103 protein-coding genes, 2 tRNA genes, 19 pseudogenes and 1 riboswitch (2 of these 125 cut by a window edge) are annotated in these 112,647 nt (G+C 66.3%); of the genes and pseudogenes, 89 read left to right on the top strand and 35 right to left on the bottom strand.

All coding sequences use genetic code 11. The features are described 5' to 3' along the window. Nucleotides 1-658 carry the 3' portion of a protein-methionine-sulfoxide reductase catalytic subunit MsrP gene (msrP, locus tag ACFJGX_RS25855; RefSeq protein ID WP_382161480.1) on the top strand. 344 nt of this gene lie to the left of the window's left edge, so only the last 658 of its 1,002 coding nucleotides appear in the window; the start codon falls outside the window, past its left edge; its stop codon occupies nt 656-658. A 5-nt stretch (nt 659-663) separates the two neighbouring features. Beyond that, nucleotides 664-1,290, top strand: a complete 627-nt coding sequence (locus ACFJGX_RS25850) for a sulfite oxidase heme-binding subunit YedZ (RefSeq protein WP_382323337.1) — start codon at nt 664-666, stop codon at nt 1,288-1,290. 6 nt (nt 1,291-1,296) lie between these two features. On the opposite strand, the gene ACFJGX_RS25845 is transcribed toward ACFJGX_RS25850, so the two are convergent. The 7 genes and pseudogenes from ACFJGX_RS25845 to ACFJGX_RS25815 form a co-directional block, all read right to left on the bottom strand. After that, nucleotides 1,297-2,286 carry a branched-chain amino acid ABC transporter permease gene (locus ACFJGX_RS25845; RefSeq protein ID WP_382323338.1) on the bottom strand — a complete coding sequence of 330 codons (990 nt, stop codon included), beginning with the start codon at nt 2,284-2,286 and terminating at the stop codon, nt 1,297-1,299. Between the two features lie 10 nt (nt 2,287-2,296). After that, entirely contained in the window at nt 2,297-3,175 is an 879-nt protein-coding gene (locus ACFJGX_RS25840; RefSeq protein ID WP_291113842.1) for a branched-chain amino acid ABC transporter permease, read from the bottom strand. 87 nt (nt 3,176-3,262) lie between these two features. Then, nucleotides 3,263-4,457: pseudogene (locus tag ACFJGX_RS25835) on the bottom strand (ABC transporter substrate-binding protein). Nucleotides 4,458-4,522: 65 nt separating this feature from the next. Next, nucleotides 4,523-5,233 (bottom strand): ABC transporter ATP-binding protein, encoded by a 711-nt coding sequence (locus ACFJGX_RS25830; RefSeq protein ID WP_382323339.1) that lies wholly within the window; start codon nt 5,231-5,233, stop codon nt 4,523-4,525. Next, nucleotides 5,233-6,015, bottom strand: a complete 783-nt coding sequence (locus ACFJGX_RS25825; RefSeq protein WP_382323340.1) for an ABC transporter ATP-binding protein — start codon at nt 6,013-6,015, stop codon at nt 5,233-5,235. Before ACFJGX_RS25825 ends, ACFJGX_RS25830 begins: the two co-directional genes overlap by 1 nt. Nucleotides 6,016-6,213: 198 nt before the next feature. Continuing rightward, nucleotides 6,214-7,503 carry a diaminopimelate decarboxylase gene (gene lysA / locus ACFJGX_RS25820; protein ID WP_382327326.1) on the bottom strand — a complete coding sequence of 430 codons (1,290 nt, stop codon included), beginning with the start codon at nt 7,501-7,503 and terminating at the stop codon, nt 6,214-6,216. Nucleotides 7,504-7,534: 31 nt separating this feature from the next. Next, nucleotides 7,535-7,663, bottom strand: coding sequence for a hypothetical protein (locus ACFJGX_RS25815; protein ID WP_382328811.1), 129 nt, complete (start codon nt 7,661-7,663; stop codon nt 7,535-7,537). An 86-nt stretch (nt 7,664-7,749) separates the two neighbouring features. On the opposite strand from ACFJGX_RS25815, the gene cyaY reads away from it, so the two are divergent. Beyond that, entirely contained in the window at nt 7,750-8,079 is a 330-nt protein-coding gene (cyaY, locus tag ACFJGX_RS25810; protein ID WP_382323342.1) for an iron donor protein CyaY, read from the top strand. Here cyaY and ACFJGX_RS25805 read toward each other — a convergent pair. Continuing rightward, nucleotides 8,069-10,497: pseudogene (locus tag ACFJGX_RS25805) on the bottom strand (penicillin-binding protein 1A). The gene cyaY and the pseudogene ACFJGX_RS25805 sit on opposite strands and share 11 nt — an antisense overlap. A gap of 268 nt (nt 10,498-10,765) precedes the next feature. Between ACFJGX_RS25805 and ACFJGX_RS25800 the strand changes: the two are divergent. From ACFJGX_RS25800 to hisF, 30 genes and pseudogenes are all read left to right on the top strand, one after another. Beyond that, nucleotides 10,766-11,845: a pilus assembly protein PilM gene (locus tag ACFJGX_RS25800; protein ID WP_291113824.1), complete on the top strand. Its 1,080-nt coding sequence runs from the start codon at nt 10,766-10,768 to the stop codon at nt 11,843-11,845. Continuing rightward, nucleotides 11,842-12,447 carry a PilN domain-containing protein gene (locus ACFJGX_RS25795; protein ID WP_382323343.1) on the top strand — a complete coding sequence of 202 codons (606 nt, stop codon included), beginning with the start codon at nt 11,842-11,844 and terminating at the stop codon, nt 12,445-12,447. Before ACFJGX_RS25800 ends, ACFJGX_RS25795 begins: the two co-directional genes overlap by 4 nt. A 17-nt stretch (nt 12,448-12,464) precedes the next feature. Continuing rightward, on the top strand, nt 12,465-13,145 hold the full coding sequence (locus tag ACFJGX_RS25790; RefSeq protein ID WP_382325894.1) for a type 4a pilus biogenesis protein PilO: 681 nt from the start codon (nt 12,465-12,467) through the stop codon (nt 13,143-13,145). Continuing rightward, on the top strand, nt 13,142-13,696 hold the full coding sequence (locus tag ACFJGX_RS25785) for a pilus assembly protein PilP (RefSeq protein WP_382323344.1): 555 nt from the start codon (nt 13,142-13,144) through the stop codon (nt 13,694-13,696). The genes ACFJGX_RS25790 and ACFJGX_RS25785 overlap by 4 nt, the downstream gene beginning before the upstream one ends. After that, on the top strand, nt 13,693-15,828 hold the full coding sequence (pilQ, locus tag ACFJGX_RS25780; protein WP_382327325.1) for a type IV pilus secretin PilQ: 2,136 nt from the start codon (nt 13,693-13,695) through the stop codon (nt 15,826-15,828). Before ACFJGX_RS25785 ends, pilQ begins: the two co-directional genes overlap by 4 nt. Continuing rightward, nucleotides 15,825-16,388, top strand: a complete 564-nt coding sequence (locus ACFJGX_RS25775; RefSeq protein WP_382323345.1) for a shikimate kinase — start codon at nt 15,825-15,827, stop codon at nt 16,386-16,388. The genes pilQ and ACFJGX_RS25775 overlap by 4 nt, the downstream gene beginning before the upstream one ends. 45 nt (nt 16,389-16,433) lie before the next feature. Further along, nucleotides 16,434-17,556, top strand: a pseudogene (aroB, locus tag ACFJGX_RS25770) (3-dehydroquinate synthase). After that, nucleotides 17,556-18,746 (top strand): deoxyguanosinetriphosphate triphosphohydrolase, encoded by a 1,191-nt coding sequence (locus ACFJGX_RS25765; RefSeq protein ID WP_382327323.1) that lies wholly within the window; start codon nt 17,556-17,558, stop codon nt 18,744-18,746. Before aroB ends, ACFJGX_RS25765 begins: the two are co-directional and overlap by 1 nt. Next, the gene (locus ACFJGX_RS25760) at nt 18,743-20,020 is read left to right on the top strand and encodes a CynX/NimT family MFS transporter (RefSeq protein ID WP_382327321.1); all 1,278 of its coding nucleotides are present in this window, start codon (nt 18,743-18,745) and stop codon (nt 20,018-20,020) included. The genes ACFJGX_RS25765 and ACFJGX_RS25760 overlap by 4 nt, the downstream gene beginning before the upstream one ends. Beyond that, nucleotides 19,999-20,700: a transposase gene (locus ACFJGX_RS25755; protein ID WP_382323349.1), complete on the top strand. Its 702-nt coding sequence runs from the start codon at nt 19,999-20,001 to the stop codon at nt 20,698-20,700. Before ACFJGX_RS25760 ends, ACFJGX_RS25755 begins: the two co-directional genes overlap by 22 nt. A 190-nt stretch (nt 20,701-20,890) precedes the next feature. After that, nucleotides 20,891-24,544 (top strand): glutamate synthase-related protein, encoded by a 3,654-nt coding sequence (locus tag ACFJGX_RS25750; RefSeq protein WP_382327319.1) that lies wholly within the window; start codon nt 20,891-20,893, stop codon nt 24,542-24,544. Beyond that, on the top strand, nt 24,454-25,671 hold the full coding sequence (locus tag ACFJGX_RS25745) for a glutamate synthase-related protein (RefSeq protein WP_382327317.1): 1,218 nt from the start codon (nt 24,454-24,456) through the stop codon (nt 25,669-25,671). The genes ACFJGX_RS25750 and ACFJGX_RS25745 overlap by 91 nt, the downstream gene beginning before the upstream one ends. Before the next feature lie 35 nt (nt 25,672-25,706). Then, on the top strand, nt 25,707-27,173 hold the full coding sequence (locus tag ACFJGX_RS25740; protein WP_382327315.1) for a glutamate synthase subunit beta: 1,467 nt from the start codon (nt 25,707-25,709) through the stop codon (nt 27,171-27,173). An 89-nt stretch (nt 27,174-27,262) separates the two neighbouring features. Next, nucleotides 27,263-28,089: pseudogene (locus tag ACFJGX_RS25735) on the top strand (ABC transporter ATP-binding protein). Next, nucleotides 28,086-28,867, top strand: a pseudogene (gene mlaE / locus ACFJGX_RS25730) (lipid asymmetry maintenance ABC transporter permease subunit MlaE). Before ACFJGX_RS25735 ends, mlaE begins: the two co-directional pseudogenes overlap by 4 nt. Before the next feature lie 15 nt (nt 28,868-28,882). Next, nucleotides 28,883-29,371, top strand: a complete 489-nt coding sequence (mlaD, locus tag ACFJGX_RS25725; protein ID WP_382323352.1) for an outer membrane lipid asymmetry maintenance protein MlaD — start codon at nt 28,883-28,885, stop codon at nt 29,369-29,371. Nucleotides 29,372-29,480: 109 nt separating this feature from the next. Beyond that, nucleotides 29,481-30,218 (top strand): VacJ family lipoprotein, encoded by a 738-nt coding sequence (locus ACFJGX_RS25720; RefSeq protein WP_382327313.1) that lies wholly within the window; start codon nt 29,481-29,483, stop codon nt 30,216-30,218. Between the two features lie 122 nt (nt 30,219-30,340). Then, nucleotides 30,341-30,970: a phospholipid-binding protein MlaC gene (locus ACFJGX_RS25715; RefSeq protein ID WP_382323354.1), complete on the top strand. Its 630-nt coding sequence runs from the start codon at nt 30,341-30,343 to the stop codon at nt 30,968-30,970. Between the two features lie 4 nt (nt 30,971-30,974). Next, a complete protein-coding gene (locus tag ACFJGX_RS25710) occupies nt 30,975-31,250 on the top strand; it encodes an STAS domain-containing protein (RefSeq protein WP_382323355.1) in 276 nt (91 codons plus the stop codon). A gap of 119 nt (nt 31,251-31,369) precedes the next feature. After that, nucleotides 31,370-32,308, top strand: coding sequence for an ABC transporter ATP-binding protein (locus tag ACFJGX_RS25705; RefSeq protein WP_382161421.1), 939 nt, complete (start codon nt 31,370-31,372; stop codon nt 32,306-32,308). Beyond that, nucleotides 32,305-33,060 (top strand): ABC transporter permease, encoded by a 756-nt coding sequence (locus tag ACFJGX_RS25700; RefSeq protein WP_382323356.1) that lies wholly within the window; start codon nt 32,305-32,307, stop codon nt 33,058-33,060. The genes ACFJGX_RS25705 and ACFJGX_RS25700 overlap by 4 nt, the downstream gene beginning before the upstream one ends. A 9-nt stretch (nt 33,061-33,069) precedes the next feature. Beyond that, entirely contained in the window at nt 33,070-33,315 is a 246-nt protein-coding gene (locus ACFJGX_RS25695; protein ID WP_291118478.1) for a BolA family protein, read from the top strand. 8 nt (nt 33,316-33,323) lie between these two features. Further along, nucleotides 33,324-34,605: pseudogene (gene murA / locus ACFJGX_RS25690) on the top strand (UDP-N-acetylglucosamine 1-carboxyvinyltransferase). Continuing rightward, nucleotides 34,602-35,256, top strand: a pseudogene (hisG, locus tag ACFJGX_RS25685) (ATP phosphoribosyltransferase). The pseudogenes murA and hisG overlap by 4 nt, the downstream one beginning before the upstream one ends. Further along, a pseudogene (gene hisD, locus ACFJGX_RS25680) lies at nt 35,253-36,645 on the top strand (histidinol dehydrogenase). The pseudogenes hisG and hisD overlap by 4 nt, the downstream one beginning before the upstream one ends. Further along, nucleotides 36,642-37,730: a histidinol-phosphate transaminase gene (gene hisC / locus ACFJGX_RS25675; protein ID WP_382323360.1), complete on the top strand. Its 1,089-nt coding sequence runs from the start codon at nt 36,642-36,644 to the stop codon at nt 37,728-37,730. The pseudogene hisD and the gene hisC overlap by 4 nt, the downstream one beginning before the upstream one ends. Beyond that, nucleotides 37,727-38,347 carry an imidazoleglycerol-phosphate dehydratase HisB gene (gene hisB, locus ACFJGX_RS25670; RefSeq protein WP_382161405.1) on the top strand — a complete coding sequence of 207 codons (621 nt, stop codon included), beginning with the start codon at nt 37,727-37,729 and terminating at the stop codon, nt 38,345-38,347. Before hisC ends, hisB begins: the two co-directional genes overlap by 4 nt. A 13-nt stretch (nt 38,348-38,360) precedes the next feature. Then, nucleotides 38,361-39,023 (top strand): imidazole glycerol phosphate synthase subunit HisH, encoded by a 663-nt coding sequence (hisH, locus tag ACFJGX_RS25665; protein WP_382323361.1) that lies wholly within the window; start codon nt 38,361-38,363, stop codon nt 39,021-39,023. Nucleotides 39,024-39,050: 27 nt separating this feature from the next. Further along, on the top strand, nt 39,051-39,791 hold the full coding sequence (gene hisA, locus ACFJGX_RS25660) for a 1-(5-phosphoribosyl)-5-[(5-phosphoribosylamino)methylideneamino]imidazole-4-carboxamide isomerase (RefSeq protein ID WP_291121393.1): 741 nt from the start codon (nt 39,051-39,053) through the stop codon (nt 39,789-39,791). An 8-nt stretch (nt 39,792-39,799) separates the two neighbouring features. Continuing rightward, nucleotides 39,800-40,579: an imidazole glycerol phosphate synthase subunit HisF gene (gene hisF, locus ACFJGX_RS25655; RefSeq protein WP_382323362.1), complete on the top strand. Its 780-nt coding sequence runs from the start codon at nt 39,800-39,802 to the stop codon at nt 40,577-40,579. 9 nt (nt 40,580-40,588) lie between these two features. Here hisF and ACFJGX_RS25650 read toward each other — a convergent pair whose 3' ends face one another. Then, nucleotides 40,589-41,089, bottom strand: a complete 501-nt coding sequence (locus ACFJGX_RS25650) for a LapA family protein (protein WP_382323363.1) — start codon at nt 41,087-41,089, stop codon at nt 40,589-40,591. 109 nt (nt 41,090-41,198) lie between these two features. On the opposite strand from ACFJGX_RS25650, the gene hisI reads away from it, so the two are divergent. The 7 genes from hisI to tatC all read left to right on the top strand — a co-directional run bounded on the left by hisI (nt 41,199) and on the right by tatC (nt 44,501). After that, nucleotides 41,199-41,597: a phosphoribosyl-AMP cyclohydrolase gene (hisI, locus tag ACFJGX_RS25645; protein ID WP_382163743.1), complete on the top strand. Its 399-nt coding sequence runs from the start codon at nt 41,199-41,201 to the stop codon at nt 41,595-41,597. 6 nt (nt 41,598-41,603) lie between these two features. After that, entirely contained in the window at nt 41,604-41,984 is a 381-nt protein-coding gene (locus tag ACFJGX_RS25640; protein ID WP_382323364.1) for a phosphoribosyl-ATP diphosphatase, read from the top strand. Nucleotides 41,985-41,996: 12 nt separating this feature from the next. Next, complete coding sequence (locus ACFJGX_RS25635; RefSeq protein WP_291121402.1) at nt 41,997-42,386, top strand: hypothetical protein; 390 nt, start codon at nt 41,997-41,999, stop codon at nt 42,384-42,386. A 13-nt stretch (nt 42,387-42,399) separates the two neighbouring features. Next, complete coding sequence (locus tag ACFJGX_RS25630; RefSeq protein ID WP_382323365.1) at nt 42,400-42,762, top strand: histidine triad nucleotide-binding protein; 363 nt, start codon at nt 42,400-42,402, stop codon at nt 42,760-42,762. Nucleotides 42,763-42,876: 114 nt separating this feature from the next. Further along, nucleotides 42,877-43,122 carry a Sec-independent protein translocase subunit TatA gene (gene tatA / locus ACFJGX_RS25625; protein ID WP_382327311.1) on the top strand — a complete coding sequence of 82 codons (246 nt, stop codon included), beginning with the start codon at nt 42,877-42,879 and terminating at the stop codon, nt 43,120-43,122. A 93-nt stretch (nt 43,123-43,215) separates the two neighbouring features. Beyond that, a complete protein-coding gene (tatB, locus tag ACFJGX_RS25620) occupies nt 43,216-43,701 on the top strand; it encodes a Sec-independent protein translocase protein TatB (RefSeq protein ID WP_382323366.1) in 486 nt (161 codons plus the stop codon). Beyond that, nucleotides 43,701-44,501 (top strand): twin-arginine translocase subunit TatC, encoded by an 801-nt coding sequence (tatC, locus tag ACFJGX_RS25615; RefSeq protein WP_382161387.1) that lies wholly within the window; start codon nt 43,701-43,703, stop codon nt 44,499-44,501. Before tatB ends, tatC begins: the two co-directional genes overlap by 1 nt. Before the next feature lie 13 nt (nt 44,502-44,514). Here the strand turns inward: tatC and ACFJGX_RS25610 are convergent. Further along, nucleotides 44,515-45,664 (bottom strand): annotated as a pseudogene (locus ACFJGX_RS25610) (Do family serine endopeptidase). A 164-nt stretch (nt 45,665-45,828) separates the two neighbouring features. On the opposite strand from ACFJGX_RS25610, the gene ACFJGX_RS25605 reads away from it, so the two are divergent. Together ACFJGX_RS25605 and pdxA are read left to right on the top strand one after the other, a co-directional pair. Then, nucleotides 45,829-46,614, top strand: coding sequence for a Nif3-like dinuclear metal center hexameric protein (locus ACFJGX_RS25605; RefSeq protein WP_382323367.1), 786 nt, complete (start codon nt 45,829-45,831; stop codon nt 46,612-46,614). 44 nt (nt 46,615-46,658) lie between these two features. Then, the gene (gene pdxA, locus ACFJGX_RS25600; RefSeq protein ID WP_382323368.1) at nt 46,659-47,663 is read left to right on the top strand and encodes a 4-hydroxythreonine-4-phosphate dehydrogenase PdxA; all 1,005 of its coding nucleotides are present in this window, start codon (nt 46,659-46,661) and stop codon (nt 47,661-47,663) included. A gap of 58 nt (nt 47,664-47,721) precedes the next feature. Here the strand turns inward: pdxA and mscL are convergent, their stop codons facing one another. Continuing rightward, on the bottom strand, nt 47,722-48,150 hold the full coding sequence (mscL, locus tag ACFJGX_RS25595; protein WP_382161377.1) for a large conductance mechanosensitive channel protein MscL: 429 nt from the start codon (nt 48,148-48,150) through the stop codon (nt 47,722-47,724). A gap of 207 nt (nt 48,151-48,357) precedes the next feature. Between mscL and petA the strand changes: the two genes are divergently transcribed. The 6 genes from petA (at nt 48,358) to ACFJGX_RS25565 (ending at nt 52,584) form a co-directional block, all read left to right on the top strand. Further along, entirely contained in the window at nt 48,358-48,966 is a 609-nt protein-coding gene (petA, locus tag ACFJGX_RS25590; protein ID WP_291121418.1) for a ubiquinol-cytochrome c reductase iron-sulfur subunit, read from the top strand. 37 nt (nt 48,967-49,003) lie between these two features. Next, nucleotides 49,004-50,404, top strand: a complete 1,401-nt coding sequence (locus ACFJGX_RS25585; protein ID WP_291121420.1) for a cytochrome bc complex cytochrome b subunit — start codon at nt 49,004-49,006, stop codon at nt 50,402-50,404. A 31-nt stretch (nt 50,405-50,435) separates the two neighbouring features. After that, complete coding sequence (locus ACFJGX_RS25580; protein WP_382323369.1) at nt 50,436-51,191, top strand: cytochrome c1; 756 nt, start codon at nt 50,436-50,438, stop codon at nt 51,189-51,191. A gap of 115 nt (nt 51,192-51,306) precedes the next feature. Continuing rightward, on the top strand, nt 51,307-51,918 hold the full coding sequence (locus ACFJGX_RS25575; protein ID WP_291121425.1) for a glutathione S-transferase N-terminal domain-containing protein: 612 nt from the start codon (nt 51,307-51,309) through the stop codon (nt 51,916-51,918). 39 nt (nt 51,919-51,957) lie between these two features. Further along, nucleotides 51,958-52,491, top strand: coding sequence for a ClpXP protease specificity-enhancing factor (locus ACFJGX_RS25570; protein WP_382323370.1), 534 nt, complete (start codon nt 51,958-51,960; stop codon nt 52,489-52,491). Between the two features lie 17 nt (nt 52,492-52,508). After that, nucleotides 52,509-52,584 (top strand) — tRNA-Thr (locus tag ACFJGX_RS25565). 29 nt (nt 52,585-52,613) lie between these two features. Here the strand turns inward: ACFJGX_RS25565 and ACFJGX_RS25560 are convergent. After that, on the bottom strand, nt 52,614-52,904 hold the full coding sequence (locus ACFJGX_RS25560; RefSeq protein ID WP_291121429.1) for a DciA family protein: 291 nt from the start codon (nt 52,902-52,904) through the stop codon (nt 52,614-52,616). 79 nt (nt 52,905-52,983) lie between these two features. On the opposite strand from ACFJGX_RS25560, the gene ACFJGX_RS25555 reads away from it, so the two are divergent. The 5 genes and pseudogenes from ACFJGX_RS25555 to ACFJGX_RS25535 all read left to right on the top strand — a co-directional run bounded on the left by ACFJGX_RS25555 (nt 52,984) and on the right by ACFJGX_RS25535 (nt 59,514). Next, nucleotides 52,984-53,979 carry a M23 family metallopeptidase gene (locus ACFJGX_RS25555; RefSeq protein WP_382327309.1) on the top strand — a complete coding sequence of 332 codons (996 nt, stop codon included), beginning with the start codon at nt 52,984-52,986 and terminating at the stop codon, nt 53,977-53,979. Between the two features lie 125 nt (nt 53,980-54,104). Further along, a pseudogene (gene secA / locus ACFJGX_RS25550) lies at nt 54,105-56,865 on the top strand (preprotein translocase subunit SecA). Between the two features lie 78 nt (nt 56,866-56,943). Then, nucleotides 56,944-58,190 (top strand): annotated as a pseudogene (gene argJ, locus ACFJGX_RS25545) (bifunctional glutamate N-acetyltransferase/amino-acid acetyltransferase ArgJ). After that, entirely contained in the window at nt 58,187-59,065 is an 879-nt protein-coding gene (locus ACFJGX_RS25540; RefSeq protein ID WP_382161360.1) for an ATP-binding protein, read from the top strand. Before argJ ends, ACFJGX_RS25540 begins: the two are co-directional and overlap by 4 nt. Then, the gene (locus ACFJGX_RS25535; RefSeq protein ID WP_382323372.1) at nt 59,062-59,514 is read left to right on the top strand and encodes an NUDIX domain-containing protein; all 453 of its coding nucleotides are present in this window, start codon (nt 59,062-59,064) and stop codon (nt 59,512-59,514) included. Before ACFJGX_RS25540 ends, ACFJGX_RS25535 begins: the two co-directional genes overlap by 4 nt. 30 nt (nt 59,515-59,544) lie before the next feature. Here ACFJGX_RS25535 and ACFJGX_RS25530 read toward each other — a convergent pair whose 3' ends face one another. From ACFJGX_RS25530 to ACFJGX_RS25495, 8 genes are all read right to left on the bottom strand, one after another. Continuing rightward, nucleotides 59,545-59,748 (bottom strand): DNA gyrase inhibitor YacG, encoded by a 204-nt coding sequence (locus ACFJGX_RS25530; RefSeq protein ID WP_382323373.1) that lies wholly within the window; start codon nt 59,746-59,748, stop codon nt 59,545-59,547. Nucleotides 59,749-59,756: 8 nt separating this feature from the next. Then, on the bottom strand, nt 59,757-60,512 hold the full coding sequence (gene zapD / locus ACFJGX_RS25525) for a cell division protein ZapD (RefSeq protein WP_382327307.1): 756 nt from the start codon (nt 60,510-60,512) through the stop codon (nt 59,757-59,759). A 43-nt stretch (nt 60,513-60,555) separates the two neighbouring features. After that, nucleotides 60,556-61,170 (bottom strand): dephospho-CoA kinase, encoded by a 615-nt coding sequence (coaE, locus tag ACFJGX_RS25520; protein ID WP_382323374.1) that lies wholly within the window; start codon nt 61,168-61,170, stop codon nt 60,556-60,558. Beyond that, on the bottom strand, nt 61,167-62,030 hold the full coding sequence (locus ACFJGX_RS25515) for a prepilin peptidase (protein WP_382323375.1): 864 nt from the start codon (nt 62,028-62,030) through the stop codon (nt 61,167-61,169). Before ACFJGX_RS25515 ends, coaE begins: the two co-directional genes overlap by 4 nt. Beyond that, the gene (locus ACFJGX_RS25510; RefSeq protein WP_291121454.1) at nt 62,030-63,247 is read right to left on the bottom strand and encodes a type II secretion system F family protein; all 1,218 of its coding nucleotides are present in this window, start codon (nt 63,245-63,247) and stop codon (nt 62,030-62,032) included. Before ACFJGX_RS25510 ends, ACFJGX_RS25515 begins: the two co-directional genes overlap by 1 nt. A gap of 41 nt (nt 63,248-63,288) precedes the next feature. Next, on the bottom strand, nt 63,289-65,022 hold the full coding sequence (gene pilB / locus ACFJGX_RS25505) for a type IV-A pilus assembly ATPase PilB (protein WP_382327305.1): 1,734 nt from the start codon (nt 65,020-65,022) through the stop codon (nt 63,289-63,291). Nucleotides 65,023-65,180: 158 nt separating this feature from the next. Beyond that, nucleotides 65,181-65,257: transfer RNA gene (locus ACFJGX_RS25500), tRNA-Pro, on the bottom strand. A gap of 51 nt (nt 65,258-65,308) precedes the next feature. Beyond that, nucleotides 65,309-66,238, bottom strand: coding sequence for a polyprenyl synthetase family protein (locus ACFJGX_RS25495; protein ID WP_382325896.1), 930 nt, complete (start codon nt 66,236-66,238; stop codon nt 65,309-65,311). 264 nt (nt 66,239-66,502) lie between these two features. On the opposite strand from ACFJGX_RS25495, the gene rplU reads away from it, so the two are divergent. The 4 genes and pseudogenes from rplU (at nt 66,503) to proB (ending at nt 69,498) form a co-directional block, all read left to right on the top strand. Then, nucleotides 66,503-66,814: a 50S ribosomal protein L21 gene (rplU, locus tag ACFJGX_RS25490; protein ID WP_382161335.1), complete on the top strand. Its 312-nt coding sequence runs from the start codon at nt 66,503-66,505 to the stop codon at nt 66,812-66,814. A gap of 13 nt (nt 66,815-66,827) precedes the next feature. Continuing rightward, nucleotides 66,828-67,084: pseudogene (gene rpmA, locus ACFJGX_RS25485) on the top strand (50S ribosomal protein L27). A 140-nt stretch (nt 67,085-67,224) separates the two neighbouring features. Continuing rightward, nucleotides 67,225-68,298: an Obg family GTPase CgtA gene (gene cgtA / locus ACFJGX_RS25480; protein ID WP_382323376.1), complete on the top strand. Its 1,074-nt coding sequence runs from the start codon at nt 67,225-67,227 to the stop codon at nt 68,296-68,298. Between the two features lie 69 nt (nt 68,299-68,367). Then, nucleotides 68,368-69,498 carry a glutamate 5-kinase gene (proB, locus tag ACFJGX_RS25475; RefSeq protein ID WP_382328809.1) on the top strand — a complete coding sequence of 377 codons (1,131 nt, stop codon included), beginning with the start codon at nt 68,368-68,370 and terminating at the stop codon, nt 69,496-69,498. A gap of 21 nt (nt 69,499-69,519) precedes the next feature. Here the strand turns inward: proB and ACFJGX_RS25470 are convergent, their stop codons facing one another. Then, nucleotides 69,520-70,056, bottom strand: coding sequence for a CNP1-like family protein (locus ACFJGX_RS25470; protein ID WP_382323377.1), 537 nt, complete (start codon nt 70,054-70,056; stop codon nt 69,520-69,522). Then, the gene (locus tag ACFJGX_RS25465; RefSeq protein WP_291114902.1) at nt 70,053-70,694 is read right to left on the bottom strand and encodes an RNA pyrophosphohydrolase; all 642 of its coding nucleotides are present in this window, start codon (nt 70,692-70,694) and stop codon (nt 70,053-70,055) included. The genes ACFJGX_RS25470 and ACFJGX_RS25465 overlap by 4 nt, the downstream gene beginning before the upstream one ends. Before the next feature lie 182 nt (nt 70,695-70,876). Here ACFJGX_RS25465 and ACFJGX_RS25460 point away from each other — a divergent pair. Then, nucleotides 70,877-72,624 (top strand): annotated as a pseudogene (locus ACFJGX_RS25460) (proline--tRNA ligase). Next, nucleotides 72,621-73,250, top strand: a complete 630-nt coding sequence (locus tag ACFJGX_RS25455) for a lytic transglycosylase domain-containing protein (protein ID WP_382161318.1) — start codon at nt 72,621-72,623, stop codon at nt 73,248-73,250. The pseudogene ACFJGX_RS25460 and the gene ACFJGX_RS25455 overlap by 4 nt, the downstream one beginning before the upstream one ends. Before the next feature lie 14 nt (nt 73,251-73,264). Here the strand turns inward: ACFJGX_RS25455 and ACFJGX_RS25450 are convergent, their stop codons facing one another. The 5 genes from ACFJGX_RS25450 to hemA all read right to left on the bottom strand — a co-directional run bounded on the left by ACFJGX_RS25450 (nt 73,265) and on the right by hemA (nt 78,122). Continuing rightward, entirely contained in the window at nt 73,265-74,269 is a 1,005-nt protein-coding gene (locus ACFJGX_RS25450; RefSeq protein ID WP_382323378.1) for an AAA family ATPase, read from the bottom strand. A 184-nt stretch (nt 74,270-74,453) separates the two neighbouring features. Then, nucleotides 74,454-74,777: a Grx4 family monothiol glutaredoxin gene (grxD, locus tag ACFJGX_RS25445; RefSeq protein ID WP_291114910.1), complete on the bottom strand. Its 324-nt coding sequence runs from the start codon at nt 74,775-74,777 to the stop codon at nt 74,454-74,456. A 52-nt stretch (nt 74,778-74,829) separates the two neighbouring features. Further along, complete coding sequence (gene prmC, locus ACFJGX_RS25440; protein WP_382323379.1) at nt 74,830-75,669, bottom strand: peptide chain release factor N(5)-glutamine methyltransferase; 840 nt, start codon at nt 75,667-75,669, stop codon at nt 74,830-74,832. Next, on the bottom strand, nt 75,666-76,754 hold the full coding sequence (gene prfA / locus ACFJGX_RS25435) for a peptide chain release factor 1 (RefSeq protein ID WP_382323380.1): 1,089 nt from the start codon (nt 76,752-76,754) through the stop codon (nt 75,666-75,668). Before prfA ends, prmC begins: the two co-directional genes overlap by 4 nt. A 69-nt stretch (nt 76,755-76,823) precedes the next feature. Beyond that, entirely contained in the window at nt 76,824-78,122 is a 1,299-nt protein-coding gene (hemA, locus tag ACFJGX_RS25430) for a glutamyl-tRNA reductase (protein WP_382327304.1), read from the bottom strand. Between the two features lie 48 nt (nt 78,123-78,170). On the opposite strand from hemA, the gene ACFJGX_RS25425 reads away from it, so the two are divergent. After that, nucleotides 78,171-78,440, top strand: a complete 270-nt coding sequence (locus ACFJGX_RS25425; protein ID WP_382327302.1) for a hypothetical protein — start codon at nt 78,171-78,173, stop codon at nt 78,438-78,440. Nucleotides 78,441-78,450: 10 nt separating this feature from the next. Here the strand turns inward: ACFJGX_RS25425 and ugpQ are convergent. The 5 genes and pseudogenes from ugpQ to ugpB form a co-directional block, all read right to left on the bottom strand. Continuing rightward, nucleotides 78,451-79,267, bottom strand: a pseudogene (ugpQ, locus tag ACFJGX_RS25420) (glycerophosphodiester phosphodiesterase). Continuing rightward, nucleotides 79,206-80,211 (bottom strand): annotated as a pseudogene (gene ugpC / locus ACFJGX_RS25415) (sn-glycerol-3-phosphate ABC transporter ATP-binding protein UgpC). Before ugpC ends, ugpQ begins: the two co-directional pseudogenes overlap by 62 nt. 36 nt (nt 80,212-80,247) lie before the next feature. After that, nucleotides 80,248-81,099, bottom strand: a complete 852-nt coding sequence (gene ugpE / locus ACFJGX_RS25410) for a sn-glycerol-3-phosphate ABC transporter permease UgpE (protein WP_291114924.1) — start codon at nt 81,097-81,099, stop codon at nt 80,248-80,250. A gap of 1 nt (nt 81,100) precedes the next feature. Continuing rightward, nucleotides 81,101-81,982 carry a sn-glycerol-3-phosphate ABC transporter permease UgpA gene (ugpA, locus tag ACFJGX_RS25405; protein ID WP_382327300.1) on the bottom strand — a complete coding sequence of 294 codons (882 nt, stop codon included), beginning with the start codon at nt 81,980-81,982 and terminating at the stop codon, nt 81,101-81,103. 126 nt (nt 81,983-82,108) lie between these two features. Beyond that, nucleotides 82,109-83,408 (bottom strand): annotated as a pseudogene (ugpB, locus tag ACFJGX_RS25400) (sn-glycerol-3-phosphate ABC transporter substrate-binding protein UgpB). Between the two features lie 207 nt (nt 83,409-83,615). Here ugpB and ACFJGX_RS25395 point away from each other — a divergent pair. The 29 genes and pseudogenes from ACFJGX_RS25395 to ACFJGX_RS25255 all read left to right on the top strand — a co-directional run bounded on the left by ACFJGX_RS25395 (nt 83,616) and on the right by ACFJGX_RS25255 (nt 110,018). Next, nucleotides 83,616-87,494 carry a DUF3683 domain-containing protein gene (locus tag ACFJGX_RS25395; protein ID WP_382327298.1) on the top strand — a complete coding sequence of 1,293 codons (3,879 nt, stop codon included), beginning with the start codon at nt 83,616-83,618 and terminating at the stop codon, nt 87,492-87,494. A gap of 23 nt (nt 87,495-87,517) precedes the next feature. Continuing rightward, entirely contained in the window at nt 87,518-87,931 is a 414-nt protein-coding gene (locus tag ACFJGX_RS25390; RefSeq protein ID WP_382323384.1) for a gamma-butyrobetaine hydroxylase-like domain-containing protein, read from the top strand. 17 nt (nt 87,932-87,948) lie between these two features. Next, nucleotides 87,949-88,681: pseudogene (gene ubiE / locus ACFJGX_RS25385) on the top strand (bifunctional demethylmenaquinone methyltransferase/2-methoxy-6-polyprenyl-1,4-benzoquinol methylase UbiE). Nucleotides 88,682-88,722: 41 nt separating this feature from the next. Continuing rightward, on the top strand, nt 88,723-89,730 hold the full coding sequence (locus tag ACFJGX_RS25380; RefSeq protein WP_382323385.1) for a Tim44 domain-containing protein: 1,008 nt from the start codon (nt 88,723-88,725) through the stop codon (nt 89,728-89,730). 81 nt (nt 89,731-89,811) lie between these two features. Then, on the top strand, nt 89,812-90,429 hold the full coding sequence (locus ACFJGX_RS25375) for a hypothetical protein (RefSeq protein ID WP_382323386.1): 618 nt from the start codon (nt 89,812-89,814) through the stop codon (nt 90,427-90,429). After that, complete coding sequence (ubiB, locus tag ACFJGX_RS25370) at nt 90,426-91,991, top strand: ubiquinone biosynthesis regulatory protein kinase UbiB (protein WP_382161270.1); 1,566 nt, start codon at nt 90,426-90,428, stop codon at nt 91,989-91,991. The genes ACFJGX_RS25375 and ubiB overlap by 4 nt, the downstream gene beginning before the upstream one ends. Nucleotides 91,992-92,142: 151 nt before the next feature. Continuing rightward, a complete protein-coding gene (locus ACFJGX_RS25365) occupies nt 92,143-92,475 on the top strand; it encodes an FmdB family zinc ribbon protein (protein ID WP_382161267.1) in 333 nt (110 codons plus the stop codon). 10 nt (nt 92,476-92,485) lie between these two features. Beyond that, entirely contained in the window at nt 92,486-93,163 is a 678-nt protein-coding gene (locus ACFJGX_RS25360) for a DUF502 domain-containing protein (protein ID WP_382161264.1), read from the top strand. 48 nt (nt 93,164-93,211) lie between these two features. Beyond that, nucleotides 93,212-95,014, top strand: a complete 1,803-nt coding sequence (gene aspS, locus ACFJGX_RS25355) for an aspartate--tRNA ligase (RefSeq protein ID WP_382161261.1) — start codon at nt 93,212-93,214, stop codon at nt 95,012-95,014. Between the two features lie 139 nt (nt 95,015-95,153). Further along, the gene (locus tag ACFJGX_RS25350; protein WP_382323387.1) at nt 95,154-95,474 is read left to right on the top strand and encodes a YqjD family protein; all 321 of its coding nucleotides are present in this window, start codon (nt 95,154-95,156) and stop codon (nt 95,472-95,474) included. Nucleotides 95,475-95,554: 80 nt separating this feature from the next. Next, the gene (locus ACFJGX_RS25345) at nt 95,555-95,878 is read left to right on the top strand and encodes a phage holin family protein (protein ID WP_382327297.1); all 324 of its coding nucleotides are present in this window, start codon (nt 95,555-95,557) and stop codon (nt 95,876-95,878) included. After that, entirely contained in the window at nt 95,875-96,180 is a 306-nt protein-coding gene (locus ACFJGX_RS25340; protein ID WP_382323389.1) for a YqjK family protein, read from the top strand. The genes ACFJGX_RS25345 and ACFJGX_RS25340 overlap by 4 nt, the downstream gene beginning before the upstream one ends. A 17-nt stretch (nt 96,181-96,197) precedes the next feature. Beyond that, complete coding sequence (gene nudB, locus ACFJGX_RS25335; protein ID WP_382323390.1) at nt 96,198-96,653, top strand: dihydroneopterin triphosphate diphosphatase; 456 nt, start codon at nt 96,198-96,200, stop codon at nt 96,651-96,653. Further along, entirely contained in the window at nt 96,650-97,378 is a 729-nt protein-coding gene (locus tag ACFJGX_RS25330) for an endonuclease/exonuclease/phosphatase family protein (RefSeq protein ID WP_291114956.1), read from the top strand. The genes nudB and ACFJGX_RS25330 overlap by 4 nt, the downstream gene beginning before the upstream one ends. A gap of 41 nt (nt 97,379-97,419) precedes the next feature. Further along, nucleotides 97,420-98,684 (top strand): annotated as a pseudogene (gene clsB, locus ACFJGX_RS25325) (cardiolipin synthase ClsB). 10 nt (nt 98,685-98,694) lie between these two features. After that, on the top strand, nt 98,695-99,717 hold the full coding sequence (locus ACFJGX_RS25320) for a ligase-associated DNA damage response exonuclease (protein WP_382327295.1): 1,023 nt from the start codon (nt 98,695-98,697) through the stop codon (nt 99,715-99,717). Next, nucleotides 99,714-101,549: an ATP-dependent DNA ligase gene (locus tag ACFJGX_RS25315; protein ID WP_382323392.1), complete on the top strand. Its 1,836-nt coding sequence runs from the start codon at nt 99,714-99,716 to the stop codon at nt 101,547-101,549. Before ACFJGX_RS25320 ends, ACFJGX_RS25315 begins: the two co-directional genes overlap by 4 nt. Before the next feature lie 62 nt (nt 101,550-101,611). Continuing rightward, nucleotides 101,612-102,346, top strand: coding sequence for a GTP cyclohydrolase I (gene folE, locus ACFJGX_RS25310; protein ID WP_382323393.1), 735 nt, complete (start codon nt 101,612-101,614; stop codon nt 102,344-102,346). 8 nt (nt 102,347-102,354) lie between these two features. After that, nucleotides 102,355-102,780 carry a BLUF domain-containing protein gene (locus tag ACFJGX_RS25305; RefSeq protein ID WP_382161236.1) on the top strand — a complete coding sequence of 142 codons (426 nt, stop codon included), beginning with the start codon at nt 102,355-102,357 and terminating at the stop codon, nt 102,778-102,780. A gap of 130 nt (nt 102,781-102,910) precedes the next feature. Continuing rightward, nucleotides 102,911-103,793 (top strand): annotated as a pseudogene (locus tag ACFJGX_RS25300) (EamA family transporter). 1 nt (nt 103,794) lies between these two features. Then, nucleotides 103,795-104,649: a DUF429 domain-containing protein gene (locus tag ACFJGX_RS25295; RefSeq protein WP_382323395.1), complete on the top strand. Its 855-nt coding sequence runs from the start codon at nt 103,795-103,797 to the stop codon at nt 104,647-104,649. 76 nt (nt 104,650-104,725) lie between these two features. Further along, nucleotides 104,726-104,921, top strand: a riboswitch (FMN riboswitch). Nucleotides 104,922-105,010: 89 nt separating this feature from the next. Next, on the top strand, nt 105,011-105,520 hold the full coding sequence (locus ACFJGX_RS25290; RefSeq protein ID WP_382323396.1) for a 6,7-dimethyl-8-ribityllumazine synthase: 510 nt from the start codon (nt 105,011-105,013) through the stop codon (nt 105,518-105,520). A gap of 51 nt (nt 105,521-105,571) precedes the next feature. Next, nucleotides 105,572-106,399, top strand: coding sequence for a helix-turn-helix domain-containing protein (locus ACFJGX_RS25285; protein ID WP_382323397.1), 828 nt, complete (start codon nt 105,572-105,574; stop codon nt 106,397-106,399). 80 nt (nt 106,400-106,479) lie between these two features. Further along, nucleotides 106,480-106,938, top strand: coding sequence for a VOC family protein (locus tag ACFJGX_RS25280; protein WP_382323398.1), 459 nt, complete (start codon nt 106,480-106,482; stop codon nt 106,936-106,938). A 77-nt stretch (nt 106,939-107,015) separates the two neighbouring features. Next, nucleotides 107,016-108,116: an MBL fold metallo-hydrolase gene (locus tag ACFJGX_RS25275; protein ID WP_382327293.1), complete on the top strand. Its 1,101-nt coding sequence runs from the start codon at nt 107,016-107,018 to the stop codon at nt 108,114-108,116. 63 nt (nt 108,117-108,179) lie between these two features. Further along, on the top strand, nt 108,180-108,605 hold the full coding sequence (locus ACFJGX_RS25270; RefSeq protein WP_382323400.1) for a hypothetical protein: 426 nt from the start codon (nt 108,180-108,182) through the stop codon (nt 108,603-108,605). Then, the gene (locus ACFJGX_RS25265; RefSeq protein WP_382323401.1) at nt 108,602-109,186 is read left to right on the top strand and encodes a preprotein translocase subunit YajC; all 585 of its coding nucleotides are present in this window, start codon (nt 108,602-108,604) and stop codon (nt 109,184-109,186) included. Before ACFJGX_RS25270 ends, ACFJGX_RS25265 begins: the two co-directional genes overlap by 4 nt. A 107-nt stretch (nt 109,187-109,293) precedes the next feature. After that, nucleotides 109,294-109,515: a hypothetical protein gene (locus tag ACFJGX_RS25260; protein ID WP_291114983.1), complete on the top strand. Its 222-nt coding sequence runs from the start codon at nt 109,294-109,296 to the stop codon at nt 109,513-109,515. Then, on the top strand, nt 109,512-110,018 hold the full coding sequence (locus tag ACFJGX_RS25255; RefSeq protein ID WP_382323402.1) for a thermonuclease family protein: 507 nt from the start codon (nt 109,512-109,514) through the stop codon (nt 110,016-110,018). Before ACFJGX_RS25260 ends, ACFJGX_RS25255 begins: the two co-directional genes overlap by 4 nt. A gap of 9 nt (nt 110,019-110,027) precedes the next feature. Here the strand turns inward: ACFJGX_RS25255 and ACFJGX_RS25250 are convergent, their stop codons facing one another. The 3 genes from ACFJGX_RS25250 to gpmA form a co-directional block, all read right to left on the bottom strand. After that, on the bottom strand, nt 110,028-110,780 hold the full coding sequence (locus ACFJGX_RS25250) for a HesA/MoeB/ThiF family protein (RefSeq protein WP_382323403.1): 753 nt from the start codon (nt 110,778-110,780) through the stop codon (nt 110,028-110,030). 37 nt (nt 110,781-110,817) lie between these two features. Then, the gene (locus ACFJGX_RS25245; protein ID WP_382327291.1) at nt 110,818-112,299 is read right to left on the bottom strand and encodes a S41 family peptidase; all 1,482 of its coding nucleotides are present in this window, start codon (nt 112,297-112,299) and stop codon (nt 110,818-110,820) included. A 152-nt stretch (nt 112,300-112,451) separates the two neighbouring features. Beyond that, nucleotides 112,452-112,647, bottom strand: the end of a protein-coding gene (gene gpmA, locus ACFJGX_RS25240) for a 2,3-diphosphoglycerate-dependent phosphoglycerate mutase (protein ID WP_382327289.1). The gene runs 548 nt beyond the window's last position; the window shows 196 of its 744 coding nt (coding positions 549-744); the start codon falls outside the window, past its right edge; its stop codon occupies nt 112,452-112,454.

Below are 112,647 nucleotides of genomic sequence, written 5' to 3'. Positions count from 1 at the left end.
GACGGTGGCCGTTGAAGGTCTGGTGAACAAGCCCGGCACCTTCGACCTGGACGCCCTGCTCAAGCTCAGCCCGATGGAGGAGCGCATCTACCGGCTGCGCTGCGTCGAGGGCTGGTCCATGGTCATTCCCTGGGTGGGCTACTCGCTGAGCGAACTCATCAAGCAGGTGCAGCCTCAGGGCAGCGCCAAGTACGTCGAATTCGTGACGTTGGCCGACCCCAAACAGATGCCCGGCCTGCGCTCCAACGTGCTGGGCTGGCCTTATGTGGAGGGCCTGCGGCTGGACGAGGCCATGCACCCGCTGACGCTGCTGGCCTTCGGCATGTACGGCGAGGTGCTGCCCAACCAGAACGGTGCGCCGCTGCGCCTGGTGGTGCCCTGGAAGTACGGCTTCAAGAGCGGGAAGTCGCTGGTGAAGATCCGTTTCACCGACAAGGAACCGCGCACGGCGTGGAACGTGGCCGCGCCGCAGGAGTACGGCTTCTACTCGAACGTCAACCCCGAGGTCTCGCACCCGCGCTGGAGCCAGGCCACGGAGCGCCGCATCGGCGAGGGAGGTGGCCTGTTTGCCAAGCGCCGCCAGACGCAGATGTTCAACGGTTACGCGCCCCAGGTCGGCCAGCTCTACGCCGGCATGGATCTTCGCAAGCTGTATTGATCGGCATGCAGCGCCGCCCGCCTGCCGGAGGGCCGGTCAACCGCGTGCTCAGCCACGGCGCTGCCAAGCCGGTGGCGTTCGTGCTGGCCAGCTTGCCCTTTGTCTGGCTGGTGTTCGCGGCCTTTGCCGATCGGCTGGGGGCCAACCCGGCCGAGGCCCTGATCCGCTCGCTGGGCGATTGGACCCTGCGTTTCCTGGTGCTGGTGCTGGCGATCACGCCCCTGCGCGTGAGCCTGGGCTGGCCCGCGTTGCTGCGCCTGCGGCGCATGGTGGGGCTGTTCGTTTTCTTCTACGCCTGCATGCACCTGCTGGCCTATGCCTGGTTCGACATGGAATTTGATGTGGTGGGCATCGCGGCCGACGTCGCCAAGCGCCCGTTCATCCTGGTGGGCTTCCTCTCCTGGCTGTTGCTGCTGCCGCTGGCGGCCACTTCGTTCAACCGCGCCATCCGCACGCTGGGGGCGCGGCGCTGGCAACTGCTGCACCGCGCGGTGTATGTGATCGCGGGCCTGGCGGTGCTGCATTTTTTCTGGATGCGCGCCGGCAAGAACGACTTTGCGGAGGTGGCCGTGTACGCCGCGATCCTGGGCAGCCTGCTGGCCTGGCGCCTGTGGCGCCGGCTCAAAAGCTGAGCCTGTTCAGGCCTGCTTGCCGCGCCAGCGCTCCACCAGCGCGATGGCCTCGCCCATGATGCCGCGGCGGAAGGCCAGCACGCACACCACGAAGATGAAGCCGATCACCATCGTCACCGACTCGCCCAGGCCATTGAACCAGTCGATGCCGGTCACGCCCGCCAGGAAATGGCCGATCTCGCCGAGCTTGTTTTCCAACGCGATCACCACCGCGGCACCCACCAGCGGACCGGACAGGGTGCCCAGGCCCCCCACCAGCGTCATCAGCACCACCGAGCCGGACATGGTCCAGTGCACATCGGTGAGTGTGGCAAAGCCCATGGCCAGGGTCTTGAGCGAACCTGCCAGGCCGGACAACGCGGCCGACAACACGAACACCAGCAGCTTGAAACGCTGCGTGTCGTAGCCCAGCGAGATGGCGCGCGGCTCGTTTTCCTTGATCGCCTTGAGGATCTGGCCGAAAGGGGAGTGCACGATGCGCATGATGAGCAGGAACGCCGCCACCGTGATCAGCAAGGTGAAGTAGTACATGGTCATGTCGTTGCCGAGCTCGATGAAGCCCAGCAGCCGGCCGCGCGGCACACCTTGCAGACCATCCTCGCCCCCCGTGAAGGGCATCTGCAGGCAGAAGAAGAACAGCATCTGCGCCAGCGCCAGGGTGATCATGGTGAAGTAGATGCCCTGGCGGCGGATCGCGAGCGACCCCACCAGCCAGCCCAGCACCGCGCCCGCCAGGGTGCCGATCACCAGACCCAGCTCGGGCGGCACGCCCCAGACCTTCAGCGCGTGGCCGGTGACATAGGCCGAGCCGCCCAGAAAGGCCGCGTGGCCGAACGAGAGCAGGCCGGTGTAGCCCAGCAGCAGGTTGAAGGCCGAGGCATAGAGCGCGAAGCACAGCAGCTTCATCACCAGCACCGGGTAGATGCCGATGAAGGGAACGGCCAGCAGCACCAGCAGCAGCAAGCCGTAGAGGATGTTCTTGGAAGTCGTGTTCATGCGGCTGGCTTCACTTTTCCTTGCCGAACAGGCCGGCCGGCCGGATCAGCAGCACGATGGCCATGATGACGAAGACCACGGTGGACGAGGCCTCGGGATAGAAGACCTTGGTCAGTCCTTCGATGACGCCCAGGCCCAGGCCGGTGAGGATGGTGCCGAGAATGGAGCCCATGCCTCCGATCACCACCACGGCAAAGACGATGATGATGAGGTTCTGCCCCATGAGCGGGGACACCTGCATGATGGGCGCGGCCAGCACGCCGGCCAGGCCCGCCAGCGCCACGCCAAAGCCGTAGGTCAGCGTGACCATCAGCGGCACGTTGATGCCGAAGGCTTCCACCAGCCGGGGGTTCTCGGTGCCCGCGCGCAGGTAGGCGCCGAGCTTGGTCTTTTCGATCACGTACCAGGTGGCGAAACACACCACGAGCGAGGCCAGCACCACGAAGCCGCGGTAGTTCGGCATCACCATGAAGCCCAGGTTGGTGGCGCCCGAGATGGGGGCGCTGTAAGGCAGGCCCGAGACCCCGTAGGCCGAGCGAAGCACGCCTTCCAGCATCAGCGTGAGGCCCAGCGTGAGCAGCAGGCCGTAGAGGTGGTCCAGGCGGTAGATCCAGCGCAGGAAAAGCCGTTCGATGACGATGCCCACCACGCCCACGGCCAGCGGGGCGAGCACGATCATCACCCAGAAGTTCAGCTCTAGGTAGTTCATGCCCATCCAGGTCAGCACCGCGCCCAGCATGAACAGCGCGCCGTGCGCGAAGTTGATGACGTTGAGCAGGCCGAAGATGACCGCCAGCCCCAGGCTCAGGATGGCGTAGAACGAGCCGTTGACCAGGCCCAGCAACAACTGGCCCAGCAGGGCGGACAAGGGTATTCCGAAGAAGTCCATCGGCAGGGCGTGGGTTGGGGGTGGGTGAGGTCAGGCCGTGTGGACAGGGACACCCGCGGGCCGCGGCCCGCGGGTGTCCCGCTCAGATCACTTCCAGAGCTTGCACTTGGAGTCGGCCTTGGTCGTGAAGACCGAATCGCCCGGCAGCGTGGCGGCCACCTTCATGTAGTCCCACGGCTTGGTGGACTCGGCGGGCTTCTTCACCTCCAGCAGGTACATGTCGTGCACGTAGCGGCCATCGGGGCGGATGTTGCCCTTGCCGAAGAAGTCGTTGATCGGCATCTTCTTGAGCTGTTCCATCACCTTGTCGCTGTCGGTGGTCTTGGCTGCTGTCACCGCTTTCAGGTAGGTGGTGGTGGCCGAGTAGTTGGCGGCCTGGATGCTGGTCGGCATGCGCTTGGCCTTGTCGAAGAACTTCTTGGCGAACGCACGGCTCGCATCGTCCTTGTCCCAGTACCAGCTGTCGGTCAGGTACATGCCCTGCGTGTCTTTCAGGCCCAGGCTGTGCACGTCGGTGATGAACATCAGCAGGCCCGCCAGCTTCATTGTCTTGGTGATGCCGAATTCGCTCGCGGCCTTGATCGAGGCGATGGTGTCGCCGCCCGCGTTGGCCAGGCCGAGGATCTTGGCGCCCGAGCTCTGGGCCTGCAGCAGGAAGGAGGAGAAGTCCGAGGTGTTGAGCGGCGCGCGCACCGCACCCTTCACGGCACCGCCGGCCGCCTTCACGACGTTGCCGGTGTCGGTTTCCAGCGCGTGGCCGAAGGCGTAGTCGGCCGTCAGGAAGAACCAGTCCTTGCCGCCCTGCTTGACGATCGCACTGCCGGTGCCCTTGGCCAGGGCCACGGTGTCGTAGGCGTAGTGCACGGTGTAGGGAGAGCAGGCGTCGTTGGTGAGCGCGGACGAGCCCGCGCCGTTGACGATGTACAGCTTCTTCTTCTCTTCGGCCACCTTGGCCGTGCGCCAGGGCGGTGCCGGAGTTGGTGCCGCCGATCATGACGTCCAGGCCCTGAGTGTCGATCCATTCGCGGGCCTTGGAGGCCGCGATGTCGGCCTTGTTCTGGTGATCGGCGCTCAGCAGCTCGATGGGCTTGCCCAGCACCTTGCCACCGAAGTCGTCGATGGCCATCTGGATCGCCATGGCGCCGTTCTTGCCGTCCACGTCGGAGTACAGGCTCGACATGTCGGTGGTGAAGCCGATGCGCACTTTGTCCTGTGCGTGGGCGGCGGTGAACAGCCCCGCGGCACCCAGTGCCAGGGTGAGCAGTTTGACGGTGTGTTTCATGCTGTCAGTCTCCGTTGAGGTGGCGGTTGGGGGGAAGCGGTGATCGGTGAACGGGGTGAGGGCGCTCAGACGCCCAGCAGCTCGTGAAGAACGGGCATCTTTTCGGTCAGCTGGGAGGCGCTGAAGTGCTCGACCATGCGGCCGTGCTCCATCACGTAGAAGCGGTCGGCCAGCGGGGCGGCGAAGCGGAAGTTCTGCTCCACCATGACCACGGTGTAGCCCTTGCTCTTGAGCATCTTGATCATGCGGGCCAGGGCTTGCACGATCACGGGAGCGAGGCCTTCGGAGATCTCGTCGAGCAACAGCAGGTGGGCGCCGGTGCGCAGGATGCGGGCCACGGCCAGCATCTGCTGCTCTCCGCCGGACAGGCGCGTGCCCTGGCTGTGGCGGCGCTCGGCCAGGTTGGGAAACATCTCGTAGATGTCGTCCACCGACATGCCCTTGCCCGAGCCCTTGAGCGTGGGGGGCAGCAGGAGGTTTTCCTCGCACGAGAGGCTGGCGAAGATGCCGCGTTCCTCGGGGCAGTAACCGATGCCGTGGCGTGCGATGCGGTGGGTGGGCAGGTGGATGAGCTCCTGCCCGTTGCTCTGGATGGAGCCCTTGCGCGAGCCGGTCAGGCCCAGGATGGCGCGCAGCGTGGAGGTGCGCCCCGCGCCGTTGCGCCCGAGCAGGGTGACGACCTCGCCCGGTTGCACGACCATGTCCACCCCATGCAGCACATGCGATTCGCCGTACCAGGCCTGCAGGTTCTTGATCTCGAGCGCCGGTGCGGTCATCAGTGCGCTCCCTGGAGCTGGCCGTCGGTGGTGCCCATGTAGGCCTCCATCACGGCGGGATTGCCAGAGACCTGGGCGTACGAGCCCTCGGCCAGCACGGCCCCGCGTTGCAACACCGTGATCGTGTCGGCGATGTTCGAGACCACGCCCATGTTGTGCTCCACCATCAGGATGGTGCGGCCGGTCGCCACCTTCTTGATGAGCTGGGTCACGCGGTCCACGTCTTCGTGACCCATGCCCTGGGTGGGTTCGTCCAGCAGCATCAGCTCGGGCTCCATGGCCAGGGTGGTGGCGATCTCGAGCGCGCGTTTGCGGCCGTAGGGCAGGTTGACCGTGGTCTCGCGCGCGAAGTCCTGCAGGCCGACTTCGGTCAGCAACTGGTGGGCCCGTTCGTTGAGCTGGTTGAGAGAACGTTCGCTCTTCCAGAAATGATAGGCCGTGCCCAGCTGGCGCTGCAGGCCGACGCGCACGTTCTCGAGCACGCTCAGGTGAGGAAACACCGCTGAGATCTGGAAGGAACGGATGATGCCGCGGCGCGCGATCTGCGCCGGTTGCTCACGCGTGATGTCCTGGCCGTTGAACAGGATCTGGCCTTGCGTTGGCTCCAGGAACTTGGTCAGCAGGTTGAAGCACGTGGTTTTGCCGGCGCCATTGGGTCCGATCAATGCATGAATCGCCCCGCGCTGGACGCGCAGATTGACGTCGTTGACCGCGGTGAAACCCTTGAAGGACTTGGTGAGCTGGCGAGTTTCCAGAATGGTGTCGCTGGTCTTGTCGTGCATGGGATGGGGGCGCTTCCAGAAGGCCGTCGGGCCATGTTGCTGTGCACAATGTCGACGGATTCTGGAGGACTCGATCTGCACGGCCTATAGGTGCAAACACCGAGGGGAGTATGGCGGCCCGCTGCACCATGAGCGGGCACGCGGCTTGGCGCCGCGTGCATTCATGCAAGGGTGTCGCGCTCGAGACGGCGCGAGAGGTCAGAGCAGGCGCTCGAGCCGTGTCTGGTCGGCCAGGGATTCGCGCGCGCGGATCAGGTGCGCGTGTGCACCATCCACCAGCACTTCCGCCGCGCGGCCCCGCGTGTTGTAGTTGCTGGCCATGCTCATGCAGTACGCGCCCGCCGACAGCACGGCCAGCAAGTCACCCGCCTGCACCGCGAGCGCGCGGTCGCGGCCGATCCAGTCGCCGCTCTCGCACACAGGGCCCACCACGTCCCAGGTCGGTGTGTCTTCTGAGGCGCGCGGTGCGACCGGCACGATGCGGTGAAACGCCTGGTACATCGCCGGTCGCGGCAGATCGTTCATGGCCGCGTCCACGATCAGGAAGTTCTTCTGCTCGCCGGGCTTGAGGTACAGCACCTCGGTGAGGCACACGCCGGCATTGCCCACCAGCGAGCGGCCGGGCTCGATGCAGATCTGGCGGTCGCCGAAACCCCGCGCGTCCAGGCGTTGCAGCAGGGCGCGCCAGAGCACATCGGCTTCCGGTGGGTTGTCACCCTGGTAGTCGATGCCCAGGCCACCGCCGAAGTCGATGTGTTCGATCGGCACGCCGGCCGTTTCGATCTGTTCCACGAGGTCGAGCACGCGGTCCATGGCGTCGAGGTAGGGGCCGGTCTGCGTGATCTGGGAGCCAATGTGGCAGTCGATGCCGACCACGCGCAGGCCAACGCACGCGGCGGCGTGCTGGTAGGTCGACAACACGTCCTCGTGCGCGATGCCGAACTTGTTGCCCTTGAGGCCGGTGGAAATGTAAGGGTGAGTCTGTGCGTCCACGTTGGGATTGACACGGATGCTCACCGGTGCGCGCAGGCCCATGCCCCGGGCCACCTCATCGAGCACGTCGAGCTCGGCGCGGCTTTCCACGTTGAAACAACCGATGCCCACGGAGAGCGCCTGGCGCATCTCGGCGCGCGTCTTGCCCACACCGGAAAAGATGACCTTGGCCGGATCGACGCCCACCGCCAGGGCGCGTTCAAGCTCGCCGCCCGAGACGATGTCCAGCCCGCAGCCCGCGGCCACCAGGGTCTGCAGGATCGCCAGCGATGAATTGGCTTTCATGGCGTAGCAGATCAGGTGCCGACGCCCGGCCAGACCACGCTGGTACGCGGCCAGCGCTTGCAGCATGGCGGCGCGGCTGTACACGAACAGCGGCGTGCCATGCTCGCGAGCCAGCGCGGCCAGAGACACGCCCTCGACCATGAGTTGCTGGTCCTGGTAGGTGACGAAGGGCGGCAACGGGGTGGCGGGCAGGCCGGCGAGTGTGGTCATGCGAGCGGTGCGAAGCGAAGAGGGCGGCGGATCAACGCTGCGCTGGGGTGGTGGGCGTCTCGGCAGGAGCCGTTGGAGCGGGGGCTGATGACTTCTTGGGCGCGGGCGCGTTGGGATCGGGCAGGTACAGGGGGCCCTTTGCGCAGCACGCCGCGAGCACCAAGGCGCTCACGGCGATGGCATGCCACGCGAGGGGCCGACAGCCCGACCTAGAATGCGTTTCAAACCAAACATCGACGCATTGTAATGACCGACACCGAGTACCAGGACCGCGCAGAAGCGCTGCTTCGGACGATTGAACTGGCCTGCGACCGCATCAACGACGAGACCGATGCCGACGTCGACAACCAGCGGGTGGGCGGCATGATCACCCTGACCTTCGCCAACGGCAGCCAGATCATCATCAACCTGCAGAAGCCGCTGCACGAAGTGTGGATGGCTGCGCGTGCCGGTGGCTTCCACTACAAGCACGACGGCCGAGCCTGGATGGACACCAAGGGGCAGGGCGAGTTCTTTGCCCACCTCTCGCGTTGCGCCTCGGAGCAGGCCGGGCAGTCGCTGGGCTTCAGTTCCTGAAGAGGTCCAGGATGCTGCGGCGCTCTTCGGTGGGTCCTGCAGGGGGCTTGCTGATAGGGACACCGTTGGCATCCAGCTCGGGTGGCGCCCCGGTGGCTCCCGGCAGGGGATCTTGCAACCCCAGGCTGTGCACACCACGTCCTGGGCCGAACTCCTCGTAGTACCACTCGCCGCCGACGTTGATCACGCCGGAGGGCGCTGTGTAGGAGGCGACGGGAACGCCCTTGAGGGCTTCCGTCATGAAGGAAATCCAGATCGGCAGGCTCAGGCCGCCGCCGGTTTCTCGGCTGCCGAGGTTGCGCGGGGAGTCGTAGCCCACCCAGGCCGCGGCCACCAGCGTGGGCTGGTAACCGACGAACCAGGCATCCACCGAATCGTTGGTCGTGCCGGTCTTGCCGTACAGGTCGGTCCGCTTCAGGGTGGCCTGCGCCCGCGCGGCCGTGCCGGACCGGGTAATTTCCTGCAGCAGGCTGTTCATGATGAAGGCATTGCGAGGTTCGATCGCGCGTTGCTCTTCGGTGGGGCTCACTTCCGGCGCTTCGTACAGCAGCTTGCCCTTGTGGTCGCTCACCCGCAGGATGAGGGTGGGTGCAATGCGGTAGCCACCATTGGCAAACACGGCGTAGCCGGTGCGCCATCTGCATCGGGGTGACCGAGCCCGCGCCCAGCGCCATCGTGAGGTAGGGGGGGTGTTTGTCGGCATCGAAGCCGAAACGCGACACCCACTGCTGCGCACTCTGCGTGCCGACCAGTTGCAGCACTCGAATGGACACCATGTTCTTCGACTTGGCCAGCGCGCGCCGCACCGACATGGGGCCTTCGAACTGACCGTCGTAGTTCTTCGGTTCCCAGGGCTTGCCGCCGGTTTCTCCCGCAGAGTAGAAGAGCGGCGCGTCGTTGACCACCGTCATCGGCGTCACGCCCTTTTCCAGTGCCGCTGAGTAGATGAACGGCTTGAAGCTCGAACCGGGCTGGCGCCAGGCCTGCGTGACGTGGTTGAACTTGCTCTTCTGGAAGTCGAACCCGCCGACCAGGGCAATCACCTTGCCGGAACGCGGGTCCAGCGCCACGAAGGCCGACTCGACCTCCGGCAGCTGTGTGATGCGCCAGACCTTGGGGGCTGTCTGCACGACGCGGATCACCGCGCCCGGCCGGATCTTGACGTTGGGGCCCGCTTTGTCGGACAGGCCCGACTGCACGGGCTTGAGGCCTTCACCGGTGATCTCGAACGGCTCGCCATCCTGGCGCACGGCCACCACGCGCTTGGCATTGGCCTCCAGCACGACCGCCGACAGCAAGTCGTCGTTGTCCGGGCGATCCGTCAGCGCTTCGTCGATGGCGTCGTCGCGCGCCGCCTTGTCTTCCGGCAAGTCGATGAACAACTCCGGCCCCCGGTAGAACTGGCGCCGCTCGTAGTCCAGCACCCCCTGGCGCACGGCACGGTAGGCCGCGAGTTGTTCGTTCGCCTTGATGGTGGTCGTCACGACCAAGCCTCGTGTATAGGCTTCTTCTCCATATTGAGAGACGATGGACTGGCGCACCATCTCGGCCACGAACTCGGCGTGAGGTCTGTTCGAGGGGTTCAATGCCCGCAGCTTCAGCTGCTCGGCCTTCGCCACTTCGGCTTCTTCGGGGGTGATGAAGCCGTTTTCCACCATCCGGTCGATGATGTGCAACTGGCGCGCGCGCGCGCGGCGCGGGTTCTTGACAGGGTTGTAGGCGGAAGGCGCCTGGGGCAGACCGGCGAGCATGGCCGCTTCCGCAATGGTCACATCCTTCAGGGACTTGCCAAAGTAGATCTGCGATGCGGCGGAAAAACCGTAGGCCCGCTGTCCCAGGAAGATCTGATTCATATAGATCTCGAGGATCTGCTCCTTGGTCAGCATGTGCTCCAGCTTGAACGTCAGGAGCACCTCGTAGATCTTGCGGGTGTAGCTCTTCTCGGCGGACAGGTACACGTTGCGCGCCACCTGCATGGTGATGGTGGACGCCCCCTGGCTCTTGGCCTGCCGCAGATTGGCGAGGGCTGCGCGAAGCATGCCACGGTAGTCGACGCCGTTGTGTTCAAAGAAGCGAGCGTCTTCGATCGGCCAGCACCGCGTGCTTCATGACCGCGGGGATCTCGTTGATGGTGAGCAGGTTGCGCCGCTCTTCACCAAACTCGCCGATCAACGAGCCATCGGACGAGATCACACGCAAAGGCAGCTTGGGCCGGTAGTCGGCCAAGCCGGCCACCTCGGGCAGATTGGGATAGGCCACCGCGAGCGCGATGCCCACGGCCATCAACACGCACGCAACACCCGCCACCGCCAGTCCGGCCAGACCCACCACCAAGCGACCGGCCCAGATGAGTGCGGTTCGCCCAGTCAATACTGATGCGTCAGAGGGGCGAGGCGAAGAAGTGTCGTTCTTGGGCATGCAGTCGTTCAGAGCCGGAGCCCGTGATTATAAAAATCGGGATGGCGAGCTCAGATGGGCTCGGCAAGCATATTGTGAGTTGTTGTGTATTTCCCGGCCAAACGGCCGATGAAGCGGTAAACACCGGGTCCAGGATGCGTATGCTTTTGACAACGTTTCAGTTTGTCTCAAAGGCAAAAAATCTTTGCTGGACAAGGGGCTTACTGCTAGCATTCAAGTGAATTATTAAGTTTGGCGACGCCTGTCGCCATCATTTTTGGGGGCCACCTTGATCTCATTGGGGTCGTTATTCAGCCGGGAACCGGCGCCCTTGTTGGGCATCGATGTCAGCTCATCCAGCGTCAAATTGGTGGAGTTGAGCCGCAACCGTTCGGGCGACCTGGTGCTGGAGCGTTGCGCCATGGAGCCCCTGGAGCGAGGCTGGATCACCGACGGCAACATCGAGAAATTCGATGAGGTGGCCGAGGCGGTGCGTCGCGTGGTCCGCAAAAGCGGCAGCAAGACCAAGAATGTGGCGCTTGCTTTGCCAGCGTCGGCCGTGATCACCAAGAAGATCATTCTGCCAGGCGGCCTTTCCGACAAGGAACTTGAAGCCCAGGTCGAATCGGAAGCCAATCAATACATTCCCTTTTCGCTTGACGAGGTCAGCCTCGACTTCTGCGTCATCGGCCCGAGCGCCAATTCCGTGGGCGATGTGGAAGTGCTGATTGCCGCGTCGCGCAAGGAGAAGGTCTCGGACCGGCAAGGTTTGGCCGAGGCGGCCGGGCTCAAGCCGGTCGTGATGGACGTGGAGTCCTACGCTTCCCGAATGGCCGCAGGCCGCGTGATTGAAACTCTGCCCAACCAGGGCGTGGACTCGCTGGTGGCTCTGTTCGAGGTAGGCGCATTGACGACCAGCATGCAGGTGATGCGCAACGATGACGTGCTGTACGAACGCGATCAGGCCTTTGGCGGCGCTCAGCTGACGCAACTGATCGTGCGTCAGTACGGCTTTTCGTCGGACGAAGCCGAGGCCAAGAAGCGCTCGGGCGACTTGCCCGACGACTACCGTTCCGCGGTGCTCGACCCCTTCATCGAAAGCATGGCGCAGGAAGTCGGCCGTGCCCTCCAGTTCTTTTTCACCAGCACGCCGTACAACAAGGTGGACCACATTCTCCTCGCTGGTGGCAGCGCGGCGTTGCCGGGTCTGACCGAGGCCGTGACCCACCAGACATCGTTCGCCTGCATGGTGATCAATCCTTTTGACGCCATGGAAATGGCGGCTTCCGTTCAGGCGCGAAAGATGTCCCGCGAAGCGCCGTCGTACCTGACCTCCACCGGCCTGGCGCTGCGGAGGTTCTACCAATGATCCTCATCAACCTGTTGCCTCACCGTGAGGCGACCCGCAAGCGGCAAAAGGACCAGTTCTTCACGCAGTTGGGCTTGTCCGCGCTGTTGGGTGGGGTGATCTGCGGGGCGGTTTTTACCTGGTACCAGGGGCAGATTTCGGCGCAACAGGATCGAAATGCCTTTCTCCAGGGTGAAATCACGAAGCTGGATACCGAGATCAAGGACATCGCCAATCTGCAGCGCGAAATCGCCTCCTTGCGCGCTCGCCAGACGGCGGTGGAGAACCTGCAGGGTGACCGCAATCTGCCCGTGCACTTGCTGGATGAGCTGGTCGCGCAACTGCCCGATGGGGTCTACCTCACCAGCATGAAGCAGGACAACCAGAGCGTGTTGCTGGTGGGCGTGGCTCAATCGCAAGAGCGCGTCTCCGATCTGCTGCGCAATCTATCGAACAACAGCCCCTGGTTGGTGCGACCGGATCTGGTTGAAATCGTAGCGGCTAGACCCGCGGCCGGAGGCCGAGATCAGCGCCGCGTCTCGAATTTCACCATCCGTGTTTCGCTGAAGCGTCCTTCCGCGCCTCCGGCCTCCGCCGCGCCAGCTGCGCAGCGCAAAGTCTGAACAAGGGTCCGCGCAACATCGCCAGAACGCCCAAGATCGCTGTGGATTTCAAGGGAATCCAGGACAAGCTCAAAGCCCAGTTCACCGGACTGGATCCCAATGACCCCTCGCAATGGCCGGGTCTGCCTCGCAACCTGTTGTTTGTGGCGGTGTGCGTGGCGGTGGTCGCCGCGCTGTGGTTTGCCTGGCTCAAGAACTCGGATGAAGAGTTGATTGCCGAAAAGGCGCGCGAAGTGCAATTGCGCGAAGACTATCGCAAGAAGCTCGTGCAAGCCGTCAACCTGGACGCCCTGCGAAAACAGCTCGAGCAGGTGCAGCAATACGTGACGCAGCTTGAAAAGCAACTGCCCAGCAAGGCCGAGATGGACGCGCTGCTGTCCGACATCAACCAGGCCGGTCTGGGCCGAAGTCTGCAGTTCGAACTTTTTCGCCCGGGCCAGGTGAGCGTGAAGGAGTACTACGCGGAGTTGCCGATCGCGGTGCGCGTCACCGGGACCTACCATGACATCGGGCTGTTCGCGGCCGACATCGCGAACCTCTCGCGCATCGTCACCCTCAACAACTTGACCCTGACGCCCATCAAAGATCGTGAGGGTATCCTGACGCTGGATTGCACGGCCAAGACTTTCCGTTACCTCGACCAGCAAGAGATCGCAGCGCAGCAAAAGGCTGTCGCACCAAAGGGAGCCAAGCCGTGACGCACCGCCGATGGATCCCAACGGTCGCTGCTGTGTTGCTCGCATCGACATTGGCCGCATGTACTTCGTCCGGGCAGGATGAACTGCAGGTCTGGATGCAGACCGAGCGCAACTCGATCAAGCCCTCTGTCCAGCCCATCCCGGAGCCCACCAAGTTCGTTCCGCAGGCCTACCTGGGTGAACGCCAGATGCAGCCGTTCAGCGAAGAGAAGCTGGCGAGCGTGCTGCGCGGCAGCCAATCAGCGCCCGTGGTCAACGCGGCGCTTCTCGAGCCCGAACTGAACCGCCGCAAACAACCCCTCGAAGCCCATCCGCTGGACGCGATGGCCATGGTGGGCAGCCTCAACCGCGATGGAAAACTGGTGGCACTGGTAAAGGTGGACAGCCTGCTGTACCAGGTCAGGCCCGGCAACTACCTGGGGCAGAACTTCGGACGCGTCACGCGCATCACCGAGACCGAGGTGGTGATGCGCGAGATCGTGCAGGATTCGGCGGGGGAATGGATCGAGCGCGCTGCGGCGCTGCAATTACAAGAGGGTGCTTCTAAATGAACAAGCCAAACAGGGCAACGGGATTCGCAGCATTGGGGCGAGGAGTGCTCAGGGGGGCCGTGCTCGCCTGCATGACGTTGACCACCGTGTGGGCGCAGGCTCAAAACGCGATCCAATCGATCACGGGGGGCATTCAAGGGGGCGTGGAGGTCATCCGCATCAACACCACCCAGCCTTTGGCGGCCTTGCCCACGGGGTTCACCATTCAGGCGCCCGCGCGCATCGCTCTGGATTTCCCCGGCGTGGCCAACGCCATTGGGCGCAATGCGGTGGACATCAATGAAGGCAACCTTCGCTCGGCCAACGTGGTGCAGGCGGGTGATCGCACCCGCGTGGTCATCAACCTGAAGCAGTCGGCCGCCTATGAGGCCAGGATTGAAGGCAAGACACTGCTGGTGGTGTTGGAGCGTGCTCAACCGGTGACTGCCGCGACGGCGCCACCTTCGGCCTTTGCCGAAAACCGCAACCGCGACGTGGCCGCCTTGCGGGACATCGACTTCCGCCGTGGTGTTGGCAATGCGGGCCGTGTGGTGGTCGAACTGGCCAACAACCAGGTTGGTGTGGACATTCGTCAGCAGGGACAGAACCTGGTCGTCGAATTTCTCAAGACCTCGCTGCCCGAAGGCTTGCGCCGCCGCCTGGACGTCAGCGATTTCGGCACACCGATTCAAAGCGTGACCACCTCGCAGGCGGGTGACCGCGTGCGCATGGTGGTGACCCCGACGGGCAACTGGGAGCATTCGGCGTACCAGAGCGACAACCAGTTCGTGCTGGAAGTGCGTGAACAGAAGATCGATTCTTCCAAGCTGACACAGGGCCCGGGTTACAACGGCGAGAAGCTGTCGCTCAACTTCCAGAACATCGAGGTTCGTTCGCTGCTGCAAGTCATCGCGGACTTCACCAACTTCAACATCGTGACCTCCGATTCGGTCACCGGCGCGGTCACGCTGCGACTCAAGGAGGACGTGCCTTGGGATCAGGCGCTGGACATCATCCTGCAGGCCAAAGGTCTGGGCATGCGCAAGTCCGGCAATGTGCTGTGGATCGCGCCCAAGGATGAGATCGCGGCCCGCGAGAAGCAGGAGCTGGAGTCCAAGGTGTCGATCGAAAGCCTGGAGACCCTGAGAACGCAGGGCTTCCAGATGAACTACGCCAAGGCGGCCGACATCGCAGCGCAACTCACGGCGAGTAGCAGCAGCGCTTCCTCCGGGAGCGGGGCGGCCGGTGCGCGCATCCTGTCCGATCGCGGCAGTGTGATCTCCGAGCCCCGGACCAACCAGCTTTTCGTGACCGATATCGCGTCGCGCCTTGAGCAAGTGCAGGAGCTGATCCGCAAGCTCGACATCCCGATCCGTCAGGTGATGATCGAGGCGCGCATCGTGGAAGCCGATGACACTTTTGGCAAATCCCTGGGCGTGCGGCTGGGTGGTGGTGTTCGCGGCTTTGGTGTGGGCTCGGCCAACGGCAGCCCGATTCAGGGCAACTTCGGTTCGAACTACGGCGCCGCGTCGTCGCTCGGGGGCCCTACGCTGACGTCGGCGCCCTTCGTCAACCTGCCCGCCAATCCCAGCAACGCACAGGCGGCCTCTTTTGCACTGTCGCTGTTCAACCCGAGTGCGTCCCGCTTCCTGAGCCTTGAAATTTCGGCGCTCGAATCGGATGGCAAGGGTCGTATCGTGTCGAGCCCGCGTGTGGTCACCGCCGATCAGGTCAAGGCCTTGATCGAACAGGGCACGGAATTCCCCTACCAGACGGCAACCTCCAGCGGTGCCACGGCGATTGCGTTCCGCAAGGCCAACTTGAAGCTGGAAGTGACGCCGCAGATCACGCCCGAGGGCAACATCATTCTCGACCTCGACATCAACAAGGACAGCCGTGGTGAGTCGACGCCGGACGGTATCGCGATCAACACCAAACACGTGCAGACGCAGGTGCTGGTGGAGAACGGCGGAACGGTGGTGATCGGTGGCATCTTCGAGCAGACCGAACGCGATGAAGTCAACAAGGTGCCCCTGCTGGGCGACTTGCCCGCCGTGGGCAACCTGTTCAAGTCGCGCAACCGCGTCGCGAACAAGTCCGAACTCCTGATCTTCATCACACCACGTGTATTGGGGCGCGCGGCAATCAATTGAGCGTTTCATCGAGCTATCTGATCGGCTTGCCGGGATCCGGCAAGTCGACGGTCGGGCGGCAACTGGCCCGACGCCTCGCTCTCCCCTTCTTCGATTCCGACCACGTGATCGAGCAGCGCCTGGGTTGTTCGATCCGGGAGTTTTTCGAGCGGGAGGGCGAAGCGCGTTTTCGCGACCTCGAAGCCTCTGTCATCGATGAGTTGACGCAAGGACCGGTCGCTGTCGTGTCCACTGGCGGCGGGTCGGTCTTGCGGCCCGAAAACCGCGAGCACCTGCACGGGCGTGGCAAGGTCTTCTACCTGAAATCCACACCGGAAGAGGTGTACCGCCGACTGCGGTACGACCGCAACCGGCCCTTGCTGCAAGTGGAAGATCCGTTGCAGCGCATTCGCGACCTGTTCGACGTGCGCGATCCCCTCTACCGTCAGACCGCGCATTTCGTCATCGAGACCGGTCGCCCTTCGGTGCGCACGCTGGTCAACATGATCGTGATGCAGCTGGAGCTCGATGGGTCGGTGGCGCCCGCTTCCACGCGCCCACCAGTCCCCGGCGCGCCTTAGCGCTTTCCAGACCTTCGGGATGGACACCGAATAAACTCGGTGTCCATGACTTCATCGCACACGGCCCCGCGCACCCAACGGGTGGACATCGATCTCGGCGATCGCAGCTATGGCATCGTCATTGGTGCCGGCCTGCTGGACGCGCCCGAGAGTTATGCCGATCTTCCCAGTGCCGCCAGCGCCATGATCGTCACAAACCAGACGGTGGGGCCTTTGTACCGGGACCGCCTGGTCGACTCTCTGGCGCCGCGCTACAAGGCGATTCACACCGTGGTGCTGCCCGATGGCGAGGCGTACAAGACCTGGGAATCGCTCAACCTCATTTTTGATGCCTTGTTGTCCAACGGTTGCGACCGCAAGACCGTGCTCTTTGCGCTGGGCGGTGGGGTGGTCGGCGACATGACGGGATTCGCTGCCGCGAGCTACATGCGTGGCGTCCCTTTCGTGCAGGTGCCAACCACCTTGCTCGCGCAGGTGGATTCGTCCGTGGGGGGCAAGACGGCCATCAACCACCCGTTGGGCAAAAACATGATCGGGGCCTTTTACCAGCCTCGGCGTGTGCTGTGCGACCTCGACGCGCTCAAGACCTTGCCCGAGCGGGAGCTCAGCGCGGGGTTGGCCGAGGTCATCAAGTACGGACCGATCGCCGACATGGCTTTCCAGGATTGGATCGAAAGCAACATGGACGCACTCATGGCGCGCGACGCCGACGCGCTTGCTTTCGCCGTGCGCCGCAGCTGCGAGATCAAGGCCTGGGTGGTGGGCCAGGACGAACGCGAGTCGGGCATGCGCGCGATTCTGAATTTTCGCCGACACCTTCGGGCACGCCATCGAAGCGGGTATGGGTTATGGGGCTTGGCTGCATGGCGAAGCGGTGGGTTGCGGCATGGTCATGGCGGTGCGCCTGTCGGCGGCCCTGGGTCTGGTGGACACCGCTTTTGTCGAACGCCTGACCGCATTGGTTCGGCGCGCGGGCTTGCCCACGGTGGCGCCGGTGCTGGACGCCCAGGACAATGTGGGCCGCTACCTGGAGTTGATGCGGGTGGACAAGAAGTCCGAGGGTGGGGCCATCAAGTTCGTGGTGATCGATGCCCCGGGCCACGCCAGCATGCGCAGCGCCCCCGACGCGGTGGTGGCTCAGGTGATCGAAGCCAGTTGCCGGGCCTGATGGCCGTGCCGACCACCCCCCTGCCCACCGGGCTGGCGGATTTCGCCAGCGATCCGGCGCTCAGTCGGGGACGTCGCCATCCTGAGCCCGAAGCGCCGACCCGCACCGCGTTCCAACGCGACCGGGACCGTGTGATCCATTCGACCGCGTTCAGGCGGCTGGTCTACAAGACCCAGGTGTTCCTGAACCACGAAGGCGACCTGTTCCGCACGCGCCTGACCCATTCGCTGGAGGTCGCTCAGCTGGGTCGGAGCATCGCGCGCTCGCTGCGCCTCAACGAAGACCTTGTCGAGGCCATTGCCCTGGCCCACGATCTGGGCCACACGCCCTTTGGCGATGCCGGGCAGGATGCCCTCAACGCGTGCCTCAAGGCCGCGTCCGCGCAAGCGCTGCCCGGCGATACCGACAGCTGGGGGTTCGAACACAACCTCCAGAGTCTGCGCGTGGTCGATGAACTGGAAGAGCGCTACCCCGCCTTCGACGGTTTGAACCTTTGCTTCGAGACCCGCGAAGGCATTCTCAAACACTGCTCCCGGGCCAACGCCCAGCGGCTGGAGCAACAGGAGCCGGGCGGCGTGGCATCGCGGTTCCTGCAGGGGGGATCGCCCTCGCTGGAGGCGCAGTTGTGCAACCTGGCCGACGAGATCGCCTACAACGCGCACGACATCGACGACGGTGTGCGCTCGGGCTTGTTGACCCTGGACCAGATGGCCGACGTGGAGCTGTTCGAGCACTACCGCCGCACGGCCTTGAAGGCGCATCCGCAGCTGCAGGGGCGCCGCCTGTTGTTCGAGTCCATCCGTCTCATGCTCAGCGACCAGGTCTATGACGTGATCGACACCACGCGCGCGCGGCTCTCGACGGCGCAGGTTCACAGCGCGGACGCCGTGCGCGCGGGTCCGCCGCTGGTGGCCTTCTCCGATGGCATGAGGGAACGCTCGCAAGTGTTGAAAAGTTTCCTGTTTCGCAATCTCTACCGCCATCCGCAGGTGATGGAGACCACGGATCGTGCGCGCCGCGTGGTCAGTGACTTGTTCGATCGCTACATGAACGCGCCTGGCGAATTGCCCGAGGCGCATGGGCGCAAACAACACCTGGCCAGGGCGGTGGCGGACTACATCGCTGGCATGACAGACCGATTTGCCATCCGTGAGCACGAGCGCCTTTATGGCGCCGTGCTGTTCCCATGACGGCGTCTCCCGGCCTCGCTTCGCGGCCGCTGGCGGCCCTGGTGGTCGCCGTAGGCGTCACCTGCGCCTTGCACGTGGGCAAACTGCCGGCGGCGATTCCGGTGTTGCGCGAGAGCCTGGGATTGAGTCTGGTGCAAGCCGGGTTCCTGTTGTCGCTGGTGCAGCTGGCGGGCATGACGCTGGGCTTGGTGGTGGGGCTGATGGCGGATCGGCTGGGTCCTCGCCGCTTCATGCTGGCCGGCTTGCTGTTGCTGCGCACGGGAAGTGCGCTGGGCGCGCTGGCCCCCAACGTTCACGTGTTGCTGGCCACGCGGGTGATCGAGGGCATGGGCTTCCTCTCGGCCGTGTTGCCGGCGCCGGGCCTGCTGCGGCAACGCGTGCACCATGCGCCCACGCTGTCCCGCTCGCTCGGCTGGTGGGGGGCGTACATGCCCCTGGGCACTTCGCTGGCCCTGCTGCTCGGCGTGCCCTTGCTCTCCGCCGTCGGTTGGCGCTGGGCCTGGTTGCTGTTGGCGCTGCTTTCCCTGTTGGCGGCGGTCGGACTGGCGAAATGGGTGACCCCGGACGCACAAGCGCAGTCCGCATCCAGCGCCACGGCCCTGGGCCCACGGCTTCGACGGACCCTGCGGGCGCCCGGCCCCTGGCTGATGGCCTTGGCGTTCTTCCTGTATTCGGGCCAATGGCTGGCCGTGGTCGGTTTCCTGCCGACGATCTACCACCAGGCCGGGTACACCGGCGCCACGGTGGCCGTGCTCAGCGCCCTGGCCGCGGGCATCAACATGGTCGGCAACATTGGCGGGGGCTGGTGGCTCGCCAGGGGCGCGCGCCCTGGTGTGGTGCTGGCGCTGGCCTATGTCGCGATGGGTGTGGGGGCCTGGGTGGCCTTTGGCGCCGAGGGTTACCCGGTGGCGCAGTACCTTGCGGTGTTGGTCTTCTCCGGGGTGGGTGGGCTGATTCCCGGGACGCTGTTTGGCCTGGCGGTCAAACTCGCTCCCGACAACGAGACGGTGTCCACCACGGTGGGCTGGATGCAGCAGTTCTCTGCCATGGGTCAATTTCTCGGGCCGCCGCTGGTGGCCTGGTTTGCGCACCCTGGTCGGCGGCTGGCAATGGACCTGGACCGTGACAGGCGCTTCCTCCTTGCTCGGTGTGCTGCTGGCGGGGCGGCTGCAGGCCGCCTGGCGCGCCCGACCATAATCGGGGTCGGATTCCCTTCGGAGCCGCTTCGCGGCGACGCCCACCTGACCGCACCATGGCCCGTCTTCCCCGCCTGACCGTCGCCGGTTACCCGCACCATGTGATCCAGCGCGGCAACAACCGCCAGGACATCGTGCGCAGCGACGCCGACCGCGAGTTCCTGCTGGAGCTGTTGGGCGACAACGCGCGCAAGCACCAAGTGGCACTCAACGCCTATGTGCTGATGGACAACCATTTCCATCTGCTGCTCACGCCCGAAACGGCGGAGGGTGTACCGCTCATGATGCAGGCGGTGGGGCGGCGCTACGTCCGTTATTTCAACGACCTGTACCACCGCACTGGCACCCTGTGGGAAGGGCGCTACAAATCCACGCTGGTTCAGACCGAACGCTACCTGCTGGCTTGCATGGTCTATCTGGACTTGAACCCCGTGCGCGCTGGCCTGGTGGTGGACCCGAAAAACCATCCCTGGTCAAGCCATCGCCACTACATCGGGCAGACGCCGGACCGGCGGATCACACCGCCCGCCGTGTATTGGGGGCTGGGCAACACCCCGTTCGCGCGCGAAGCGGCGTACACCGAGTTGGTGCATGCGGGGCAATCGGTGGCGCAGCAGGGCGCCATCACCGACGCCACGCTGCACGGCTGGGCGCTCGGGGATGCGGACTTTGCCGCGGAGTTGCAAAAACGCACCCCGCGCCGGATTGCGCGCGGCCGCCCGGGCCGTCCCGCGTCCACCTCCTCCAACGAAACCTGACGCAAGGCTCCGAAGGCCTGGAACGCTTCATCAAAGCGTTTTTAATCTGTCCCCAATAAAACATCGATCAAATTTGTCGGGATTTAAATGGAATCTGACCCCATTTAATCTGCTTGGCATTGTTGTTGCAATGCAATAAGCTCGCAGTCCCGTTTTTGCATTTACGCCCACGAACCGAGAAGGAAGCGCCATGACCACGGCAGCCGAACAACAGCACCTCCAGCAACACGGTCTGTACGACCCTTCCCACGAGCACGACGCTTGTGGCGTGGGTTTCGTGGCCCACATCAAAGGCGAGAAGAGCCACGCCATCGTGAAGCAGGGTCTGAAGATCCTGGAGAACCTGGATCACCGGGGTGCGGTCGGCGCCGACAAGCTCATGGGCGACGGGGCAGGGCTGTTGATCCAGCTGCCCGACGCGCTGTACCGCGAGGAGATGGCGGCCCAGGGCGTGGCGCTGCCGCCGGCGGGGGAGTACGGCGTGGGCATGATCTTCATGCCCAAGGAGCACGCCAGCCGCCTGGCCTGCGAGCAGGAGATGGAGCGTGCGATCGCCGCCGAAGGCCAGGTGCTGCTGGGTTGGCGCGACGTGCCGGTCAACCGCGACATGCCCATGTCGCCCACGGTGCGCGAGAAGGAGCCGATCATCCGCCAGGTCTTCATCGGCCGCGGCAACGACGTGATCGTGCAGGACGCGCTGGAGCGCAAGCTGTACGTGATCCGCAAGACGGCCAGCGCCAACATCCAGCGCCTCAAGCTGACCCACAGCAAAGAGTATTACGTGGTCAGCATGAGCAGCCGCACGGTGGTCTACAAGGGCCTGTTGCTGGCCGATCAGGTGGGCACCTACTTCCGTGATCTGGAAGACGAGCGCTGCGTTTCGGCCCTGGGTCTGGTGCACCAGCGTTTCTCGACCAACACCTTTCCCGAATGGCCGCTCGCCCACCCGTACCGCTATGTCGCGCACAACGGCGAGATCAACACCGTCAAGGGCAACTACAACTGGATGAAGGCGCGCGAGGGCGTGATGTCCTCGCCGGTGCTGGGGGCCGACCTGCAGAAGCTGTACCCGATCAGCTTCGCCAGCCAGTCCGACACCGCCACCTTCGACAACTGCCTCGAGCTGCTCACCATGGCGGGTTACCCGCTGGCCCAGGCCGTGATGATGATGATTCCCGAGCCCTGGGAGCAGCACACCACCATGGACGGCCGCCGCAAGGCCTTCTACGAGTACCACGCCGCGATGATGGAGCCCTGGGACGGCCCGGCCTCCATCGTGTTCACCGACGGCCGCCAGATCGGCGCCACGCTGGACCGCAACGGCCTGCGCCCGTCGCGCTACTGCATCACCGACGACGACTTCGTGATCATGGGCTCCGAGTCGGGCGTGCTGCCCGTGCCGGAAAACAAGATCGTGCGCAAGTGGCGCCTGCAGCCGGGCAAGATGTTCCTGATCGACCTGGAACAGGGTCGCATGATCGACGACGAGGAGCTCAAGGCCAACCTCGCCAACAGCAAGCCCTACAAGCAGTGGATCGACAACCTGCGCATCCGCCTCGATGACGTGGAAACGCCGGTGGCCGGCGAGTCCGCGCAAGAGCAGCGCATCACTGCCACCGAGCCGCAGTCCGCTGGCGTCGAGCGCGTGGCGCCCGAGCTGCTGGACCGCCAGCAGGCCTTCGGCTACACGCAGGAAGACATCAAGTTCCTGATGAGCCCGATGGCCGCCAACGGCGAAGAGGGCATCGGCTCCATGGGCAACGACAGCCCGCTGGCCGTGCTCTCCGACAAGAACAAGCCGCTCTACAACTACTTCAAGCAGCTGTTCGCGCAGGTGACCAACCCGCCGATCGACCCGATCCGCGAAGCGATCGTGATGTCGCTGGTGTCCTTCATCGGTCCCAAGCCCAACCTGCTGGACATCAACCAGGTCAACCCGCCGATGCGCCTGGAAGTGAGCCAGCCCGTACTCGACTTCGCCGACATGGCCAAGCTGCGCGACATCGATGCCGTGACGCAGGGCAAGTTCCGCAGCCACACGCTGGACATCACCTACCCCGCGGCCTGGGGCCGCGAAGGCGTGGAAGCCAAGCTGGCCTCCCTGTGCGCGAGCGCGGTGGACGCGATCAAGGGTGGCAAGAACATCCTGATCATCAGCGACCGCGCCGTCAGCGCCACGCAGATCGCCATTCCCGCGCTGCTGGCGCTGTCCGCGATCCACCAGCACCTGGTGCGTGAAGGCCTGCGCACCACCGCCGGCCTGGTGGTCGAAACCGGCACGGCGCGCGAAGTGCACCACTTCGCCGTGCTCGCCGGCTACGGTGCCGAGGCCGTGCACCCCTACCTGGCCATGGAAACCCTGGCCGCGATCAGCCAGGGCCTGCCGGGCGACCTGAGCGCGGACAAGGCGATCTACAACTACGTCAAGGCGATCGGCAAGGGCCTGTCCAAGATCATGTCCAAGATGGGCGTGTCGACCTACATGTCCTACTGCGGCGCGCAGCTGTTCGAGGCGATCGGCCTCAACAGCGAGACCGTGGACAAGTACTTCACCGGCACCGCCAGCCGCGTGGGCGGCATCGGCGTGTTCGAGATCGCCGAAGAAGGCATTCGCATGCACAAAGCCGCCTTCGGCGACGACCCGGTGCTGGCCACGATGCTGGAAACCGGCGGCGAATACGCCTGGCGCGCCCGGGGCGAGGAGCACATGTGGACGCCCGACGCCATCGCCAAGCTGCAGCACAGCACGCGCGCGAACAACTGGAACACGTACAAGGAGTACGCGCAGCTCATCAACGACCAGAGCCGCCGCCACATGACGCTGCGTGGCCTGTTCGAGTTCAAGATCAACCCCAGCACCGCGATCTCGATCGACGAGGTCGAGCCGGCGGCGGAGATCGTCAAGCGCTTCGCCACCGGCGCGATGTCGCTGGGCTCCATCTCGACCGAGGCCCACGCGACGCTGGCCGTGGCGATGAACCGCATCGGCGGCAAGAGCAACACCGGTGAAGGTGGCGAGGACGCCCTGCGTTACCGCAACGAGCTCAAGGGCATCCCGATCAAGCAGGGCCAGACCATGTCGGACCTGCTGGGCAAGGACACCTTCGAGGTGGACTACGAGCTGCAGGCGGGCGACTCCATGCGCTCCAAGATCAAGCAGGTGGCTTCGGGCCGCTTCGGGGTCACGGCCGAGTACCTCAACAGCGCCGATCAGATCCAGATCAAGATGGCGCAGGGCGCCAAGCCCGGCGAGGGCGGCCAACTGCCCGGTGGCAAGGTGAGCGACTACATCGGCAAGCTGCGCCACAGCGTGCCGGGCGTGGGTCTGATTTCGCCGCCGCCGCACCACGACATCTACTCCATCGAGGACCTGGCGCAGCTGATCCACGACCTGAAGAACGTCGCGCCGCACTCCAGCATCAGCGTCAAGCTGGTGTCCGAGATCGGCGTGGGCACCATCGCCGCGGGCGTGGCCAAGTGCAAGGCCGACCACGTGGTGATCGCGGGCCACGACGGCGGCACGGGCGCCTCGCCCTGGTCGTCCATCAAGCACGCCGGCAGCCCTTGGGAAATCGGCCTGGCCGAAACGCAGCAGACGCTGGTGCTCAACCGCCTGCGCAGCCGCATCCGCGTGCAGGCCGACGGCCAGATGAAGACCGGCCGCGACGTGGTGATCGGTGCCCTGCTCGGCGCCGACGAATTCGGCTTCGCCACCGCGCCGCTGGTGGTCGAGGGCTGCATCATGATGCGCAAGTGCCACCTCAACACCTGCCCGGTGGGCGCTGCGCAGCGCAGGACCCGGTGCTGCGCAAGAAATTCAGCGGCAAGCCCGAGCACGTGGTGAACTACTTCTTCTTCATCGCCGAAGAAGCGCGCCAGATCATGGCGCAGCTGGGCATCCGCAAGTTCGACGACCTGATCGGCCGCGCCGACCTGCTGGACATGAAGCAGGGCATCGAACACTGGAAGGCGCGCGGCCTGGACTTCGGCCGCCTGCTGGCGCAGCCGATCGTGCCGGCCGACGTACCGCGTTTCCACACCCAGAATCAGGAGCATGGGCTGGAGAAGTCGCTCGACAACATCCTGATCCAGAAGTCGCGCGCGGCGATCGACAAGGGCGAGCGCGTGCAGTTCATCGAGGTGGCGCGCAACGTCAACCGCTCGGTGGGCGCGATGCTCTCGGGCGCCGTGACGAAGGTGCACCCCGAAGGCCTGCCGGACGACACCATCCGCATCCAGCTCGAGGGCACGGGCGGCCAGTCGTTCGGCGCCTTCCTCACGCGCGGCATCACGCTGTACCTGATCGGCGACGCCAACGACTACACCGGCAAGGGCCTCTCCGGCGGCCGCGTGGTGGTGCGCCCCAGCATCGACTTCCGCGGCGAAGCCACGCGCAACATCATCGTGGGCAACACCGTGATGTACGGCGCCACCACCGGTGAAGCCTTCTTCAGCGGCGTGGCCGGCGAGCGGTTCGCGGTGCGCCTGTCGGGCGCCACCGCGGTGGTGGAAGGCACGGGCGACCACGGTTGTGAATACATGACCGGCGGCACCGTGGTGGTGCTGGGCAAGACCGGTCGCAACTTCGCCGCCGGCATGAGCGGCGGCATTGCCTACGTGTACGACGAGGACGGCGACTTCGCCAAGCGCTGCAACACGGCCATGGTCAGCCTGGAAAAGGTGCTGTCCGCCACCGAGCAGGAAGCCACGCTGGACCGCGCCATCTGGCACCGCGACCTGAGCGACGAAGCGCAGCTGAAGAAGCTGCTGGAGGAGCACAACCGCTGGACCGGCAGCAAGCGCGCGCGCGAACTGCTCGACACCTGGGCGCAGTCGCGCGGCAAGTTCGTGAAGGTGTTCCCGAACGAATACAAGCGCGCCCTGGGCGAGATCCACGCCCGCAAGGCCGCCGCCGTCGTCACCACCAAGGCCCAGACCACGGCGAAAACAGCCACGGCGCCCGCCAAGTAAGCCCGCCGCACGCACGAACACGAAGGAATCGCATCATGGGAAAAGTCACCGGCTTCATGGAATACGAGCGTCTGGAAGAGGGCTACAAGCCCGTGCCCGAGCGCCTGAAGCACTACAAGGAATTTGTCGTCGGCCTCAATGAGCCGCAATCCAAGGTTCAGGCCGCGCGTTGCATGGACTGCGGCACGCCGTTCTGCAACAGCGGCTGCCCGGTCAACAACATCATTCCGGACTTCAACGACCTCGTGTACCAGGGCGATTGGCAGAACGCCATCACCGTGCTGCACAGCACCAACAACTTCCCCGAGTTCACCGGCCGCATCTGCCCCGCGCCCTGCGAGGCTGCCTGCACGCTGAACGTGAACGACGATGCCGTGGGCATCAAGTCGATCGAGCACGCCATCATCGACCGCGCCTGGGCCGAAGGCTGGGTGCAGCCGCAGCCGCCGCGCCACAAGACCGGCAAGAAGATCGCCGTGGTGGGTTCGGGCCCGGCCGGCATGGCCGCGGCACAGCAGCTCGCGCGCGCCGGTCATGACGTGACCCTGTTCGAGAAGAACGACCGCGTCGGTGGCCTGCTGCGCTACGGCATTCCCGACTTCAAGATGGAGAAGAGCCACATCGACCTGCGCGTCAAGCAGATGGAAGCCGAAGGCGTGGTGTTCCGCACCGGCGTCATGGTCGGCACCCTGCCCAAGGGCAGCAAGGTCACGAACTGGGCCAAGGAAACCGTCACGCCCGAGCAGCTGCAGAAGGACTTCGATGCCGTGCTGCTGACCGGCGGCTCCGAGCAGAGCCGCGACCTGCCCGTGCCTGGCCGCGATCTCGACGGCATCCATTTCGCGATGGAGTTCCTGCCGCAGCAGAACAAGGTCAACGCCGGCGACAAGCTCAAGGGCCAGCTGCGCGCCGACGGCAAGCACGTCATCGTGATCGGCGGCGGCGACACCGGCAGCGACTGCGTGGGCACCAGCAACCGCCACGGCGCGGTCAGCGTCACGCAGTTCGAGGTGATGCCGCAGCCGCCGGAAGAAGAGAACAAACCCCTGGTGTGGCCCTACTGGCCGCTCAAGCTGCGCACCAGCTCCAGCCACGAGGAAGGCTGCGTGCGCGAGTTCGCCATCTCCACCAAGGAATTCATCGGCGAAAAAGGCAAGGTCACCGGCCTCACGACCGTGCACGTCGAGATGAAGGACGGCAAGCTGGTCGAGATCCCCGGCACGGAAAAGACCTACAAGGCCGACATGGTGCTGCTCGCCATGGGCTTCGTGAACCCGGTCGCCACCATCCTGGACGGCTTCGGTGTCGAGAAGGACGCGCGCGGCAACGCCAAGGCCAGCACCGACTTCACGGGTGGCTACGCGACCAACGTGCCCAAGGTGTTCGCCGCTGGCGACATGCGCCGTCGCCAGAGTCTGGTGGTGTGGGCGATCCGCGAAGGCCGCCAGGCCGCGCGCGCGGTGGACGAATTCCTGATGGGCTTCTCCGACCTGCCTCGCTGACATTTATCGAAACAAAACGGCGTCGAGGGTTTACCCCTGAATCCCGTATCATCCAAAAACCGGGCGCTGAACTGCCCGGTTTTTGTTTGATGCCCACCGACTCCACCTCCCCTCTGGTCGAACTGCGCAACCTGACCTTCGGTTACGGCGAGCGCGCCATCCTCGACAACATCTCGCTGACCGTGCCGCGTGGCAAGGTCACGGCGCTCATGGGTGCGTCCGGCGGCGGCAAGACCACGGTGCTGAAGTTGATCGGTGGTCAGATCCGCGGCCAGTCCGGCCAGACCCTGTTCGACGGACAGGACGTCACCACCATGGGCCCGAAGGCGCTGTACGAAGCGCGTCGGCGCATGGGCATGCTGTTCCAGTTCGGCGCCTTGTTCACCGACATGAGTGTGTTCGACAACGTGGCCTTCCCGTTGCGCGAGCACACGCAGTTGCCGAAGCCATGGTGCGCGACATCGTGTTGATGAAGCTCAACGCGGTCGGCCTGCGCGGTGCACGCGACCTCATGCCCAGCGAGCTCTCCGGCGGCATGGCCCGGCGCGTGGCGCTGGCGCGCGCGATCGCGCTGGACCCCGAACTCGTGATGTACGACGAGCCCTTCGCCGGCCTGGACCCGATTTCGCTCGGCACCGCCGCGCGCCTGATTCGCCAGCTCAACGATGCCATGGGGCTGACCAGCATCGTGGTCTCGCACGACCTCGACGAAACCTTCCATATCGCCGACCAAGTGATCGTGCTGGCCAACGGCAAGATCGCCGCCCAGGGCACGCCCGAGGAAGTGCGGCACAGTCAGGATCCGCTGGTGCACCAGTTCGTCAACGCCCTGCCCGACGGGCCGGTGCGTTTCCACCACCCGGGCCCGGAACTCCTGGAAGATTTCGGCCCCACCCGCCGGGGAGCACGCCCATGAATGCCCTGCATCCCGCCCGCGTGGGCCGTGCGGTGCGCCTGCAACTCGCCGGCATCGGCCATGGCACCCGCCTGTTCGGGCGCCTGGTGTGGCTGATGGGGGCCGCGCTGCGCCGGCCCTCGCTGGTGCGCGACCAGATCCATTTCCTGGGCAACCACTCACTGGCGTCATCAGCGTCTCCGGCCTGTTCGTCGGCTTCGTGCTCAGCCTGCAGGGTTACTACACGCTGCAGCGCTACGGCGCCACCGAGGCGCTGGGCCTGCTGGTGGCGCTCTCGCTCATGCGCGAACTCGGCCCGGTGGTCACGGCCCTGCTGTTCGCGGGCCGCGCCGGCACCTCGCTCACGGCCGAGATCGGCCTCATGAAGGCCGGCGAGCAGCTCAGCGCCATGGAAATGATGGCCGTCGACCCGGTGCGCCGCGTGCTGGCGCCGCGTTTCGTGGCTGGCGTCATCACCATGCCCTTGCTCGCCGCGGTGTTCAGCGCCGTGGGCATCGTGGGTGGCTGGGTGGTGGGCGTGCTGCTCATCGGCCTGGACGGCGGCGCCTTCTGGAGCCAGATGCAAGGCGGGGTGGACGTCTGGGCCGACGTGGGCAACGGCATCATCAAGAGCGTGGTGTTCGGCTTCGCCGTCACCTTCGTGGCCCTGCTGCAGGGCTTCGATGCGCATCCCACGCCCGAAGGGGTTTCTCGCGCCACCACCCGCACGGTGGTGGTGGCTTCGCTGAGCGTGCTGGCGCTGGACTTCGTCCTCACCGCCATGATGTTCAGCATCTGATTGGAGTGGACGGACATGCAAACTTCCAAAAATGACGTCTGGGTGGGGCTGTTCGTGCTGATCGGCGCGGCCGCCATCCTGTTTCTCGCGCTGCAGTCGGCCAACCTGCTCAGCCTGAATTTCGAGAAGACCTACCACGTGGTCGGCCGCTTCGACAACATCGGCGGCCTCAAGCCCAAGGCGGCCGTGCGCAGCGCCGGCGTGTTGGTCGGTCGTGTCGAGTCCATCACCTTCGACGACAAGACTTTCCAGGCCAACATCCGGCTGGAGCTGCAATCGCGCTACGCCTTCCCCAAGGACAGCTCGCTCAAGATCCTCACCAGTGGCCTGCTCGGCGAGCAGTACATCGGCATCGAGCCGGGTGGCGACGAGCGCAACTTCGCCGACGGCGATGTGGTGACCCAGACGCAATCGGCCATCGTCCTGGAGAACCTGATCAGCCAGTTTCTCTTCAGCCGCGCCGCCGATGGCAGCAACAACAAGGAAGCCGAAACGGCGAAATAGCGCTGTGGGGGCTTTGCAACGCCCCTCACGAAGGCATTCCAGGGGCGCCGAAAATGCAGGCTGTTCGCAAAAACAACAGCCGGGTGCACAACCCAGGGGAACCCACAACATGACACACCTTCACAGCCCCATCGGGGCGGTCTGCAAAGGCGCCACGCTGGCGCTGACGTTTTCATTGATGGCCGGCTGCGCCACGGGCCCGGACGCCAACCCGCGCGATCCGCTCGAACCGTTCAACCGTGGCGTCTACCAGTTCAACGATGCCGTGGACACGGCGGTGCTCAAGCCCGTCGCCACCGCCTACCAGAAGGTCACGCCCAGCCCGGTGCGCACCGGCGTGGGCAACTTCTTCGGCAACCTGGGCGACCTCTGGTCCTCGGTGAATGCCGGCCTGCAACTACGCCCGCGCGAGGCGACCGAAAACCTCATGCGTTTCAGCGTGAACACGGTGTTCGGCCTGGCCGGCTTGCTCGACATCGCCAGTGAAATGGGCATCCCCCGCACGCGCCTGGATTTTCGCGAGACGATGGGTCGCTGGGGCGCGCCGTCGGGCCCTTATCTGGTGCTGCCGCTCCTGGGGCCCTCGTCGGTGCGCGACGGCACGGGCTTGATCGTGGACGTGGTCGGCGACCCCGTGACGGGTGTGGACCATGTGCCCACGCGCAACTCCCTGATGGCGCTGCGCGTGGTCGACACCCGCGCCGGGCTGCTGCGCGCCGGCACCCTGCTGGACGACGCCGCACTGGACAAATACAGCTTCATGCGCGATTTCTACCTCAACCGCCGGCAAAACCAGATCGAAGACCTGATCGACAAGGGCATCGGGCTCGGCGACGGTGAGCAGTGAGGACGGCCACACGGATACGAATCGCAACGATTGAGGGGGAACCGCTTCACAATCCGGGCCCTCGGATGAACTACGCTGCGGTGTCTGCAGCAAGGCCGCCTGGCCTCGAAAGGAACCACATGATGAAACGCCGCTCCTGGCTCGCCGCCCTGTTGATGTCTGCCGCAGCGGGTGTTGTCTCGCTTCCCGCGCTCGCACAGGACGAGGCGCCGGACGCCATGGTCAAGCGCCTGTCCGCCGAGGTGCTGGCCACCATCAAGGCCGACCCGGCCATCCAGGCGGGTGACGTGAACCGCATCATCGCGCTGGTGGACAGCAAGATCATGCCCAACGTGAATTTCTCGCGCATGACCGCTTCCGTGGTGGGCCGCTACTGGCGCCAGGCCACGCCCGAGCAGCAGAAGCAGCTGCAGGACGAGTTCAAGACCCTGCTGGTGCGCACCTATTCGGGCGCGTTGGGCGAGGTCCGGGACCAGACCCTGAGCTTCCGCCCGATGCGCTCCAAGCCCGAGGACACCGAGGTGGTGGTGCGCTCCGAGGTGCGGGGCAAGGGCGATCCGATCCAGCTCGACTACCGCATGGAAAAGACGCCCGCCGGCTGGAAGATCTATGACCTGAACGTGCTTGGCGTCTGGCTGGTCGAAACCTACCGCACCCAGTTCGCCCAGGAAATCAGCAGCAAGGGCATCGACGGCCTGATCGCTTCGCTGGCGCAGCGCAACAAGAGCGGTGCGGCCCCCAAGGCCAGCTGACGCCATGCCTACCACGCTTGAATTGCCCGAGCGGCTGACTTTGGTCGAGGCGGACCAGACCCTGGCGCGCCTCGGCGGTGAGCTGGCCGGCCAGTCGGAGGCCACGGTGGTGGTCAACGCCCGCCCGTTGCAGGTGTTCGACTCCTCGGCGCTGTCGGTGCTGCTGGAGCTGCGCCGCCGCCTGTTGACCCAGGGCAAGGCCTTGCAGGTCAGCGGCTGGCCCCGGCGGCTGGAAGACCTCGCCTCGCTCTACGGCGTGCACGAACTGCTCGCGGCCTGAGGCGCGGCCAAGCGACCCCGCGCCAGCGCGGCGGGAGGGGCGCGCATAAAATACCCGGTTCACCGGCGGGCGCCAGATGTCCTGCCCCGTGGCCGGTGACCCATGGGTCCCGCCCGCGCATGCCAGCCGTCTCCTTCCAGCACGTTTCCAAGACCTACTCGACCCCGCGCGGTGACCTGCACGCGCTGCAATCGGTGTCCTTCGACATCGAACCCGGCGAGTTCTTCGGCCTGCTCGGCCCCAACGGTGCGGGCAAGACCACCCTCATCAGCGTGCTCGCGGGCCTGGCGCGCGCCACCTCGGGCCGCGTGCTGGTGCACGGCGCCGACGTGCAGGCCGACTACGCCACCGCCCGCCGCCAGCTCGGCGTGGTGCCGCAGGAACTGGTGTTCGACCCCTTCTTCAACGTGCGCGAGGCCTTGCGCATCCAGTCCGGTTACTTCGGCATCCAGCGCAACGACGCCTGGATCGACGAACTGCTCGAAGGCCTGGGCCTGGCCGACAAGGCCACGGCCAACATGCGCCAGCTCTCGGGCGGCATGAAGCGCCGCGTGCTGATCGCGCAGGCGCTGGTGCACAAGCCGCCGGTGATCGTGCTTGACGAGCCCACCGCTGGCGTGGACGTGGAGCTGCGTCAGACCCTTTGGCAGTTCGTCTCGGACCTCAACAAGCGCCTGGGCAGCACGGTGCTGTTGACCACGCACTACCTGGAAGAGGCCGAGGCCCTGTGCGGCCGCATCGCCATGCTCAAGCAGGGCAGGGTGGTGGCGCTCGAATCCACCTCCGCGCTGCTGGCGCGTGCGGCCTCCAACGTGCTGCGCTTCAAGACCGACGCGGCCCTGCCGATCGATCTCGCCGTGCAGGCCCGCATCACCGGCCGCGTGGTGCAGCTGCCGGCCAACGACGCGCTGGCGGTCGAGCGCATCCTGGCGCGCCTGCGCGAGGTGGGCGTCTCGCCCGAGGACATCGAGATCCGCAAGGCCGATCTGGAAGACGTGTTCCTGGACCTCACTGGTGCGCAACCGCGCGCCAGCTCGCCCGCGGAGGTCGCAGCATGACCGGCTGGCAGACCCTGTTCTACAAGGAAGTGCTGCGCTTCTGGAAGGTCGGCTTCCAGACCGTGGCCGCGCCCGTCATCACGGCCATCCTCTACCTCATGATTTTCGGCCACGTGCTCGAAGACAGGGTGCAGGTCTACGACTCGGTGAGCTACACCGCCTTCCTGCTGCCCGGCCTGGTGATGATGAGCGTGCTGCAGAACGCCTTTGCCAACAGTTCGTCCTCGCTGATCCAGAGCAAGATCATGGGCAACCTGGTGTTCCTGCTGCTCACGCCGCTGTCGCACCGCGCCTGGTTCGTGGCCTACGTGGGTTCGTCCATCGTGCGCGGCCTGGCCGTGGGCCTGGGCGTGATGCTGGTCACCTGGTGGTTCGCTCAGCCCTCGATGGTGGCGCCGCTGTGGATCCTGGCCTTCGGCTTCATGGGCGCGGCGCTGCTGGGCACGCTGGGGCTGATCGCCGGGCTCTGGGCCGAGAAATTCGACCAGATGGCCGCGTTCCAGAACTTCATCATCATGCCCATGACCTTCCTCTCGGGCGTGTTCTACTCCATCCATTCCCTGCCCGCTTTCTGGCAGCGCGTGAGCCACCTCAACCCGTTCTTCTACATGATCGACGGCTTCCGCTATGGCTTCTTCGGGGTGAGCGACGTGTCGCCCTGGATCAGCCTGGCCCTGGTGGGCAGCGCGCTGGCCCTGGTGAGCGCGATCGCGCTGCACCTGCTCAAGACCGGCTACAAGATCCGGCACTGACGAAACCCCATGACCGCTGAAGAACTGCAATCCCTCATCGCCGCCGGCCTGCCCTGCGAGCACCTCGAAGTCACCGGTGACGGCCGCCACTGGGCGGCGGTCATCGTCTCGCCCGCGTTCGAGGGCCAGCGGCTGATCAAGCGCCACCAGGCCGTCTACGGCACGCTGGGCGGACGCATCCAGACCGACGAGGTGCATGCCCTGTCGATGAAGACCTTCACGCCCGCCGAATGGGCCACACAACCCCGTAACTGACGCGCCCCATGGACAAACTGCGAATCAACGGCGGCCGCACCCTGCAGGGTGAGGTGACCATCTCCGGCGCCAAGAATGCCGCGCTGCCCGAACTGTGCGCCGCGCTACTCACCTCCGAGCCGGTGACGCTGAACAACCTGCCGCGTCTGCAGGATGTGGTCACCATGCGCAAGCTGCTCGACAACATGGGCGTGCAGACGCAGACCCAGGAGGACCGCAGCGGCATCACCCTGCAGGCGGCCGACCCGATCAAGGCCGAGGCGCCGTACGAGCTGGTCAAGACCATGCGCGCGTCGGTGCTGGTCCTTGGCCCGCTGCTGGCGCGCTTTGGTCACGCCCGCGTGTCGCTGCCGGGCGGCTGTGCCATCGGCTCCCGGCCGGTGGACCAGCACATCAAGGGCATGCAGGCCATGGGCGCGGAGATCGTGGTCGAGCACGGCTACATGGTCGCGAAGCTGCCCGCGGGCAAGACGCGCCTGCACGGCGCGCGCATCGCCACCGACATGGTGACCGTCACCGGCACCGAGAACTTCCTCATGGCCGCCGCGCTCGCCCAGGGCGAGACGGTGCTGGAGAACGCGGCGCAGGAACCCGAGATCGGTGACCTGGCGGAAATGCTGATCGCCATGGGCGCGAAGATCGAGGGCCACGGCACCAGCCGCATCCACGTGCAGGGCGTGGACCGCCTGCAGGGCTGCACGCACCAGGTGGTGGCCGACCGCATCGAGACCGGCACTTTCCTGTGCGCCGTGGCCGCCGCGGGTGGCGACGTGGTGCTGCGCCATGGCCGCGCCGACCACCTCGACGCCGTGATCGACAAGCTGCGCGAGGCGGGGGCCCAGATCGAGGCCGGCAAAGACGCGCGTGGTGACTTCATCCGCGTGCGCGCCTCCGGCCGCCTGAAGGCGCAGAGCTTTCGCACCACCGAGTACCCGGGCTTCCCGACCGACATGCAGGCCCAGTTCATGACGCTCAACTGCATCGCCGACGGCGCGAGCAAGGTGACCGAGACCATCTTCGAAAACCGCTTCATGCACGTCAACGAGCTGGTGCGGCTGGGCGCGCGCATCCAGACGGACGGCAAGGTGGCGATCATCGAGGGCATTCCTCGCCTGTCGGGTGCCACCGTGATGCGCCACCGACCTGCGCGCTTCGGCCAGCCTGGTGATCGCCGGCCTCGTGGCCGACGGTGAAACCATCGTCGACCGCATCTACCACCTGGACCGCGGTTACGACCAGATGGAAGCCAAACTGCGCGGCATCGGCGCGGACATCGAACGCATCAAATGATCACTCTCGCCCTCTCCAAAGGCCGCATCTTCGACGAGACCCTGCCGCTGCTCAAGGCCGCGGGCATCGAGGTGCTGGAAGACCCCGAGAAGTCGCGCAAGCTCATCCTGCCGACCAGCAACCCCGAGGTGCGTGTGGTGCTGGTGCGTGCGACCGATGTGCCCACCTATGTGGAATATGGCGGTGCCGACATCGGCGTGACCGGCAAGGACACGCTGATCGAACACGGTTGCGCAGGGCCTGTACCAGCCGCTGGACCTCCACATCTCGCGCTGCCGCGTGAGCGTGGCGGTGCGCGCCGACTTCGACTACGCCTCGGCCGTGCGCCAGGGTTCGCGCCTGAAGGTCGCCACCAAATACACCACCATCGCGCGCGAGTTCTTCGCGGGCAAGGGCGTGCACGTGGACCTGATCAAGCTCTACGGCAGCATGGAGCTGGCGCCGCTGACCGGCCTGGCCGACGCCATCGTCGACCTGGTCTCCACCGGCAACACGCTCAAGGCCAACCACCTGGTCGAGGTCGAACGCATCATGGACATCAGCGCTCGCCTGGTGGTCAACCAGGCCTCGCTCAAGCTCAAGCAGGCGGCCATCCGACCCATCATCGACGCCTTCGCGCAAGCCATCGAAAAGGATCCCGTCTCCTCATGAGCCTCTCCGCCCGCCCAGCCCGCCTGTCCACCACCGCCGCGGATTTCGAGGCGCAGTTTGCGGCCCGCCTGCATTGGTCGGCCGAGACCGACGGGGCGATCGAGCAGCGCGTGGCCGACATCCTGGCCGATGTGCGCGAGCGCGGCGATGCGGCGGTGCTGGAATACACGGCGCGCTTCGACGGCCTGACGGCGGACGGCATGGCCGACCTGGAGTTGACGCAAGCCGACTTCAAGGCCGCGTTCGATGGCCTGCCCTCGGCCCAGCGCGAGGCCTTGCAGGCCGCCACGCGCCGCGTGCGCAGCTACCACGAAGCGCAGAAGAAGGCCGGCGGCGAAAGCTGGAGCTACCGCGACGAGGACGGCACCTTGCTGGGCCAGAAGGTGACGCCGCTGGACCGCGTGGGCATCTACGTGCCCGGCGGCAAGGCGGCCTACCCGTCCAGCCTGATCATGAACGCCGTGCCCGCGCACGTGGCCGGCGTGCAGGAAATCATCATGGTGGTGCCCACGCCGGTGCGCGGCAGTGCTGCGCACTGGCGGCAGTGGTTCGGACACCTCGGCGCGCGGCGAGCGCAACGACCTGGTGCTCGCTGCGGCCTATGTGGCCGGCGTCACCCGCGCCTTCACCATCGGCGGCGCGCAGGCGGTGGCCGCGCTGGCCTACGGCACGGCCACCGTGCCCAAGGTCGACAAGATCACCGGCCCCGGCAACGCCTACGTGGCCAGCGCCAAGAAGCGCGTGTTCGGCACCGTGGGTATCGACATGATCGCCGGCCCGAGCGAAATCCTGGTGCTGGCCGACGGCAGCACGCCAGCCGAATGGGTGGCGATGGACCTCTTCAGCCAGGCCGAGCACGACGAGTTGGCCCAGAGCATCCTGCTGTGCCCGGACGCGGCCTACATCGACGCGGTGCAGCGCGAGATCGACCGCCTGCTGCCCAGCATGCCGCGCGCGGCCATCATTGCCAAGAGCCTGAACGACCGGGGAGCGCTGATCCACACCCGTGACATGGAAGAGGCCTGCGTGATCAGCAACCGCATCGCGCCCGAGCACCTGGAGGTGTCCAGCAGCGAGCCGCACCGCTGGGAGCCGCTGCTGCGGCACGCGGGTGCCATCTTCCTCGGCGCGTACACCAGCGAAAGCCTGGGCGACTACTGCGCCGGCCCCAACCACGTGTTGCCCACCAGCGGCACCGCGCGTTTTTCCTCGCCTTTGGGCGTGTACGACTTCCAGAAACGCAGCAGCCTGATCGAGGTGAGCCAGGCCGGCGCGCAGAGCCTGGGCGCCATCGCGGCCGAAATGGCCTATGGCGAGGGCCTGCAGGCGCATGCGCGCGCGGCCGAAATGCGGCTCAAGGACGTGCCGCCGATGCGGGGTGCCTCATGAGCCAGAACCCTTTGAACACGATCCGCCAGGACGTGCAGTCCATGCACGCCTACGCCATCCAGGACTCGACCGGCATGGTCAAGCTCGATGCGATGGAGAACCCGTTCGCCCTGCCGCCCGCCCTGCAGGCCGAGTTGGGCGCGCGCCTGGGCGCGGTGGCGATCCACCGCTACCCCGGCGCCCGCATCGACGAGCTCAGGCAGGCACTGGCCCGTCACGTGGACCTGCCTGCGGGCTGCGGCCTTATGCTGGGCAATGGCTCGGATGAACTGATTTCGCTGCTGGCCATGGGCTGCGACCTGCCGGGCGCCACCATCCTGGCCCCCCTGCCGGGTTTCGTCATGTACGCCATGAGCGCCCAGCTGCAGGGGCTGAAATTCGTCGGCGTGCCGCTCACGGCCGATTTCGAGCTGGACGAGCCGGCCATGCTGGCCGCGATGCGCGAGCACAAGCCGGCCATCACCTACATCGCCTACCCCAACAACCCCACCGCCAACCTCTGGAACGCGGACACCATCCGCCGCCTGATCGCCGAGGCGGCCGGTTTCGGTGGCCTGGTGGTGATGGACGAGGCCTACCAGCCGTTCTCTAGCCACAGCTGGCTGGACGAGATCCGCGCCCAGCCGGCGGCCCATGCGCACGTGCTGCTCATGCGCACCCTCTCCAAGTTCGGCCTGGCCGGCGTGCGCATCGGCTACATGGTGGGTGCGCAGGCGCTGGTGCACGAGATCGACAAACTGCGCCCGCCGTACAACGTGAGCGTGCTCAACGCCGAGTGCGCCCTGTTCGCGCTGGAGCACGCCGAAGTTTTCGCCGACCAGGCCTCGCAGATCCGCGAACAGCGCGCTTTGCTGATCGACGCGCTGGCGGCCATGCCGGGCGTCACACCCTTCCCGAGCGAGGCCAACATGGTGCTGGTGCGTGTGCCCGATGCACAACGCTGCTTCGATGCGCTCAAGGCCCAGGGGATTCTGGTGAAGAATGTTTCTAGAATGCATCCTTTGCTGACCCATTGTCTGCGCCTGACGGTGGGTACACCGTCGGAAAACGCCCAGCTGATCCGAGCCCTCCAGACCGCCCTATGACCCAGACGCCTCCCGCCCCCGCCGTGTCCGACCGCGTGGCCCAAGTGCAACGCAACACCTCGGAGACGCAGATCGGCGTGCGCATCAACCTCGACGGCACGGGACAGGCCAGCCTGTCCACCGGCATCGGTTTCTTCGACCACATGCTGGACCAGATCGCCCGCCACGGGTTGATCGACCTCGACGTGCAGGCCAAGGGCGACCTGCACATCGACGGCCACCACACGGTGGAAGACGTGGGCATCACGCTGGGCCAGGCCTTTGCGCAGGCCGTGGGCGACAAGAAGGGCATCCGCCGCTACGGCCACGCCTACGTGCCGCTGGACGAGGCCCTGTCGCGCGTCGTGATCGATTTCTCGGGCCGCCCGGGCCTGCACATGCGCGTGCCGTTCAAGAGCGGCATGGTCGGTGGCTTCGACACGCAGCTCGCCTTCGAGTTCTTCCAGGGCTTCGTCAACCACGCCGGCGTGACCCTGCACATCGACAACCTGCACGGCGAAAACGCCCACCACCAGGCCGAAACCGTGTTCAAGGCTTTCGCCCGTGCACTGCGCATGGCCCTGGAGCGCGACCCGCGCATGGGCGACGTGATTCCCTCGACCAAAGGCTCGCTCTGAGTTCTTCACCCCGATGAAACGCAAGACGGTCGCCGTGGTGGACTACGGCAGCGGGAACCTGCGCTCGGTATCGCAGGCGGTGCAACACGTGGCGCGCGCGCAGGACGTGGAGGTGCGCGTCACCGCCCAGGCCCAGGAGGTGCTGGACGCCGACCGCGTGGTGCTGCCCGGCCAGGGCCACATGGGCGATTGCATGCGTGAGCTTGCCGCGTCCGGTTTGCTGGAGGCCGTGCTGCACGCTGCCGCCCACAAACCGCTGTTCGGTGTCTGCGTGGGCATGCAGATGTTGCTGGACCGCAGCGAGGAAGGACCGACCGACGGCCTGGGCCTGATCCCCGGCGAAGTCGTGCGTTTCCAGCTGGAAGGGCGTTTGCAGGCCGATGGCAGCCGTTTCAAGGTGCCCCAGATGGGGTGGAACCCCGTGTTCCACGAACTGGGCCGGGGCCCGGCCCACCCGCTGTGGTCGGGCATCGCGGACGGCGCCTATTTCTATTTTGTGCACAGCTTCTACGCCCGGCCTGCCCAGGCAGTGCACAGCGTGGGTGAAGCGGACTACGGCGGGCGCTTTGCGGCGGCCATTGCCCGCGATAATATTTTTGCCACCCAGTTTCACCCGGAAAAAAGCGCCGATCAGGGGCTGGCGCTCTACCGCAATTTCCTGTCCTGGAATCCCTGAGTCCATCCGCCCTTCACCCACACCATCATGCTGCTGATTCCTGCCATTGATCTGAAAGACGGCCAGTGCGTTCGCCTCAAACAGGGCGACATGGACCAATCCACGGTGTTCGGCGAAGACCCGGCGGCCATCGCCCGCAGCTGGGTCAACAAGGGCGCGCGCCGTGTGCACCTGGTGGACCTCAACGGTGCCTTTGCTGGCAAGCCCAAGAACGAGCAGGCGATCCGCGCCATCCTCAAGGAGGTGGGTTCGGAAGTGGACGTGCAGCTGGGCGGTGGCATCCGCGACCTCGACACCATCGAGCGTTACCTGGACGCCGGCCTGCGCTACGTGATCATCGGCACGGCGGCGGTGAAGAACCCAGGCTTCCTGCAGGACGCCTGCACGGCGTTCGGCGGCCACATCATCGTGGGCCTGGACGCCAAGGACGGCAAGGTTGCCACCGATGGCTGGAGCAAGCTCACCGGCCACGAGGTGGTGGACCTGGGCAAGAAGTTCGAGGACTACGGCGTCGAAGGCATCATCTACACCGACATCGGCCGCGACGGCATGCTTTCGGGCATCAACATCGAGGCCACCGTCAAGCTGGCGCAGGCGCTGTCGATTCCCGTGATCGCCTCGGGCGGCCTGTCCAACCTGGAAGACATCCGCGCGCTGTGCGCCGTGGAAGACGAAGGCGTCGAAGGCGTGATCTGTGGCCGCTCGATCTACAGCGGCGACCTCGACTTCGAGGCCGCGCAGCAGCTGGCCGACGACCTCAACGGATAACGCAGCCCATGCTTGCCAAGCGCATCATTCCCTGCCTGGACGTCACCGGCGGCCGCGTCGTCAAGGGCGTCAACTTCGTGGAATTGCGCGATGCGGGCGACCCGGTGGAAATCGCCGCCCGCTACAACGAGCAGGGTGCCGACGAACTCACTTTCCTGGACATCACCGCCACCTCCGATGGCCGGGACCTGATCCTGCACATCATCGAGGCCGTCGCTTCGCAGGTCTTCATTCCGCTCACGGTGGGTGGTGGCGTGCGCACGGTGGAAGACGTCCGCCGCCTGCTCAATGCCGGCGCCGACAAGACCAGCTTCAACTCGGCTGCGATCGCCAACCCGCAGGTGATCCGCGACGCGTCGGACAAGTACGGTGCGCAGTGCATCGTGGTCGCGATCGACGCCAAGCGCCGCCAGGGCGACGACCTGGCCCAGCGCGGCGAAGGCTGGGACGTCTACAGCCACGGTGGGCGCAAGAACACCGGCCTGGACGCCGTGGCCTGGGCCTCGAAGATGGCTGACTTCGGTGCCGGCGAAATCCTGCTCACCAGCATGGACCGCGATGGCACCAAGTCCGGCTTCGATCTGGCGCTGACCCGCGCGGTGGCCGACGCGGTGAGCGTGCCGGTGATCGCTTCGGGGGGCGTGGGCAACCTTGACCACCTGGCCGATGGCGTGCAACAGGGTGGGGCGGATGCCGTGCTGGCCGCCAGCATCTTCCACTACGGCGAGTTCACCGTGGCGCAGGCCAAGGCGCGCATGGCCGAACGCGGCATCCCGGTCCGGCGCTGAGGCGTTTCTTCAGAGGTGGTCGCCGCTGTGGCGGGGTGGAAGCTGGCGCTCCAGCCGGTCTTCCAGCTCGCCCACGCTCGCACTCACGCTGTTGCCGGTCTGCTCGATCACCTGGGTCAGCGCGGACTGGACCTGGTCCAGCTTGGTGTGCACCTTCTCCGACAACGCCTGTTCGCGTGCCGTGGTGGCCTGCAGTTCGGTCTGCAGGTATTGCCGCAGCTCGGTGAAGCGCGAAGCTTCGGCCTTGTCGGCCAGCAGGCGCTGGTCGGCCGCCTCGCGGGTGATGCGGCGGACCTCCATCAGATGCAGCGTCTGGTAGTACACCAGCGCGACCAGAAACACCACGAGCACCAGGGCCAGCATGCCCAGCAACACCAGGCCCATGGGCGCTTGCACCTGGGTGAAACCGAAATTGAGCGCGGTGGGTTGCAGGATCTGTTCGAAGTTCAGGGCCACGAAGCCCGCGATGAACAGGATGAAGAGGACCAGGAGCAGGGTGCGGAGTTTCATGGTGTTCCTTGTCATGGTTGGGGACGGGGCGGTGTGCCTCGGACCGGTGCCTGGACCATCCTAACGGCATTCCGGCCGCCAGGGGCGTCAAGCCCGGGCCCCATGGTAGATTCCTGCCATGAACTGGCTCGATGAAGTGAAGTGGGACGCGCAAGGCCTGGTGCCTGTGATCGCGCAGGAAGCCGCCTCGGGCGACGTGTTGATGTTCGCCTGGATGAACCGCGAGGCGCTGCAGAAGACGGCCGAACTGGGCCGTGCGGTCTATTACAGCCGCTCACGCGAACGGCTGTGGTTCAAGGGGGAGGAGTCGGGCCACGTGCAGACCGTGCACGACATCCGCATGGACTGCGACAACGACGTGGTGCTGCTCAAGGTCACGCAACTGGGGCACGAACCCGGCATTGCCTGTCACACCGGCCGCCACAGCTGCTTCTTCCAGCGTTTCGAGGGCGGCCAATGGCACGCCGTCGAGCCCGTGCTTAAAGACCCCGAATCGATCTACAAGTGAACCGACATGTCCACCACCGATGACCTGGCGCGCCTGGCCGCCGTGATCGAAAGCCGCAAACCGGCCAACGGGGGCGATCCCGAAAAAAGCTACGTGGCTCGCCTGTTGCACAAGGGGCCCGACACCTTCCTGAAAAAAATCGGCGAAGAGGCCACCGAGGCGGTGATGGCGGCCAAGGACGCCGACCATGGCGGCGACCCCCAGAAGCTGGTCAACGAAATCGCCGACCTTTGGTTCCACAGCATGATCGCGCTGGCGCACTACAACCTGAGCCCGGCCGACGTGGTGGCCGAACTGGTGCGCCGCGAGGGCCTGAGCGGCCTGGAGGAAAAGGCGATGCGCAAAGTGCTGCAGCGAGAGGCTGCAGCCGGTCCGGAAGCTGGCTGAAAGGAGCTTGTGATGAGCGACATCATTGACGTCAAGGCGGTCGACAGCGAGAAGGCCCAGTCTCTCAAGACGGTGGGCTGGGTCAGCTACCTCTTGCACCTGATCGTGGCCGTGGCGGCGGTGTTGCCCGGCGCGCAGGCCAGCCCGGTGTTGCTCATCATCGCCTTGATCGTCGACCTCGTGAAAAAAAGCGATGCCGAGGGCACCTGGCAAGCGAGCCATTTCTCCTGGCGCATCCGCACCGTCATCTGGGCCGCCGTGCTGTACCTGGTGACCCTGCCGCTGTGGCTGCTGTTCCTGGCGCCCGGCTGGATTGCCTGGTGCCTGATCTCCATCTGGTTCCTCTACCGCATCGTCAAGGGCATGGTGCGCATGAACGCCAGCCAGGCTATGCCCGACTAACACCTCCGATCCCATGAGCGCTCACGACCCGAATTGCATCTTTTGCAAGATCATTGCCGGCCAGATCCCGTCGAAAAAGGTCTACGAAGACGAAGACCTTTACGTCTTTCACGACATCCACCCCTGGGCACCGGTGCATTTCCTCATGGTACCGAAGGCGCACATCCCCTCCATGGCCCAGTTGGGCCCTGAGCACGAGCGGCTGATGGGCCGCATCATGACCCTGGCCCCGCGCCTGGCGCTGGAGCAGGGTTGCAATCCATACCCCGAAGGCGGATTTCGCATCGTGTGCAACAACGGTGGGGAAGGCGGGCAGGAGGTGCACCACCTTCACGTGCACGTGATGGGTGGTCCCCGGCCCTGGTTGCGTGGATAAGTGCCGTCCGGCGGGCCCTGGTATTGCGCCGCGAGGGCGGCTGAACTCCCACCGGGGCTTAGAATCCCACGCATAGCGGCTCTCGCTTCCCTATTTCCTTATCTGGAGTAACTCATGGGTTCGTTTTCCATCTGGCACTGGTTGATCGTGCTGCTGATCGTGGTGATGGTGTTCGGCACCAAGAAGCTCAAGAACATCGGTTCCGATCTGGGCGGTGCGGTCAAGGGTTTCAAGGACGGCATCAAGGAAGGTCGCCAGACCCCCGCCGACAACACGGCGGCGGCCCCCGCAGGGCAGGTGACGCAGGACACCCGCACCGACAAGAACACGATCGACGTCGAAGCCAAGCACAAAAGCTGATGCTCCTGCTGCCCGCGGTGGGTTTGAATACCCTAGGCAGCACCGTTTCCGGGCGGACCTCCCGCCCAACATTGCCCGCAGGATGGCCGACACATGATTGATCTGGGCATTTCCAAGCTCGCCCTCATCGGGGCGGTGGCGTTGATCGTCATCGGCCCCGAAAAGCTGCCTCGCGTCGCCCGCACGGTGGGCGCCCTGCTGGGCAAGGCGCAGCGCTACGTGTCGGACGTCAAGGCCGAGGTCAGCCGCTCCATGGAGCTCGAAGAGCTCAAGAAGATGAAGGACTCGGTGACCGAGGCGGCGCGCGACGTGGAGGCCTCGGTGCAGAGCGGTGCCAACGATTTCGAGAAATCGTGGTCGGACGCGACCGCTGGCCTGGATGGCACGTCCACCACCTATGGTTCCAACGGCTCACTCGAAACCCCACCGGTTTACAAACACCCCAAGAAGAACTGGCGCCTGAAGCAGAAGGCGATGCCCCAGTGGTTCAAGGCCCGCACCGGCGTGCGCACCCGCACCCAGTCGGGTGCGGCCCGCGTGGCCCGGTTCCGGCCCCGCTCCTCTTCCGCTCCCCGTTGATGTCCGATCCCAAAGATTCCACCGACGAACTCGCCGGTTCCGAGCAGCCGTTTGTCCAGCACCTGATGGAGCTGCGCGACCGGCTTCTGTACGGCATCATCGGCCTGGCCATCTGCATGGCCCTGTTGGCCGTCTGGCCCGGCCCCAGCGGGCTGATCGACCTGATCGCGGTGCCTATCCGGGCCCACATGCCGCCCGACGCCAAGCTGATCGCCGTGGGCGTGTTCTCGCCCTTCTTCGTGCCGATCAAGGTGCTGGCGATGGCGGCGCTGCTGCTGTCCCTGCCCTGGTGGATGTACCAGGTATGGGCCTTCGTGGCGCCCGGTCTGTACAGCCACGAGAAGCGCTTCGCCGTGCCCCTGATCGTGCTGGGCAGCTTGCTGGCTTACATCGGCATCGCGTTCGTGCAGTTCTTCGTGCTGGACAAAATGTTCGGCTTCATCCAGAAGTTCACGCCCGCGAGCGTGGCCGCCACGCCCGATATCGCCTCATACGTGGAGGCCATTCTGTCGCTGTACCTCGCCTTTGGCCTGGCGTTCCAGGTGCCCATCGTCGTGGTGCTGCTGGTCAAGATGAACATGGTGACGGTGCAGAAGCTCAAGGAGTTCCGGGGCTACTTCATCGTCGTGGCCTTCGTCATCGCGGCCGTCGTGACGCCGCCGGACGTGATCTCCCAGCTGGCGCTGGCCGTGCCCATGTGCCTGCTCTACGAGCTGGGCATCTGGGGCGCGCAGTGGTTCATCAAGGCGTCGGCCAAGACCGACGAAGAAGCCAAGGAAGAAGAAAAGCCGGCGGCTTGATCGATCCCGCGCTTCAGCGTGGGGTGGCTTGCTGACGCGGCAGGTTGCGCCGGCCCGGTGTGACCTCGATCTTCGTCTTGCCCTCGCGCCGCACCACATCGAGCGACGCGGGCGTGCCCGGCGACAGGTTGCGCCACGGCCGACAGCAGCTGCGCGACGTTGTTCACCGAGCGGCCGGCCACGGCGGTGATCACATCGCCTGGACGAATGCCGGCCTGGGCGGCGGGCCCGTTCTGCAGCACGCCGCTGATGATGACGCCCGTGCCCGGCTGCATGCCGAAGTTCTCGGCGAGTTCGGGGCTCAGGTCCTGGGGCTCCACGCCGATCCAGCCGCGCGTGACCTGTCCGTCCTTCACGATGGCTTCCATCACGCTGCGCGCGGTGGAGGTGGGGATGGCAAAGCCGATGCCCATCGAGCCGCCGGAGCGTGAGTAGATCGCGGTGTTGATGCCCATCAGCTGACCGCTCACGTCCACCAGTGCGCCGCCCGAATTGCCCGGGTTGATGGCGGCATCGGTCTGGATGAAGTTCTCGAAGGTGTTGATGCCCAGCTGGGTGCGGCCAAGCGCGCTGACGATGCCGCTGGTGACGGTCTGGCCCACGCCAAACGGGTTGCCGATGGCCAGCACCTGGTCGCCGATTTCCAGCGCATCGGAGTTGCCCAGGGTGATCACGGGCAGGTCGGTCAGGTTGATCTTCAGGATCGCCAGATCGGTTTCCGGGTCGGTACCGATCACCTCCGCCACGGCCTTGCGGCCGTCGTTGAGGATGACCTCGATCTCGTCGGCTTCTTCGATGACGTGGTTGTTGGTGAGCACGTAGCCGGCAGGACTGACGATCACGCCCGATCCCAGGCCACTTTGCTGCTGCGAGGGGGCCTGGTCGCCAAAGAAAAACCGGAACCAGGGATCCGCGCTTTGCGGGTTGTGGGCTGGCGCCTTGCTGGTGTTGATGCTCACCACGGCCGGCGATGCGGTGCGGGCGGCGGCGCGAAAGCTCCCGGTGCCCTCGACCGTCGCTACCGGCGTGCCCGATGGGGCTTCGAACACGGGCACCACGGCAGTCTGGCGGCCCAGCCATTGGGGCTGCAAGGTGCCCACCACGAACAACGCCGCCACGAGCACAGTGACGGTTTGGGCGAACAGGAGCCAGAGTCGTTTCATGGGGATGTCGAGCGGGTTGAGGAGGGGCGCGGCCTCGGCCGCGTCCGCCGATATTGTCCCGCATATGGGCGTGAACGGCGACGGCTTCAAGACGCGGGCGACCCGGTCGGTGGGGGAGGGGGTGTCAGAATGGAGGACTCCGCCTTGCCCCACGCCGACCGCCCATGCCCGATCCGCGCACCGACCACCCTGCCGTTTCCCGCGCCGCCCTGACCAATGCCCTTGACACGCTGCTGCAGCCAACCCAGTTCAAGGACTATGGGCCGAACGGGTTGCAGGTCGAGGGCCGGGCAGAAGTGCGCAAGCTGGTGAGCGGGGTGACCGCCAGCCGTGCGCTGATCGAGGCCGCCGTGAAGGAGGGCGCCGATGCCATCCTGGTGCACCACGGCCTGTTCTGGCGCGGCCAGGACGGCCGCGTGACCGGCTGGATGAAGCAGCGTCTGGCGCTGCTGCTGGCGCACGACATCAATTTGCTGGCCTACCACCTGCCGCTGGATGCGCACCCCGAGCTGGGCAACAACGCGCAGCTTGCACGTCAGCTGGGAGTGGCCGTGTACGCCGACGCGCGCGGCCGCTTCGGCGAGCAGGCCCTGGGCTTCATGGGCGAGCGCCGCAGCGAGTCGGCCGCCGCACTGGCCGATCATGTGGCCCGGTGCCTGGGGCGTGCAGTGACCTTGGTCGCCGAGCCCGATCGTCCGGTGCGCCATGTGGCGCTGTGCACGGGCGGCGCGCAGGGCTACTTCGAGGCGGCCATCGCGGCCGGTGCGGATGTGTTCATCACCGGCGAAATTTCCGAGCCGCAGGCGCACTATGCCCGCGAATGTGGCGTCTCCTACATCGCCTGCGGCCACCACGCGTCCGAGCGCTATGGCGCGCCTGCCGTCGGTGCCCATGTGGCCGCGCAGCTGGGGCTGGCGCACGTGTTCATCGACATCGACAACCCCGCCTGAAGCGCCACATGCCGCCGTTCCCACCCCCTCCGCTGATTCTGAGCATGGGCGATCCCGCGGGCATCGGGCCCGAGATCATCGCCAAGGCGTTTCGTGAACGGCCGGCGCTGCAGCGCCAGGTGGTGGTGGCCGGCGACGTGGCGACGATGCACCAGGCCTTGCGCGCCACGGCGGCGGAGCGGGGCTCGGCCGCCGAAGCGCTGATGCTGGCCGAAATCGAGGCGTTGTCGGACCTTGACGCGGTGCCTCCGGGATGCATGGCGGTGGTGCAGGCGTGTTCGCTGGCCCGACCGGTGCCCACGGGGCGTGTGAGCGCCGAGGCCGGGCTGGCGGCAGCCGACTGCATTCGGTGGGCCGCACAGGCGACCCTGTCGGGACGAGCCCGAGCCCTGGTGACCGCGCCCATCCACAAGGAAGCGCTGGCGGCGGCCGGTGTCGACCACCCGGGTCACACCGAGTTGCTGCAGGCGCTCGCGGCGGCGCACGCCGGCGTGCCGATCTCTGCGCTACCGGTGCGCATGATGCTGAGCTGCCCCGGGTTGAGCACCGTCCTGGTGAGCATTCATGTGTCCTTGCAGCAGGCGCTGCAAGCCGTGACGCAGGCCCAGGTGCTGCAGACCATCCGCATCACCGACGCGCATTTCCGGCGAACCGGGCTGGCCGCGCCACGCATCGCGGTGGCCGGGCTGAACCCGCACGCGGGGGAGGGGGGATTGTTCGGTCGGGAAGAAATCGAGACCATTGCGCCGGCGGTGGCACAGGCGCAACAGGAAGGTGTGCAGGCCAGTGGGCCGCACGCGCCCGACACGGTGTTCATGCGCGCCCGCCAGGGGGCTTTTGACGTGGTGGTGGCGATGTACCACGACCAGGGACTCATTCCCGTCAAGCTGCTGGGTCTGGAGCACGGCGTGAACACCACGCTGGGCCTGCCTTTCGTGCGCACCAGCCCCGACCACGGCACGGCGTTCGACATCGCCGGCACCGGCCAGGCCAGCGCCACCAGCCTGCTGGCGGCCATCGACGCGGCCCTGGCAGCCACGGGCGTCTGAGGCATGAAAAACGCCGCAGCCCCGTGAGGGGTGCGGCGTGGTCGGAAGCGGCTGACGCTTACTTGCGCAGGCTGTCGCGGATCTCGCGCAGCAGGGCGATGTCTTCGGGCGTTGCGGGCGGCTCGGCCGGGGCGGCGGGCGCTTCGCGCTTGAGGCGGTTGATCTGCTTGACCATGATGAAGATGATGAACGCCATGATGGTGAAGTTCAGCGCCACCGTGATGAAGTTGCCGTAGGCCAGGGTCGGCACACCGGCCGCTTTCAGGCCGGCCAGCGTCGCGGGCGTGCCCTCGGGCACTTTGCCGAGCGCGAGGTACAGGTTGGTGAAATCCAGGCTGCCGAAGATGGCGCCCACGATGGGCATGATCACATCGTCGACCATGGAAGTGACGATCTTGCCGAAAGCCCCGCCGATGATCACGCCCACGGCGAGGTCGATCACGTTGCCCTTGACGGCAAATTCCTTGAACTCTTGCAACATGCCCATGAGGTCCTCCGGTTGGCGAGTGATTGAAATGGATGGCGGAAAGTCGAGAGGCATTCTCACACAGTCGTGCGTGGCGTCCGCTGGTATCGAGCGCTCCCGGGCAATAGCCAAGTCCCACACCCCGACAAGCGGTAAAGCCCCTTGACTGCTCCAGTACAATGCCGGGTTGTCCCTAGTGTCCCGTCTCGACCCCATTGAAAGATCCCCATGAGTGAAGCAACCGCCGGTGCGACTGTCGATCGCAGCCGCAGAACCTGGCTGATCACCTCCTGCGCCATGGGTGGTGCTGGTGCAGCCGCCGTCGCCGTTCCCTTCGTGAGCACCTTCCAGCCGTCCGAGCGGGCCAAGGCCGCCGGGGCCGCCGTGGAAGTGGACATCTCCGGCATCCAGCCGGGAGAAAAGATCGTTGTCGAATGGCGCGGCAAGCCGGTGTGGATCTTGCGTCGCACGCCCGAGCAGCTCGCCGCGCTCGAGACCATCGAGGGTCAACTGGCCGATCCGAACTCGGACCGCACGGCCTACCCGACGCCGGCCTACGCCAAGAACCGCCACCGTTCCATCAAGCCCGAATTCCTCGTGACCGTGGGCATCTGCACCCACCTCGGTTGTTCCCCCGGCGACAAGCTCACCCCCGGCCCGCAGCCTTCGCTGCCGGACGACTGGAAGGGCGGCTTCCTGTGCGCCTGCCACGGCTCCACCTTCGACGTGGCCGGCCGCGTGTTCAAGAACAAGCCGGCGCCCGACAACCTGGAAGTGCCGCCGCACTACTACCTGTCCGACACCACTTTGCTGGTGGGTGAAGAGAAGCAGGCCTGAGCGGCACTGACAGACAACGGATCACAGAGGCATCCCCATGGCTGAATTCAAAGAAATTTCCCCCGACGCGCCGATCGGTCAGAAAGCGCTGAACTGGATCGACAACCGGTTCCCGGCATCCAAGCTGTACAAGGAGCACCTCTCCGAGTACTACGCGCCCAAGAACTTCAACTTCTGGTACTTCTTCGGCTCGCTGGCCCTGCTGGTGCTCGTGATCCAGATCGTCACCGGCATCTTTCTGGTGATGCACTACAAGCCCGACGCCAATCTCGCCTTCGCGTCGGTCGAGTACATCATGCGCGACGTGCCCTGGGGCTGGCTGATCCGCTACATGCACTCCACCGGCGCCTCGGCGTTCTTCGTGGTGGTGTACCTGCACATGTTCCGCGGCCTCATCTACGGCAGCTACCGCAAGCCGCGCGAGCTGGTCTGGGTGTTCGGCTGCGCGATCTTCCTGTGCCTGATGGCCGAGGCCTTCATGGGCTACCTGCTGCCCTGGGGCCAGATGTCCTACTGGGGCGCCCAGGTGATCGTCAACCTGTTCTCCGCCATTCCCTTCGTCGGTCCCGACCTGGCGCTGCTGATCCGCGGCGACTTCGTGGTGGGCGACGCCACGCTGAACCGCTTCTTCAGCTTCCACGTGATCGCTGTGCCGTTGGTGCTGCTGGGTCTGGTGGTCGCTCACCTGATCGCCCTGCACGAAGTGGGCTCCAACAACCCCGACGGTGTGGAGATCAAGGCCACCAAGGATGCATCGGGCAAGCCGCTGGACGGCATCCCGTTCCACCCGTACTACACCGTGCACGACATCCTGGGCGTCTCGGTCTTCCTGATGGTGTTCTCGGCGATCATCTTCTTCGCCCCCGAGTTTGGCGGCTACTTCCTCGAGTACAACAACTTCATCCCGGCCGACCCGCTGGTGACGCCGCTGCACATCGCGCCGGTCTGGTACTTCACGCCGTTCTACTCGATGCTGCGTGCCATCACCACCGAAATGATGTACGCCCTGGTGGCGATCGTCGTCATCGCGGCGGTCCTGGGTGCGCTCAAGGCCAAGGTGTCCGGCGCGATCAAGGGTGGCATCGTGATCGCCGCACTGGTGCTGGTGGCGCTGATGCTGTCCATCGATGCCAAGTTCTGGGGCGTGGTCGCCATGGGTGGCGCCGTCATCATCCTGTTCTTCCTGCCCTGGCTTGATCACAGCCCGGTCAAGTCCATCCGCTACCGCCCGAACTGGAACATCTGGCTGTACACGGTGTTCGTGATCAACTTCCTGATCCTCGGTTATCTCGGGGTGCAACCGCCGTCGCCCATTGGCGAGCGGGTGTCCCAGTTGGGTACGCTGTTCTACTTCGGCTTCTTCCTGCTGATGCCCTGGTGGAGCCGCATCGGCGAATTCAAGCCGGTGCCCCAGCGCGTCACGTTCCAGCCCCACTGAACCCACAGAGCCAATCCGGAGAGTCAAGCAAATGAAAAAAATCCTCTTGGGCTTCATGCTGGCCCTGGGCTTGTCGGGCGCGGCGCTGGCCGCTGGTGGAAACTTCCCCCTGGACAAGGCGCCTCAGCGCACCAACGACATGGCCGCCCTGCAGAACGGCGCCAAACTGTTCGTCAACTACTGCCTGAGCTGCCACTCGGCGGCGTTCATGCGCTACAACCGCCTGCGCGACATCGGCCTGAACGACAAGCAGATCGCTGAGAACCTCACCTTCACGACCGACAAGATCGGTGACACGATGAAGGCCGCCATCGATCCGAAGCAGGCCAAGCAGTTCTTCGGCGTGAACCCGCCCGACCTCAGCCTGATCGCCCGTTCGCGCTCCAGCGGCGCGGGCACCGGTGCCGACTACGTCTACACCCTGCTGCGCACCTACTACCGCGACGACACCAAGCCGACCGGCTGGAACAATCTGGTGTTCCCGAACATCGGCATGCCCCACCCGCTGTGGGAGCTGCAAGGCGAGCGCCGTCCGGTGCACGAGAAGGTGATGAGCCACGGCCACGAGGTGGACCGCGTCAAAGGCTGGGAGCAGGTCAAACCCGGCACCCTGAGCGATGCGCGCTACGAAGAAAACGTTGGCGACCTGGTGGCCTACCTGCAGTGGATGGCCGAGCCTTCCCAGAACTCCCGCGTGCGCATCGGCGTGTGGGTGATGCTGTTCCTGGCGGCTTTCACCATCGTGGCCTGGCGCTTGAATGCGGCCTTCTGGAAAGACGTCAAATAATCCGATCCGGCTGGGGCGGTCTCATGGGAGGCCGGCCCGACCGTTCCACAGTGGTTTGCAATGCCCGACGGGCATGTTCGCAAGCCACTGTTTTTTGCTTTAAGGAGACTCCCACATGATGGTCTTGTATTCGGGCACCACCTGCCCTTACTCCCACCGCTGCCGTTTCGTGCTGTTTGAAAAAGGCATGGATTTCGAGATCCGGGACGTCGACCTGTACAACAAGCCTGAAGACATCAGCGTGATGAACCCGTATGGCCAGGTGCCTATCCTGGTCGAACGCGATCTCATCCTGTACGAATCGAACATCATCAACGAGTACATCGACGAACGCTTCCCGCATCCCCAGCTGATGCCCGGCGACCCGGTGGACCGCGCGCGCGTGCGCCTGTTCCTGCTGAACTTCGAGAAAGAGTTGTTCACGCACGTGTCGATGCTCGAATCGCGCAGCACCAAGGGCAACGAGAAAGCGCTGGAGAAGGCCCGTTCGCACATCCGCGATCGCCTGACCCAGCTCGCACCGGTGTTTCTGAAGAACAAGTTCATGCTGGGTGACAATTTCTCCATGCTGGACGTGGCCATCGCCCCCCTGCTGTGGCGCCTGGATTTCTACGGCATCGAACTCAGCAAGAACGCCGCTCCCCTGCTCAAGTACGCCGAGCGCATCTTCTCGCGCCCGGCCTACATCGAGGCGCTCACGCCGTCCGAAAAGGTGATGCGCAAGTAAACGGCACGCGGTCCCGCAGGGGACCAAGCCAGAAACTTCATGAGTACCTTCGAACCGGAAATCCCCTCCACGCGGCCGTACCTGATCCGTGCCTTGCACGAATGGTGTGCCGACAATGGGTTCTCGCCCTACATCGCCGTCCAGGTCGATGCGTCGGTGCGGGTGCCCATGGAGTTCGTGAAGAACGGTGAGATCGTGCTCAACGTGAGCATGGAAGCCACCAGCTCGCTCAAGCTGGGCAATGAATTCATCGAATTCAAGGCCCGGTTCGGCGGGGTGGCGCGCGAGATCATTGTGCCGATCAGCCATGTGATCGCCATTTATGCGCGCGAGAACGGCCAAGGCATGGCCTTTCCAGCGCCGCCCGCGGCGGCCGTTTCCTCCCGGCCCGCCGTGGACGCCGCTGTGGTGCCCGATGCACCTTCGGGTGTCGAAGAGGCCTCCGACGGTCCCGCCCGTGGCTCGCTGCGGTCCGTTCCCAGCGATGGCGCGCCCGCGTCGGGTGATCTGCCCGATCCACCGGCAGGCCCTGGTCGGCCGGGCGGCAGGCCCCAGCTCAAGCGCGTCAAGTAGAATTTTTCGTTCAACCCGCCGCTTTAGCTCAGTTGGTAGAGCAATCGCCTTGTAAGCGATAGGTCGTCTGTTCGAGTCAGACAAGCGGCACCAGGCACCGCCCGCGCAGGCTCAGGGCGCGCTCATCGTCCCGGCGTTTGGACTTTGATGCGGATTGCGTTAACCTGCGCACCCCTTTGGGTCAAAGCCAGTTGCAGCGAAGGCAGCAAATGGCGCAGTTTGGTCGACGCGGCGGAACTGGCCACCAGCAGGCACCACTCCTGATCTTGCAAGGGGCCGGCCAGCACATGCGGACGCAAGCTGGCGGGGATCAGGTGTTGCACCTGATCCAGGCACCAACGGGACTCCCGGATGCGCTCCTGCAGCGCGGCGAGCGTGGGCGCAGCTCCCACGGCCTGCTCCAGGCTGAGCATGGTGTTGTGGGATCGGGGGACGGTAGACATGCGATGAAGGTGGCCTGGTTGAATCTGGGCAGCCTGGAAAGGTAGAGCAGTGCACATCATTATCACGGACGCCTGGCTGGCCAAGAGCCGCGCCATGCACCTCAGTGGACTCAAGCTCGTCGGTGTCGGCGTGCTCGCGTCGGTGCTGCTGATGCTGGGGGCGATCACCACGTACCACTGGGTGTTTCTGGAGGGGGTGCGCCAGGGCTGGCCCGGGTTTGCGCCGGTGGCGCGGCTGGTGCACCAGGACGAAGCCAATACCCAGAACGCCTACATGCGCGCCAACCTCGACGCCATGGCCCGCAAGCTGGGCGAAATGCAGGCGCGCATGGTGCAGATCGACTCGCTGGGTGAACGGGTCGCAGGCCTGGCGGGCCTGAGCCCGGCGGAGTTCAAGCCCAAGCCAGGTGCCGGCGGCGCGCTGGTGGGGGGCCGTGACCTGAGCATGGACGAATTGATGGGTGCGCTGGAGCGGATCGACCAGACCAGCGGTTCGAGGGTGGACTGGTTGACGGTGGTGGAGTCGCGCCTGTTCGACCAGAAGATCCAGCGCACGATGGTGCCGACCGAGCAACCGGTGGCGGGCGTGCAGGTGGGGTCGCCGTTTGGCTTTCGCATCGACCCCATCACCGGGCGCTCCGCCCTGCACACGGGCCTGGATTTCCCGTCCGATCCGGGCACCCCCATCCTGGCCGCCGCGGGCGGGATGGTGGTGGTGCAGGAATACCACCCTGCCTACGGCAACATGGTGGAAGTGGACCATGGCAACGACCTCATCACCCGCTATGCCCACGCCTCGAAGGTGCTGGTCAAGAAGGGCGATATCGTGAAGCGGGGCCAGAAGATCGCGGAAGTGGGCTCCACGGGACGCTCCACCGGGCCGCATCTGCACTTCGAAGTCTGGGTCTCGGGCGTGCCCCAGGATCCGCAGCGCTTCCTGGCCGCGGGCGAAAACATGGCCGTGCGCCAAGGCCACAGGGCCCGGACCCCGCAGGCCCTGAGCGCGGGGCAGGTGCGGCGGGTAAAATGCGCGCTTTGCTCTTGAAAGCCCTGCGTCCGTCGGCACATCACGGGTAGTTTCCCGTCGTTTGCTCTCCGGGTTCGCGAGAGCCCTCCTACCTCCAATTGCCTGCCCGGAATCCACAGGGTGTCCGGCGCAGGCCCGCACGTATCGCCACAAACTTCCTCACCAAAATCTTTGGTAGCCGCAATGACCGTCTTCTGAAGACCTATCGCAAGACGGTGGAGCGCATCAATGGACTGGAGTCGAAGTTCGAGCAGCTCAGCGACGACGAGTTGAAGGCGCAGACAGAGGCGTTCAAGCAACGCATCGCCCAGGGCGAAGCCCTGGAGGCCTTGTTGCCCGAGGCGTTTGCCGTGGTGCGCGAAGCGAGCAAGCGCGTCATGAAAATGCGCCACTTCGACGTGCAACTGATGGGGGGCCTGGCGCTGCACCATGGCAAGGTGGCCGAGATGCGCACCGGCGAAGGCAAGACGCTGACCGCCACGCTGCCGGTCTACCTCAACGCACTGACAGGCAAGGGTGTTCACGTCGTCACCGTCAACGACTACCTGGCCAGCCGCGATGCCCAGTGGATGGGCCGGCTGTACAACTTCCTCGGCCTGACCGTGGGCATCAACCTGCCTCAGGCGCCGCGCGAGGACAAGCAGGCCGCCTACCGCGCCGACATCACCTACGGCACCAACAACGAATACGGCTTCGACTACCTGCGCGACAACATGGTCTACGAGGCCGCCGACCGCGTGCAACGGGGCCTGAACTACGCGATCGTGGACGAGGTGGATTCCATCCTGATCGACGAGGCCCGCACACCCCTGATCATCAGTTGCGCAGGCCGAAGACCAGACCCAGGTCTACCTGGCGATCAAGCAGCTGGTGCCCCACCTGGTGCGACAGGAGGGCGAGGCCGATCCGCGCACGGGTGAAGGGGTGATCAAACCCGGCGACTTCACCGTGGACGAGAAGGCGCATTCCATCCACATGACCGAGCAGGGCCATGAGAATGCCGAGCGCCTGCTGAGCCAGGCCGGCCTGTTGCCCGAAGGGGCTTCGCTGTACGACCCCGCCAACATCGCGCTGCTGCACCACCTGGTGACCTCGCTGAAGGCGCACCACCTCTACCACCGCGATCAGCACTACGTGAACCAGAACGGCGAGATCGTCATCGTCGACGAGTTCACGGGCCGTCTGATGTCGGGCCGTCGCTGGAGCGACGGCCTGCACCAGGCCGTGGAAGCGAAAGAAGGCGTGGCCATCCAGCCAGAGAACCAGACGCTGGCGTCCATCACCTTCCAGAACTATTTCCGTCTCTACAGCAAACTCTCGGGCATGACCGGCACGGCCGACACCGAGGCCTACGAATTCCAGGAGATCTATGGCCTGGAGACGGTGGTGATCCCGCCCAACCGGCCGAGCAAGCGCAACGACCAGCTGGACCGGGTCTACAAGACCACCAAGGAAAAGTACGTCGCGGCGATCGAGGACATCCGCGAGTGCCACGAGCGCGGCCAGCCGGTGCTGGTGGGCACTTCGTCGATCGAGAACTCCGAGATCATCGCCAGCCTGCTGCAGGCCGAAAAGCTGCCGCACGAGGTGCTCAACGCCAAGCAGCACGCCCGTGAGGCCGACATCATCATCCAGGCCGGCCGGCCTGGCGCGATCACCATCGCCACCAACATGGCCGGTCGCGGTACCGACATCGTGCTCGGCGGCAACCTCGAGAAGATGGTCGATGCGGTGCAGAACGACGAGTCACTCGACGACGCGACCAAGGCGGCCCGCATCGAGACGATCCGCCAGCAATGGCAACAGGACCACGAGAAGGTCAAGGCGCTGGGCGGTCTGCGCATCATCGCGACCGAGCGCCACGAATCGCGCCGCATCGACAACCAGCTGCGCGGCCGTTCGGGCCGCCAGGGCGACCCTGGCTCCTCGCGTTTCTATCTGAGCCTGGACGACTCGCTCATGCGCATCTTCGCGGGCGACCGCGTGCGCGCGATCATGGACCGCCTGAAGATGCCCGAGGGCGAGGCGATCGAAGCCGGCATCGTCACACGCAGCATCGAGAGCGCGCAGCGCAAGGTCGAGGCGCGCAACTTCGACATCCGCAAGCAGCTGCTGGAGTACGACGACGTTTCCAACGACCAGCGCAAGGTGATCTACCAGCAGCGCAACGACATTCTGGACGCCACGTCGCTGCGCGCGCAGATCGATGCACTGCGTGAAGGCTGCTTCACCGACCTCGTGCACCAGTACGTGCCCGAGGGCAGTGTGGAAGAGCAATGGGACCTGCCCACGCTCGAGCGTGTGCTGCGCGAGGAGTGGGCCGTGGAAGCGCCCGTGTCCAGCTGGGTGGCCGATGCGGAAGCCATCGATGTCGAGGAAATCGTCGAGCGCGTGCAGGCGGCGGCCAAGACGGTCTTCGAGGGCAAGGTGGCGCTGGTGGGCGAGGAGAACTTCACCCAGTTCGAGCGCGTGGTGCTCCTTCAGACCATCGACAGCCAATGGCGCGAACACCTCTCGGCCCTGGACTACCTGCGTCAGGGCATCCACCTGCGGGGCTATGCGCAGAAGCAGCCGAAACAGGAGTACAAGCGCGAGGCTTTCATGCTGTTCGGCCAACTGCTCGACAGCGTCAAAAACGACGTCACCCGCGTGCTCATGAACGTGCGCGTGCAATCGGCCGAACAGATGGCCGAGGCGGCCGAGCGGCTGGAAGAGCGCGCCGAGCAGATCGCCAACGTGACCTACACCGCCCCGACCGAAACGGGCGAGGCCGAGACCATCGCCGATGCGGCCATTGCCGCGGCCGCGCGCCCTGCGGGCGACGTGCCGCGCGTGGGGCGCAACGATCCCTGCCCCTGTGGCAGCGGCAAGAAATACAAGCACTGCCACGGCAAGCTGGACTGACGGTGGCGTGAGGGCGGCCCCCCAGGGTGCCCGCCGTCGCGCGGCCGTCGGACATCACGGTACATCCACGGAGTTCACATGCCTGTTCAACTCAACGCCCCCTCGCCACCGATCTGCTGCCCGTCGCGGGTGTGCGCATCGGTGTGGCGCAGGCGGGCATCCGCAAGGCCAACCGCAAAGACCTCACGGTGTTCCTGCTCGATGAAGGCTGCGCCGTGGGCGCGGTGTTCACGCAGAACCGCTATGCGGCCGCACCGATTCAGGTGTGCCGGGACCACCTGGCGTCCGGGCAGTCGATCCGCGCGCTGGTGATCAACACCGGAAACGCGAACGCCGGCACCGGTGAACCGGGCCTGGCCAACGCACGCCAGACCTGCACCGCGCTGGCGCGCTCGCTCGGTCTGCACCACGAACAGGTGCTGCCGTTCTCGACGGGCGTGATCATGGAGCCGCTGCCGCTGGACCGTCTGCTGGCCGGCCTGCCGCTGGCGCTGGCTGACGCGGCACAGCCTCAGACCGAGGGCGGCGCGCAATGGCTCTCCGCGGCTCAGGGCATCATGACCACCGACACCTTGCCCAAGGCCTTCAGCCAGCGCTTCGAGCTGGACGGGCGGACCCTCAGCGCCACCGGCATTGCCAAGGGCGCGGGCATGATCCGGCCCAATATCGCCACCATGCTGGGTTTCCTGGCCACGGACGCCGCCGTCGCGCCCGAGCTGATGAATGCGCTGGCGCGCCGCCTGGCCGATGCTTCCTTCAACCGCGTCACCGTGGACGGCGACACCAGCACCAACGACTCCTTTGTCGTGGTGCGCACCGGGCGGGCGGGCAACACACCCATCACCGATCTGGAGAGCCTCGCAGGGCGTGCGCTGCTGGCGGCACTCACCCCGGTGGCGCGGCAGTTGGCGCATGCCATCGTGCGCGACGGCGAAGGCGCCACCAAGTTCATCACCGTGCAGGTGGACGGTGGCCGCGACGCCTCGGAATGTCTGCTGGCCGCGTACGCGGTCGCTCACTCGCCCCTGGTGAAGACGGCGTTCTTCGCCAGCGACCCGAACCTGGGCCGCATCCTGGCAGCGGTGGGCTACGCGGGCATTCACGACCTGGATGTCAACGGCATCGATCTGCACCTTGGTGACGTGCATGTGGTCAGCGCCGGTGGGCGCCACCCGGCCTACAAGGAAGAGGACGGCCAGCGTGTCATGAAGCAAGCCGAGATCCTGGTGCGAATCGGGCTGGGCCGGGGCACGGCGAGCGAGACCGTGTGGACCTGCGACTTCAGCCACGAGTACGTGACCATCAACGCCGACTACCGGTCATGAACGAGCACTTCGAACGCCTGCTGCAGCGCGCCGAGCAGCTCATCACCCGGATCGAGGCGGTGCTGCCGCAGCCCATGTCGGCGCCCGACTGGGCCGCCGCCGTGGCCTGGCGTTACCGCAAGCGCAGCAGCGGCCATGGCGTGCTGGAGCCGGTGCGACACGTGGGTGCGATGCGCCTGGACGATCTGCAGGAGATCGACGGGCAGAAGGAAAAAATCCAGCGCAACACCCTGCAGTTCGTGCAGGGGCTGCCGGCCAATAACGTGTTGTTGACCGGTGCCCGCGGTACCGGCAAGTCCTCGCTGGTGCGCGCCTGCCTCAACGAATACGCGCCGCAAGGCCTGCGGCTGATCGAGGTGGACAAGTCCGACCTGGTGGATTTGCCCGACATCGTCGAAGTGGTGGCTGAGCGGCCCGAGCGTTTCATCGTGTTCTGCGACGACCTCAGTTTCGAGGATGGCGAGCCAGGCTACAAGGCGCTCAAGTCCATCCTGGATGGCTCGGTTTCGGCCGCGAGCCCCAACGTGCTGATCTACGCCACCAGCAACCGCCGCCACCTGCTGCCCGAGTACATGAAGGAAAACCTCACCTACACGCACACGGCGGATGGCGAGGTGCACCCGGGCGAGGTGGTGGAGGAAAAGATTTCCCTGTCGGAGCGCTTCGGCCTCTGGGTGAGCTTCTACCCGTTTAGCCAAGACGAGTACCTCACCATCGTCGCGCAGTGGCTCAGCTCGATGGGTGTGCCTGCCGCTGACATTGCGGCGGCGCGGCCCTTGGCACTGGTCTGGGCACTGGAGCGCGGTTCGCGCAGCGGTCGGGTGGCCTACCAGTTCGCGCGCGACTACGCGGGCACCCACGCCATCCAGGCATGAGCGCGCCAGTGCTGGTGGTCGATGCCGACCAGGACGCGCCGCGTCCTGCCGACCGGCCCGTGGTGGACGTGGCCGTTGGCGTGCTGATCGCTCCCGATGGTGCTTTCCTGCTGACATCCCGTCCACCGGGCAAGGTGTATGCCGGGTACTGGGAGTTTCCGGGCGGCAAGCTGGAGGCGGGTGAAACCGTGGAGCAGGCGCTGCGGCGCGAACTTCAGGAAGAGATCGGCCTGACCATCGGCACCGCGCACATCTGGAAAGTGTCGATGGTGGACTACCCGCATGGACTGGTGCGGCTGCATTTCTGCAAGGTGCGCGACTGGACCGGTGAGCTGCAGATGCGCGAAGGCCAGCAGTTTGGCTGGCAAACCCTGCCGGTGTCGTGTGCCCCTGTGCTGGCCGGTACCGTGCCTGTGCTGGAATGGCTGGCGGCCGAACAGACGGTTTGAGGTCGGTCTGCTGAACCGCGGGAGGCGGTTTCAGCTTTGTTCGAAGCCGGGGTCGCTCTGACCTTCCTTTTCCGGCAGGCCGAATTCCTCGTTCGCCCAGGCACCCAGATCCATCTGCTTGCAGCGCTCGCTGCAGAACGGACGGTACGCGTTGCTCGGCGCGTAGATGCTGGGCCCGCCGCAATTCGGGCAGCGGACGGTTCTGACGGATGTGTGGGTGGCTTTGTCGCTCACGGCCGACCTCAGGCGCACAGGGTCAGTTCAAACGCGGCGTCCTCCTGCGCTGGATGCAGGCGGTCGTCTTCGCCGTGGCGCATCAGGCGCACCGACAGCATCAGCCGGTTGCCGCTGATTTCGGGGATGAGCCCCGTGGACGGGTCGATGCGCAAGCGCAGCAGCTGGAAGCTGCGGCCCTGCGGCAGGGTCAGCTGGAACTGCGCACCCGGCGCGACCACCTTCTGGGCCGAACCCGATTCGCGCAGCATCTTGAGCAACTGCACGATGGACTCGGCCAAGGGCGCCAGCGGTACCGACCAGCGATGCAGATCGGCCCGGCGTTCCTCCGCGCTCCGGTGCTGCCAGTGGTAGTAGCCGGGCAGATCAAACTCGCAGGTGCCGCCTGGAATGCCGATGCGGCTGCGGATGCTCATCAGCCAGTCGTTCTCAGTCAGGGCCTGGCCGGTCTTGCCGGTCATTTCGCTCAGTTGCGTGAAGCAGTCTTCCAGCTTCTGGATGACCTCTTCCAGGGCCTGCTCCGCGATCATCGGATTGCCGCGAAAACCGATGAGTTGCTGCTTGTGCCGGTCCAGATCCTTGAGCACATCCGACTTCATGTCGGCCCGGGCCGCCACGTCCATGATCTCGAAGATGGTCTGGATCGCATAGTGGTGATCCAGCGGGTGGCTGCGGGGCACCAGTTCCACCATGCGACGAAACAGCTGTTCAAGCCGCAGGTAGGTGCGAATGCGTTCGTTGAAGGGGTAGTCGTACAGGATCACGGCAGCGGGGCGGTCGCGGGACGGAGCGGCGGGTGGGGGTTCATCATAGCCCGAACCGCTTGGCCAGGGCCTCAGCGGCGCGCTCCAGCAGGGCCAGGTCGTCGGCGTCGTTGAAGACCACGAGGTCGGCCGCGGCCAGGCGCAAGGCACGCGGACTCTGGTTGCGCATCACGGCTTCGGTGGTGGTGGCGTCCCATCCACTGCGAGCGTTCACGCGGCGGATCTGCGTGGTGGGCGAGCAGTCGACCACCAGCACGCGGTCCAGCTGAGGCCGCCAGCGTGGGGACTCGACGAGCAGAGGCACATCGAACACCAGACAGGCAGAGGCCGATGCCTGGGCCTGGCGCTGGATTTCCGCGCCCACCAGCGGATGGATGATGTGCTCCAACGTGTGGCGGGCTTCGGGGTGTGCGAACACGTGATCGCGCATGCGCTGCCGGTCGAGGGCGCCATCTGGAGCCAGGAATGCCGGGCCAAAGGTGTGTGCGATGGCGGGCATCGCGGCGCCGCCGGCTTCGGTGCTGCGGCGGGAGATGGCGTCGGCATCGATCACACCGGCGCCACGGGCCTGCAGCAGGCGCGCCAGCGTGCTCTTGCCACTGCCAATGCCACCGGTGAGTCCCAGCCGCAGGGGCGGCCTGTGAGGCGTCTGGCTCACAGGCCGATGGCGGCCAGAATGGCCGAAGGGCCAAAGACCATCGAGGTCAAGCCGGCCAATGCCAGGAAGGGGCCGAAAGGCACATAGCCTCCCTCGCGCAGGTTGCCTTTGAGTTTGATGGCGATGCCCACCACGGCACCGATCACCGAGGCCATCAAGATCACCGGGATCAACGCTTGCCAGCCGAACCACGCGCCGAAGGCGGCGAAGAGCTTGAAGTCACCGTAGCCCATGCCTTCCTTGCCCGTGATCAGCTTGAAGGCCCAGTACACCAGCCAGAGCGACAGGTAGCCTGCCACAGCCCCCCAGAGAGCGTCCGGGAGCGCGGTGCCTGTCAGTCGCAGACCTGCTGCGCACAGGCCGGCCCACAGCAAGGGAAGGGTGATGTCGTCGGGCAGCAGCGTGGTGTCCCAGTCGATGCACGCGAGTGCCAGCACCGCCGCAGAAAAGCCGCACCAGGCCAGGGCCTCCCAGCCCAGCCCCCATTGCCACCCGCACCAGGCGAACAGGACCGCGGCCGTCAACTCTACCGCCGGATAGCGTACGCTGATCGGCGCGTTGCACTGGCTGCATTGGCCGCGCAACGCGAGGTAGCTGAACACCGGGATGTTCTCGAACCAGCGGATCTGATGTCCGCAATGCGGGCAGCGCGAGCGCGGCACCATCAGGTTGAATGTTTCAGCTTCTGGTGAGGCCGCTGCCGGATTCTCTACCGTGTTCTGAAGATCCGCGCATTCGGCCGCCCAGCGCAGTTCCATCATCTTGGGCAGGCGGTGAATCACCACATTGAGAAAGCTGCCCACCAACAAGCCGAGCAAGCCCAGCAGCGCCGCGCCCGGCACGCCCGCTTCCGCCAGCATCAAACCACCTGGCCCAGCTTGAAGATGGGAAGGTACATCGACACCACGATACCGCCAATGACGGTCCCCAGCACAACGATGATGATGGGCTCCATCAGGCTGGAGATGCCCGCCACCATGTCGTCGACCTCGGCTTCATAGAAGTCGGCGGCCTTGCCCAGCATGTGGTCGATGGAGCCCGACTCCTCACCGATGGCGCACATCTGCAGCACCATGGATGGGAAGATGTTGGCGTTGGTCATGGCGTTGGTCAGGCTGGTGCCGGTCGACACCTCCTGCTGGATCCGTTCGGTGGCGATGGCGTAGACCGAGTTGCCCGATGCACCACCCACCGAGTCCAGTGCTTCCACCAGGGGCACGCCCGCCGCGAACATTGTCGCCAGCGTGCGCGTCCAGCGGGCGATGACCGATTTTTCGATCAATGGACCAAAGATCGGCAGCTTGAGCAGCAGGCGGTCCATGAACCGCTGCACCTTCTCATTGCGCCGCCAGGCCTGCATGAAAAAGTAGAAGCCGCCACCGAGGACGCCAAAGATCAACCACCAGTACTCGGTGAAGAACTCGCTTATCGCGATCACGAACAGGGTCGGCGCGGGCAGATCGGCGCCGAAGGAGGAGAACACCTCCTTGAACGAGGGGATCACGAAGATCATGATGATGGTCACCACCACGAAGGCCACGATGATCACGGCGATCGGGTACATCAGCGCCGACTTGATCTTGGACTTGAGCGCCTCGGTCTTCTCCATGTAAGTGGCGAGGCGGTCCAGCAACTCCTCCAGAATACCGGCGGCTTCACCGGCTTCCACGAGGTTGCAGTACAGGCTGTCAAAGTACAACGGGTGTTTGCGAAACGCCGAACTCAGCGAGGTGCCGGTTTCCACATCGGTGCGGATGTCGTTGAGCAGCTTGGTGACGCTGGGGTTGGCGTTGCCCCGGCCGACGATGTCGAACGCCTGGAGCAGGGGCACACCGGCTTTCATCATGGTGGCCAGCTGGCGCGTGAAGATGGCAATGTCCTTGGGCTTGATGCGCTTGCCCGAACTCATGCGGCGCTTCTTGACCTTGCCGGGCACGATGCCCTGGCGCCGCAGCGCAGCCAACACCTGGTTTTCTCCCGCGGCCCGTGTTTCTCCACGCACGGTCTTGCCGTTGCGGTCTTTGCCCTCCCACTCGAAGACGGCGTCCTTGACGTTCTTGGATACTGCGGTTGCCATGGTGTCCCTCTATCCCTCTGAGCCTTGTGTCTGGAACTGCATCACTCGTTGGTCACGCTGAGCACTTCTTCCAGCGAAGTCATGCCCAGCTTCACCTTGAGCAGACCCGATTCGCGCAGCGTGCGAACGCCCTCCTTGCCGGCCTGCTGGGCAATGTCGAGCGCGCTGCCACCACGCAGGATGATGCGTTGGATTTCTTCCGAAATGGGCATCACCTGGTAGATGCCGACGCGGCCCTTGTAGCCGTTGTTGCAGGCCGAGCACCCCACGGGCTTGTAGGGCGTCCAGGTGCCATCAAGGTCTTCCGGCTTGAATCCGGCGTCCACCAGGGCCTTGCGCGGTACGTCCAGCGGCGCCTTGCAGGTGGCGCACAGGCGACGGGCCAGCCGCTGGGCGGTGATCAGGATCACGCTGGAGGCGATGTTGAACGTGGGAATGCCCATGTTCATCATCCGCGTCAGTGTGGTCGGCGCGTCGTTCGTGTGCAGGGTGGACAGCACCATGTGACCGGTTTGTGCGGCCTTGATCGAGATGTCCGCCGTTTCGAGATCGCGAATCTCACCCACCATGATCACGTCGGGATCCTGGCGCAGAAATGCCTTGAGGGCCGCCGCGAAGGTCAGGCCCGCCTTCTCGTTGACGTTGACCTGATTGACACCCGGCAGGTTGATTTCCGACGGATCTTCCGCCGTGGAAATGTTGATGCCTGGCTTGTTCAGGATGTTCAGGCAGGTGTACAGCGACACCGTTTTCCCCGACCCCGTGGGGCCGGTGACCAGCACCATGCCGTATGGCCGGCTGATCGCGTTCAACAGCCGCTCTTTTTCCTCGGGTTCGTAGCCCAGGGCATCGATGCCGACCTTGGCGCTGCTCGGGTCCAGAATACGGATCACGATCTTCTCGCCGAACAAGGTGGGCAGGGTGCTGACCCGAAAGTCGATCACGCGGTCCGGTCCGATCTTGAGTTTCATGCGCCCGTCCTGGGGCACACGCTTCTCCGAGATGTCCATGCGGGAGATCACCTTGATCCGCGACGCCAGCTTGTCCTTGATCACGATCGGCGGCGACGCAATTTCACGCAGTTCGCCGTCCACCCGAAAACGGACCCGGTAGTTGTGCTCGTAAGGCTCAAAGTGCAAGTCGGATGCCCGCATGTTGAATGCGTCAATCAGCATCTTGTGCAGGAACTTGACCACGGGCGCGTCGTCGACCTCCGACGCCTTGTCGGTCACGTCGCTCACGCTCGTCTCAGTGGCCGCCTCGTCGAACTCGAACTCGCCACCGATGATGTTGTCCATCGTGTCGTTGACGCTGGTGGTCTGGGTCTCCACCAGTTTGCTGAGCTTGTCGTACTCGGCAATCACCCAGTCCACGCCCATCTGGGTCGCGAACTTGATCTTCTCGGCGGCCTGTTGGTCGGCTGGATCGGCCGTGCGCACCATCAAGCGGTTGTTGCGTTTGCTCAGGACGACGATGCGGTAGTCGCTGCAGATCTTGGGATCGAGCAGGCCGGCGGGCAGGCGTTGCACGTCGATCGCGTCCAGATCGAGCAGTGGCGCGGCAAACGCCACCGACATGGTGTGGGCCAGATCCGAAGCGGACACAGCCCCTGAGCCGGTCAGCTCTGCGATGAAGCTGGAGCGGCCGCTTTGTGCTTTGCGATAAAGATCTTCAGCCGCCTTCTGGCCAAGCTTCCCCGCAGACACGAGCGCGCGGCCCAGGCCTGGCAAGGCCATGGACGGGGTCTCCTGGGGGACGGTTTCGACGGACGCCATAGATTTCTATTTATCGTAAATCAAGGACTTGCCCGCCATTATTGAGGCAACTTGTGTCGGAAATGCGGATTCCCCCGCTGGCCGTTGTATCGAGGACGCGAAATCCGACCGGCCGGTCGTTGGCTCGGTCTGAACGGCAATGTCTGAAAGGGGGAAACTGGTCGGGGTGAGAGGATTCGAACCTCCGGCCTCTACGTCCCGAACGTAGCGCTCTACCTGGCTAAGCTACACCCCGATGGACCGAAAATGGTCGATCGTCTGAAGGCCGTTGGCCTTCCGTGGCTGCTCAAGATCGACGCTCAAGCAGGCCAGCCGCCAATTGTAGCAAAGCTGCGCTGTAGGCATTGACCGGCAGTTGCTTGGCGGCCTCGATTGCCCGTTGGGCCTCCGCGTGCGCACTGACCCGAGCCGCATCCAGGGCACCCGTTTGAAGAATGATGTCCCTGATGGCATCGAGGTGCGCCACGTCGCCCTGTTCGATGGCCTGACGCAGCAGCGCCTTCTGCGCCTCGGAGCCGGAACGCAGGGCGCAAATGATGGGCAGCGTGACCTTGCCTTCGCGCAGGTCATCCCCCAGGTTCTTGCCCAGTTCATCGGCACTGCCCTCGTAGTCGAGCACGTCATCGATGACCTGAAAGGCAGTGCCCAGGGCCTGCCCGTACTCCGCGCACAGGGCCTCGGTATGGGCATCCGTGCCCGCCAGGATGGGCGCCAAGCGGGCGCTGGCTTCGAACAGCTTGGCCGTTTTGGAGCGGATCACGCGCAGGTACGCGGCCTCGTCGATGGTGGCGTCGTGCATGTTCATGAGTTGAAGCACTTCGCCTTCGGCGATCACGTTGGTGGCGTCGGACAGCACCTGCATCACGCGCATGTCGTTGATGTCCACCATCATCTGAAAGGCGCGGGAGTAAAGAAAGTCACCCACCAGCACACTGGCGGCATTGCCAAACCGCTCGTTGGCGGTCTCGCGCCCCCGGCGCAAGGTGGACTCGTCCACCACGTCGTCGTGCAGCAGGGTCGCGGTGTGAATGAACTCCACGACGGCCGCCAGCGTGTGGCGCTGGGGGTTCTGGCTGTTGATCGCGCCGCTGACCAGCAGCAGCAAGGCCGGGCGCAAGCGCTTGCCGCCCGCCGAGATGATGTACTGGGCAACTTCCCGGACCAGCGGTACCTCGGTGGTCAGGCGTTCGCTGATGACTTGGTCCACCCGCTGCATGTCGGGCTGGATCAGCTCCAAGGGGCTGGCGGGGGAATTGATGGGGGTGGTCAAGGTGGAAACGCGGGATCGGTAGGGGGTGTCGGGCCGGGTTGGGATTATAGGAACGGTGCCCCAGGCCCTCTGAAAATGGCCGCGCCAGGGAGCCGCGAGGGCGGTAGCATGCCAGCCGCTTGCCGGTTTTCCGGGCACATGCTAAAATCTAGGGCTTGGTGGAATTGGGTCCGCCGAGCTTCCATTCGTGGAATTTTTAAAGAGGTTCATATGTACGCGGTCATAAAAACCGGTGGCAAACAGTATCGTGTTGCTGCTGGCGAAAAAATTAAAGTAGAACAGATTGCTGCGGATGTGGGCCAAGAGATCGTGTTTGACCAGGTACTCGCTGTCGGCAACGGCACCGATATCAAGGTTGGCACTCCCTTGGTTTCCGGCGCAACGGTCACGGTCACGGTGTTGGCCCACGGCAGGCACGACAAGGTCAGCATCTTCAAGATGCGCCGTCGCAAGCACTACCAGAAGCGCCAAGGGCACCGTCAGAATTTCACCGAACTGCAGATTGCTTCGATCGCAGCCTGAGGAGTAAGTCAACATGGCACAGAAAAAAGGCGGCGGCTCAACGCGAAACGGGCGCGATTCCAAGCCCAAGATGCTCGGCGTGAAGGCGTTTGGTGGCGAGCTGGTCAGTGCTGGCTCGATCATCGTGCGTCAGCGCGGTACCAAATTCCACCCCGGCATGAACGTGGGCGTGGGCAAGGACCACACCATTTTTGCAACGGTCGATCGCACGTGAGCTTCGCCATCAAAGGCGCGCTGAACCGTCAGGTTGTCAGCATCACCCCTGTCTGAGCGGGCGTGCTCCCGTGCTGCAAGATTGAAAAATCGGTGCAGTGCGATGAGGCACATGTGATACGTTGAATGCAAAAGGCCCGCCCGTGCGGGCTTTTTGTTTGGCCCTTCTCTAGCAGTTCCTTCCTGGAAAGCATGTCATGAAATTTGTGGACGAAGCCACGATCGATGTCGCTGCGGGCGATGGCGGCAATGGCTGCGCATCTTTCCGGCATGAAAAATACAAAGAGTTCGGGGGGCCCGACGGCGGCGACGGTGGCCGTGGTGGCGATGTGTACGCCGTGGCGGACGCCAGCCTGAACACCCTGGTGGATTTCCGGTTCACCCGCCGCTTCGAAGCGCATCGCGGCGAACACGGCAAGGGTTCGGACATGTTTGGCGTCAAGGGCGACGACATCGTGCTCAAGATGCCGGTCGGCACCATCATCGCGGATGCGGAGACCGGCGAAGTGCTGTTCGAGTTGCTGCAGCCCGGTGAACAGGTGACGATCGCCAAGGGGGGCGATGGTGGCTTCGGCAACATGCACTACAAGAGCTCGACGAACCGCGCGCCGCGTCAGAAGACGCCCGGCTGGCCCGGCGAGAAGCGTAGCCTGAAGCTGGAGCTCAAGGTGCTGGCCGATGTGGGCTTGCTGGGCATGCCCAACGCGGGCAAGTCGACCTTGATCGCGGCCATCTCCAACGCGCGCCCCAAGATCGCCGACTACCCTTTCACCACTTTGCATCCCAATCTGGGTGTGGTCCGCGTCGGGCCGGAGAAGAGCTTCGTGGTGGCCGATGTACCCGGGCTGATCGAAGGGGCGTCGGAGGGCGCTGGCCTGGGACACCAGTTCCTGCGGCACCTGCAACGCACGCGCCTGCTGCTGCACATGCTGGATGTGGCGCCCTTCGATGAAGGGGTCGATCCTGTCGCGCAGGCCAAGGCCATCGTGGCGGAGTTGAAGAAATTCGATCAGAAGCTGTACGAGAAACCTCGTTGGCTTGTGCTCAATAAGCTGGACATGGTGCCCACCGAGGAGCGGGAGGCCCGGGTCAAGGACATCGTGAAACGCCTGAAATACAAGGGGCCCGTCTTCGAAATTTCAGCGCTTACCCGCGAGGGTTGCGAACTGCTGGTGCAGAAGATCTACCAGCACATCGCGCAGGTGCATCAGTCGATGCAAGCGCCTGTGGATGTGGATCCCCGTTTCGTGAATGGTCCGGACACCCTCTGATTTCGATTCTGCCCACCCATGGACACCGCCTCGACTTCTCCGCCTGTTGATTCAATGAATGTGCATGGCATGGCCCCGGCGGCCGTGTTCAAGACCGCTCGCCGCATCGTGGTCAAGGTGGGTTCCAGCTTGGTGACCAACGAGGGCCGCGGCCTTGACGAAGAAGCCATCGGGCAATGGAGTCAGCAATTGGCGGCCCTGGTGCAGCAGGGGCGTGAGGTCATCATGGTCAGCAGCGGCGCGGTGGCCGAAGGCATGAAACGCCTGGGCTGGACCGTGCGGCCCAAGGAGATCAACGAACTTCAAGCTGCGGCGGCCGTAGGGCAGATGGGCCTGGTGCAGATGTACGAGACCAAGCTGCGCGGTTGTGGCGTCGGCAGCGCGCAAGTGCTGTTGACGCACGCCGACCTCGCGGACCGTGAACGTTATCTCAATGCCCGCTCGACCCTGTTGACATTGCTCCAGCTGGGCGTGGTGCCGGTGATCAACGAGAACGACACCGTCGTCAACGACGAAATCAAGTTTGGCGACAACGACACACTGGGCGCGCTCGTGGCCAATCTGGTGGAGGCCGACGTGCTCGTGATCCTGACCGACCAGAAGGGCTTGTACACGGCCGATCCCCGGCGCGATCCTTCCGCTCAGTTTGTTCACGTGGCCCGCGCTGGCGATGCACGCCTGGAAGCCATGGCGGGCGGCGCGGGCAGCGGCATTGGCAAGGGCGGCATGATCACCAAGATACTGGCCGCCAAACGCGCCGCCGGTTCCGGGGCCTCCACGGTCATCGCCTGGGGCCGCGAGCCCGACGTGCTGTTGCGACTGACGGCGGGTGAAGCCATCGGCACCTGCCTCGTGGCCCAGACACCCAAGCACCAGGCGCGCAAGCGCTGGATTTCCGATCATTTGCAGTTGCGTGGCGCCGTCGTGGTGGACGATGGCGCGGTCGGCAAGATCGTGGGCGAAGGCAAGAGCCTGCTGCCTATCGGCATGACGGGCGTCGACGGCGAGTTCTCCCGAGGGGATGTGATCGCGGTGCGCGATGCGCGCGGGGCCGAAGTGGCGCGCGGATTCGCCAACTACGCGAGCAGCGAGGCCCGGCTCATCTGCCGCAAGTCATCGCAGGACTTCGAGCGTTTGCTGGGTTACGTGGCTGAACCCGAAATGATCCACCGCGACAACCTCGTCCTGGCGCGCGGCTAAGGCCAGCGCCCCCGGGCCCGCTCAGCGCGTTTCCGGGCGGCCGTGTTTGAGGGTGTGCAGGATTTTCTGCGCGCTGCCGTTGATGGTTCGGCCTTCGCAGATGCCCGCCCGTGCCAGCAACATGGCGGGGCGGGTGGGTCCGGAGAACGACAGCTCTTGCCATGCTTCCTTGGCGTTGACGTTCCAGCTGGACGCGTTGTTGTTCCAGCGTCCATAGGTCTTGACTTCGGCCGTCTGGCAACGCAGGCCCTGGTACAGCACATTGAGCGCCCCGCTGGAGCTGCGGGCGACCAGCACATAGCGCACCACACCGTCCTCGCCCACGCTCAAGGTCTTGGGGTCGATACCGTAGCTCAACGCCGTACCGGCTGAGACCTCGAAGGCCTGCAATTGGTCGATGCTGAAAGTGGGCGGCGGCTTGACCGCCGCTTCCTGCCACGCAGGGGCGTCCGGGTCGTCTCGCAATTGGGCCTGCAATGCAGGGCTGAAACCCAGAAACGAAATCAGGGCCGCTGCGACGGACAGGCATCGCGGCAACCGGTGGCGGGCAGAAGTCATTTGTGTTCGATGTGGGCAGAGCGGGAGCCGCTCTGCGGGTCGGGATCAAAACTGGCGCCCGGGGGCAGTTCCAGGCCCGGCGGTGGGGCCGACAGGGACGAGGATTCGGGACTTTCGTCGTGGCGGTGGCGGGAGCCACCGCGCAGGTAGCGGTTGCGGGTGTCGTTCTTGGGCAGGTAGCGCGAGAGTTCGGTGAGCGCCATTTCGTAGACGCCTCGTTTGAACTCCACGACCACGTCGAGCGGTACCCAGTAGTCGTGCCAGCGCCAGGCGTCGAACTCCGGATGGCTGGTCGCGCGCAGGTTCAGGTTCCAGTCCTGCGCCACGAGGCGCAGCAGGTACCAGATCTGTTTCTGCCCCTTGTAGTGGCCGCGTGCATCGCGGCGGATGAAGCGGTCCGGCACTTCGTAGCGCAACCAGTCGCGCGTGCGGGCGACGATGCTCACGTGCTCGGGCATGAGCCCGACTTCCTCGTGCAACTCGCGGTACATCGCCTGCTCAGGTGTCTCGCCTCTGTCGATGCCACCTTGCGGAAACTGCCAGGAGTGTGAGCGGATGCGCTTGCCCCAGAACACCTGGTTTCGCTGGTTGAGCAGAATGATGCCGACATTGGGCCTGAAGCCTTCTCTGTCAAGCATAATCAACCCCAAATTTTTAAACTGTGTTCATTATGCATCGCGGCATGCAAGTTGCGAAGTGATCACACACCTGTTGCATCTCCGGGCGCAGGTGGGCCGTCCAGATCGCCGGATGCGCCGTTCTCCCGGTTCCCACCTCCGATGTACCGCAACACTGCCTCGCGGCAGAACCCAGCTCGCCCATGAAAGCCTCCCAGTTCCTGATTTCCACCCTCAAGGAAGCCCCGGCCGACGCGGAAGTCGTCAGCCACCAGCTGATGACGCGCGCCGGCATGATCAAGAAGCTCGGCGCTGGCATCTACAGCTACATGCCCATGGGCTTGCGCGTGATCCACAAGGTGGAGGCCATCGTGCGCGAAGAAATGAACCGGGCAGGTTCGGTGGAGCTCACCATGCCGGTGATCCAGCCGGCGGAGTTCTGGCAGGAAACCGGGCGCTTTGACAAGATGGGGGCCGAGCTGCTGCGCATCAAGGACCGGCACGACCGAGATTTCGTGGTGCAACCCACCAGTGAGGAAGCTGCGCACTGACATTGCGCGCCAGGATTTCCGCAGCTACAAGCAGTTGCCCAAGAACCTGTACCAGATCCAGACCAAGTTCCGTGATGAGCGGCGCCCGCGTTTCGGCCTCATGCGGGGCCGCGAATTCATCATGAAGGACGCCTACAGCTTCGACCGGGACGAGTCGACAGCCAAGCTGAGCTACCAGGTGATGGCCGCGGCCTACCGGCGCATCTTCGACCGGTTCGGCCTGCGCTACCGCGCCGTGGCGGCCGACAGCGGCGCCATCGGCGGCGATCTGAGCGAGGAATTCCAGGTGATCGCCGCGACCGGGGAAGACGCGATCGTCTACTGCCCGGCGAGCGACTACGCCGCCAACATGGAAAAGGCCGAGGCGCTGGCGCCGGCTGGACCGCGCCCCGCGGCAGCCAACCCCATGGTCAAGACGCCCACGCCCGGCAAGGCCACCTGCGCCGACGTGGCGACGCTGCTGGGCGTGCCTCTGGCCACCACGGTGAAATCGCTGGTGTTTGCGCACCGACGAACTCGACGAGGCGGGCGAGGTCGCCAAGAGCCAGGTCTGGCTGTTGCTGCTGCGCGGCGACCACGACATGAACGAAGTCAAGGTGGCCAAGGTGCCGGGGCTCAACGCCGGCTTCCGGTTCGCCACCGGCGCCGAGATCGATGCGCACTTCGGCTGCAAGCCAGGTTACCTGGGCCCGATCGGCCTGAAGAAGCCGGTGAATCTCGTGGTCGACCGCGAGGTGGCCGTGTTGGCGGACTGGATCTGCGGGGCCAACGAGCCGGACTTCCACATGACCGGTGTGAACTGGGGCCGCGACCTGCCCGAGCCGACCCTGGTGGCGGACCTGCGCAACGTGGTCGAAGGCGATGCCTCGCCCGACGGCCAGGGCGTGCTGGCGATCGAGCGTGGCATCGAGGTCGGCCACGTGTTCTACCTGGGCACGAAGTACAGCAAGGCCATGAACGCCACCTTCCTGGGCGAGGACGGCAAGCCCGCGCATTTCGAGATGGGCTGCTACGGCATCGGCATCACGCGCCTGCCGGCCGCGGCGATTGAGCAGAACCACGACGAACGCGGCATCATCTGGCCCGACGCGCTGGCGCCGTTCACGGTGGTGGTCTGCCCCATCGGCATGGACCGCAGCCCCGAGGTGAAGGTCGCCGCCGAACAGCTGTACAGCGAGCTGCTGGCGGCTGGCGTGGATGTGATCCTGGACGACCGGGGCGAGCGCCCCGGCGCCATGTTCGCGGACTGGGAGCTCATCGGTGTGCCGCACCGCGTCACCATCGGCGACCGCGGCCTCAAGGCCGGGCAGGTGGAATACCAGCACCGCCGCGATGCCGCCGCCACCCAGGTGGCGTTGGGCGAGGTGGTGGCGCTCCTGAAGGGCAAGCTGGGCGCATGAAGCCGCTGGTCTGGTCGCGCCGCGACTGCCTGCTGGCTGCCGGCGCGCTGGGCCTGGGCTCTCTGTCCCCGGTCGCGCACGCCGGCGGCCAACTGGAAGAGCCCCTGGCCGATTCGGTGCGCGGTGCCTTGAGCGCTGCGATCGCCAACAGCGCGCCGCCCGTGCCCGAGTTCACCGACCTGGAAAAACGCCTGGCCTATCTGCGCTGGCTGGGCGCTTCCAGCGACCGGCTGCAGCGCCGCAAGCCGGATTTCCAGACCCGCATCGAGTTCCTGCAGACCCTCTGGTACGAAACCCGGCGCGCGGGGCTGGACACCACCCTGGTGCTGGGGCTGGTGCAGGTCGAGAGCGCGTTCCGCAAGTTTGCCATTTCGCGCGTGGGCGCTCGGGGCTACATGCAGATCATGCCGTTCTGGTCGCGCCTGATCGGCGACGGCGATGCCAGCCGGCTCTTCAACATGCAGACCAACCTGCGGTTTGGCTGCGTGATCCTGCGCCACTACCTGGACCGCGAACGCGGTGACACCTTCCTGGCGCTCGGCCGCTACAACGGCAGCCGGGGCCGCGCCGAGTACCCGAACGCGGTCTATGCCGCGGCCAGGAACTGGGCCCACCCGGACGCCTGAGCGCGCCAGGCCGTTTACTGAAGAAAGCCGATGCGGCCTTTGCCCGCGCCCGCGCGAGGCAGATCTTCGGGTTCGATGCGATAGCGGTTGTCCAGCCGCGCATTGCCAAAGCCGGTGACGAGCGCGCGGCGCATCTCCCGCGGCGCGAGCGTCGCCAGCAAATCCAGCACGTCGTTGGCCGGTTCGGGGTCAAAACGCTGGCCCCAGTCGTGCTCCCCCAGAATTCCCCGGTAGAGGTGGGCCGCGATCTTGCGCGCGGCCTCGGGTGAGGGCGGCGAGATCTCGTACACGTTCATGCGGTTCATGATGGGCTCGGGGATGCCGCGCTCGTGGTTGGCCGTGGTGACCCAGATCACCTGGCTGGCGTCGATCGGCACTTCCGCGAACTCGTCGACGAAGCTCTGCGCCGTGTCGTGTTCCAGCAGGCTGTAGAGCGCACCCAGCGGGTCGTACTGCGCGTCCGCAGCCGCCTTGTCGATCTCGTCCACCACGATCACCGGGTTCGCGTACTGCCCATCCACCAGGGCCTCGAACACCTTGCCGGGCTTGGCGCCTTTCCATTGCGAGGACGAGCCCGAGAGCAGCCAGCCGGCCGTCATGGAACTCATGGGCACCAGGCTCATGCTCGTGCCGAGCAGGTCGGCGAGCTGGCGCGCGAAGTGGGTCTTGCCGACGCCGGGCGGGCCCAGCAGCAGGATGGGTGTGACTTCCAGGCTGTCGCGGCTGTCCTGGCTCAGCGCCACGTGGCGCTTCACATCGTCGAGCACTTCACCAAAATTGGGCAGCAGGTCGTAGAGCGGTGCCATGTCGGGCACGCCCGAGGGCTTGACCGCGAAGCGCTGGGGACCGCGCTCCAGCATGCGCTGCCAAGTGTTTCGAAGGCTTTCGTAGTCGCGTTCGTTGCCGCTGGCTTGCAGGTGGGCCAGCTTGCGCTCGACGTCGTCGGCGCTGAACACGCTGCGCATCTGGGCGATGGGCAGACCGAGGGAGGGTGAAGCGACCAGGCTGCGAGAGCTCATGCGATTCTCCTTGAGGTTCGGTGGCGATTTCATTCAAGCACACAACATGCCCGACCTCAATGCAGAAATGCCCGGCAAAGTCACCGCATTCCGAAAGATGGGCACGAGGTGTGCGAAATCGCGCACCAGAAACAACAAGGCCACCCGAAGGTGGCCCTGGCTGGCGCACGAGAGGAGAACGGGATCAGGCTTCGCCGTTGATGACCTGTTGCAGTTCGCCGGACTGGTACATCTCCATCATGATGTCCGAGCCGCCGATGAACTCACCCTTGACGTAGAGCTGCGGGATGGTGGGCCAGTTGCTGTATTCCTTGATGCCCTGGCGGATGCCGTCGTCTTCGAGCACGTTGACGGTGGTCAGCGTTTTCGTCTCGACGCCACAGGCCTTGAGGATCTGGATCGCACGGCCGGAGAAGCCGCACATGGGGAAGCTCGCGTTGCCCTTCATGAACAACACGATGTCGTGGGATTTGACCAGCTGGTCGATTCGGGTTTGCGCGTCGCTCATGGCTGAAAGTCCTTCTGCGGAAGGGTCTGGAGAGACCCGGAAACGGCTCACATTATCGCCGCTGCGGCCACTGGCCGCCGCTGCAGCGCTCAATGCCCGGGAGGTCGGCGCGGCTGCCGACCTGTGTGAAGCCGGCCGCCTGGAGCAGGCTGCGCACCGCTCCGGCCTGGTCGTGCCCATGCTCGAGCAGCAGCCAGCCTCCCGGGTTCAGGGCGGCGGGCGCGGTGGACACCAAGGCCCGGATGTCGTCCAGGCCGTCGGGGCCGGCGGTCAGCGCCGAGCCGGGCTCGTGGCCGAGCGCCGCCAGATGGGCGTCGCCTTCGGCGATGTAGGGCGGGTTGCTGGCGATCAGGTCGAAGTGCTGTGCCGGCACCGCGGTGAGCCAGTGCCCGAGGTGGAAATCCACCGCCAGGCCCAGCCGATCGGCGTTCGCACGGGCGACGGTCAGCGCATCGGGGCTGGCGTCCGTGGCCGAGACCACGGCGCCCGGGCGCTGGGCCTTGAGGGCCAGTGCGATGGCGCCGCTGCCGGTGCCCAGGTCGAGCACGCGGGCGGCTGCCGGCAGCGCATCCAGCACATCCAGCGCCCAGCTCACCAGGGTTTCGGTGTCGGGCCGTGGCACGAGCACGCGCGGGTCCACCTGGAGCGTGAGGCCGAAGAATTCCTGGTCGCCGCGCAGGTAGGCCATGGGCTCGCCGTGCCGGCGGCGTTGCACCAGGGCCGCGAGGCGGGCGGCCGCCTCGGCGTCCATCGCGTCGCCGTCGTGCGCCAGCAGCCAGGCGCGGTCGTGGGGGCTGCGCTGCAGGGCCAGCAGCAGCAGCATCTGCGCGTCGATCCGGTCCAGGCCGTCGCGCTGCAGGTGCGTCAGGGCTTCGCGCAGCGTGGTGGTCATGCGCCGTTGCGTTGTTCGAGCTCGGCCAGCAGCTCGGTGCCGCGCGCGACCTGCAGGGCGTGGATCACCTCGTCCAGATCACCTTCCATCACCTGCAGCACCTTGTACAGCGTGAGGTTGATGCGGTGGTCGGTCAGGCGGCCCTGCGGGAAGTTGTAGGTGCGGATGCGGTCGCTGCGGTCGCCGCTGCCGATCAGGCCCTTGCGCGTGGCGGCTTCGGCGGCTGCGCGCTCGCTGCGGTCTTTTTCCTGCAGGCGCGCCGTGAGCACCTGCAGCGCCTTGGCCTTGTTGCTGTGCTGCGATCGGCCGTCCTGGCATTCGGCGGTGATGCCGGTGGGCAGGTGGGTCACGCGCACGGCGGAGTCGGTCTTGTTGATGTGCTGGCCGCCCGCGCCACTGGCGCGGAAGGTGTCGATGCGCAACTCGCTCGGGTTGAGCTGCACCGCCTGGGTCTCGTCGGGTTCGGGCATCACCGCCACGGTGGCCGCACTGGTGTGGATGCGGCCCTGGGTCTCGGTGGCGGGCACGCGCTGCACCCGGTGGCCGCCGGACTCGAAACGCAGCCGCCCATAGGCTCCGGGGCCCGCGATGCGCAGCACCACTTCCTTGTAGCCGCCGAGCTCGCTGGGCGACTCGCTCACGGTCTCCACCTGCCAGCGCTGCTTTTCGGCGTAGCGCGTGTACAGGCGGGCGAGGTCGCCGGCGAACAGGGCCGACTCGTCGCCGCCGGTGCCGGCGCGGATCTCGACGAAGGCGTTGCGCTCGTCGTCCGGATCCTTGGGCAGCAAGAGTTGCTGCAAATCGATGTCCAGCTGCGCCAGGTCGGCCTCGGCACTCTGGATTTCCTCCTGCGCCATCTCGGCCATGTCAGGGTCGTCGAGCATTTCCCGCGCCGTCGCCAGGTCGGTCTCGCGTTGGAGATAGCGGTTGAACACCTCGACCACCGTGGAGGCCTCGGCGTGTTCGCGGCTCAGCGCGCGGAAGCGATCCATCTGGTCGACGACGTCGGGCGCGGACAGCAGCGCATCGAGCTCGTGCAGTCGGGCTCGCTGGCGCAGCAGGGTGTCACGGACGAAGGGTTTCATGGTGGGGCACGGAGACCCTGCACGCCGACACGGGCGCGGGCCCGCAACGCCGTGCGCGGGCCGGGTCAGCTAGTTTTGCGCGTTGCGCGGGGGTTTGAGCGGTTCGTCGCGCAGGAACAGCCGCGAAACGGTCTGCGCGGTGGCGGCACGTGTGGTGCTGTCACCGGTGTGCAGTTCGGCCAGGGTGCCGTGAAGCATTTTTTGCGTGAGGCCGCGCGAGAGCGCTTCCAGCACGGCTTCCACCGGCTCGCCCTTGGCCAGCAGGCGGCGGGCGCGCGCCATTTCCACGGCGCGCCATTCGTCGGCCTGGGCGTTGATCTGCTGGATCAGCGGCACCACGCCGTGGGCCGGGTCGCGCTGCTCCATCCAGTGCATGAAGCTGAGCACACCCGCGTCGATGATGGCCTCGGCCTGCGCCACGGCAGCCAGGCGGTGGTCCTTGCCGGTCTGCACCACGGTGGCGAGGTCGTCCACGGTGTAGAGGTAGACGTCGGGCAGGGCTTTGACCTCGGCCTCGATGTCGCGCGGCACCGCCAGATCGACCATGAACATGGGCCGGTGGCGGCGCTTCTTGAGCGCGCGTTCCACGGCGCCCAGGCCGATGATGGGCAGCGTGCTCGCGGTGCAGCTGATGACGGCGTCGAACTCGTGCAGGCGGTCGGGCACGTCGGCCAGCCGCATCACCTGCGCGCCGAAGCGGCTGGCGAGCTTCTCGCCGCGCTCCAGTGTGCGGTTGGCGATCGCCATGCCCTTGGGCGTCTTGGCCGCGAAGTGGGTGGCGGCCAGTTCGATCATCTCGCCCGCGCCGACGAACAGCACCTTGATGTCGCGCAGGTCTTCGAACAGCTGCGACGCCAGGCGCACCGCGGCGGCGGTCATGCTGATGGAGTGGGCGCCGATCTCGGTGGAACTGCGCACTTCCTTGGCCACGGCGAACGAGCGCTGGAACAGCTGGTGCAGGGTGGTGCCCAGGGCGCCCGCGTCGCTGGCGGCGCGCACCGCGTCCTTCATCTGGCCGAGGATCTGGGCTTCGCCCAGCACCATGCTGTCCAGGCCGCTGGCGACGCGGAAGGCATGGCGCGCGGCCTGGTCGTCGCGCAGGATGTAGGCGTGGTCGCGCAGCACCTGGCCGCTCACGCCGCCGGTCTGCGCCAGCCAGTCCAGGGTGGGGTCCACCGCCGACTGGTCGCCCGCGCCGTACAGCTCGGTGCGGTTGCAGGTGGACAGCAGCGTGGCCTCGGGCTGGCGCGCCAGACTCTGGCGGTAGCCGTGCAAAGTGGGCTGGATCTGGTCGAGCGCAAACGCAAAACGGCCCCGCAGATCGAGCGGAGCCGTGTTGTGGTTGATGCCGAGGGCCCAGACAGACATGGGGTGATTATAAAATTGAACCCTTATGCACGCCGCCGCCCGCTTCGAATGACGCCTTTGGCCTTCCTCGGGCACATCGCCGGCTTCATCGCCCCTGCCGTTTTCATGGCCCTGGTCCTGTGGACGGTGCCCCGTTTCCGCCGCGCCGGCCGTGCGGCGCAGGGCGCCGGCCTGGAGGCCTTCATGCTGGTCGTGGCGGGTGTGGTGGTGCTGCTGGCGGGGCTGGTGTTCTTTGGCCGTGACGGCAAGATCGCCACCTACGCCGCCCTGGTGTTCGTTCAGGGCACGCTGGCCTGGTGGCTGCACCGCAAGCGCTGAGCGCTTCGCCTCAGCGCCCGGGCGCAAACAGGTCGATGCGGTCGGTGATGATGCCGTCCAAGCCCAGGTCCAGCAGCCGCTGCGCGGCCCATTCGTCGTTCACGGTGTAGGCCAGGGTGCGCAGGCCGCTTTCCCGGGCCTGGGCCACGGTGCTGCTGTCCCACAGGGCGTGGTTGCACACGGCCGCCACGCACCCCAAAGATTGCGCCATGTCCCGCCAGCCTTCCCGCAGGGTGTCGAGCAGCAGCCCGCGCGGCAGGTGGGGAGCGCTTTCCCGCGAGCCCTGCAGCGCGTCGGGCTGGAACGAGGTGAGGAAGGGCGCGCGCTCGGCGTTGCTGGCCCAGAGCCGCGCGGCCGCTTCCGCCACGGCGCGCCCCGCTGCGCAGCTCCGTGCCGGGGGTGGGTTTGATCTCGATGTTGAGCCAATGGCCCTGCGCCTGGCAGTGGCGGGCCACGGCTTCCAGGGCGGCCAGGGGCTCGCCCGCGAACGCGCGCGAGTGCCAGCCACCGGCATCGAGCTGGCTCAGCTCGCCCCAGGGGCGCTCACCGGCCACGCCGCTGCCGTTCGTGGTGCGCTCCAGGGTCGCGTCGTGCAGCAGGAAGACCACGCCATCGGCGCTGAGCTTGGCGTCGCATTCGTACATGCGGTAGCCGTGCGAGGCCCCGAGGCGGAAGGCGGCGAGGGTGTTTTCGGGCGCCAGCCTGCCGGCGCCGCGGTGGGCGACCCAGCGCGGGTAGGGCCAGTGGCCCGGCTGCTCTCTCCACTCATTGCCGCTGGCCGGTCTCGGCGTTGAACCAGTGCAGGCGGTCCTCGCGCGGCTGGGCATGGATGGTGCTGCCGATGGCCGGGGCACCCTGGTCCTCGTGGGTGCGGATGATCAGCATCTCGTCGCCCAGGCGGGCGTGCACCAGGCGCTCGGCGCCCAGCAACTCCACCGTTTCCACCTGCAGCGCCCAGCCACTGTCACCCACGTCCAGGTGCTCGGGGCGGATGCCCAGGATGCTGCCGGGGCGCCCACCGGGCGCGTGTTTCAGCAGGTTCATGGGCGGCGAGCCGATGAAGCTGGCGCACGAAGGTCGTGGCCGGGCGCGAATAGACCTCTTCGGGCGTACCGAACTGCTCCATGTTGCCCGCGTTCATCACGATCATGCGTTCGGCCAGCGTCATCGCTTCGACCTGGTCGTGCGTGACGAACAGCGAGGTGATGCCCAGTTCGCGGTGCAGCTTCTGGATTTCCAGCCGGGTCTGGGCGCGCAGCTTGGCGTCCAGGTTGGAGAGCGGCTCGTCGAACAGGAAGACCTGTGGCTGGCGCACGATGGCGCGGCCCATCGCCACGCGCTGGCGCTGGCCGCCCGAGAGCTCGCGCGGCTTGCGCTCAAGCAGGTGGCCGAGTTCGAGGATCTTGGCGGCCTTGTCCACACGGGCGCGGATCTCTTCCTTGGGCACCTTGGCGATCTTCAGGCCGTAGGCCATGTTGTCGAAGTTCGTCATGTGCGGGTAGAGCGCGTAGTTCTGGAACACCATGGCGATGTCGCGCTGGGCCGGTTCCAGGTTGTTGACGACGCGGTCGCCGATGCGAAGTTCACCACCGGAGATTTCCTCCAGGCCCGCGACCATGCGCAGCAGCGTGGACTTGCCGCAGCCCGACGGCCCGACGATGACGACGAACTCGCCATCCTGGATCTCGGCGTTCACCCCGTGGATGACCTGATTGGCCTTGGGGCCGATGCCGTAGCGCTTGACGATGTTGCGAAGTGAGAGAGAAGCCATGGCGTTGTTGTGATCGTGTTGTTGTCGGTTGCCGGGTTACTTTTCGGTGTCCACCAGTCCCTTGACGAACCAGCGCTGCATGAAGATCACCACGAGCGCGGGCGGCAGCATGGCCAGCAGCGCGGTCGCCATCACGATGTTCCACTCGTTGCCGGCGTCGCCGCCCGCGATCATGCGCTTGATGCCGATCACCACCGGGTACATCTCTTCCGAGGTGGTGACGAGCAACGGCCACAGGTACTGGTTCCAGCCGTAGATGAACTGGATCACGAACAGCGCGGCGATCGAGGTGCGCGACAAGGGCACCAGGATGTCCTTGAAGAAACGCATCGGGCCTGCGCCATCCACGCGCGCGGCTTCCACCAGTTCGTCTGGCACCGTGAGGAAGAACTGCCGGAACAGGAAGGTGGCGGTGGCGGAGGCGATGAGGGGGACGGTCAGGCCCGCGTAGGTGTTGAGCATGCCCAGGTCGGATACCACCTGGTAGGTCGGGCCGATGCGCACTTCCACGGGCAGCATCAGCGTGATGAAGATCAGCCAGAAGCAGATGCCCTTGAACGGGAAGCGGAAGTAGACGATGGCGAAGGCCGACAGCAGCGAGATGGCGATCTTGCCGAAGGTGATGACGAGCGCCGTGACCAGGCTTACCCACATCATGCGCGCCACCGGCGCGCTGGAGCCCGGGCCGCTGCCGCCGCCGAACAGGGTGTCGCGGTAGGTCTGCCAGAAGTTGCTGCCGGGCAGCAAAGGCATGGGGGCTTGCACGATGTCCTGCGCGGTGTGGGTGGACGCCACGAACGCCAGGTACAGCGGGAAGCCGACGATGAGCACGCCCAGCACCAGGATCAGGTGCGACAGCAGCGTCAGATAGGGACTGCGTTCAACCATGTCAGTACTGCACTTTCTTCTCGACGTAGCGGAACTGGATCACCGTGAGCACGATGACGATCACCATCAGCACCACCGACTGCGCGGCCGAGCCGCCCATGTCCATGGCCTTGAAGCCGTCGTGGTAGACCTTGTAGACCAGGATCGCGGTGTCGCGGCCCGGGCCGCCTTGCGTGGTCGCGTCCACGATGGCGAAGGTGTCGAAGAAGGCGTACACCACGTTGATCACCAGCAGGAAGAAGGTGGTGGGTGACAGCAGCGGGAACTGGATGCTCCAGAACCGGCGCCAGGGGCCCGCGCCGTCGATGGCGGCGGCCTCGATCAGCGACTTGGGGATCGACTGCAGCCCTGCGAGGAAGAACAGGAAGTTGTAGGAGATCTGCTTCCACACCGCCGCGATCACGATCAGCGTCATCGCGTGGTCGGAATTGAGCATGTGGTTCCAGTTGAAGCCCGACTGGCGCAGCATGTAGGCCACCACGCCGAGCGACGGCGAAAACATGAACATCCAGAGCACGCCAGCCACCGCCGGGGCCACGGCATAGGGCAGCAGCAGCGCGGTCTTGTAGGCCAGCGCGCCTTTGATGATGCGGTCGGCGAAGATGCGCAGCACCAGCGAAATGGCGATGCCGAAACCCGCGACCAGCACCGAGAAGAAGGCCGTGGTCTTGAACGAGGCCAGGTAGCTCGGGTCTTCGAAGAGGTTTCTGAAGTTCTCGAAGCCCACCCACTCCTTGGAAAAGCCGAACGAATCCTGCACCTGGAACGATTGCACCAGGGCCTGACCTGCCGGCCAGAAGAAGAAGATGCTGATGATGGCCAGCTGGGGCGCCAGCAACACCCAGGGCAACCACGCAGAGCGAAAGAGCACGCGCTTTTCCATGTCCAGTCTTTCTCAGTCTTTCAAAAAGACAACCCGCCGCTGTGCAAACCGCGGGGGTCTGCAGAGTGGCGGGCTATCGATGCCGACCAAAGGACTGGCAGGCATCGTCAGGCTTCGGGCCAGAATTTACTTGTTGGCGCGGGCGAAACGCACGAGCTGCTCGTTGCCTCGTGTCACGGCGGTGTCCAGCGCTTCCTTGGGCGACTTCTTGCCGGCCCAGATCTGCTCGGTTTCCTCGTCGATGATGGTGCGGATCTGCACGAAGTTGCCCAGGCGGATGCCGCGCGACTTGTCGGTGGCCTTGCGGATCATCTGCGTCACGGCCACGTCGGTGCCCGGGTTCTTTTCATAGAAGCCGGATGCCTCAGTCAGCTTGTAGGCCGCGGTGGTCACCGGCAGGTAACCGGTGCGCTGGTGGCTGGCGGCCTGCACCCGGGTGTCGTTCAGGAAGTTCAGAAAATCGGCCACGCCCTTGTATTCGGCGGGCTTCTTGCCGGCCATCACCCACAGGCTGGCGCCGCCGATGGCGGTGTTCTGGGGCGCGCCCTTGACATCGGCGTAGTAGGGCAGGGCGGAGATGCCGTAGGCGAACTTGGCGTCCTTGGACACGCGGGCATACAGGCCCGACGAGCCCGTGATCATGGCGCACTCGCCCGAGGGGAAGGAGGCGTCGGGCGCGTTGCCTCGACCCTTGTAGACAAAGCTGCCTTCCTTGGAAGCCTTGGCGAGGTTCTCGAAGTGGCGCACGTGCAGCGGCGTGTTGATCATCAGCTGTGCGTCGTTGCCGTCAAAACCGTTGTTCTTGGAGGCGAACAGGGTGTTGTGCCAGAGCGAGAAGCTCTCCAGCTGCGTCCAGCTGATCCAGCTGGTGGTGAACGGGCAGGCGTGGCCGCTGGCTTTGAGCTTGGAGGCGGCGGCGAACACTTCGGGCCAGGTCTTGGGCGCTTTTTCGGGGTCCAGGCCGGCCTTCTTGAAGGCGTCCTTGTTGTAATAGAAGATGGTGGTCGAGCTGTTGAGCGGGTAGCTCAGCATCTGGCCGTTGGGGGGCGGTGTAGTAGCCGGCCACGGCCGACACGTACTGCGTCGGGTCGAACTTGAAGCCGCCGTCGTTGAGCACCTTGGCGGCGGGCACGATGGCGCCCTTGCTGGCCATCATGGTCGCGGTACCGACCTCGAACACCTGCAGGATGTGTGGCGCATTGCCCGCGCGGAAGGCGGCAATGGCGCCCGTCATGGACTCGTCGTACGTGCCCTTGTACGTGGGCACGACCTTGTACTGGCTCTGGCTGGCGTTGTACTGCTTGGCCAGGTCATTCACCCACTCGCCAAGCGCTGCGCTCATCGAGTGCCACCACTGGATCTCGGTCGGCGCCTGGGCGTGGACCGGGCCGCTCATCAGGGCGGCGAGCGCCAGGGCGCCGGTCATGGGAAGAAAACGCTTGTGCATGGGTGTTGCTCCTTGGGATGGATGGTCGGAAACCGGTGGGGGTAGGGTAGGGCTCCGATATGTCAAAACGATTGCACATGCGTTTCCCAGGTGTGACAACAGGGGTTTCCACAGGGGGGGTGGGTGAATGTTGCGCTGCGGTACCATCCTGGGTTCTTTACTGTCATGCTGGCGACTGCCACACACATGAACGCACCCACACCGCTTTCGTTGCTCGCCACCGCCACCGACGATGCGCCACGTTTGCGCGAGATTCCCTACAACTACACCTCCTTCTCGGATCGTGAAATCGTGCTGCGCCTGCTCGGCGAGCGCGCCTGGGGCCTGCTGGACGAACTGAGGGGTGAGCGTCGCACGGGCCGCTCCGCCCGCATGCTGTACGAGGTGTTGGGTGACATCTGGGTGGTGCAGCGCAACCCCTACCTGCAGGACGACCTGCTCGACAGCCCCAAGCGCCGCCAGCAGCTGGTGGACGCCCTGCACCACCGGCTGGCCGAGGTGCAGAAGCGCCGCACGCCACAGGACGACGCGGTGCGCGATGGCCTGGTGGCCGAGTTGCTCACGGCGGCCCGCGCGGCGGTCGATCAGTTCTCCCGCTCGTTCCAGGACATGGCCGCGCTGCGCCAGCGCGCCACCAAGGCGCTGCGCCGGCTGACGGCCAAGGACAACATCAAGTTCGACGGCCTGTCGCGCGTCTCGCACGTGACCGACGCGACCGACTGGCGCGTGGAATACCCCTTCGTGGTGCTCACGCCCGACACCGAAGCCGAAATGGCCTTGCTGGTCAAGGGCTGCTACGAGCTCGGGCTGACCATCATCCCGCGAGGGGGCGGCACCGGCTACACGGGCGGCGCGATTCCGCTGACCTGGAAGAGCGCGGTGATCAACACCGAGAAGCTCGAAGCCATGACCGAGGTGGAGTGGGTCAAGGTGCCCGGGCACGACAAGCCGTTGCCCACCATCTGGACCGAAGCCGGCGTCGTGACCCAGCGCGTGTCCGACGCCGCCGACCGCGCGGGCCACGTGTTCGCGGTGGACCCGACCTCGGCCGAGGCCTCGTGCATCGGCGGCAACATCGCCATGAACGCGGGCGGCAAGAAGGCCGTGCTGTGGGGCACGGCGCTGGACAACCTGGTGTCGTGGCGCATGGTCACACCGCAGGCCCAGTGGCTGGAAGTCACCCGGCTGGACCACAACCTGGGCAAGATCCATGACGCCGAGGTCGCCACCTTCGGGCTGCAGTACTTCGAGGCCGACGGCAAGACCCCGGTGCGCAGCGAGCAGCTGGTGATCCCGGGCAAGACCTTCCGCAAGGAAGGCCTGGGCAAGGACGTGACCGACAAGTTCCTCAGCGGTCTGCCGGGCATCCAGAAGGAGGGCTGCGATGGCCTGATCACCAGCGCGCGCTGGGTGGTGCACCGCATGCCCGACCACGTGCGCACGGTCTGCCTGGAGTTCTTCGGCAATCCCAAGGACTGCGTGCCGTCCATCGTGGACATCAAGGACTTCATGTTCGCCGAGATGAAGCGCCCGGGCGGCGCCATCCTGGCCGGCCTGGAGCACCTCGACGACCGTTACCTCAAGGCCGTGGGTTACGCCACCAAGAGCAAGCGCGGCACCTTGCCCAAGATGGTGCTGATCGGCGACATCGTGGGCGACGACGCCGATGCCGTGGCGCGCGCCACCAGCGAAGTGATCCGCATGGCGAATTCGCGCAGCGGCGAGGGCTTCGTGGCCATCAGCGCCGAGGCGCGCAAGAAGTTCTGGCTGGACCGCAAGCGCACGGCGGCCATCAGCCGGCACACCAACGCCTTCAAGATCAACGAAGACGTGGTGATCCCGCTGCCGCGCATGGGCGAGTACACCGAAGGCATCGAACGCATCAACATCGAGCTGTCGCTGCGCAACAAGATCAAGCTGGCCGACGCGCTCGAAGCCTTCTTCGCCAAGGGCAACCTGCCGCTGGGCAAGACCGACGACGCCAGCGACATCCCCAGCGCGGAACTGCTGGAAGACCGCGTGCAGCAGGCCCTGGCCCTGGTGCGCGAAGTGCGCGCGCTCTGGGCGGGCTGGCTGAGCGACGTGGACGCGCTGTTCCCGCAGCTGCAGGACCACCGCCTGCGCGCGAGCTGGAAGACGCAGATCCGCGCGCCGCTGCAGGCCATCTTCTCCGGCGCGGCGTTCGGCCCCTTGCTGGCCGAATGCACCACCATCCACCAGCGCGTGCTCAAGGGCCGCGTGTGGGTGGCGCTGCACATGCATGCCGGTGACGGCAACGTGCACACCAACATCCCGGTCAACAGCGACGACTACGAGATGCTGCAGACCGCGCACGAGGCCGTGGCGCGCATCATGGTGCTCGCGCGCCAGCTCGACGGCGTGATCTCGGGCGAACACGGCATCGGCATCACCAAGCTGGAATTCCTGACCGACGAGGAGCTGCAACCCTTCGCGGACTACAAGCAACGCGTCGACCCCGAGGGCCGCTTCAACAAGGGCAAGCTGCTGCGCCAGGGTCCGGTGGGCGACGCCAGCCTGCGCAGCGCCGACCTGTCCAACGCCTACACGCCCAGCTTCGGCCTGATGGGGCACGAATCGATCATCATGCAGCGCAGCGAGATCGGCGCCATCGCCGACAGCGTCAAGGACTGCCTGCGCTGCGGCAAGTGCAAGCCGGTGTGCGCCACGCACGTGCCGCGCGCCAACCTGCTCTATTCGCCGCGCAACAAGATCCTGGCCACCTCGCTGCTGGTCGAGGCTTTCCTGTACGAAGAGCAGACCCGCCGCGGCATCAGCATCAAGCACTGGGAAGAGTTCGAGGACGTGGCCGACCACTGCACGGTGTGCCACAAGTGCCTGAGCCCCTGCCCGGTCAAGATCGACTTCGGCGACGTGACCATGAACATGCGCAACCTGCTGCGCAAGATGGGCCAGAAGAGCTTCCGGCCCGGCAACGCGGCGGCCATGTTCTTCCTGAACGCGACCAACCCCGAGACCATCAAGTTCGTGCGCGGCGCCATGGTGGGCGCGGGCTTCAAGGCCCAGCGCCTGGCCAACGACCTGCTCCAGCGCCTCGCGCGCAAGCAGACCGGCGCGCCCCCAGCCACCCTGGGCCCCGCGCCGATCAAGGAGCAGGTGATCCACTTCATCAACAAGAAGATGCCGGGTGGCCTGCCCAAGAAGACCGCCCGCGCCTTGCTGGACATCGAAGACAAGGATTACGTGCCCATCATCCGCAACCCCTCGGCCACCACGGCCGAGACGGAGGCGGTGTTCTACTTCCCGGGCTGTGGTTCGGAGCGCCTGTTCTCGCAGGTGGGCCTGGCCGCACAGGCCATGCTCTGGCATGCCGGCGTGCAGACGGTGTTGCCCCCGGGCTACCTGTGCTGTGGGTACCCGCAGCGCGGCAGCGGCCAGTTCGACAAGGCCGAGAAGATGATCACCGACAACCGGGTGCTGTTCCACCGGGTCGCCAACACGCTCAACTACCTGGACATCAAGACCGTGGTGGTGAGCTGCGGCACCTGCTACGACCAGCTGCAGGGTTACGAGTTCGACCAGATCTTCCCGGGCTGCCGCATCATCGACATCCACGAATACCTGCTGGAAAAGGGCATCACCTTGCCGGCCGGACAGGGCGGTTACCTGTACCACGACCCCTGCCACACGCCGATGAAGCTGCAGGACCCGATGAAGACGGTCAAGGCGCTGGTGGGCGACAACGTGGTGGAGAGCAAGCGTTGTTGCGGCGAATCGGGCACGTTGGGCGTGACCCGGCCCGACATTTCCACCCAGGTCCGCTTCCGCAAGGAAGAGGAAATCCAGAAGGGCGAGGCCGCGCTGCGCGCCGCCGGCACCGTGGGCGCGAACGACAACGTCAAGATCCTCACCTCGTGCCCGAGCTGCCTGCAAGGCCTGAGCCGCTATGGCGACGACCTCAAGTCCGGCCTGCTGGAAGCCGATTACATCGTGGTGGAGATGGCGCGCCAGATCCTGGGCGAAGAATGGCTGCCCGAGTACGTGGCGAAGGCCAACGAAGGCGGCATCGAGCGCGTGCTCGTCTGACCCGCCCGACAACGGAGACTTTCATGGCTGGCCTCGACAAGAACACCCCCTCGCCGCAGTCGATCACCCTGCACCAGCAGTCGCGGGTGCTGGAAATCGGCTTTTCCGACGGCCGCGAATTCAAGATCCCGTTCGAGCTGATGCGGGTCTATTCCCCTTCGGCCGAGGTGCAGGGCCATGGCAAGGGCCAGGAGGTGCTGCAGACCGGCAAGCGCGAGGTCGGCGTCGTGGCGCTGGAGCCGGTCGGCAACTACGCGGTGCAGCCCACCTTCTCCGACGGCCACAGCTCGGGCATCTTCTCCTGGGACTACCTGTATTTTCTGGGTTCGAAGCAGGCCGACCTGTGGGCCGAGTACCTGGAACGTCTGCAGGCCGCCGGCGTGGAGCGCGACGCCCCCATGCCGGACAAGGGCGGCCACGCCTGCGGCAGCCACTGAAGCGAGGAAATTCCACCATGGCCTCCACCCATTTCGGTTTCAAGACCGTCGACGAAGGCGAGAAGGCGCAGCGCGTGCGCAGCGTGTTCGACTCGGTCGCGCCCAAGTACGACGTGATGAACGACCTCATGTCGGCCGGGCTGCACCGCCTCTGGAAGCGCTACACCATCACCGTGGCGCAACCCGCAGCCGGGCCAGCAGGTGCTCGACATCGCTGGTGGCACCGGCGACCTCTCGCTGGCGTTTGCCCGCAAGGTGGGCCCCACCGGCCGCGTGGTGCACACCGACATCAACGAAGCCATGCTGCGCGAGGGCCGCTCGCGCCTGCTGGACCTGGGCGTGGTGCTGCCCACCATGGTGTGCGACGCCGAGAAACTGCCGTTCGCCAACGAGTCGTTCGATTTTGTTTCAGTGGCTTTCGGCCTGCGCAACATGACGCACAAGGAACTTGCACTGGCCGAAATGCATCGGACCCTCAAGCCGGGGGGCAAATTGCTGGTGCTGGAGTTTTCCCGGGTGGCGAAACCGCTCGAGAAGGCTTATGACTGGTATTCGTTCAATGTGCTGCCCAAGTTGGGCAAGCTGGTGGCCAACGACGAGAGCAGCTACCGCTACCTCGCGGAGTCCATCCGCATGCACCCGGGGCAGGAAGAGTTGCGGCAGATGATGCGCACAGCCGGATTCGGCCATGTGGACGTGCACAACCTCAGCGCCGGGGTGGTGGCGTTGCACATGGGCATCAAGTGTTGAATGGTTTTTCAGGTTTTCTGTTGTTTGAAGGAGGCAAAAGCATGAACAAGTTGTGGTCGGTGTTGCTGGTGTTCGCGATGGCGCTGGGCACCCAGGATGTGTGGGCCAAGCGCATGGGCGGTGGCGCGTCGTTCGGCAAGCAGTCGGGCAACGTGACGCAGCGCAGCAGCGCGCCGCCGTCCCAGCAGGCCGCGCCGCAGCAGGCGCCTGCCCAGAATGCGGCGGCGGCGGCCCGTCCGGCCACCGCCAATCCGGCCGCCGCCGCCGCGGCGCCCAAGCGCCCCTGGGGCGCCATGCTCGGGGGCCTGGCCGCCGGCCTGGGCCTGGCCTGGCTGGCCTCTTCTCTGGGCCTGGGCGAAGCCTTTCGCCAGATCCTGCTGTTCGCCCTGCTGGCGATGGTGGTCATGGCGGTGATCGGCATGGTGATGCGCCGCCGCGCGCCTGCGGCGGCTGCTCCGGGTGGCATGGCCTACCAGGGCGCCGGCCCGGCCGGCCAGTCGCAGTACGACCCGGCCACGCCGCGCAGCTACAGCCCGCAGAACGTCGGCAACGACGCCTCGGCCCGGCCCTGGGAGCGCAGCGGCCCGGCCGCGCTGGACCACTCCCACCGCCCCGTCGGCGGTTCCATGATCGGTTCGGCGCTCGGCGGCAGCCAGAGCTGGGGCGTTCCCGCCGGTTTTGATGCCGAGGGCTTCCTCAAGGCCTCCAAAGCCAACTTCGTGAGCCTGCAGGATGCCTGGGACCGTTCCGACATCCCCGCGCTGCGCGCGATGATGACCGACGACATGCTCCAGCAGATCCGCGGCCAGCTGGCCGAGCGCGAGCAGGCCCGGAGTGGCGCCAACAAGACCGAGGTCGTCATGCTGGACGCGCAGTTGCTCGGCATCGAGGAACTGCAGGGCGAGTACATGGCCAGTGTCGAATTCTCCGGTCTCATCCGCGAGGAAGCGTCCGCCGGTCCCAACCCGTTCCGCGAAGTCTGGAACATCACCCGCCCGAAGAACGGCCCGGGTGGCTGGCTGGTGGCGGGCGTGCAAGCGCTGCAGTGACGCCGCAGGGGCTGCCTCGCCAGCCCGGCTGATGCACGCTGACGCCGTGCCTCGCGCTTTATCCGTCAAAATCGGGTGGTCATGAAAAATGAACCACCCGATTCTTCTTCCGGGGCCGGTGCGGCCGCCGCCCCCTTGAGCTTCCTGCAATCGCTGCTCGGCGCGATCCGCCCGCCCGAATGGGTGGTGGACGAATTGCAGAACCGCGTGGTGCTGTTCCTCAACCACGTGCTGATGCAGGAAAAAGCGGCCCAGGACCGCCTGCGCCGCCAGAAGGGCAAACCCGTGCGCATCCAGTGGGGCGATTTCCACCTCACGCTCGCACCCAGCGCCGCCGGCCTGCTGGAGCGCTGTGCACCCGATGCGACGCCCGAACTGAGCGTCACGCTCACCCAGCGCTCGCCGCTGGCGTTGGCCCAGAGCGTGCTCGCCGGCCAGAAACCGGGCGTGGACATCCAGGGCGACGTGCAACTCGCCGCCGAGGTGGCCTGGCTGGTGGACAACGTGCGCTGGGACGTGGAGGAAGACCTTTCCCGCATCGTCGGTGACGCCACTGCCCACACGCTGGCGCGCTTCGCTCAGTCGGCGGCCCAGGCCGTCAAGGCCTTCGTGGAGCGCCTGCCAGCCGGCCGTGCGCCGCGCGCGGCCGCCGGTGGCGATGCGTCGGTGCCTCCGCGCGCCGACGGAACCGCGGCATGAGCCGGCTCTTCCGCGGCGCCTTCATCGTCTGGGTGGTGTTGCGCTACGGCCTGGACGAGCTGGTGCTCTCCAGCTTCGAGCGCCCGGCCATTCGCCTGCTCACCCGCATCGTCTCCATCGGCCGCAACCTGGACGCGCCGCGCGGTGCCCGCCTGCGCGAGGCCCTGGAGCGCCTGGGCCCGATCTTCGTGAAGTTCGGCCAGGTGCTGTCGACGCGGCGCGACCTGCTGCCGCCCGACATCGCCGACGAACTCGCGCGCCTGCAGGACCGGGTGCCGCCGTTCCCCAGCGAAGTTGCGGTCGCCAGCATCGAGCGCGCCTTCGGCAAACCGCTGTCCTCGGTGTTCTCGCATTTCGAACAGGTGCCGGTGGCCAGCGCCTCCGTGGCCCAGGTGCATTTCGCCACCCTGCTGGACGGCCGCCACGGTGGGCGCGAGGTCGCGGTGAAGGTGCTGCGCCCGAACATGCGCCCGGTGATCGACAAGGACCTCAGCCTCATGCGCATGATGGCCGGCTGGGTCGAGCGGCTGTCGGCCGACGGCAAGCGCCTCAAGCCGCGCGAGGTGGTCGCCGAGTTCGACAAATACCTGCACGACGAGCTGGACCTGCTGCGCGAAGCCGCCAACGCAGCCCAACTGCGCCGCAACATGCAGGGGCTGGACCTGGTGCTGATCCCGGAAATGCTCTGGGACTACTGCCACACCGAGGTGATGGTGATGGAGCGCATGCACGGCACCCCCATCAACCGGGTCGAGGAGCTGCGGGCCCTGGGCGTGGACATTCCCAAGCTCGCGCGCGACGGTGTCACCATTTTCTTCACCCAGGTGTTCCGCGACGGCTTCTTCCACGCCGACATGCACCCGGGCAACATCCAGGTCAGCACCGCCCCGGCCACCTTCGGGCGCTACATCTCGCTCGATTTCGGCATCGTGGGCACGCTCACCGAGTTCGACAAGGAATACCTGGCGCAGAACTTCACCGCCTTCTTCCGGCGCGACTACAAGCGCGTGGCCGAGCTGCACATCGAATCGGGCTGGGTGCCCGCCGAAACGCGGGTGGACGAGCTCGAATCGGCCATCCGCGCGGTGTGCGAACCCTATTTCGACCGTCCGCTGAAGGAAATCTCGCTCGGCATGGTGCTGATGCGGCTGTTCCAGACCTCGCGCCGCTTCCACGTGGAAATCCAGCCCCAGCTCGTGCTGCTGCAGAAAACCCTGCTCAACATCGAGGGCCTCGGGCGCCAGCTCGACCCCGAACTCGACCTCTGGAGCACGGCCAAGCCGTTCCTGGAGAAATGGATGGTGGAGCAGGTCGGCCCGCAGAAGCTGCTGCAGCAACTCAAGGCCGAGGCGCCGCAGTACGCCAAGCTGCTGCCGGCGCTGCCGCGCCTGCTGCACGACTACCTGCAGCACAAGCCACACGAACTGCGGCGCGAACTCGACACCCTGGTGGCCGAGCAACGCCGCACCAACCGCCTGCTGCAGAGCATCATCTACGGCGGCGTCGGCTTCGTGCTGGGCCTGATCGTCATGCAGGTGCTGGTGCGGGTCCGGCTCTGGTAGGTGGGGGCCGCCGGGCGCCGACGCCCGGCGCACGCGGGACACACCCTCAATTTATAATGACGGGTTTTGTTCCACGTCCCGCACGGGAACGTCCGGCGCCCTCCGGGGTCCGATTCCCCGAGGCGCTCCAGCCCTCATTCCGGTCCACGCCATGCCTATCTATGCCTACAAGTGCGAGTCCTGCGGCCATGCCAAGGACGTGCTGCAGAAAATCTCCGACGATCCGCTCACTGTCTGCCCGGCCTGCGGCCAGGCCAGCTTCAAGAAGCAGCTGACGGCGGCCGGTTTCCAGCTCAAGGGCTCGGGTTGGTACGTGACCGACTTCCGCGAAGGCAACAAGCCCGCCACCACGACCGCGCCCGCCACGGCCGGCGACGCCGCGGCCCCCGCACCGGCCAAGGCCGATGCCTCCGCCGCCCCGGCACCGGCCGCCGCGCCCGCGCCGGCAACGGCGCCCGCCAGCCCGCCCGCGTCCTCCACCTGAGCCTGTCCTGATGCCTTCCTTGCGCAAATGGCTGCTCTCGGGCCTGCTGGTCCTGGTGCCCCTGATCATCACCCTCTGGGTGCTGGAGTGGGTGGTGAGCACGCTCGACCAGACCTTGCGCATCCTGCCCACGAGCTGGCAGCCCGATCAGCTGCTGGGGGTGCACATCCCGGGCCTGGGCGTGCTGTTCGCCCTGGTCGTCGTGCTGTCCATCGGCGCGCTGGCGTCCAACATCATCGGCAACAAGCTGGTGAGCTGGTGGCACGCCATGCTGCACCGCATCCCGGTGGTGCGCTCGATCTATTCGGGCGTCAAGCAGGTCTCCGACACGCTGTTCTCCGAGAAGGGCAACGCCTTTCGCAAGGCCATGCTGGTGCAATGGCCGCACGAAGGCATGTGGACCATCGCGTTTCTCACCGGCTCCCCTGCGGGCGACGTCCTGACCCACCTCCAATCCATGCCCGGCGGCGCCGAGCACGATGAGTTCTTCAGCGTGTACGTGCCCACCACGCCCAACCCCACGGGTGGCTACTTCGTGATGGTGCGCAAGAGCGCCTGCGTGGAGCTGCAGATGAGCGTGGACGAAGCGCTCACCTACGTCGTCTCCATGGGCGTGATCGTGCCCGGCGGGCCGAAGAACCCGCACTTCAAGGTGGCCGCCGATGGCGCCATCACCGAAGCCTCCTGAATGTTCTCCCGCGGGCCTGTCCGCGAACCTGTTGAAAGAAGAGTCGAAATGGCGATGCGTACCCACTATTGCGGTCTGGTGACCGAAGCCCAACTGGGCCAAACCGTTCAGCTGTGCGGCTGGGTCAACCGCCGCCGCGACCACGGTGGCGTGATCTTCATCGACCTGCGCGACCGCGAAGGCTATGTGCAGGTGGTCTGCGACCCCGATCGCGCCGAGATGTTCAAGACCGCCGAGGACGTGCGCAACGAGTTCTGTGTGCAGGTCACCGGCGTGGTGCGCGCGCGCCCCGCGGGCACCACCAACGACAAGCTCAAGAGCGGCCAGATCGAGGTGCTGTGCCACGAACTGAAGGTGCTCAACGCCTCGGTGACGCCGCCGTTCCAGCTCGACGACGAGAACCTGTCGGAGACCACGCGCCTCACGCACCGCGTGCTCGACCTGCGCCGCCCCTACATGCAGAACAACCTGATGCTGCGCTACCGCGTGGCGATGGAAGTGCGCAAGTTCCTCGACGCCAACGGTTTCATCGACATCGAAACCCCGATGCTGACCAAGAGCACGCCCGAAGGCGCGCGCGACTATCTCGTGCCCAGCCGCGTGCACGACGGCCACTTCTTCGCGTTGCCGCAATCGCCCCAGCTGTTCAAACAGCTGCTGATGGTGGCCGGCTTCGACCGCTACTACCAGATCACCAAGTGCTTCCGCGACGAAGACCTGCGTGCCGACCGCCAGCCCGAGTTCACCCAGATCGATATCGAAACCTCGTTCCTGACCGAGGAAGACATCCGTGACATGTTCCAGGGCATGATCAAGACGGTGTTCCAGAACACGCTGGGCGTGGACCTGGGCGAGTTCCCCATCATGGCCTACAGCGAAGCCATGCATCGCTTCGGCTCCGACAAGCCCGACCTGCGCGTGAAGCTGGAGTTCACCGAACTCACCGACGTGATGGGCGACGTGGACTTCAAGGTCTTCTCGGCACCCGCCACCATGAAGGGTGGTCGCGTGGTCGCGCTGTGCGTGCGCGGCGGCGCCGACATGAGCCGCAGCGAGATCGACGCCTACACCGAGTTCGTGAAGATCTACGGCGCCAAGGGCCTGGCCTGGATCAAGGTCAACGACGCCGCCCAGGGCCGCGATGGCCTGCAGAGCCCGATCGTGAAGAACCTGCACGACAAGGCCGTGGCCGACATCCTCTCGCGCACCGGCGCGCAGAACGGCGACATCATCTTCTTCGGCGCCGACAAGGCCAAGGTGGTCAACGACGCCATCGGCGCGCTGCGCCTGAAGATCGGTCACAGCGAACTGGGCAAGAAGAATGGCCTGTTCGAAGACCGCTGGGCGCCCATGTGGGTGGTGGACTTCCCGATGTTCGAGCACGACGAGGAAGCCGACCGCTGGACCGCGGTGCACCACCCCTTCACCGCGCCGAAGGACGGCCACGAGGACTGGATGGTGACCGCGCCCGAGAAGTGCATCGCCAAGGGCTACGACATGGTGCTCAACGGCTGGGAGATCGGCGGCGGTTCCGTCCGCATCCACACCGCGGCCGTGCAGCAGAAGGTGTTCGACGCGCTCAAGATCACGCCCGAGGAAGCCCAGCTCAAGTTCGGCTTCCTGCTGGACGCGCTGCAGTACGGCGCGCCGCCCCACGGCGGCCTGGCCTTCGGCCTGGACCGCATCGTCACCCTCATGACCGGTGCCGAGTCCATCCGCGACGTGATCGCCTTCCCCAAGACCCAGCGCGCCCAGTGCCTGCTGACCCAGGCCCCCAGCCCGGTGGACGAGAAGCAACTGCGCGAGCTGCACATCCGTCTGCGCAACGTGGACCTGGCGAAATCCGCCTGACGAGCCTGTCTGTAGGACACCTCCGAAAGGGGCGCCGAGTGCGCCCCTTTTTCTTGTATCAATGCGCTGATTGCAGTGATCTGCCTTCAAACATCGCCATTCCTTCGGGGTAACATGGCCTTTTGAAAAGGAGTCCCTCATGCCCAAGATTCGTACGACCGCCCTCGATGGCAAGGACAAGCTCGTGGCCGACCTCCAGCGCGTGATCACCGACGCCGAAGAACTGATGCAGGCCACGGCCCACCAGACCGAAGGCAAGGTGGTGGAACTGCGCGACCGCATCAACGAGAACCTGCGCGACGCCCGCCACAAGTTGGCGGATGCCGAGGAGGCCATCAAGGAAAAGACGTTGGAGATGGCCCGCGCCACCGACGACTACGTGCACGAAAACCCCTGGTCCGCGATCGGCGCCGCCGCCGGTGTGGGCCTGCTGGTCGGCCTGCTCATCAGCCGCCGCTGATCGGGGCCGCCCGCGCCATCGCGACGCCGCAGCGTTTTTCGTCGTCTCTCCGGGGACTGGCCTCCACGGTCCTGGAACTGGTGCAGATCCGGCTGGAGCTGTTCAGCATCGAAGCCCAGGAAGAGGTGCTGCGCGTCGGCGCGCTGCTGGTCTATGGCGCCGTGGCCGTGGCCTTCCTCAGCCTGGGCGTGGTGCTGCTGGCGCTGCTGATCACCGTGGCCCTTTGGGACACCCACCGCCTGTTGGCGCTGGGCATCTTCACCGGGCTGTTCCTCGTCACCGGCGGCGTGGCCGCCTGGCTGGCGCGGGAGCGCGTGCGCTCCGGCACCTACCTGTTCTCGGCCAGCGTCGAGGAACTCAGGCAGGACCGTGAGGGTCTGCGCGCCGCCAAGGAGGACGCTTGAACCCGCGTGCGGTCGTGCTGGCGATGCGGCGGGAGCGGCTGGTGCTGCGCTCGCAGCAGCTTCGTCGGCAGATCACCACCGAGTTGCAGGCGGTGCAGCCCGCGCTGACCTGGGTGGACCGCCTGCAGGACGCCCTGCTGTGGTTGCGCGGCAACCCCTTGATCGCCACCGCCGGCAGCCTGCTGCTGGCCGTGTGGCGCCCGCGCCGTGCGGCCAGCTTCGGCATGCGGCTGTGGTCGGCCTGGAAGTTCGTGCAGGGCCTTCGCGGGGTCGGCGCGAAACCGCCGTCCCCACGGCGCTGAACCCACCTGTTCGTCCCGTGAAGATTCCGCAATCGGTGCTGGTGGTGATTCACACCCCGGCGCTGGAGGTGTTGCTGATCGAGCGCGCCGATGCGCCCGGTTTCTGGCAATCGGTCACCGGCTCCAAGGACACCGAGGCCGAGGGCTTCGAGGCCACGGCGGCGCGCGAGGTGCAGGAAGAGACCGGCCTTGATGCCCATGCGCCCGGCCAAGTGCTGAGCGACTGGGGGCTGGAAAACGTGTACGAGATCTACCCGCAGTGGCGGCACCGCTACGCGCCGGGCGTCACGCACAACACCGAGCACCTGTTCGGCCTGTGCATTCCCCGCGCGGTGCCGGTGCGGCTGAGCCCACGCGAACACCGCAACCAGGTGTGGCTGCCCTGGGCGCAGGCTGCCGAACGCTGCTTCTCGCCATCCAACGCCGAAGCGATCGCCTGGCTGCCCCGCCTTGGTGGCATGATTTGCCCATGAGCATCGTCAGGATCGCGACCTACAACATCCACAAGGGTGTGCAAGGCCTCGGGCCAGGGCGCCGGCTGGAGATCCACAACATCGCCCACGCGGTGGAACAGTTCGACGCCGACATCGTGTGCCTGCAGGAGGTGCGGCGCCACAACCGCAAGCTCGAAAAACACTTCACCCGCTGGCCCGAGCTCGATCAGGCGGGTTACCTCTCCCCCGAAGGCTACGAATCGGTCTACCGGACCAACGCGATCACGCGCCACGGCGAACACGGCAATGCGCTGCTCTCGCGCTGGCCGGTGATCGACACCAAACACTCCGACGTGTCGGACCACCGTTTCGAGCAGCGCGGCCTGCTGCACGTGCAGCTGCTGGTCGAGGGCGTCGATGTGCACGTGGTGGTGGTGCACCTGGGGCTGATCCACGCCAGCCGCGAGCGCCAGGTGCAGCGCCTGGGCGAGTACATCGCCACCGCCGTGCCGCCGAGCGCGCCGCTGGTGGTGGCGGGCGACTTCAACGACTGGGGCGCGCAGCTGCTGCGGCCCATGGCGGCCCTGGATCTGCGCACCTTCGAGGGCATCCGCCTGGCCACATACCCGTCGCGCCTGCCGCTGCTGCACCTGGACCGCATCTTCGCGCGCGGCCTGCGGCCGGTCTCGGCCCACGTGCCGCACGGCCGGGTGTGGTCGCGCATGTCGGACCACCTGCCCCTGATCGCCGAGCTCGAACTGTGAGCGCGGCACCCCTTCGTTCCGCGAGCGCGCGGCACGCGCCCATGCGAAGGGGCCACCAGCTGCTGTTGCTGCAGGGCGGCGTGGAGTTCTTCCCCGCCCTGATCGAAGCGATGGACGCGGCGCGCATGGTGGTGCATCTGGAGACCTACATCTTCGAGTTCGCCGGCTCGGCCCTGGGCGTGGCCGAGGCCCTGGAGCGCGCGGCGCGGCGCGGCGTGGTGGTGCGCCTGCTCATCGACGGCGTGGGCACGCCCGTGGTGCCCAGGAGTGGCAGCGCCGCTTCGCCGAAGCCGGCGTGGTGATGCGCATCTACGCCCCGCTGGGCCGGCTCGGCCTGCTGGTGCCGCGCAACTGGCGCCGCCTGCACCGCAAGCTCTGCGTGGTCGACGGCGTGGTGGGCTTCTGCGGCGGCATCAACATCATCGACGACCAGGACGACGTGGCGCTCGGCCGCCTGACCGCGCCCCGGCTGGACTTCGCGCTGCGCGTGGCCGGCCCGCTGGTGGAGGACATGGTCGACACCATGGAACAGCTCTGGTGGCGCACCCTGGCCGCGCGGCGCGTGCGCCAGCGCGAGTTCAAGGCCGCGTGGGACGCGCTGCGGGCCTCGCGCCCGGTGGGCGATTTCTCCCGTCTGCTGCAGAAGATCGAAGCCCTGGCCGAGGCCCAGGAGGATGCCAGGGTGGAAGGCCCTTACGGCGAATCCGCGCCGTCGCCGCTGGGGGTGGACGGCGCGCGCGCCACGCTGCTGCTGCGCGACAACGTGACCCACCGGCACGACATCGAGCGCGCCTACCTGAAGGCCATCGGCGAGGCGCGCCAGGAGGTGGTGATCGCCAACGCCTATTTCATTCCCGGGCGCAAGCTGCGCCGCGCGCTCACGATGGCCGCCGCGCGCGGCGTGCGCGTGCGCCTGCTGCTGCAGGGGCGCTACGAGCATTTCCTGCAGTACCGCGCGGCGCGCCCGGTGTACCAGCGGCTGGTGAACGCGGGCATCGAGATCCACGAGTACGCGCCCAGCGCGCTGCACGCCAAGGTGGCGGTGGTGGACCGGCGCTGGTCCACCGTGGGTTCCACCAACCTCGATCCGCTGTCCATGCTGCTGGCGCGCGAGGCCAACGTGATGACCAACGACCGCCGCTTCTCCGGCCTGCTGCACAGCTACCTCGATGGTCTGGTGCAGCACACCGGCCAGTTGCTCGACACGGGCGCCCTGAATCGGCGCCCCTGGGTGCAGCGGCAGCTCGACCGAGTCGCCTTCGCTGTCATGCGGATCACGTTGTTCGTGACGGGCCACCGCTACTAGAGCCAGCCACATGCCCGACGACCTGATCGTCCAGCGCCCCGAAGGGCTGTATTGCCCGCCCGGCGACTTCTACATCGATCCCTGGCGCCGCGTGGAGCGCGCCGTCATCACCCACGCCCATGCCGACCACGCGCGCACCGGCCACGCGCACTACCTGGCCACGGCGGTGTCCGAAGGCCTGCTGCGCGCGCGGCTGGGGGCTGACATCCACCTTCAAGGGCTTGCCTACGGCGAGACGGTGGAGCACCACGGCGTGCGCATCTCTCTGCACCCGGCCGGCCACGTGCTGGGTTCGGCGCAAGTGAGGGTGGAGCACCAGGGGCGCGTGTGGGTGCGCAGCGGCGACTACCGCACCACGCCGGCCGGCGCCGTGCCCGACCGCACCTGCGCGCCCTTCGAACCGGTGCGCTGCGACGTCTTCATCACCGAGTCCACCTTCGGCCTGCCGATCTACCGCTGGCGCTCCGATGCCGAGCTGTTCGGCGAGATCAACCGCTGGTGGCAGGACAACGCCGAGACCGGCCGGGCCAGCGTGCTCTCCTGCTACAGCCTGGGCAAGGCGCAGCGCATCCTGGCCGGGGTGGACGCGTCCATCGGTCCCATCGTGTGCCATGGCGCGGTCGAACCGCTGAACCGCGCCTACCGCGCCGCCGGCGTTGCGCTGCCCGACACGCTGCAGGTGAGCGACGTGAGCGACCCCGCCACCTTCCGCCGCGCGCTGGTGCTGTGCCCGGGCTCCGCCCTGGGCACGCCCTGGATCAAGCGCTTCGGCGATTTCTCCGACGCCTTCGCCAGTGGCTGGATGCAGGTGCGCGGCTGGCGGCGGCGCGGTGGCCTGGACCGCGGCTTCGTGCTCAGCGACCATGCCGACTGGCCCGGCCTGCTCAGCGCCATCGGCGCCAGCGGGGCCGAGCGGGTCATCGTCACGCACGGCAGCGTGCCGGTGCTGGTGCGTTACCTGCAGGAGCAGGGCCTGCAGGCCGAGAGCTTCGACACCGAGTACGGCGACGAGACCGAGGCCACCGGCGCATGAAACGCTTCGCGGCCCTGTTCAACGAGTTGGACGCGACCACCGCGACCAACGCCAAGGTCGCCGCGCTGCGCCGTTACCTGGCCGAGGTGGACGACGCCGACGCGGCCTGGGCGGTGTACTTCCTGGCCGGCGGGAAGCCGCGCCAGCTCATCAAGACGGCGCAATTGCGCGCGCAGGCGATCGCCGCCTCGGGCCTGCCGGAGTGGTTGTTCGAGGCCAGCTACCAGGCGGTGGGCGATCTGGCCGAGACCATCGCGCTGGTGTTGCCCCTGCCGCCACAGGCCGAAGGCATGCAGACCCGGTTGAGCGAGTGGATGGAAGAGCGGCTGCTGCCCCTGCGCGGGCAAGGGGACGAGGCCGTGGCCATGGCCCTGGGCGCCTGGTGGCGCGAGCTCGACGCCGCGGGGCGTTTCCTGCTCGTCAAGCTGGTGGGCGGAGGCTTTCGCGTCGGCGTGAGCAAGCTGCTGGTGCAGCGCGCGATCGCCGCGCACGCCGGGCTGGACGCCAAGCTGGTGGCCGCGCGCATGATGGGCTTCACCGACAGCAAACGCTCGCCCACGCCCGCGCTGTACCGCGCGCTGGTGGCGCCGGCCGAGCCGGCAGGCGAGGCGCGGGGCGGGCGCGACCCGAGCCAGCCCTATCCGTTCTTCCTGGCCAGTCCGTTGAACGCGGAGGCGGACGGCGATCTCCTGGCCATGGAGATCGCGAGCGCGGGCACGGCCCAGACCATGGAGGCCCGCCTGGGCCCCGCGAGCGACTGGCTGGCCGAGTGGAAGTTCGACGGCATCCGGGGCCAGATCGTCAAACGCGCCGGGCAGGTGTGGGTGTGGTCGCGCGGTGAGGAACTGATGAGCGAGCGCTTCCCCGAGCTGCAGGCGCTCGCGCAGCGCTGGCCGGACGGCACCGTGCTGGACGGCGAAATCCTGGTCTGGGACGACGGCGACCCGGTCACGCCCCGACTACCCGGCAGCGAGAGACCGGGCGGCCCCGCACCCTTCGCCCTGCTGCAGCAGCGCATCGGCCGCAAGACCCTGGGCCCCAAGGTGCTGGCCGAGGCGCCGGTCGGTTTCATGGCCTACGACCTGCTCGAGGCCGGCCACGACGACCTGCGCCAGGTGCCGCAGCACGAACGCCGCCTGCGCCTGGAAGCCCTGGCCGCCACGCTCAACGCCACGCCGGGCCCGCGCCTGTGGCTCTCGCCCCGGGTCCCGGGCGGGGACTGGGCCACGCTGGCCCGCTGGCGCGCGCAGGCGCGGACGCTCGACGTGGAGGGCCTGATGCTCAAGCACCGCGACAGCGCCTACGGCACCGGCCGGCAGAAACGCGGCGACGGCCCGGGTCTGCTGGCGTGGTGGAAATGGAAGATCGATCCGCTGACGATCGATGGCGTGCTGATCTACGCCCAGGCCGGCCACGGCCGCCGCGCCTCGGTCTACACCGACTACACCTTCGCGGTGTGGAACCGTCCCCCGGTGGACGCCGCCGAGGCGCAGGCGGTGGTCGAGGCGATCGCGCAGCGCCGCCCGGCCGATCCCGAGGGCCTGCAGCTGGTGGCCTTCACCAAGGCCTATTCGGGCCTGACCGACGAGGAGTTCAAAGCGGTCGATGCGGTGATCCGCCAGAACACGCTGGAGAAGTTCGGCCCGGTGCGCAGCGTGCGGCCCACGCTGGTGTTCGAGCTGGCGTTCGAGGGCATCGCACGCAGTTCGCGCCACAAGAGCGGCGTGGCGCTGCGCTTTCCGCGCATGCAGCGCATCCGCGACGACAAGCCGCTGCACGAGGCCAACACCCTGCAAGACCTCGAGCAACTGCTGGCCAGCAAGGCCGGCTGAGGCCCGGCGCCCAATGCCCCCAGGCCGGGTACCCCCGGGAGGTCCGGTGTTAGCATGCCCCAATGCTGACGAAAACCGCATCCGACATGACCCCCGCAGCCCCCCCTGACGACGACCACGGCGTGCCCGTTTCCGTCAAGATCCGCGAGCGCGTGAAGGCCGCGCGCCAGCGTTTCCACTCCAACGACAACATCGCCGAGTTCATCCAGCCCGGCGAGCTGGAGAAGCTGCTCGACGAAGTGACCGAGAAGATGCAGGGCGTGCTCGATGCCATGGTCATCGACACCGAGAACGACCACAACACCGGCGACACCGCGCGCCGCGTGCGCAAGATGTACCTCAAGGAGGTGTTCAACGGCCGTTACGTGAAGGCCCCGAGCATCACCGAGTTCCCCAACGCCGAGCACCTCAACGAGCTGATGATCGTCGGCCCGATCACCGTGCGCAGCGCCTGCAGCCACCACTTTTGCCCGGTCATCGGCAAGATCTGGATCGGCGTGATGCCCAACGAGCACACCAACGTGATCGGCCTGTCCAAGTACGCGCGCCTGGCCGAGTGGATCATGGGCCGCCCGCAGATCCAGGAAGAGGCCGTGGTGCAGCTGGCCGACCTGATCCAGGAAAAGACCCAGCCCGACGGCCTGGCGCTGGTGATGGAAGCCAGCCACTACTGCATGGCCTGGCGCGGCGTGAAGGACATGAACAGCAAGATGATCAACTCGGTCATGCGCGGCGTGTTCCTCAAGGACCCCAACCTGCGCCGCGAATTCCTCGCCCTCATCCCCCGTCAATCCTGAGGCCCATCATGCTGGTACGCCTGCTCTACGTCAGCCGCGCTGTCGACAAGGACTGCGCCAAAGCCATCGAATCCATCCTGGAGTCGTCGCGCTCGCACAACCTGGGCAACGGCATCACCGGTGTGCTCTGCTACGGCGGCGGCGTGTTCCTGCAGGCCATCGAGGGCGGCCGCAACGCGGTGAACGGCCTCTACAGCCACATCGTGGCCGACCCGCGCCACACCGAGGTGGTGCTGCTGCACTACGAAGAGATCACCGAGCGCCGCTTCGGTGGCTGGACCATGGGCCAGGTCAACCTCTCCAAGCTCAACACCTCCATCGTGCTGAAGTACTCCGAACGCCCTGAGTTCGACCCCTACGCCGTCTCGGGTCGGGTGTCGCTGGCTCTTCTCGAAGAGTTGATGGCCACAGCCAGCATCATCGGCAGAGCTTGAGGATCTCCCCCCTGCGCCGCTGCGCGGCTTCCCCCCTCCGTGGCGCGCCTTCGGCGCTTCGAGGGGGGACGGCACCTTGGGCCGGCGAAGCCGGACCCTCGGCGCCCCTTGAGTTTGATTTCTCCACTGCATGTCGCTGAACGCGTTCTGTCTCATCGTGCTGGCCGGCCTGATCCACGCCGGCTGGAACATCGTCGCCAAGAAGGCCGCGGGCGACGCGCGCTTCGCCTTCTTCAACGCCTTCCTCATGATGCTGGTCTGGGCGCCGCTGGGCTGGTGGCTGGGCCGCGAGGAGGTGCCGCGCTGGGGCGCGACCGAATGGGGTTTTCGTGGTCGCCAGCGGCGTGCTGCACGTCTTCTACTACGTGATCCTGTTGCGCGGCTACCGCAAGGCGGATCTCACCGTGGTCTACCCGATGGCGCGCGGCTCGGGGCCGCTGCTGTCTTCGCTGGTGGCGATCGTGTTTCTGGGCGAGCGCATTTCGGCGCTGGGCGCCCTGGGCATCGCGGGGGTGGTGGGCGGTGTGTTCCTGATCGCCGGCGGCCCGGGCCTGCTGCGCGCCGCGCACGATCCGGTGGCGCGCCGCCGCGTGCACAAGGGCATGGTCTACGGCGTGCTCACGGGCGTGTTCATCGCGGCCTACACGGTGGTGGACGGCTACGCGGTCAAGATGCTGCTGATGTCGCCCATCCTGATCGACTACATGGGCAACTTCGTGCGCCTGGGCCTGCTCGCCCCCGCCGTGCTGCGCGACCTGCCCACCGCGCGGCAGCTGTGGCGCGTGCAGTGGCGCTACGCGCTGCTGGTGGCCGTGGTCAGCCCCATCGCCTATGTGCTGGTGCTCTACGCCATGCGCGAGGCGCCGCTGTCGCATGTGGCGCCCGCGCGCGAGGTGTCCATGCTGTTCGCGGCGCTGATCGGTGCGCACCTGCTGGGCGAGGGCGACCGCGCGGCGCGCATCCTCGGCGCCCTGTGCATCGCCGCCGGCGTGACCGCGCTGGCCCTGGGTTGAAATGGGCAGTGTGAGCGACACGGCGGCCTTCCAGCTGCTGGGCTGCGACTTCAGCAGCGCACCGAGCCGGCGCAAACCCATCACGCTGGCCGTGGGACGCGCCGACCGGGGCCGCGTGGTGCTCGAGGGCGTGGAGCACTTCGAGACGCTCGACGCCTGGAGCCAGCGCCTGGGGGCATCGGGCCGGTGGGTGGGCGGTTTCGACCTGCCGTTCGGCCTGCCGCGCGAACTGGTCACCACCCTGGGCTGGCCGACCGACTGGGCGGCCTGCATGGCGCACTACGAGGGCCTGAGCCGAGAGGCGATCCGCGAGGCCTTCGCCGCCTTCTGCGATGCGCGGCCGGTGGGCGGCAAGTTCGCGCACCGCGCCACCGACGGGCCGGCCGGCTCCAGCCCGAGCATGAAATGGGTCAACCCGCCGGTGGCCTTCATGCTGCACGCCGGCGTGCCGCGCCTGATCGCCGCCGGCGTCACGCTGCCGGGCTTGTTCGAGGGCGACGGCAGCCGCGTGGGGCTGGAGGCCTACCCGGGCCTGCTCGCGCGCAGCGTGCTGGGCACGGTCTCGTACAAGAGCGACGACAAGGCCAAGCAGACGCCCGAGCGCCTGATCGCGCGCAAGACGCTGATCAACGCGCTGGAGAACGGCCAGGCCCCGCTGCTGCAGGCCGTGGGCCTGCGCCTGCGGCTCACGCACGCCCAGCGCGACGCGCTGGCCGACGACGCCAGCGGCGACCGGCTGGACGCCGTGCTCTGCCTGCTGCAGGCGGCCTGGGCCGAGCAGCAGCACCGCGCCGGCCTGCCACGCTGGGGCCTGCCGGTGTTCGACCCGCTCGAAGGCTGGATCGTCACGGCCTGACGGGTTGGTACCCGTGCGACAGCGCGGGATTTCGGCACTGCCTAGAATTCGTCGGGCCCGGCCGCGTGCCGGACACAAGCGTTCTCAGGGCGGGGTGAAACTCCCCACCGGCGGTGATGGCGGCGTGGCGACACGACCGCACGAGTGCCGCGAGCGCCCAGGCGCCGGTTCGTCCGGCGCGTGGGGTCAGCAGACCCGGTGAGATCCCGGGACCGACGGTAAGAAGCGGGTCTGACCGACCCGCTTGACAGTCCGGATGAAAGAGAGCGCGAGCCAGGCACCCCCCGTGCGCGCCCGCGCGCCGGTGGTGCGTGCGCTTGTGCGCCCTGATTTGTTGGCCCCTCCTTTTTCCGAGGACACCATGAATCAGACCGAGTCTTCCCACCACCTCCACCTGCCCGCCGGCCTGCGCTTCGCGTTCGTCGAGGCGTCCTGGCACGCCGACATCGTGCACCAGGCGCGCGATGCCTTCTTCGCCGAAATGGCGCAAGGCGGCTTCGGCGCCGACGCCATCGACGTGTTCGACGTGCCCGGCGCCTTCGAGATCCCGCTGCATGCCCAGCGCCTGGCCCGCTCCGGCCGCTACGCCGCCGTCGTCGGCAGCGCGCTGGTGGTCGATGGGGGCATCTACCGCCACGACTTCGTCTCGCAGACGGTGGTGCAGGCGCTCATGGACGTGCAGCTCGACACCGGCGTGCCGATGATCTCGGCCGTGCTCACGCCGCACCACTTCCACGAACACGCCGAGCACCGCAAGTACTTCCTGCGGCACTTCGCCGTCAAGGGCACCGAGGCCGCGCAGGCCTGTCTGCAGACCGTGGCCGGTCTGCGCCGCCTGGACGCGCTGCTGAGCCCGACCGCCGCCGCCTGACGGCCGGCGCCTTGAGCGCGCGGGGGCGATGGGGTACAACCGCCGTTCACCATGTCGCTGCAACGCCTGCCTTCGCCCGCCCTGCGCCCTTTCGTGGCGCAGCTGTGGGCGAGCGAGGACCCGGGCGAGGCGCGCTGCGCCACGCCGTGGCGCGAGCACGCCTTGCCCAGCGGGGCGATGCACCTCGTCATCCGGCTGTCCGACCACCCGCTGCGCATCGCCGATGCCGGCAGCGGCGACCGCGCGCAGACGGTGGCCCCGTCGCTGGTGGGCGGCATGCGCTCCCGGTTCTACCTGCGGGAGTTGCTCGCGCCGTCCTGCTCCGTGGGCGCGGTGCTGCGGCCCGGTGCGGCCGAATGCCTGTTCGGTGGCGTGACCGCCGACGAGCTGGCCGAACGCCACACCCCGCTGGACGCGCTGTGGGGCGCTGAGGCGCATCGGCTGCGCGAGCGGTTGCTGGCGCTGCGCTCGCCGCAGGACCGATTGACCCTGTTCGAGGCCGCGCTCGCGGCGCGCCTGCCGCGCGTGCAGGGCCTGCATCCCGCGGTGGCCGGCGCGCTGGCGCAGTTCCTGGGTGGGGTGTCGGTGGCGGCCGCCGTGCAGGACAGCGGTTTCAGCCACCGCCGCTTCCTGCAGCTGTTCCGCCAGGGCGTGGGCCTGGGGCCCAAGACCTACCTGCGCGTGCTGCGTTTCCAGCGCGTGCTGCCGGTCCTGCGCTCGGACCCCGCGCTGTCCCTGGCGGCGCTGGCGGCGGACCTGGGCTACAGCGACCAGTCGCATTTCAACCGCGAGTTCCTGGCCTTCAGCGGTGTCACGCCGCTGGCGTACCGTCAGCGCATGGGGACCGACATCCACCACCTGCCGATGGGCGGTGGCTGAGGTCAATTTTTTTCTATACGCCCGCGCGGTGCCTGGGGAAGATGCGAACCCTGTCCATTCCTGTCCACCGAGGTGAAACCATGAAGATCGAAGAAGTGTTCGCCTACCTTTGCGTGTCCGACGCGAAGGCCGCCATCGCGTTCTACCGCAACGCCTTCGGCGCCACCGAGAAATTCCGCCTCACCGAGCCCAGCGGCCGCGTCGGCCACGCCGAGATGGCCTTTGGCCCGATGACCGTCATGCTCAGCGACGAGTACCCGGAATACGGCATCCGCTCGGCCTCGGCGATCGGCGCCACCCCGGTGTCCATCCACCTGCACGTGGACAACGCCGACCGCATGATCGAGCAGGCCCTGAAGGCCGGGGCCACGCTCGAGCGCGAGGCGCAGGACGCGTTCTACGGCGAACGCTCCGGCGTCGTGCGCGACCCCTTCGGCCACCGCTGGCTGATCGGCCACCACATCGAAGACGTGACCACGGACGAGATGCAGCGCCGCTACACGGCGCTGATGGCATCCGGCGATCCCGGCGAGGGTTGAGGACATCCGCGGCCAGGCCTCGACGCCGGCCCGCCGCGCAGGCACCATGCACGGGTTTCATCCATCCGAAGCCCTTCATGCACCTGCTGTCGCACCTGGCCGTTTCCTGCTCCCTGATCCTGACCTCTGTCGGCCTGTTCGCGGGTTGCGCCGCCGTTCGCGCCGGTGAGGCCGAGCGCCCACCGGCCTCGACCCAGCGGGGCGACGACGGGCGGTTCCGCAATCCGCCCGACCCGAGCAACCGCCCCACCGAAGGCAGCTGGAAAATCTGGAGCCGCTTCCTGTTCGAGACCCCGGTGGGCGCCGTCCCGCTGGACCCGATCCCGGTTCGCCGTCTGGACCGGGCCACGCTCGACGCGCTGGACCCGGCGGCCAACCACATCGTGCGCCTGGGCCATTCGTCGCACCTGCTCAAGCTGCAGGGCCGCTACTGGCTGATCGATCCGGTGTTCAGCGAACGCGCGTCTCCGGTACAGTGGCTCGGCCCGAAGCGCTTCCACGCGCCGCCGCTGTCGCTGGACGAGTTGCCGCCCATCGATGGCTTGATCCTCTCGCACGACCACTACGACCACCTGGATCAAGCCACCATCGAGGCGCTGCGCGAGCGCGTGCAGCGCTACTTCGTGCCCCTGGGCGTGCGCGAGCGCCTGCAGGGCATGGGCGTGGACCCCCAGCGCGTGCAGGAGTTCGACTGGTGGCAGGGCACCCGCCACGCGGGGGTGCAGCTCACCGCCACGCCGGCCCACCACTTCTCGGGGCGCACGCTGTGGGACCGCAACAGCACGCTGTGGGCCTCGTGGTTCATCCAGAGTGGCGACGAGCGCATCTTCTTCAGCGGCGACTCGGGTTATTTCGCGGGTTTCAAGGCGATTGCCGAGCGCCTGGGCCCCATCGACATCGCCCTGCTGGAAAACGGGGCCTACGACAGCTACTGGCCGTCCGCCCACATGTCGCCCGAGGAGACCGTGCAGGCCTTCAAGGACCTGCGGGCGAAGCAGCTGTACCTGGTGCACAACAGCACCTTCAACCTGGGTTTCCACACCTGGCACGACCCCATGGACCGCGTGGCCGACATCGCCGAGCGGGAAGGCCTGCCCCTGGCGACGCCGGAGATCGGCGAGGTGTTGACGCTGGGCCGCCCGCGCCAGAACCAGCGCTGGTGGAAAGGCCTGCGCTGACGCGCCCGCCCCCAGGGAGCGCCCGAGCGGGTAAGCTGTCCTCCGTGTTTCAGGAGGACTCCCATGTACCCTTGGCTCTTTCTGTGGGCGCCGCAGCTGCAACTGCCCTTCAGCGGCGATGTGGCGCAGCGTATCGAACCCCGCACCCAGTGGTTCTTTGACGGCATCGACACCGCGTCGGGCGATCCGGTGATCGAGCGCAAGGCCTTCGAGGTGGCGACCTATGGGCGCCAGCTCGGGCTGATCACCGAACTGCTGCTCGACATGGCCGCGCAGACGCCGCCGCGCACCCGGGCCGGCCGCGAGGCGCGCCAGCGGCTGCAGAAGATCCAGGCCGAGATCGAGCGCATCAAGGCCGAGGACGCGGCGGCCCAGGTGGACATGGTCGAGGCCGGCCTGCGGCGCCTCAAGGCCCGCCACCGACCCGAGTACGAGGCCCTGCGCGCGCGCCTGCAGCAAGCCCTGGCCGCGCCCGAGGCCGCACCGTGAACCTGACCGACATGGGAGCCCTGCCACTCACCCTGCTGGCCTCGCTGGGCGTCGCCATCGTGCTGCTGGTGATCCGCGTGCTCGTGATGCAGCGGGTGCAGCAGCGGCGCCAGCGCGAGAACCGCCAGGAAACCGAGCGCCTGAAATCGCTGGTGGCGGCGTACCGCGCGCTGGCGGGGTCGTTCTCGCCGGCCACGGTCGAGCACGCGACGCAGATGGAGGAAACGCTGGCCGAGATCGTGCTGTTCGGCTCGCTGCCTCAGGTCGAATTGGCCGCGGCCTGCGCCACCGCGCTCAAGCGCGGCGAATCGCCGGACTTCCAGCCCCTGGTGGAAGCCCTGCGGTCCGACCTGCGCCGCCAGTTGGGGCTCGAACCCATTCCGATCACCCTGCTGTTGCCGACCTCGGGGCCGGGGCGCGCCGCGCCGCGCGGGCGGGGGGACGGTGAAGGCGGTGGCGGCGGTGGCGGCGGTGCGGGGGGGCGTGGCGGCGCGGGAGGTGGTGGAGGGGGCGGCGGGGGAGGGGCCGCGGCGGGCGGGCTGGGCGCGGGCCTGATCGCCGGGGAAGTCCTCCACAACTGAGCCAAGGCGTGCTCTGCGGGCCCGCACTTGGTGCATCATGGGCGCTTGCGCTGCGCCGCCGACACTCGGGTCGGCCGGCGGAAGCACAAGCCTTCGAGGAAATCCCCATGAACGCAGCCAAGCTGGTCGGTATCGTGCTCATTGTCGCCGGTGTGCTCGGCCTGGTGTATGGCAGTTTCAGCTACACCAAGGACACGGAAGCCGTGAAGCTGGGGCCGTTGGAGCTGTCGGTGAAGCAGAAGGAAACCGTCAACGTGCCGGTGTGGGCCGGTGTCGGCGCCATCGTGGTCGGCGCGGTGCTGCTGGTGCTGGGCGGCAAGAAGGGTTGAGGCGGGCGCTTTTCTGCGCGGTCCTGGCGCTGGCGAGCGCCGGGACGCTGCACGCGGCGGCGGATGAACCCACGGTGTACGCCGCCCGGGTCAGCCGCGTGTTCGATGGCGACACGCTGTGGGTCAAGCCGCTGGACGGTGGCCGTTACCGCAAGCTGCGCCTCGATGGCATCGACGCGCCCGAGATCTGCCAGGCCGGCGGCACGGCCTCGCGCGATGCGCTGGCCCGGCGGGTGTTGAACCAGGTGGTGGCGGTCAGCGTGCGCCATCACGACGACTACGGCCGTGGGCTGGCCAGGCTCACGCACCAGGACGACGACATCGCCGCCTGGATGGTGGCGCAAGGCCAGGCCTGGTCCTACCGGTGGCGCCGCAGCCTGGGGCCGTTCCAGGCCGAAGAGGCGCGTGCCAGGCAGGGCCGCAAGGGTCTGTTCGCCGATGCCTCGGCCGAGTTGCCACGCGAATTCCGCCAGCGCCACGGGCCTTGCCCGCGGCCCGATTGACGAAAGGCTTCAGTGGGCCTGGCCGCAGACCGCGCATTGCGGGTTCTGCGGCAGCGAGATCGGCGTGAAGGCCAGGTCTCGCCCATCGATCATCAGCAGCTTGCCCGTGAGGCGCGAGCCCAGGCCGGTCAGCAGCTTGAGCGCTTCGGCCGCCTGCATGGTGCCCACGATGCCCACCAGCGGCGCGAACACGCCCATGGTGGCGCACAGGGCCTCCTCCACACCGGCGTCCTCGGGGAACACGCAGGCGTAACACGGGTTGCCCGGGGTGCGGGGATCGAACACGCTGAGCTGGCGATCCATGCGGATCGCCGCGCCCGACACCAGCGGCTTGCGGTGATTCACGCAGGCGCGGTTGATGGCGTGGCGGGTGGCGAAGTTGTCGGTGCAGTCCAGCACCACGTCGGCCTGCGACACCAGCTGGTCCAGCAGCGCCGCATCGGCCCGCTGGGTGACAGTGGTGACGCGCACGTCCGGGTTGATGGCGGCGATCGCCTCGCGCGCCGATTCGGCCTTGAGGTGGCCCACACGCGCGAGGTTGTGCGCGATCTGCCGCTGAAGGTTGGTCTCGTCCACCGTGTCGTGGTCCACCAGCGTGATGTGACCGACACCGGCACTGCCCAGGTAGAGCGCCACCGGAGAGCCCAGGCCGCCCGCGCCGATCACCAGCGCGTGCGAAGCCAGCAAGGCTTCCTGGCCTTCGACCCCGAGTTCGTTGAGCAGGATGTGGCGCGAATAGCGCAGGAGCTGGGCGTCGTCCAAGGGTCTTGCCGCAGGCGGTCACCGCCCGCGGCATCCATCAGTTTTCTTTTTTCTCTTCGGTGCGCACCGACAGCGTCTTGCTGATCAGCACCGGCTGGCCCTTGAGCTGGTTGAGCGCCTGCGTCAGCTGGAAGTCCTTGTCGGTACCGAACTCGGGCACGAGGCGCTGGTTCGGGTTCTTCTTGGCTTCCTCTTCCAGGCGCTTGCGCGCGGCTTCGCGGGCCTCGTCGCGCTGCTGCTCGGCGGCGCGCTGGGCGTCGGTCATGCCCTGGTCGCCCTTGACGGCCTCGGTGCCGTTGTTCAGGTGCTTCTGCAGATCGGCTTCGCGCGTGCGCAGCGCGGCGAACACGTTGCCCTCGGGCGTTTCATCGACCATCACGTCGGGCACGATGCCCTTGGCCTGGATGGAGTTGCCCGACGGCGTGTAGTAGCGCGCCGTGGTGAGCTTGAGGCCCGTGTCGGGGCCCAGCGGACGCACCGTCTGCACCGAGCCCTTGCCGAAGGTCTGGCTGCCCAGGATGGTGGCGCGCTTGTGGTCCTGCAGGGCGCCGGCCACGATCTCGCTGGCCGAAGCCGAGCCTTCGTTGACCAGCACCACCAGCGGCACGCGCTTGAGCGCACCCTGCGTGTTGTCGGTCAGGCGCTTGATGGGGTCGGTGCCGCCGCGGCGCAGGTAGTGCTGCGGAATGGCCTTGTAGGTGAACTTGCTGTCCTCGAGCTGGCCGTTGGTGGAGACCACGGTCACGTTGTCGGGCAGGAAGGCGGCGGACAGGGCGACGGCCGCGTCGAGCAGGCCGCCCGGGTCGTTGCGCAGGTCAAGCACGATGCCCTTGAGGTTGGGGTCCGCCTTGTAGATGTCTTCCATCTTGCGGGCGAAGTCCTCGATCGTGCGCTCCTGGAACTGCGACACGCGCACCCAGGCGTAGCCGGGTTCGACCACGCGCGACTTCACGCTCTGCGTCTTGATTTCCTCGCGCGTGATCGTCACGGGGAAACTGCGGTTCTCGTCCTTGCGGTAGATGTTGAGCAGCACCTTGGTGCGCGGCTCGCCGCGCATGAGCTTGACGGCGTCGTTGATGCTCAGGCCCTTGACCTGGGTGTCGTCGATCTTGGTGATCAGGTCGCCGGTCTTGAGGCCGGCGCGGAAGGCGGGGGAGTCCTCGATGGGCGAAACCACCTTGACCAGGCCGTCCTCCATCGTGATTTCAATGCCCACGCCGACGAAGCGCCCGCTGGTGCCTTCGCGGAATTCCTTGAACGACTTCTTGTCGAAATACTGCGAATGCGGGTCCAGACTCGCGACCATGCCCGAAATGGCTTCGGAGATGAGCTTCTTCTCGTCCACCGGTTCCACATAGTCGCTCTTGACCATGCCGAAGACGGCGGCGAGCTGCTGCAGCTCTTCCAGCGGCAGCGGGGCCAGCGCACCGCGCGCAACCGCCTGCAACTGCACCGTGGTCAGCGCGCCGGCGACCACGCCAATGCGCACCCAGCCTGCAATCTTCAGCTTGTGACTCACCTGTTTTGCCATCGAAATACCCCAGTAAAAAAGCCCGTGCAGGGCCTGCGGGACCCTCTCGGGTCAATATACACCTTGGAGCATGGCGAGATGCTTCGGTTCCCGGGGCTCCACAGTGGTATTCCCCGGGTTGTCGTGACGGATCGCCGGTTTCAGGCCTTGCCCTGCGCGGCCACCGCCGCCGCGGCCTTCGCCGCCGCCTCGGCATCGCCCAGGTAGAAATGCCGGATCGGTTTCAGATCCGCGTCGAGTTCGTACACCAGTGGAATGCCGTTCGGGATGTTCACGCCCACGATGTCGTTGTCGGAAATGCCATCGAGGTACTTCACCAGGGCGCGGATGCTGTTG

Origin of the sequence: Hydrogenophaga sp. UC242_50, assembly GCF_042697355.1 — a bacterium.
In the GTDB taxonomy this organism is placed as follows: Bacteria; Pseudomonadota; Gammaproteobacteria; order Burkholderiales; family Burkholderiaceae_C; genus Hydrogenophaga.
Note: the sequence above shows the minus strand (reverse complement) of the source record. Positions and strands in the feature narration are given on the sequence as shown.

Coding starts and splice junctions, on each gene's coding strand:
- ACFJGX_RS25425 (WP_382327302.1), top strand. CDS start 78,171: ATGACGCCTTTGGCCTTCCTCGGGCACATCGCCGGCTTCATCGCCCCT.
- ACFJGX_RS25330 (WP_291114956.1), top strand. CDS start 96,650: ATGAGCATCGTCAGGATCGCGACCTACAACATCCACAAGGGTGTGCAA.
- ACFJGX_RS25755 (WP_382323349.1), top strand. CDS start 19,999: ATGGCCCGTCTTCCCCGCCTGACCGTCGCCGGTTACCCGCACCATGTG.
- ugpE (WP_291114924.1), bottom strand. CDS start 81,099: ATGGTTGAACGCAGTCCCTATCTGACGCTGCTGTCGCACCTGATCCTG.
- ACFJGX_RS25350 (WP_382323387.1), top strand. CDS start 95,154: ATGCCCAAGATTCGTACGACCGCCCTCGATGGCAAGGACAAGCTCGTG.
- folE (WP_382323393.1), top strand. CDS start 101,612: ATGCTGACGAAAACCGCATCCGACATGACCCCCGCAGCCCCCCCTGAC.
- ACFJGX_RS25705 (WP_382161421.1), top strand. CDS start 31,370: ATGCCAGCCGTCTCCTTCCAGCACGTTTCCAAGACCTACTCGACCCCG.
- ACFJGX_RS25825 (WP_382323340.1), bottom strand. CDS start 6,015: ATGCACGACAAGACCAGCGACACCATTCTGGAAACTCGCCAGCTCACC.
- ACFJGX_RS25390 (WP_382323384.1), top strand. CDS start 87,518: ATGGCTGGCCTCGACAAGAACACCCCCTCGCCGCAGTCGATCACCCTG.
- proB (WP_382328809.1), top strand. CDS start 68,368: ATGGCCCCGGCGGCCGTGTTCAAGACCGCTCGCCGCATCGTGGTCAAG.
- mlaD (WP_382323352.1), top strand. CDS start 28,883: ATGCAAACTTCCAAAAATGACGTCTGGGTGGGGCTGTTCGTGCTGATC.
- ACFJGX_RS25540 (WP_382161360.1), top strand. CDS start 58,187: ATGAACGAGCACTTCGAACGCCTGCTGCAGCGCGCCGAGCAGCTCATC.
- ACFJGX_RS25585 (WP_291121420.1), top strand. CDS start 49,004: ATGGCTGAATTCAAAGAAATTTCCCCCGACGCGCCGATCGGTCAGAAA.
- ACFJGX_RS25360 (WP_382161264.1), top strand. CDS start 92,486: ATGCCTTCCTTGCGCAAATGGCTGCTCTCGGGCCTGCTGGTCCTGGTG.
- ACFJGX_RS25695 (WP_291118478.1), top strand. CDS start 33,070: ATGACCGCTGAAGAACTGCAATCCCTCATCGCCGCCGGCCTGCCCTGC.
- pilQ (WP_382327325.1), top strand. CDS start 13,693: ATGAACAAGCCAAACAGGGCAACGGGATTCGCAGCATTGGGGCGAGGA.
- tatC (WP_382161387.1), top strand. CDS start 43,701: ATGTCCGATCCCAAAGATTCCACCGACGAACTCGCCGGTTCCGAGCAG.
- ACFJGX_RS25365 (WP_382161267.1), top strand. CDS start 92,143: ATGCCTATCTATGCCTACAAGTGCGAGTCCTGCGGCCATGCCAAGGAC.
- ACFJGX_RS25750 (WP_382327319.1), top strand. CDS start 20,891: ATGACCACGGCAGCCGAACAACAGCACCTCCAGCAACACGGTCTGTAC.
- ACFJGX_RS25295 (WP_382323395.1), top strand. CDS start 103,795: ATGGGCAGTGTGAGCGACACGGCGGCCTTCCAGCTGCTGGGCTGCGAC.
- ACFJGX_RS25290 (WP_382323396.1), top strand. CDS start 105,011: ATGAATCAGACCGAGTCTTCCCACCACCTCCACCTGCCCGCCGGCCTG.
- ACFJGX_RS25450 (WP_382323378.1), bottom strand. CDS start 74,269: ATGAGCTCTCGCAGCCTGGTCGCTTCACCCTCCCTCGGTCTGCCCATC.
- ACFJGX_RS25650 (WP_382323363.1), bottom strand. CDS start 41,089: ATGAAACTCCGCACCCTGCTCCTGGTCCTCTTCATCCTGTTCATCGCG.
- ACFJGX_RS25495 (WP_382325896.1), bottom strand. CDS start 66,238: ATGCAGCGGGTGGACCAAGTCATCAGCGAACGCCTGACCACCGAGGTA.
- prfA (WP_382323380.1), bottom strand. CDS start 76,754: ATGAAACCCTTCGTCCGTGACACCCTGCTGCGCCAGCGAGCCCGACTG.
- ACFJGX_RS25380 (WP_382323385.1), top strand. CDS start 88,723: ATGAACAAGTTGTGGTCGGTGTTGCTGGTGTTCGCGATGGCGCTGGGC.
- ACFJGX_RS25560 (WP_291121429.1), bottom strand. CDS start 52,904: ATGCTCAGCCTGGAGCAGGCCGTGGGAGCTGCGCCCACGCTCGCCGCG.
- tatA (WP_382327311.1), top strand. CDS start 42,877: ATGGGTTCGTTTTCCATCTGGCACTGGTTGATCGTGCTGCTGATCGTG.
- ACFJGX_RS25465 (WP_291114902.1), bottom strand. CDS start 70,694: ATGCTTGACAGAGAAGGCTTCAGGCCCAATGTCGGCATCATTCTGCTC.
- ACFJGX_RS25715 (WP_382323354.1), top strand. CDS start 30,341: ATGAAACGCCGCTCCTGGCTCGCCGCCCTGTTGATGTCTGCCGCAGCG.
- cyaY (WP_382323342.1), top strand. CDS start 7,750: ATGACCGACACCGAGTACCAGGACCGCGCAGAAGCGCTGCTTCGGACG.
- ACFJGX_RS25395 (WP_382327298.1), top strand. CDS start 83,616: ATGAACGCACCCACACCGCTTTCGTTGCTCGCCACCGCCACCGACGAT.
- hisH (WP_382323361.1), top strand. CDS start 38,361: ATGAAACGCAAGACGGTCGCCGTGGTGGACTACGGCAGCGGGAACCTG.
- ACFJGX_RS25760 (WP_382327321.1), top strand. CDS start 18,743: ATGACGGCGTCTCCCGGCCTCGCTTCGCGGCCGCTGGCGGCCCTGGTG.
- ACFJGX_RS25575 (WP_291121425.1), top strand. CDS start 51,307: ATGATGGTCTTGTATTCGGGCACCACCTGCCCTTACTCCCACCGCTGC.
- ACFJGX_RS25260 (WP_291114983.1), top strand. CDS start 109,294: ATGAACGCAGCCAAGCTGGTCGGTATCGTGCTCATTGTCGCCGGTGTG.
- hisF (WP_382323362.1), top strand. CDS start 39,800: ATGCTTGCCAAGCGCATCATTCCCTGCCTGGACGTCACCGGCGGCCGC.
- tatB (WP_382323366.1), top strand. CDS start 43,216: ATGATTGATCTGGGCATTTCCAAGCTCGCCCTCATCGGGGCGGTGGCG.
- hisB (WP_382161405.1), top strand. CDS start 37,727: ATGACCCAGACGCCTCCCGCCCCCGCCGTGTCCGACCGCGTGGCCCAA.
- ACFJGX_RS25375 (WP_382323386.1), top strand. CDS start 89,812: ATGAAAAATGAACCACCCGATTCTTCTTCCGGGGCCGGTGCGGCCGCC.
- ACFJGX_RS25830 (WP_382323339.1), bottom strand. CDS start 5,233: ATGACCGCACCGGCGCTCGAGATCAAGAACCTGCAGGCCTGGTACGGC.
- ACFJGX_RS25635 (WP_291121402.1), top strand. CDS start 41,997: ATGAGCGACATCATTGACGTCAAGGCGGTCGACAGCGAGAAGGCCCAG.
- cgtA (WP_382323376.1), top strand. CDS start 67,225: ATGAAATTTGTGGACGAAGCCACGATCGATGTCGCTGCGGGCGATGGC.
- ACFJGX_RS25605 (WP_382323367.1), top strand. CDS start 45,829: ATGCCCGATCCGCGCACCGACCACCCTGCCGTTTCCCGCGCCGCCCTG.
- ACFJGX_RS25455 (WP_382161318.1), top strand. CDS start 72,621: ATGAAGCCGCTGGTCTGGTCGCGCCGCGACTGCCTGCTGGCTGCCGGC.
- rplU (WP_382161335.1), top strand. CDS start 66,503: ATGTACGCGGTCATAAAAACCGGTGGCAAACAGTATCGTGTTGCTGCT.
- pdxA (WP_382323368.1), top strand. CDS start 46,659: ATGGGCGATCCCGCGGGCATCGGGCCCGAGATCATCGCCAAGGCGTTT.
- ACFJGX_RS25840 (WP_291113842.1), bottom strand. CDS start 3,175: ATGGACTTCTTCGGAATACCCTTGTCCGCCCTGCTGGGCCAGTTGTTG.
- ACFJGX_RS25315 (WP_382323392.1), top strand. CDS start 99,714: ATGAAACGCTTCGCGGCCCTGTTCAACGAGTTGGACGCGACCACCGCG.
- ACFJGX_RS25765 (WP_382327323.1), top strand. CDS start 17,556: ATGGCCGTGCCGACCACCCCCCTGCCCACCGGGCTGGCGGATTTCGCC.
- ACFJGX_RS25850 (WP_382323337.1), top strand. CDS start 664: ATGCAGCGCCGCCCGCCTGCCGGAGGGCCGGTCAACCGCGTGCTCAGC.
- aspS (WP_382161261.1), top strand. CDS start 93,212: ATGGCGATGCGTACCCACTATTGCGGTCTGGTGACCGAAGCCCAACTG.
- pilB (WP_382327305.1), bottom strand. CDS start 65,022: ATGGCGTCCGTCGAAACCGTCCCCCAGGAGACCCCGTCCATGGCCTTG.
- ACFJGX_RS25535 (WP_382323372.1), top strand. CDS start 59,062: ATGAGCGCGCCAGTGCTGGTGGTCGATGCCGACCAGGACGCGCCGCGT.
- lysA (WP_382327326.1), bottom strand. CDS start 7,503: ATGACCACACTCGCCGGCCTGCCCGCCACCCCGTTGCCGCCCTTCGTC.
- ACFJGX_RS25570 (WP_382323370.1), top strand. CDS start 51,958: ATGAGTACCTTCGAACCGGAAATCCCCTCCACGCGGCCGTACCTGATC.
- ACFJGX_RS25795 (WP_382323343.1), top strand. CDS start 11,842: ATGATCCTCATCAACCTGTTGCCTCACCGTGAGGCGACCCGCAAGCGG.
- petA (WP_291121418.1), top strand. CDS start 48,358: ATGAGTGAAGCAACCGCCGGTGCGACTGTCGATCGCAGCCGCAGAACC.
- ACFJGX_RS25285 (WP_382323397.1), top strand. CDS start 105,572: ATGTCGCTGCAACGCCTGCCTTCGCCCGCCCTGCGCCCTTTCGTGGCG.
- ACFJGX_RS25515 (WP_382323375.1), bottom strand. CDS start 62,030: ATGCTGGCGGAAGCGGGCGTGCCGGGCGCGGCGCTGCTGGGCTTGCTC.
- ACFJGX_RS25710 (WP_382323355.1), top strand. CDS start 30,975: ATGCCTACCACGCTTGAATTGCCCGAGCGGCTGACTTTGGTCGAGGCG.
- ACFJGX_RS25740 (WP_382327315.1), top strand. CDS start 25,707: ATGGGAAAAGTCACCGGCTTCATGGAATACGAGCGTCTGGAAGAGGGC.
- ACFJGX_RS25580 (WP_382323369.1), top strand. CDS start 50,436: ATGAAAAAAATCCTCTTGGGCTTCATGCTGGCCCTGGGCTTGTCGGGC.
- mscL (WP_382161377.1), bottom strand. CDS start 48,150: ATGGGCATGTTGCAAGAGTTCAAGGAATTTGCCGTCAAGGGCAACGTG.
- ACFJGX_RS25320 (WP_382327295.1), top strand. CDS start 98,695: ATGCCCGACGACCTGATCGTCCAGCGCCCCGAAGGGCTGTATTGCCCG.
- prmC (WP_382323379.1), bottom strand. CDS start 75,669: ATGACCACCACGCTGCGCGAAGCCCTGACGCACCTGCAGCGCGACGGC.
- ACFJGX_RS25280 (WP_382323398.1), top strand. CDS start 106,480: ATGAAGATCGAAGAAGTGTTCGCCTACCTTTGCGTGTCCGACGCGAAG.
- ACFJGX_RS25700 (WP_382323356.1), top strand. CDS start 32,305: ATGACCGGCTGGCAGACCCTGTTCTACAAGGAAGTGCTGCGCTTCTGG.
- hemA (WP_382327304.1), bottom strand. CDS start 78,122: ATGTCTGTCTGGGCCCTCGGCATCAACCACAACACGGCTCCGCTCGAT.
- hisC (WP_382323360.1), top strand. CDS start 36,642: ATGAGCCAGAACCCTTTGAACACGATCCGCCAGGACGTGCAGTCCATG.
- ACFJGX_RS25510 (WP_291121454.1), bottom strand. CDS start 63,247: ATGGCAACCGCAGTATCCAAGAACGTCAAGGACGCCGTCTTCGAGTGG.
- grxD (WP_291114910.1), bottom strand. CDS start 74,777: ATGAGCGACGCGCAAACCCGAATCGACCAGCTGGTCAAATCCCACGAC.
- ACFJGX_RS25720 (WP_382327313.1), top strand. CDS start 29,481: ATGACACACCTTCACAGCCCCATCGGGGCGGTCTGCAAAGGCGCCACG.
- ACFJGX_RS25470 (WP_382323377.1), bottom strand. CDS start 70,056: ATGACTTCTGCCCGCCACCGGTTGCCGCGATGCCTGTCCGTCGCAGCG.
- ACFJGX_RS25270 (WP_382323400.1), top strand. CDS start 108,180: ATGTACCCTTGGCTCTTTCTGTGGGCGCCGCAGCTGCAACTGCCCTTC.
- hisA (WP_291121393.1), top strand. CDS start 39,051: ATGCTGCTGATTCCTGCCATTGATCTGAAAGACGGCCAGTGCGTTCGC.
- ACFJGX_RS25305 (WP_382161236.1), top strand. CDS start 102,355: ATGCTGGTACGCCTGCTCTACGTCAGCCGCGCTGTCGACAAGGACTGC.
- ACFJGX_RS25275 (WP_382327293.1), top strand. CDS start 107,016: ATGCACCTGCTGTCGCACCTGGCCGTTTCCTGCTCCCTGATCCTGACC.
- ACFJGX_RS25630 (WP_382323365.1), top strand. CDS start 42,400: ATGAGCGCTCACGACCCGAATTGCATCTTTTGCAAGATCATTGCCGGC.
- ACFJGX_RS25845 (WP_382323338.1), bottom strand. CDS start 2,286: ATGAACACGACTTCCAAGAACATCCTCTACGGCTTGCTGCTGCTGGTG.
- ACFJGX_RS25640 (WP_382323364.1), top strand. CDS start 41,604: ATGTCCACCACCGATGACCTGGCGCGCCTGGCCGCCGTGATCGAAAGC.
- ugpA (WP_382327300.1), bottom strand. CDS start 81,982: ATGGAAAAGCGCGTGCTCTTTCGCTCTGCGTGGTTGCCCTGGGTGTTG.
- ubiB (WP_382161270.1), top strand. CDS start 90,426: ATGAGCCGGCTCTTCCGCGGCGCCTTCATCGTCTGGGTGGTGTTGCGC.